The organism is Yinghuangia aomiensis, assembly GCF_039542225.1.
Lineage (GTDB): Bacteria > Actinomycetota > Actinomycetes > Streptomycetales > Streptomycetaceae > Yinghuangia > Yinghuangia aomiensis.
Window position 1 is genome coordinate 1 of sequence record NZ_BAABHS010000009.1, and the last position, 113,320, is coordinate 113,320.

At 72.2% G+C, this 113,320-nt stretch carries 100 protein-coding genes, 4 tRNA genes and 1 pseudogene (1 of these 105 cut by a window edge); 60 read left to right on the forward strand and 45 right to left on the reverse strand.

Features of this window, described 5'->3' with window-relative positions; translation table 11 throughout:
* Window positions 1–165: 165 nt before the first annotated feature.
* Together ABEA93_RS13800 and ABEA93_RS13805 are read right to left on the reverse strand one after the other, a co-directional pair.
* Complete coding sequence (locus ABEA93_RS13800; RefSeq protein WP_345675785.1) at window positions 166–1,356, reverse strand: CaiB/BaiF CoA transferase family protein; 1,191 nt, start codon at window positions 1,354–1,356, stop codon at window positions 166–168.
* 85 nt (window positions 1,357–1,441) lie between these two features.
* Window positions 1,442–2,014, reverse strand: coding sequence for a DUF4383 domain-containing protein (locus tag ABEA93_RS13805; protein ID WP_345675786.1), 573 nt, complete (start codon window positions 2,012–2,014; stop codon window positions 1,442–1,444).
* A 284-nt stretch (window positions 2,015–2,298) separates the two neighbouring features.
* Between ABEA93_RS13805 and ABEA93_RS13810 the strand changes: the two genes are divergently transcribed.
* Complete coding sequence (locus ABEA93_RS13810) at window positions 2,299–2,778, forward strand: VOC family protein (protein WP_345675787.1); 480 nt, start codon at window positions 2,299–2,301, stop codon at window positions 2,776–2,778.
* A gap of 173 nt (window positions 2,779–2,951) precedes the next feature.
* Here the strand turns inward: ABEA93_RS13810 and ABEA93_RS13815 are convergent, their stop codons facing one another.
* Window positions 2,952–4,157 carry a cytochrome P450 gene (locus ABEA93_RS13815; RefSeq protein WP_345675788.1) on the reverse strand — a complete coding sequence of 402 codons (1,206 nt, stop codon included), beginning with the start codon at window positions 4,155–4,157 and terminating at the stop codon, window positions 2,952–2,954.
* A gap of 179 nt (window positions 4,158–4,336) precedes the next feature.
* Window positions 4,337–4,408, reverse strand: a tRNA-Val gene (locus tag ABEA93_RS13820).
* Window positions 4,409–4,559: 151 nt separating this feature from the next.
* Here ABEA93_RS13820 and ABEA93_RS13825 point away from each other — a divergent pair.
* On the forward strand, window positions 4,560–5,303 hold the full coding sequence (locus tag ABEA93_RS13825) for a restriction endonuclease (protein WP_345675789.1): 744 nt from the start codon (window positions 4,560–4,562) through the stop codon (window positions 5,301–5,303).
* A gap of 42 nt (window positions 5,304–5,345) precedes the next feature.
* Here ABEA93_RS13825 and ABEA93_RS13830 read toward each other — a convergent pair whose 3' ends face one another.
* The 4 genes from ABEA93_RS13830 to ABEA93_RS13845 all read right to left on the reverse strand — a co-directional run bounded on the left by ABEA93_RS13830 (window position 5,346) and on the right by ABEA93_RS13845 (window position 12,188).
* The gene (locus tag ABEA93_RS13830; RefSeq protein ID WP_345676033.1) at window positions 5,346–5,723 is read right to left on the reverse strand and encodes a Rieske (2Fe-2S) protein; all 378 of its coding nucleotides are present in this window, start codon (window positions 5,721–5,723) and stop codon (window positions 5,346–5,348) included.
* Window positions 5,724–5,882: 159 nt separating this feature from the next.
* Window positions 5,883–8,756, reverse strand: a complete 2,874-nt coding sequence (locus ABEA93_RS13835; RefSeq protein ID WP_345675790.1) for a poly(A) polymerase — start codon at window positions 8,754–8,756, stop codon at window positions 5,883–5,885.
* Window positions 8,756–10,492 (reverse strand): RNA ligase family protein, encoded by a 1,737-nt coding sequence (locus tag ABEA93_RS13840; protein ID WP_345676034.1) that lies wholly within the window; start codon window positions 10,490–10,492, stop codon window positions 8,756–8,758. The genes ABEA93_RS13835 and ABEA93_RS13840 overlap by 1 nt, the downstream gene beginning before the upstream one ends.
* 232 nt (window positions 10,493–10,724) lie before the next feature.
* Window positions 10,725–12,188 carry a Cys-Gln thioester bond-forming surface protein gene (locus ABEA93_RS13845; protein ID WP_345675791.1) on the reverse strand — a complete coding sequence of 488 codons (1,464 nt, stop codon included), beginning with the start codon at window positions 12,186–12,188 and terminating at the stop codon, window positions 10,725–10,727.
* A 333-nt stretch (window positions 12,189–12,521) separates the two neighbouring features.
* On the opposite strand from ABEA93_RS13845, the gene ABEA93_RS13850 reads away from it, so the two are divergent.
* Window positions 12,522–12,866: an SH3 domain-containing protein gene (locus ABEA93_RS13850; RefSeq protein WP_345675793.1), complete on the forward strand. Its 345-nt coding sequence runs from the start codon at window positions 12,522–12,524 to the stop codon at window positions 12,864–12,866.
* Between the two features lie 72 nt (window positions 12,867–12,938).
* Here the strand turns inward: ABEA93_RS13850 and ABEA93_RS13855 are convergent.
* From ABEA93_RS13855 to ABEA93_RS13875, 5 genes are all read right to left on the reverse strand, one after another.
* Window positions 12,939–13,011, reverse strand: a tRNA-Arg gene (locus ABEA93_RS13855).
* A gap of 44 nt (window positions 13,012–13,055) precedes the next feature.
* On the reverse strand, window positions 13,056–13,907 hold the full coding sequence (locus ABEA93_RS13860; protein ID WP_425584937.1) for an ABC transporter ATP-binding protein: 852 nt from the start codon (window positions 13,905–13,907) through the stop codon (window positions 13,056–13,058).
* Window positions 13,894–14,952: a taurine ABC transporter substrate-binding protein gene (locus tag ABEA93_RS13865; protein WP_345675794.1), complete on the reverse strand. Its 1,059-nt coding sequence runs from the start codon at window positions 14,950–14,952 to the stop codon at window positions 13,894–13,896. The genes ABEA93_RS13860 and ABEA93_RS13865 overlap by 14 nt, the downstream gene beginning before the upstream one ends.
* A gap of 71 nt (window positions 14,953–15,023) precedes the next feature.
* Complete coding sequence (locus ABEA93_RS13870; RefSeq protein ID WP_345675795.1) at window positions 15,024–15,926, reverse strand: ABC transporter permease; 903 nt, start codon at window positions 15,924–15,926, stop codon at window positions 15,024–15,026.
* A complete protein-coding gene (locus ABEA93_RS13875; RefSeq protein ID WP_345675796.1) occupies window positions 15,923–17,161 on the reverse strand; it encodes an LLM class flavin-dependent oxidoreductase in 1,239 nt (412 codons plus the stop codon). The genes ABEA93_RS13870 and ABEA93_RS13875 overlap by 4 nt, the downstream gene beginning before the upstream one ends.
* 873 nt (window positions 17,162–18,034) lie before the next feature.
* On the opposite strand from ABEA93_RS13875, the gene ABEA93_RS13880 reads away from it, so the two are divergent.
* Entirely contained in the window at window positions 18,035–19,009 is a 975-nt protein-coding gene (locus ABEA93_RS13880; protein ID WP_345675797.1) for a sigma-70 family RNA polymerase sigma factor, read from the forward strand.
* A gap of 656 nt (window positions 19,010–19,665) precedes the next feature.
* Window positions 19,666–19,890: a hypothetical protein gene (locus ABEA93_RS13885; protein WP_345675798.1), complete on the forward strand. Its 225-nt coding sequence runs from the start codon at window positions 19,666–19,668 to the stop codon at window positions 19,888–19,890.
* A 39-nt stretch (window positions 19,891–19,929) separates the two neighbouring features.
* Here ABEA93_RS13885 and ABEA93_RS13890 read toward each other — a convergent pair whose 3' ends face one another.
* From ABEA93_RS13890 to ABEA93_RS13910, 5 genes are all read right to left on the reverse strand, one after another.
* Window positions 19,930–20,547: an SAF domain-containing protein gene (locus ABEA93_RS13890; protein ID WP_345675799.1), complete on the reverse strand. Its 618-nt coding sequence runs from the start codon at window positions 20,545–20,547 to the stop codon at window positions 19,930–19,932.
* Window positions 20,548–21,672: 1,125 nt separating this feature from the next.
* Window positions 21,673–22,515 (reverse strand): S-methyl-5'-thioadenosine phosphorylase, encoded by an 843-nt coding sequence (locus ABEA93_RS13895; protein ID WP_345675800.1) that lies wholly within the window; start codon window positions 22,513–22,515, stop codon window positions 21,673–21,675.
* Between the two features lie 16 nt (window positions 22,516–22,531).
* Window positions 22,532–22,861, reverse strand: a complete 330-nt coding sequence (locus tag ABEA93_RS13900; RefSeq protein ID WP_345675801.1) for an FmdB family zinc ribbon protein — start codon at window positions 22,859–22,861, stop codon at window positions 22,532–22,534.
* 37 nt (window positions 22,862–22,898) lie between these two features.
* Window positions 22,899–24,152 carry an MFS transporter gene (locus ABEA93_RS13905; protein ID WP_345675802.1) on the reverse strand — a complete coding sequence of 418 codons (1,254 nt, stop codon included), beginning with the start codon at window positions 24,150–24,152 and terminating at the stop codon, window positions 22,899–22,901.
* A gap of 290 nt (window positions 24,153–24,442) precedes the next feature.
* Complete coding sequence (locus ABEA93_RS13910; RefSeq protein ID WP_345675803.1) at window positions 24,443–25,933, reverse strand: potassium/proton antiporter; 1,491 nt, start codon at window positions 25,931–25,933, stop codon at window positions 24,443–24,445.
* 331 nt (window positions 25,934–26,264) lie between these two features.
* Between ABEA93_RS13910 and ABEA93_RS13915 the strand changes: the two genes are divergently transcribed.
* Window positions 26,265–29,570: a penicillin acylase family protein gene (locus tag ABEA93_RS13915; RefSeq protein WP_345675804.1), complete on the forward strand. Its 3,306-nt coding sequence runs from the start codon at window positions 26,265–26,267 to the stop codon at window positions 29,568–29,570.
* Window positions 29,571–29,656: 86 nt separating this feature from the next.
* On the opposite strand, the gene ABEA93_RS13920 is transcribed toward ABEA93_RS13915, so the two are convergent.
* Window positions 29,657–30,319: a 5-formyltetrahydrofolate cyclo-ligase gene (locus ABEA93_RS13920; RefSeq protein WP_345675805.1), complete on the reverse strand. Its 663-nt coding sequence runs from the start codon at window positions 30,317–30,319 to the stop codon at window positions 29,657–29,659.
* Between the two features lie 116 nt (window positions 30,320–30,435).
* Here ABEA93_RS13920 and ABEA93_RS13925 point away from each other — a divergent pair, with 116 nt between their 5' ends.
* From ABEA93_RS13925 to ABEA93_RS13960, 8 genes and pseudogenes are all read left to right on the forward strand, one after another.
* Window positions 30,436–31,362 carry a UTP--glucose-1-phosphate uridylyltransferase gene (locus ABEA93_RS13925; protein WP_345675806.1) on the forward strand — a complete coding sequence of 309 codons (927 nt, stop codon included), beginning with the start codon at window positions 30,436–30,438 and terminating at the stop codon, window positions 31,360–31,362.
* Window positions 31,359–32,576 (forward strand): molybdotransferase-like divisome protein Glp, encoded by a 1,218-nt coding sequence (gene glp, locus ABEA93_RS13930; protein WP_345675807.1) that lies wholly within the window; start codon window positions 31,359–31,361, stop codon window positions 32,574–32,576. The genes ABEA93_RS13925 and glp overlap by 4 nt, the downstream gene beginning before the upstream one ends.
* A 162-nt stretch (window positions 32,577–32,738) precedes the next feature.
* Window positions 32,739–33,164, forward strand: a pseudogene (gene moaC / locus ABEA93_RS13935) (cyclic pyranopterin monophosphate synthase MoaC); the annotation flags it as partial.
* Window positions 33,165–33,274: 110 nt separating this feature from the next.
* Window positions 33,275–33,934, forward strand: a complete 660-nt coding sequence (locus ABEA93_RS13940; RefSeq protein WP_345675808.1) for a MogA/MoaB family molybdenum cofactor biosynthesis protein — start codon at window positions 33,275–33,277, stop codon at window positions 33,932–33,934.
* On the forward strand, window positions 33,919–34,551 hold the full coding sequence (locus ABEA93_RS13945; protein ID WP_345675809.1) for a GNAT family N-acetyltransferase: 633 nt from the start codon (window positions 33,919–33,921) through the stop codon (window positions 34,549–34,551). Before ABEA93_RS13940 ends, ABEA93_RS13945 begins: the two co-directional genes overlap by 16 nt.
* A gap of 204 nt (window positions 34,552–34,755) precedes the next feature.
* On the forward strand, window positions 34,756–36,204 hold the full coding sequence (locus ABEA93_RS13950) for a hypothetical protein (RefSeq protein ID WP_345675810.1): 1,449 nt from the start codon (window positions 34,756–34,758) through the stop codon (window positions 36,202–36,204).
* A 103-nt stretch (window positions 36,205–36,307) separates the two neighbouring features.
* Window positions 36,308–36,384 (forward strand) — tRNA-Ala (locus ABEA93_RS13955).
* Between the two features lie 223 nt (window positions 36,385–36,607).
* Window positions 36,608–37,432 (forward strand): SGNH/GDSL hydrolase family protein, encoded by an 825-nt coding sequence (locus ABEA93_RS13960; RefSeq protein ID WP_345675811.1) that lies wholly within the window; start codon window positions 36,608–36,610, stop codon window positions 37,430–37,432.
* Window positions 37,433–37,463: 31 nt separating this feature from the next.
* On the opposite strand, the gene ABEA93_RS13965 is transcribed toward ABEA93_RS13960, so the two are convergent.
* A complete protein-coding gene (locus ABEA93_RS13965) occupies window positions 37,464–38,093 on the reverse strand; it encodes a TetR/AcrR family transcriptional regulator (RefSeq protein ID WP_345675812.1) in 630 nt (209 codons plus the stop codon).
* Window positions 38,084–39,826, reverse strand: a complete 1,743-nt coding sequence (locus ABEA93_RS13970; RefSeq protein WP_425584939.1) for a dolichyl-phosphate-mannose--protein mannosyltransferase — start codon at window positions 39,824–39,826, stop codon at window positions 38,084–38,086. The genes ABEA93_RS13965 and ABEA93_RS13970 overlap by 10 nt, the downstream gene beginning before the upstream one ends.
* A gap of 103 nt (window positions 39,827–39,929) precedes the next feature.
* Here ABEA93_RS13970 and rsmI point away from each other — a divergent pair, with 103 nt between their 5' ends.
* The 9 genes from rsmI (at window position 39,930) to ABEA93_RS14015 (ending at window position 51,074) form a co-directional block, all read left to right on the forward strand.
* Entirely contained in the window at window positions 39,930–40,787 is an 858-nt protein-coding gene (gene rsmI, locus ABEA93_RS13975) for a 16S rRNA (cytidine(1402)-2'-O)-methyltransferase (protein ID WP_345675813.1), read from the forward strand.
* A 236-nt stretch (window positions 40,788–41,023) separates the two neighbouring features.
* Window positions 41,024–41,332 carry a hypothetical protein gene (locus tag ABEA93_RS13980; protein ID WP_345675814.1) on the forward strand — a complete coding sequence of 103 codons (309 nt, stop codon included), beginning with the start codon at window positions 41,024–41,026 and terminating at the stop codon, window positions 41,330–41,332.
* Window positions 41,333–41,456: 124 nt separating this feature from the next.
* Entirely contained in the window at window positions 41,457–43,100 is a 1,644-nt protein-coding gene (gene metG / locus ABEA93_RS13985) for a methionine--tRNA ligase (RefSeq protein WP_345675815.1), read from the forward strand.
* 155 nt (window positions 43,101–43,255) lie between these two features.
* A complete protein-coding gene (locus tag ABEA93_RS13990; protein WP_345675816.1) occupies window positions 43,256–44,152 on the forward strand; it encodes a TatD family hydrolase in 897 nt (298 codons plus the stop codon).
* Between the two features lie 185 nt (window positions 44,153–44,337).
* Complete coding sequence (locus tag ABEA93_RS13995; protein ID WP_345675817.1) at window positions 44,338–45,390, forward strand: resuscitation-promoting factor; 1,053 nt, start codon at window positions 44,338–44,340, stop codon at window positions 45,388–45,390.
* A 6-nt stretch (window positions 45,391–45,396) separates the two neighbouring features.
* Window positions 45,397–46,287 carry a 16S rRNA (adenine(1518)-N(6)/adenine(1519)-N(6))-dimethyltransferase RsmA gene (gene rsmA / locus ABEA93_RS14000; RefSeq protein WP_345675818.1) on the forward strand — a complete coding sequence of 297 codons (891 nt, stop codon included), beginning with the start codon at window positions 45,397–45,399 and terminating at the stop codon, window positions 46,285–46,287.
* A 72-nt stretch (window positions 46,288–46,359) separates the two neighbouring features.
* The gene (locus ABEA93_RS14005) at window positions 46,360–47,325 is read left to right on the forward strand and encodes a 4-(cytidine 5'-diphospho)-2-C-methyl-D-erythritol kinase (RefSeq protein ID WP_345675819.1); all 966 of its coding nucleotides are present in this window, start codon (window positions 46,360–46,362) and stop codon (window positions 47,323–47,325) included.
* Between the two features lie 171 nt (window positions 47,326–47,496).
* On the forward strand, window positions 47,497–49,230 hold the full coding sequence (locus ABEA93_RS14010) for an ABC-F family ATP-binding cassette domain-containing protein (protein WP_345676037.1): 1,734 nt from the start codon (window positions 47,497–47,499) through the stop codon (window positions 49,228–49,230).
* A 329-nt stretch (window positions 49,231–49,559) separates the two neighbouring features.
* Window positions 49,560–51,074, forward strand: a complete 1,515-nt coding sequence (locus ABEA93_RS14015; RefSeq protein ID WP_345675820.1) for a polysaccharide biosynthesis protein — start codon at window positions 49,560–49,562, stop codon at window positions 51,072–51,074.
* Between the two features lie 75 nt (window positions 51,075–51,149).
* On the opposite strand, the gene ABEA93_RS14020 is transcribed toward ABEA93_RS14015, so the two are convergent.
* Together ABEA93_RS14020 and ABEA93_RS14025 are read right to left on the reverse strand one after the other, a co-directional pair.
* On the reverse strand, window positions 51,150–52,058 hold the full coding sequence (locus ABEA93_RS14020; protein WP_345675821.1) for an FkbM family methyltransferase: 909 nt from the start codon (window positions 52,056–52,058) through the stop codon (window positions 51,150–51,152).
* 155 nt (window positions 52,059–52,213) lie between these two features.
* Entirely contained in the window at window positions 52,214–53,044 is an 831-nt protein-coding gene (locus ABEA93_RS14025; protein WP_345675822.1) for a glycosyltransferase family 2 protein, read from the reverse strand.
* 289 nt (window positions 53,045–53,333) lie between these two features.
* Here ABEA93_RS14025 and ABEA93_RS14030 point away from each other — a divergent pair, with 289 nt between their 5' ends.
* A complete protein-coding gene (locus ABEA93_RS14030) occupies window positions 53,334–53,780 on the forward strand; it encodes a pyridoxamine 5'-phosphate oxidase family protein (protein WP_345675823.1) in 447 nt (148 codons plus the stop codon).
* Here the strand turns inward: ABEA93_RS14030 and ABEA93_RS14035 are convergent.
* Window positions 53,765–54,544 carry a TetR/AcrR family transcriptional regulator gene (locus tag ABEA93_RS14035; RefSeq protein ID WP_345675824.1) on the reverse strand — a complete coding sequence of 260 codons (780 nt, stop codon included), beginning with the start codon at window positions 54,542–54,544 and terminating at the stop codon, window positions 53,765–53,767. The two genes, ABEA93_RS14030 and ABEA93_RS14035, sit on opposite strands and share 16 nt — an antisense overlap.
* Window positions 54,545–54,862: 318 nt before the next feature.
* Between ABEA93_RS14035 and ABEA93_RS14040 the strand changes: the two genes are divergently transcribed.
* From ABEA93_RS14040 to ABEA93_RS14085, 10 genes are all read left to right on the forward strand, one after another.
* The gene (locus ABEA93_RS14040; RefSeq protein WP_345675825.1) at window positions 54,863–56,383 is read left to right on the forward strand and encodes an APC family permease; all 1,521 of its coding nucleotides are present in this window, start codon (window positions 54,863–54,865) and stop codon (window positions 56,381–56,383) included.
* Between the two features lie 47 nt (window positions 56,384–56,430).
* A complete protein-coding gene (locus ABEA93_RS14045; protein ID WP_345675826.1) occupies window positions 56,431–58,074 on the forward strand; it encodes an amidohydrolase in 1,644 nt (547 codons plus the stop codon).
* A gap of 176 nt (window positions 58,075–58,250) precedes the next feature.
* Window positions 58,251–59,537: a phosphopyruvate hydratase gene (gene eno, locus ABEA93_RS14050; protein WP_345675827.1), complete on the forward strand. Its 1,287-nt coding sequence runs from the start codon at window positions 58,251–58,253 to the stop codon at window positions 59,535–59,537.
* Window positions 59,538–59,616: 79 nt separating this feature from the next.
* On the forward strand, window positions 59,617–60,225 hold the full coding sequence (locus tag ABEA93_RS14055) for an FtsB family cell division protein (RefSeq protein WP_345675828.1): 609 nt from the start codon (window positions 59,617–59,619) through the stop codon (window positions 60,223–60,225).
* A 55-nt stretch (window positions 60,226–60,280) separates the two neighbouring features.
* Window positions 60,281–60,826 carry a DUF501 domain-containing protein gene (locus ABEA93_RS14060; protein ID WP_345675829.1) on the forward strand — a complete coding sequence of 182 codons (546 nt, stop codon included), beginning with the start codon at window positions 60,281–60,283 and terminating at the stop codon, window positions 60,824–60,826.
* A complete protein-coding gene (locus ABEA93_RS14065; RefSeq protein WP_345675830.1) occupies window positions 60,823–61,758 on the forward strand; it encodes a Ppx/GppA phosphatase family protein in 936 nt (311 codons plus the stop codon). Before ABEA93_RS14060 ends, ABEA93_RS14065 begins: the two co-directional genes overlap by 4 nt.
* Before the next feature lie 440 nt (window positions 61,759–62,198).
* Window positions 62,199–63,551, forward strand: a complete 1,353-nt coding sequence (locus ABEA93_RS14070; protein ID WP_345675831.1) for an NAD(P)/FAD-dependent oxidoreductase — start codon at window positions 62,199–62,201, stop codon at window positions 63,549–63,551.
* 230 nt (window positions 63,552–63,781) lie between these two features.
* Entirely contained in the window at window positions 63,782–65,098 is a 1,317-nt protein-coding gene (locus ABEA93_RS14075) for a class I SAM-dependent methyltransferase (protein ID WP_425584943.1), read from the forward strand.
* A gap of 128 nt (window positions 65,099–65,226) precedes the next feature.
* Window positions 65,227–65,308: transfer RNA gene (locus ABEA93_RS14080), tRNA-Leu, on the forward strand.
* Between the two features lie 460 nt (window positions 65,309–65,768).
* Entirely contained in the window at window positions 65,769–66,635 is an 867-nt protein-coding gene (locus tag ABEA93_RS14085; RefSeq protein ID WP_345675832.1) for a Bax inhibitor-1/YccA family protein, read from the forward strand.
* 140 nt (window positions 66,636–66,775) lie between these two features.
* Here the strand turns inward: ABEA93_RS14085 and ABEA93_RS14090 are convergent, their stop codons facing one another.
* Window positions 66,776–67,006, reverse strand: a complete 231-nt coding sequence (locus ABEA93_RS14090) for a DUF4287 domain-containing protein (RefSeq protein ID WP_345675833.1) — start codon at window positions 67,004–67,006, stop codon at window positions 66,776–66,778.
* A 109-nt stretch (window positions 67,007–67,115) separates the two neighbouring features.
* On the opposite strand from ABEA93_RS14090, the gene ABEA93_RS14095 reads away from it, so the two are divergent.
* Window positions 67,116–67,541 carry a hypothetical protein gene (locus ABEA93_RS14095; RefSeq protein ID WP_345675834.1) on the forward strand — a complete coding sequence of 142 codons (426 nt, stop codon included), beginning with the start codon at window positions 67,116–67,118 and terminating at the stop codon, window positions 67,539–67,541.
* Window positions 67,542–67,710: 169 nt separating this feature from the next.
* On the opposite strand, the gene ABEA93_RS14100 is transcribed toward ABEA93_RS14095, so the two are convergent.
* From ABEA93_RS14100 to ABEA93_RS14110, 3 genes are all read right to left on the reverse strand, one after another.
* Window positions 67,711–68,340 carry a hypothetical protein gene (locus tag ABEA93_RS14100; protein WP_345675835.1) on the reverse strand — a complete coding sequence of 210 codons (630 nt, stop codon included), beginning with the start codon at window positions 68,338–68,340 and terminating at the stop codon, window positions 67,711–67,713.
* 318 nt (window positions 68,341–68,658) lie between these two features.
* Window positions 68,659–69,879: an acetyl-CoA C-acetyltransferase gene (locus tag ABEA93_RS14105; protein ID WP_345675836.1), complete on the reverse strand. Its 1,221-nt coding sequence runs from the start codon at window positions 69,877–69,879 to the stop codon at window positions 68,659–68,661.
* Window positions 69,880–70,020: 141 nt separating this feature from the next.
* Window positions 70,021–71,082: an SGNH/GDSL hydrolase family protein gene (locus tag ABEA93_RS14110; RefSeq protein ID WP_345675837.1), complete on the reverse strand. Its 1,062-nt coding sequence runs from the start codon at window positions 71,080–71,082 to the stop codon at window positions 70,021–70,023.
* Between the two features lie 200 nt (window positions 71,083–71,282).
* Between ABEA93_RS14110 and ABEA93_RS14115 the strand changes: the two genes are divergently transcribed.
* The 4 genes from ABEA93_RS14115 (at window position 71,283) to ABEA93_RS14130 (ending at window position 74,590) form a co-directional block, all read left to right on the forward strand.
* Window positions 71,283–72,662 (forward strand): cystathionine beta-synthase, encoded by a 1,380-nt coding sequence (locus tag ABEA93_RS14115; protein ID WP_345675838.1) that lies wholly within the window; start codon window positions 71,283–71,285, stop codon window positions 72,660–72,662.
* A gap of 78 nt (window positions 72,663–72,740) precedes the next feature.
* Window positions 72,741–73,799, forward strand: coding sequence for a GNAT family N-acetyltransferase (locus ABEA93_RS14120; protein ID WP_345675839.1), 1,059 nt, complete (start codon window positions 72,741–72,743; stop codon window positions 73,797–73,799).
* Window positions 73,800–73,849: 50 nt separating this feature from the next.
* Window positions 73,850–74,170, forward strand: coding sequence for a hypothetical protein (locus ABEA93_RS14125; protein ID WP_345675840.1), 321 nt, complete (start codon window positions 73,850–73,852; stop codon window positions 74,168–74,170).
* 177 nt (window positions 74,171–74,347) lie between these two features.
* Window positions 74,348–74,590 carry a chaplin gene (locus ABEA93_RS14130; RefSeq protein ID WP_345675841.1) on the forward strand — a complete coding sequence of 81 codons (243 nt, stop codon included), beginning with the start codon at window positions 74,348–74,350 and terminating at the stop codon, window positions 74,588–74,590.
* Between the two features lie 143 nt (window positions 74,591–74,733).
* Here the strand turns inward: ABEA93_RS14130 and ABEA93_RS14135 are convergent, their stop codons facing one another.
* Window positions 74,734–75,507 (reverse strand): SDR family NAD(P)-dependent oxidoreductase, encoded by a 774-nt coding sequence (locus tag ABEA93_RS14135; protein ID WP_345675842.1) that lies wholly within the window; start codon window positions 75,505–75,507, stop codon window positions 74,734–74,736.
* A gap of 240 nt (window positions 75,508–75,747) precedes the next feature.
* On the opposite strand from ABEA93_RS14135, the gene ABEA93_RS14140 reads away from it, so the two are divergent.
* The gene (locus ABEA93_RS14140; RefSeq protein ID WP_345675843.1) at window positions 75,748–76,215 is read left to right on the forward strand and encodes an Asp23/Gls24 family envelope stress response protein; all 468 of its coding nucleotides are present in this window, start codon (window positions 75,748–75,750) and stop codon (window positions 76,213–76,215) included.
* 90 nt (window positions 76,216–76,305) lie between these two features.
* On the opposite strand, the gene ABEA93_RS14145 is transcribed toward ABEA93_RS14140, so the two are convergent.
* Entirely contained in the window at window positions 76,306–76,776 is a 471-nt protein-coding gene (locus ABEA93_RS14145) for a cupin domain-containing protein (RefSeq protein ID WP_345675844.1), read from the reverse strand.
* 230 nt (window positions 76,777–77,006) lie between these two features.
* Between ABEA93_RS14145 and ABEA93_RS14150 the strand changes: the two genes are divergently transcribed.
* Both ABEA93_RS14150 and ABEA93_RS14155 read left to right on the forward strand, forming a co-directional pair.
* The gene (locus ABEA93_RS14150) at window positions 77,007–77,297 is read left to right on the forward strand and encodes a hypothetical protein (RefSeq protein WP_345675845.1); all 291 of its coding nucleotides are present in this window, start codon (window positions 77,007–77,009) and stop codon (window positions 77,295–77,297) included.
* Window positions 77,298–77,382: 85 nt separating this feature from the next.
* The gene (locus ABEA93_RS14155) at window positions 77,383–77,610 is read left to right on the forward strand and encodes a hypothetical protein (protein WP_345675846.1); all 228 of its coding nucleotides are present in this window, start codon (window positions 77,383–77,385) and stop codon (window positions 77,608–77,610) included.
* Between the two features lie 240 nt (window positions 77,611–77,850).
* Here ABEA93_RS14155 and msrA read toward each other — a convergent pair whose 3' ends face one another.
* The gene (gene msrA, locus ABEA93_RS14160; protein WP_345676039.1) at window positions 77,851–78,483 is read right to left on the reverse strand and encodes a peptide-methionine (S)-S-oxide reductase MsrA; all 633 of its coding nucleotides are present in this window, start codon (window positions 78,481–78,483) and stop codon (window positions 77,851–77,853) included.
* Window positions 78,484–78,661: 178 nt separating this feature from the next.
* Here msrA and ABEA93_RS14165 point away from each other — a divergent pair, with 178 nt between their 5' ends.
* Window positions 78,662–79,825: a cystathionine gamma-synthase gene (locus tag ABEA93_RS14165; protein ID WP_345675847.1), complete on the forward strand. Its 1,164-nt coding sequence runs from the start codon at window positions 78,662–78,664 to the stop codon at window positions 79,823–79,825.
* 25 nt (window positions 79,826–79,850) lie between these two features.
* Here ABEA93_RS14165 and ABEA93_RS14170 read toward each other — a convergent pair whose 3' ends face one another.
* The gene (locus ABEA93_RS14170; protein WP_345675848.1) at window positions 79,851–80,519 is read right to left on the reverse strand and encodes a hypothetical protein; all 669 of its coding nucleotides are present in this window, start codon (window positions 80,517–80,519) and stop codon (window positions 79,851–79,853) included.
* 47 nt (window positions 80,520–80,566) lie between these two features.
* The gene (locus ABEA93_RS14175) at window positions 80,567–81,109 is read right to left on the reverse strand and encodes a SigE family RNA polymerase sigma factor (protein WP_345675849.1); all 543 of its coding nucleotides are present in this window, start codon (window positions 81,107–81,109) and stop codon (window positions 80,567–80,569) included.
* A gap of 512 nt (window positions 81,110–81,621) precedes the next feature.
* On the opposite strand from ABEA93_RS14175, the gene ABEA93_RS14180 reads away from it, so the two are divergent.
* From ABEA93_RS14180 to ABEA93_RS14210, 7 genes are all read left to right on the forward strand, one after another.
* Window positions 81,622–82,116: a MarR family winged helix-turn-helix transcriptional regulator gene (locus ABEA93_RS14180; protein WP_345675850.1), complete on the forward strand. Its 495-nt coding sequence runs from the start codon at window positions 81,622–81,624 to the stop codon at window positions 82,114–82,116.
* Between the two features lie 392 nt (window positions 82,117–82,508).
* Entirely contained in the window at window positions 82,509–82,916 is a 408-nt protein-coding gene (locus ABEA93_RS14185; RefSeq protein ID WP_345675851.1) for a response regulator transcription factor, read from the forward strand.
* Between the two features lie 19 nt (window positions 82,917–82,935).
* The gene (locus tag ABEA93_RS14190; protein WP_345675852.1) at window positions 82,936–84,726 is read left to right on the forward strand and encodes a sensor histidine kinase; all 1,791 of its coding nucleotides are present in this window, start codon (window positions 82,936–82,938) and stop codon (window positions 84,724–84,726) included.
* On the forward strand, window positions 84,714–85,370 hold the full coding sequence (locus ABEA93_RS14195; protein ID WP_345675853.1) for a response regulator transcription factor: 657 nt from the start codon (window positions 84,714–84,716) through the stop codon (window positions 85,368–85,370). Before ABEA93_RS14190 ends, ABEA93_RS14195 begins: the two co-directional genes overlap by 13 nt.
* A 13-nt stretch (window positions 85,371–85,383) precedes the next feature.
* Window positions 85,384–86,610: a threonine ammonia-lyase gene (gene ilvA, locus ABEA93_RS14200; protein ID WP_345675854.1), complete on the forward strand. Its 1,227-nt coding sequence runs from the start codon at window positions 85,384–85,386 to the stop codon at window positions 86,608–86,610.
* Window positions 86,611–86,762: 152 nt separating this feature from the next.
* Window positions 86,763–87,809: an ATP-binding cassette domain-containing protein gene (locus tag ABEA93_RS14205; RefSeq protein WP_345675855.1), complete on the forward strand. Its 1,047-nt coding sequence runs from the start codon at window positions 86,763–86,765 to the stop codon at window positions 87,807–87,809.
* On the forward strand, window positions 87,806–88,672 hold the full coding sequence (locus ABEA93_RS14210; RefSeq protein WP_345675856.1) for an ABC transporter permease: 867 nt from the start codon (window positions 87,806–87,808) through the stop codon (window positions 88,670–88,672). Before ABEA93_RS14205 ends, ABEA93_RS14210 begins: the two co-directional genes overlap by 4 nt.
* Window positions 88,673–88,748: 76 nt before the next feature.
* Here ABEA93_RS14210 and greA read toward each other — a convergent pair whose 3' ends face one another.
* Both greA and ABEA93_RS14220 read right to left on the reverse strand, forming a co-directional pair.
* Complete coding sequence (gene greA, locus ABEA93_RS14215) at window positions 88,749–89,246, reverse strand: transcription elongation factor GreA (RefSeq protein ID WP_345675857.1); 498 nt, start codon at window positions 89,244–89,246, stop codon at window positions 88,749–88,751.
* A gap of 213 nt (window positions 89,247–89,459) precedes the next feature.
* Window positions 89,460–89,888, reverse strand: coding sequence for a DUF4307 domain-containing protein (locus ABEA93_RS14220; protein WP_345675858.1), 429 nt, complete (start codon window positions 89,886–89,888; stop codon window positions 89,460–89,462).
* 141 nt (window positions 89,889–90,029) lie between these two features.
* Between ABEA93_RS14220 and mca the strand changes: the two genes are divergently transcribed.
* The 4 genes from mca (at window position 90,030) to ABEA93_RS14240 (ending at window position 94,774) form a co-directional block, all read left to right on the forward strand.
* Window positions 90,030–90,905 (forward strand): mycothiol conjugate amidase Mca, encoded by an 876-nt coding sequence (gene mca, locus ABEA93_RS14225; protein ID WP_345675859.1) that lies wholly within the window; start codon window positions 90,030–90,032, stop codon window positions 90,903–90,905.
* 127 nt (window positions 90,906–91,032) lie between these two features.
* Window positions 91,033–91,296, forward strand: a complete 264-nt coding sequence (locus tag ABEA93_RS14230; protein ID WP_345675860.1) for a hypothetical protein — start codon at window positions 91,033–91,035, stop codon at window positions 91,294–91,296.
* A 69-nt stretch (window positions 91,297–91,365) separates the two neighbouring features.
* Window positions 91,366–93,414 carry a thioredoxin domain-containing protein gene (locus ABEA93_RS14235; protein WP_345675861.1) on the forward strand — a complete coding sequence of 683 codons (2,049 nt, stop codon included), beginning with the start codon at window positions 91,366–91,368 and terminating at the stop codon, window positions 93,412–93,414.
* Between the two features lie 115 nt (window positions 93,415–93,529).
* Entirely contained in the window at window positions 93,530–94,774 is a 1,245-nt protein-coding gene (locus tag ABEA93_RS14240; RefSeq protein ID WP_345675862.1) for a glycosyltransferase 87 family protein, read from the forward strand.
* 40 nt (window positions 94,775–94,814) lie between these two features.
* Here the strand turns inward: ABEA93_RS14240 and ABEA93_RS14245 are convergent, their stop codons facing one another.
* The 3 genes from ABEA93_RS14245 to trhA all read right to left on the reverse strand — a co-directional run bounded on the left by ABEA93_RS14245 (window position 94,815) and on the right by trhA (window position 97,998).
* Window positions 94,815–95,456 carry a TetR family transcriptional regulator gene (locus tag ABEA93_RS14245; RefSeq protein ID WP_345675863.1) on the reverse strand — a complete coding sequence of 214 codons (642 nt, stop codon included), beginning with the start codon at window positions 95,454–95,456 and terminating at the stop codon, window positions 94,815–94,817.
* 59 nt (window positions 95,457–95,515) lie between these two features.
* Entirely contained in the window at window positions 95,516–97,087 is a 1,572-nt protein-coding gene (locus tag ABEA93_RS14250; protein ID WP_345675864.1) for a DHA2 family efflux MFS transporter permease subunit, read from the reverse strand.
* Between the two features lie 239 nt (window positions 97,088–97,326).
* Window positions 97,327–97,998, reverse strand: coding sequence for a PAQR family membrane homeostasis protein TrhA (gene trhA / locus ABEA93_RS14255; RefSeq protein WP_345675865.1), 672 nt, complete (start codon window positions 97,996–97,998; stop codon window positions 97,327–97,329).
* Window positions 97,999–98,238: 240 nt separating this feature from the next.
* Between trhA and ABEA93_RS14260 the strand changes: the two genes are divergently transcribed.
* From ABEA93_RS14260 to ABEA93_RS14275, 4 genes are all read left to right on the forward strand, one after another.
* Window positions 98,239–100,062: a phosphoenolpyruvate carboxykinase (GTP) gene (locus tag ABEA93_RS14260; protein WP_425584957.1), complete on the forward strand. Its 1,824-nt coding sequence runs from the start codon at window positions 98,239–98,241 to the stop codon at window positions 100,060–100,062.
* A gap of 204 nt (window positions 100,063–100,266) precedes the next feature.
* Window positions 100,267–101,028: an isoprenyl transferase gene (locus tag ABEA93_RS14265; RefSeq protein ID WP_345675867.1), complete on the forward strand. Its 762-nt coding sequence runs from the start codon at window positions 100,267–100,269 to the stop codon at window positions 101,026–101,028.
* A 322-nt stretch (window positions 101,029–101,350) separates the two neighbouring features.
* Window positions 101,351–102,667 carry an RNA 5'-3' helicase PhoH2 gene (gene phoH2, locus ABEA93_RS14270; RefSeq protein ID WP_345675868.1) on the forward strand — a complete coding sequence of 439 codons (1,317 nt, stop codon included), beginning with the start codon at window positions 101,351–101,353 and terminating at the stop codon, window positions 102,665–102,667.
* A gap of 488 nt (window positions 102,668–103,155) precedes the next feature.
* Entirely contained in the window at window positions 103,156–103,857 is a 702-nt protein-coding gene (locus ABEA93_RS14275) for an aggregation-promoting factor C-terminal-like domain-containing protein (RefSeq protein ID WP_486394307.1), read from the forward strand.
* A gap of 412 nt (window positions 103,858–104,269) precedes the next feature.
* Here ABEA93_RS14275 and ABEA93_RS14280 read toward each other — a convergent pair whose 3' ends face one another.
* Entirely contained in the window at window positions 104,270–105,430 is a 1,161-nt protein-coding gene (locus ABEA93_RS14280; protein ID WP_345675870.1) for a steroid 3-ketoacyl-CoA thiolase, read from the reverse strand.
* Window positions 105,431–105,508: 78 nt separating this feature from the next.
* On the opposite strand from ABEA93_RS14280, the gene ABEA93_RS14285 reads away from it, so the two are divergent.
* Entirely contained in the window at window positions 105,509–106,951 is a 1,443-nt protein-coding gene (locus ABEA93_RS14285) for a TetR/AcrR family transcriptional regulator (protein WP_345675871.1), read from the forward strand.
* A gap of 138 nt (window positions 106,952–107,089) precedes the next feature.
* On the opposite strand, the gene ABEA93_RS14290 is transcribed toward ABEA93_RS14285, so the two are convergent.
* Entirely contained in the window at window positions 107,090–107,620 is a 531-nt protein-coding gene (locus ABEA93_RS14290) for an alkyl hydroperoxide reductase (RefSeq protein WP_345675872.1), read from the reverse strand.
* 2 nt (window positions 107,621–107,622) lie between these two features.
* The gene (locus ABEA93_RS14295) at window positions 107,623–108,174 is read right to left on the reverse strand and encodes a peroxiredoxin (RefSeq protein WP_345675873.1); all 552 of its coding nucleotides are present in this window, start codon (window positions 108,172–108,174) and stop codon (window positions 107,623–107,625) included.
* Window positions 108,175–108,314: 140 nt separating this feature from the next.
* Between ABEA93_RS14295 and ABEA93_RS14300 the strand changes: the two genes are divergently transcribed.
* The gene (locus tag ABEA93_RS14300) at window positions 108,315–109,235 is read left to right on the forward strand and encodes a hydrogen peroxide-inducible genes activator (RefSeq protein ID WP_345675874.1); all 921 of its coding nucleotides are present in this window, start codon (window positions 108,315–108,317) and stop codon (window positions 109,233–109,235) included.
* 1 nt (window position 109,236) lies between these two features.
* On the opposite strand, the gene ABEA93_RS14305 is transcribed toward ABEA93_RS14300, so the two are convergent.
* The 4 genes from ABEA93_RS14305 to ABEA93_RS14320 all read right to left on the reverse strand — a co-directional run.
* Complete coding sequence (locus ABEA93_RS14305; RefSeq protein WP_345675875.1) at window positions 109,237–110,403, reverse strand: MalY/PatB family protein; 1,167 nt, start codon at window positions 110,401–110,403, stop codon at window positions 109,237–109,239.
* 51 nt (window positions 110,404–110,454) lie between these two features.
* Window positions 110,455–111,135, reverse strand: coding sequence for a ribonuclease FAU-1 family protein (locus ABEA93_RS14310; protein WP_345675876.1), 681 nt, complete (start codon window positions 111,133–111,135; stop codon window positions 110,455–110,457).
* Between the two features lie 55 nt (window positions 111,136–111,190).
* Entirely contained in the window at window positions 111,191–112,600 is a 1,410-nt protein-coding gene (locus tag ABEA93_RS14315) for a class II fumarate hydratase (RefSeq protein ID WP_345675877.1), read from the reverse strand.
* Between the two features lie 82 nt (window positions 112,601–112,682).
* Window positions 112,683–113,320, reverse strand: the 3' portion of a protein-coding gene (locus ABEA93_RS14320) for a LutC/YkgG family protein (protein WP_345675878.1). Its footprint extends 28 nt past the window's final position; the window shows 638 of its 666 coding nt (coding positions 29–666); its start codon lies off the right edge, out of view; the stop codon is at window positions 112,683–112,685.

Sequence of the window (113,320 nt, forward strand, 5' to 3'; positions counted from 1 at the left end):
CAAGTCCGCCCAGTCGTCGTCGAGTTTCACGTACAGTGCGATCGCGAGGGTGTCGAGGTCTGTCGTCACAAACGGATCCTGGACACCCTCGCTCCATGCCCGCAGGCATTCGGAAAGACTCGTCTAGGACACCGCCCAGCCGGTCGGGTCATGGCCGAACGTCGGCTATGCCAGGCCGAGTTCGCGGCGGATGGCGGCGCCGTGCTGGTCGACCGCCGGGATGGCGCCCATGGCCGCTTCGCGGCCGGGCACCGTCACCGGCGGCAGCAGCGCGCGCAGCGGCCCGGCGGGGGAGTCGACGGTGCGCCAGCGGTCGCGCGCGGCGAGCTGCGGGTGGTCGGCGAAGCCCGCCATGTCGCGCAGCCGCGCGTTGGCGATGCCGGCGGCATCGAGCCGGGCGAGGACGCGTTCCGCGGACAACCCGCGGAACGCGTCGGCGATTTCCGCGTCCAGCGCGTCGCGGTGCGCCAGCCGGTCCGGATTCGCGGCGAAGCGCGGATCGTGCTCCAGGTCCGGGCGGCCGAGCACGTCGCGGCACAGCGCGCCCCATTCGCGCTGGTTCTGCACGGCGAGGAAGACCTGGCCGTCGTCCGCGGGGAACGGGCCGTAGGGCGCGATCGTGGCGTGGCGTGCGCCGCTGCGCACCGGCGGGACGCCGCCGTACTCCGTCCAGTAGAGCGGGAAGCCCATCCACTCGCCGAGGGCCTCCAGCATCGACACGTCGAAGCGGCCGCCGCGGCCGGTGTGCGCGCGTTCGTACAGGGCGGTGAGCACACCGGTGAACGCGTACATCCCGGACGCGATGTCGGCCACCGCGATGCCGGTCTTGGCCGGTTCGTCGGGGCCGCCGGTGATCGACGGGAGGCCCGCTTCGCACTGGACGAGCAGGTCGTAGGCCTTCTTGTCGCGGTACGGCCCGGTCGTGCCGTAGCCGGAGATCCCGCACACGATCAGCCGCGGATGCGCGGCGGTCAATTCCTCCGCGCCCAGCCCCAGCCGCTCGGCGGCGCCCGGCGCGAGGTTCTGCACGAACACGTCGGCGCGCGCGAGCAGCGCGTCGAGCACCGCCCGGTCCGCGTCCTGCTTGAGGTCGAGGGCGATCGACTCCTTGCCGCGGTTCAGCCACACGAAGTGACTGGACAGGCCGTGCACGACCCCGTCGTACGACCGCGCGAAATCGCCTTCGCCCGGCCGTTCGACCTTGATCACCCGGGCCCCGAGGTCGGCCAGCTGCCGGGTCGCGAACGGCGCCGCGACGGCCTGTTCGAGCGCCACCACGGTGATCCCGGCCAGCGGCAGCGCGGCGGCGCCCGGGTCCGCTGCGGGGCCCGGACCGGTGCGGGGGTCGGCTGCCATGGGGCCTCCTTGAAGGGCGCGGGTGCGGTGTCGGTACGCGAAAGGCCCGGGCGCGGGATACACGCCCGGACCCGCCATCATCTGCTCAATGCGCCCCGACGGTGCTCCCCGGGGTCCCCGTGCCGCCCGCGCCGCGGGTTGCGCCGCCGGGTGCCCCCGTGTGCTGCCGCTGCCGGACCGCGTCCTCGTGCGCCGCGCGCCGCGGGTGCCGGGACCGCCAGTACGGGTTGTCGTGCGGTAGCGCGCTGCCGACCCGCCCGTACATGCCGAAGGCGAGCAGCGCCACTCCGACGGCGAAGCTGAAGATCACGTTCGACATGTGGAAGCCGAGGGGGTTGTTGCCCCGTCCGATCAGCGCCGTGTGCACGAAGCCGCTCAGCACGAACCCGATGCCGATCACGATGTTCAGCGTCGACGCGAAGTTCCCGCCGCGGACCGCGCCGGTGACGAGGATCAGGCCGACGACGATGGACAGCGTGCTCAGCGCGCCGTTGGTGGAGAGCCCGGCGACGTCCTTCCCGGTCGTCCCGAAGAACTTGACCGTGTCCACGAGCCCGAGGATGCCGAAGACCAGCAGGAACACCCCGACCGCACCACCGCCGAAGCGGTACACCTGGCTCAGCCGGTGATCGACCGGCAATTCGTCTCGGAGCTTCATCGGACACCTCCCGGTCGTCCGCCGCGCGGATCGAGCCCTCTGCCGCGCGCCTATCCGGATTCCGCCCCCTCTAACGATGGTGGTCCCGGGAACCCGCCCGCGCCAGGCCGGACCGCCTCCCGCGATGGCCGGGCGCCGCGCCGGAAGGCGGAAAGCCGCGTTCCGGATGCTCTCGAACATTCGCGGACGCGTTGTTACCGTGCGCGGACAGCTGACGATCCGTCAGTGGAGCTGTCTTCCCAGTTCCCGCCGTTCCAGTTTCCGCCGTTCCAGGGAGTACGCGCATGACCGACGCCACCCAGCCCAGCTCCGCCCCGCTCGACGGCGACGCCTACGGGGTCTCGCACATCGGCCTCTGCGTGTCCGACCTGGCGCGCTCGCTGCGCTTCTACTGCGACGGGCTCGGCTTCGCGCCGGTCATCGCGTACGAGATCGGCGACGAGGCGGCGGCCGCGCTGGAGGTGCCGACCCCGGTCGCGCTGACCTCGCAGATGATCGCCAAGGGCACGCTGATGATCGAGCTGCTGCACTATGCGTCGCCCGGCGTGATCGGCACCCCGTCCGCGCAGCGCCACCAGCTCGGCCTGACCCACCTGAGCTTCCTCGTCGAGGACGTGGACGCCGCCGCGGCGCGCCTGGTCGAGTACGGCGGCACCGTCGTGGACAGCACCCGCACCAGCATGAAGAGCGAGACCGGCAGCACCGAGATCGTCTTCCTCGCGGACCCGGACGGGACGCGCGTGGAACTCATGAAGCTCGGCTAGCCGCGGCCGAACGCGCCGGCCCCGACTCAAGCGGGGGCCGGCGTTCCGGTTCGTGCGGAGCGGTGGTCCGGACCGGGCGGCGCACAGCCGCCCGCCCGGACCACCGTCCGTCCCGACCGCCGCTCGCGGGCTCCCGGTTCCGCGGCGGCAGCGGGGTCTGGAGGGGCGCGGACTCAGCCGCGCGGGACGAGGTCGACGTACGCCTCGCGGATGCCGTGCACGAACGCGTTCGGCATGTCGACGACCTCGGTGCCCGGAGTGAGCCGGATCGCGTCGACGCGCTTCAGCAGCTCTTCGAAGAAGATCCGGATCTCCAGGCGCGCCAGCGGCGCCCCGAGGCAGAAGTGCGTGCCGAAGCCGAACGTGATGTGGTCGTTGGGGGACCGTGTCACGTCGAACTTCTCCGGGTCGGCGAACACCCGCGGGTCGCGGTTGGCCGAGCCGTACATCATGACGACCTGGTGGCCGTCCGGGATCACCGTGTCGCCGACCCGCTGGTCGCCGACCGCCACCCGGCACATGTTGTGGATCGGCGTGACGTAGCGGATGAACTCCTCGGTGGCGACCGTCAGATCGGCGCCGCCGCGGATCAGGTCCCACTGCTCGGGGTGGGCGATCAGGTTGAGGAACGTGCGGGCGATGACCGTGCGGGTCGTCTCCGCGCCGCCGTCGAGCAGCAGCAGGCAGTCGCTGATCACCTCGGCCGGGCCGATCGGCTGCCCGTCGATGCTCGCCCGGGTCCACGTGGTCATCACGTCGTCCGCCGGGCAGCGCTTCTTCTCCTCGAACAGCGCCAGGCCCGCGGTCGCGAACTCGCCCACCGCGGCGTGTCCGTCGTCGTTGCGGTAGCGCGGGCCGCCGCCCAGCGCGATGGTGCGCTCGGACCAGTCGCGCAGCAGCGGCCACTGGTCCTCGGGGAAGCCGAGGAGGCGGCCGATCATCATGGCGGGCAGCACCGACGCCAGGTCGCCCACCACCTCGACGGTGCCCTTGGCGACCGCCGCGTCGAGGATGTCGACGCACACCGTGCGGACGTGCTGCTCCCACTCGCGGACGCCGCGCGGCGTGAACCACTTGCTGACCAGCTTGCGGCGCTGGTTGTGCAGGGGGTTGTCCAGGCCGATGATCGCCGGGTCGGCCGGCATGTTCGGGCGGTAGCCGCCCTTCGTCTTGTCCGAGTTGACGAAGTGCTCGCTGCGCGCCTCGACGTCCTTGAGGTCCGCGTAGCGGAAGATGCCCCACAGTTCGTTGCCCGCGTCCCAGGCCACCGGCTCGTGGTCGCGGAACCAGGCGTACGCGGGGAACGGGTCGCGCGCGTAGAACTCGCCGTCCAACAGGTCGAGCGCGGGGCGCGGGGTTGTGGGTGCGGTGGCGTCCATGGGCAGATCGAACCACGGATCCGAGCCTTTTTACAGACTAAGTCAAGTAATTCGTGGGGCCCCCGGAGCGGGGGAGGGGGTGCGGGTGGCGGAGCCCCCGCGTCGCGGCGAAGCCGCAATAAAGAACGAGGGCGACCCGGTCTGCGCTTTCCGCAGACACAAGTCGCCCTCGCGCGAGGTGGGCGATACTGGGTTCGAACCAGTGACCTCTTCGGTGTGAACGAAGCGCTCTCCCACTGAGCTAATCGCCCGCAACAGGGACCAAGGATACGCGTAACGGCGGAGTGGTCCGCAACCCGGTTATGCCTGCGTCTAGGTCCCCCTCGTCCGCGCCCCTTTGCACTACGTTCGATACTCGTCCGAACGGGTGAAGTCACGGGTGAAGTCACGGGGGAGTTGCGAGTGAGTACCGCACGGCGGCCGACACGCGGCAGTACGCGGAACCGGCCGCGGCGGACGACCCGCTCGCGCGTCCCGCGGCAGCGCCGCTCCGGCGGCGGTCCCCGCCCCGCGCGGCGCCCCCTCGGCCGGGCCCTCGCCCGGTTCTACGGCTACCTCACCGTCGCGTTCTGCGTGGCCGCGGGCGTCGCCGGATATCTGCGGGCCTGGGAAGCACTCCTCGGCGTGTGCGCGGCGGCCGCGTTCCTGGTGGCCGTGGTGCAGGGTTACCGCTGGATCCGGTCCGGGATCCGCGGCGCCGCGCGGTCCGCGCAACGCCGCATCGCGCGCTCGCTGGCCGCGGTCGACGCGATGGACGGCACCGCGTTCGAACACCACGTCGCCGCCCTGTGCGAGCGCGACGGCTGCACCCAGGTGCGGGTCAGCGGCGGGGCGGGCGACCTGGGCGCGGACGTCACCGGGCGGCTGCCCAACGGCCGCTTCGTGGTGATCCAGTGCAAGCGCTACGCCCCGGACCGCAGCGTGGGCAGCCCCGACATGCAGCGGTTCGTCGGCACCGCCCGCCCCGTGCACCACGCGGAGGTGGCGATTTTCGTGGCCAGTTGCCGGTTCACCGGCCCGGCCCGCGACCTCGCCCGGGGGCAGCGCATCGTGCCGGTGGACCGCGACCTTCTCGGACTGTGGATGAACGGCACCCACCTGACCTCGATCATCGCGATGACCGCCACCAGCACGACCCGCGCCTGACCGCCCCCCTGACCACCCGGGCCGGCCGCGGCCGAAGGCCCGTCAGGCCAGCGTGATCTGGTCGCCCGTGACGGTGATCTGCTTGGCGGGCAGCGGACTGGGCGCCGGGCCGGCCTTGACCGCGGCGTCGGTGATCGAGAAGGCGCTGCCGTGGCACGGGCATTCGATCAGCCCGTCGACCACCTGGGAGACGGTGCAGCCCTGGTGTGTGCAGGTGGAGCTGAAGGCCTTGAACGTGCCGGCGGTCGGCTGGGTGACGACGACGCCCTGGCTCTCGAAGATCTTGCCGCCGCCGACCGGGATGTCGGTGGTCTTGCCGAGGGCCTGTCCGGACGCACCGCCGGACTTCTTGCCGTCGTCGCTGCCGCAGGCGGTCAATGCCGCGCCGCCTGCCACCACCACCGCGGAAACCGCCAGCATCTGCCGCCGTCCGAGCGTGTTCTCGCCGTCCACAGGCCCTCCCTGGGCGTTCGTTCTCCGGACTCGCCGTGCCCGCGGCCCGAGGCCGCGCACGCCGTCCACACGTACGAGAACGAGGAACGGTTCGACGGGGGATGCCCCGGACGGGTGACGCGCCGGTCAGCGCAGGGTCGGGACGTTCCCTCCGTCGACGACCGCGGTGTCGGTGCCGGGCAGGTCCTTGGCCCAGTGCCGGGCGGTGTCGGCAACGGTGTCCGCAGGCAGGGGAGTGCGGCCGAGGCCGATGGCGTAGCGGACTTGCGTCGGGGCGGCGTCGTACGGGCGGGGCCACGCGTGGACGCCGTAGGCGCCGAGGCCGTCCAGCGCGCCGAGCAGGCCGCGGACCCGGCCGCGGAAGCGCCCTTCGGCGACGGCGAGGGCCGTCGGCGAGTCGGCGCGGACCGTCACGGTCAGCCAGGCGGCGTGCCGGGCGTGCAGCGGCGGCGGGGCAAGCAGGTCGGGCCACGGGTCGGTGCCGTCGGCGAGCGCGGTGTCGAGGATTTCCCAGGCCCGGTACAGCTCCGCGGTCACCAGGTCGCGGCCCGCCGCGGAGACGTGCTGGGTGCAACTGCGCACAGGGGCGGTCGGGGTGAGGACGGTCAGCGGTCCCGGTGCGGGCGCCGTCGCGGCAGGTGGGGACAACGCGACCGGCTCGGCCCAGTCCCAGGACGCCCAGTCGCCGAAGAACTGGCGGAGCCTGGCGTCGGATCCGAGGGCCGGGGCGGTCGCGGCGGTGCGGGCGGCCATCAGTGTCCAGGCCAGGCCGCTGAGGCCGCCGAACGGGGCCGCGTCCAGGCCGCGGGCGCGGGCCCAGGCCTTGACGGCGCGGACCAGCGCGGCGGCTTCGTCCGCGACGCCGGCGGAGGCCACCGCGCCGCGTACCGCGTCCGCGTCGGTGACCGCGCTCAGCGCCACCGCGGCGTCGTCGCCCAACTCGGCGCGCCGGACCACCGCTTCGGCGGGCGCGACGGTGCCGGTTCCGACCAGCAGCACGTCCACATGCAGGGCGCCGACGGCGAGCCGCAGGCCGGGGACGCGGGCGCCGACGACCGCGCGCACTCCGGCCGCCTCGGGTAGCGCGGCGGTGATCCGGCGCTGGACTTCCGCGGCGTCGACCTGCCCCGGCAGTGCGGCGACCAGGTCGAGGTCCGCGTTGGCGAGCGCGAAGCGCATGCGGCGCGAGCCGAAAGTGTGCACAACGCCTTCGGGCAGTGCGTCGGCGATGCGTTGGGCGACCGCCGCGGCGGCGTGGTCGGCGGCGGGCGAGGCGTGGGCGGCCTCGGCACCCGGGCCGGGGTCGGCAACCGCGCGGACCTGGCCGGTGCCGAGCGCGACGGCGGCGCGGACCCGCATCGGCTCGCTGCCGCGGCGGGACAGGACGACCAACTCGCCGACGCCGAGGGCTTGGTCGCCGAGTCCGCGGAGCTTGGCCGCGGACTCCGTGGCGACGCGCTGCGGGTCGCGGCTGCGGCCCAGCGTCAGATGCGGGGTGAAGCCCTCGTGGCGGCCGCGGCAACGCGGGAAACGGCGGCGCAGTGCCTGGTGCAGGTCGTGCCACCCCGCGGTGTCGCCGGACGGGTCGAGCCAGACCGTGGCGTCGTCGCGGTGGCCGAAGGTGTGGACGCCGTCGAGGCGGACCTCGAAGGGCGCGACCTCGGCGGCGGCTTCGGCGAGGAGCGGGAGCGCGCGGTCGAACTCCGCCTCGGCGACGAATCCGAAGAGCACGTTCACGTGCGGCGGCCAGCGGTGGATCGCCGGGTCGTGCGCGGTGTGTACGTCCTGGATCGTTGGCCACACCTCGTCCGGCGGCAGCCACGCCACCGCGGTGCGGGCGGTGGGCGGCGCGTCCAGGACGCTTCCCGCGGCCACGTCCGCGGACACCAGCGCGACCGCGACCCCGTAGTGGTCCGACACGAACAGCCCGTCTTCGCCCGGGACATCGCCGATCAGTCCGGCGGACGCCGGATGCAGGCCCGCGCCCGGGCCGGACCCGCCGACCTCCCGCAGCAGCACGCGGTCGAGACGCTGCGCGCGGCCGCTCAGCGACGACAAGGCGGCCAGCGGGTTCGCGCCCGGGTCGAAGGTCGGCGTGCCGTCGGCCGGGCCGCGGACCTCCGTCCAGGCGTCGCGCATGCCCAGCGAGACCGCGGGAAGGTCGGTGCCGTCGTTGAAGTCGCCGAGCAGCACGGCCTCGCCTTCGACATCCGCCAACGCCTCGGCGAGAAGCGTGAGTTCCTCGTTGCGGCGGGTCTTCGCGCTCTCCGTGTGATTGCTGGTCAGGTGGGTGGTGGCGACGACCAGGGGTCCGGACGGCGCGTCGACGGTGATCGCGAGGGCGGCCTTGTGCGAGCCCAGCACCAGTTCGCCCGTCTCGCGGACGGGGAAGCGGCTGAGTAGCAGGAGGCCGGTGTCGTCCACGCTCTGCGGGCTGCCCGGGTCGGTGGTCAGCGTGTAGGCGGCCCGCACCCACGGGGCGGCGGCCAGCAGGGCGACCAAGTCCGCCTCGACTTCCTGCAGCGCGATCACGTCGGCGTCGGCCGCGCGCAACGCGTCGAGCAGCGCCGGGCGGCGGCGCGCGGTGTCGAGGCGCTCGCCGTCGTAGCGGTCCCACAAGGTGTTCCAGGTCAGGACGCGGAAGCCGGCCGCCGTCGACGGAGCGGCTTGCGGGGCTGCGTCGGCCTGCCAGGCGCGGCCGTCCCAGGTGAAGAACGGACGCGCCGTGAAGTGCCGGGCGCGCAGGCGGCGGGGTGCTCGGGCCAGGCCCGCACCGGTCTTGCCGACCACGTCCACGCCCGACTCGCGGTCCCACACCCGCTCGCCGTCGGCCTCGATGAACACCACGCGGTGCCACGGGATCTCGCCGCCGGGGACGAACGCGGGCAGCGGCACCCGCTTGGGCTCCTTGCCACGGCGGCTCACGCCCAGCACGAACCGGGCCGGGTCGAACCGCGCGTCCCAGCGGACCCGGTGGTAGATCTCCTCGCTGGTACGCATCAGTCCTCCGCGCCGCCCGACAACCCGTCGGTGTCGTCCACCGTGCCTTCCGCCCCGATGTACCACGTCCGGTGCGCCTCGCCGGGGTACGGCGGCGAGAACCGGTGCGCCTGCGCATCCAGCACCCCCGCCGGCACCGCGTGGTCCCGCGCGCCGTTGCGGAGCGCGGCGGTCGTCCCGTCGACGAGCATGACCGCGTGCGTGACCAGCGCGTCCCGGCGGTGTGCCACGCCGTGCACGGCCGCGCGCTGCGGGCGGACGAGCGAGGTGGCATCCCATACCACTGTGCCGCCGCGGGCCAAGGCGGCGTCGAGCCGGTCGAGGGCGTGGCGGAGCACGTCGCTGTTGGCCCGCTGGTCCGCGCGGGCGCCGCGGTCTTCGCGCAGGTCGTCGAGGCCGACGACGGTGTCGACGCCGGGGATTCCGCGGGCGAACCGGCTCTTGCCGCTGCCGGACGGGCCGACCAGGTGGATCAGCCGCGGGAACTCTCCGGACCGGTACCGCCATGTCGCCGCCACCGCGCCGTCGGGGCCGACGACGCGGCCGTCCGCGTGCAGCGTCCGGGCATCGGCCCAGCAGCGGTCCGCGGCGTCCGGCGGGAGGTCGGCCAGGACCGTGCGGATGCCGCTTCGGAGTCCGGCGAGCGGGTCCTCGCCGAGCAGCCCGGCGTCCTCCGCGACCAAGGCCGACCAGTCGACCTGCTCGCGGGCCTCGTCCGCTTCCGGACCCTGCTCGCCGCCGAGCGCGGCTTGCGCCACCGCGTGCAGGACCCCGAGGTCGGCGGCGAATGCCATCCGGGTCAGCCCGGCGCGCCGGTGCTCGTCGGGGAACGGATGGCGCAGCCGTTTCTGCAGTCCGACGAGGTCGGCAACACGCCGGGCGAGCGGCATGCCGAGGACGACGGGCAGGCGCCGGGCGAGGTCGCCGCGGTGGCCGCGGTGCAGGTACGCGGCGAGCACGCCCGCCAGGCGGGCGTCCCCGGTGCGGCCGAGGCCGTCGAGGCGCGCGGTGGCGTCGGCGACGTCCGGTCGGCCGGCCGGTTCTTGGATGCCCAACACGCGCTCCAGTGCCGGGAGATCGGGTTCCGCGCCGGACCGGACGTCCCACAGCGGCGCCTGCGGGCCCAGGCCGTTGGGCACGACGTCCGCGAACATCCAGTGGGTGTCGGTCTGCACGTGGCGTGCCCGTACCCACTTGGCGACGCGGTGTCCGAACGCGTCGCGGGGGAAGCCGTCGACGGTGCGGACGACGTAGCCTTCCTGCCGCTGCGTGTCCAACGGCAGTTTCCGCAGGGCGCGTTCGTCGAAGACGCCGCGCCACAGCACCGGCGGTACGGGAATGCCGAGGCGGCGCAGGAACCGGACGGTGGCGTCCCAGGGCAGGCAGCGGTCGGCGGCGTCCCAGACGGAGAAGCCGTAGAACCAGCTGTCGAGGGCGTCGTAGGCGAGCGAGTGGCGCGCGTACATGTTCTCGCCGCAGATGCGCCATCCCGCGGGGATCCCGGCGCCGACCCGGCCTTGCAGGCCTTTGACCCAGGCCCGGGACGGGTGGTGCGCGGAGTCGACCGAGCGGGCGTGCAGGCCGTCGGCGTAGAGCGTGGTGTTCTCGCCGTCGAGCTTCTCGGTGACAACGACTTCGCGCCCGATCAGCCCGGCGAGGTCCCCCGCCCGCACATCGTCCGCGGTCGCCCCCGGCGACCAGGGCACATGCCCGGTCCGCGGATACGCCACCCGCACCACAGCTCTTCCCCCAGTCTTCCCGCCGGACCGTCACCCACCGGCACCGCACGTCGAATTCCGGCCCGTCGACTGTAGGAGCGCGGGGGCGGGGGTCTCCAGCGAATATCGGGGCCGGGGCCTGTACCGCCCGACGCAGGCAGGGCCCGCCTCGGTCACCGAGGCGGGCCCTGCGCTGTACTCGTGGCTACTGGGCTACCGGGCTACTGGGCTGACGGGTTCGGCCTACTCCTCAGACCGCGCGGTTTCCCCCGGCCCGGCGCTTGACCAGAAACACCGCGCCGCCGCCCGCGAGCAGCAGACCGCCCGCGATACCGGCCAGCAGGCCGTTGTTCGAGCCGGAGCCGCCGGTCTCGGCCAGGCTCGGGCCGCTCGGGCTCGGCTGCGGCGCCGTCGTGGCGGGCTGCTCTTCCTGGTCCTCGGCGGGCTGGTTCGGCGTCGGGACCTCCTCGTCGACGACCGGCGGCGGGGTCTCGCAGTCCCGCTTGCCCGCGAACGTCTTCTCGAAGCCCTCCGGGCCGGTCACCTTCACCGTGTAGTCGGTGTCCTCGGCGACCTTGACCACCTGCTTCTTGGTCCCGTCGGCGGGGACCGTCACCTTCGTGTCGCCGACCTGGAAGTCCGCGGGCGCCTTGCCGGTGTTGGTCAGCGTGACGACCAACCCGCCCTGTGCGCAGTCGATTTCACTGGTCGCCCCGGGCACCGGCTTGGGCTGCGGCGCCCACGTGAACGAGCCCTTCGCGCTCGCCTTCACCTCGGACGCGCCCGCGCTGATCAGCGTCTGCGTGTCCTTGCGGTCCTTGCCCACGAAGACGCGGCCGATACTGATCGCCGTCTTCGTCTCGGCGGTGACCTCCAGCTTGCCCGCGGCCGTACCGGCCGCGACCTTCGCGTACAGCTCGGTGCCGTTCTTCGCGTCCGCGACCGGCTTGCCGTCCTTGCCGACGAGCGAAACACCCTCGGGCGCCTGGCCCTTGACCTTGACGGTCACCGGGCCGGCGGCGTTGGTCGCCACCTTCAGCGGGCCGATCGGCTGGTCGCCCGGCGCGCCCTGCGCGGCGTTCGGCTCCAGCCGCAGCGACGGCTTGGGCTCCTCGAGACCGGTGTTCTTCGCACCCGTCAGGTACGTGTACAGCTTGAGGATCTCGGCGGCCTGCTTGTCGCCCTGCTGGTTCTTGCCGGGCAGCTGGGCGCCGTTGCTGTAGTGCCAGATCGCCGCCTGCGCCGCCGCGACCGCCTCGGGAACGTCCAGCTGCCCCTTGGCGATTCCGGCCGCGCCGGCCAGCGAGTCGAGGTCGCCGATCTTCGGGTACGAGTTGTTCAGCACCCAGTTGATGCGCCGCGTCTTGTCCGAGTCGTTGAGCCAGGAGTCGCTCCACGACCCTTCCCGGTACTCGGACGCCGCCTTGATCTTGGTGGCCAGGTCGATGCAGTAGACCTTGACGACGTCGCCGTCGGCCTTGAGCTTCTTCAGGTTCGTGACCGGGTGGCGCCACTCGAACGCCCCCGGCTTGCCTTCCACGGGAACCTTCAGCCAGACGCTGCCCCGGGTCCCGTCGACACTGCCGTCGTACTTGGCCGTCGTCCCGATCTCGGCCGTGGCCGTCCCCGCCGTGAACAACAACGCCGCAACCGTCGCCCCCGCGACCGCCGCGGCCGTTCCCGCACGGGACGCAGCCCGATGTGCCAGCACCATAAAAGAGACTTCTCCTCGCGAATCGAGGCAGCCCACGCCTCCCTAGGCCCATCCGCCCCAGGACGCCCATAAGCCACCCGCGCCTACCCTCTGCCGCCGCCGGGCGGGGGTCTATTACGGGGAACGCGAATCTGCCGCGCAATCGGGCGAGTCGGGATGAGCCGCCGCAACCGGGCTGGGAGCACGGCGACTTGGTGGCGTCCAAGACGCCGGTACGACCGCGTGATTCGGCTATCTGCGGCCGTGGTCATTCGCCAATGATGTGCACACCGCACTCAGCGTAGGGCCCACGCTGCGATCTGCTTCCAAGATCAGCCTTCCAAGGAGTCCCGGATGAAGAAGTTCGGCCGCAGGATTGCCGCCGCGACGGCCACGGTGTCCTTGTTCGTGGGGGCGGGCATCGCCCTGGCGCCGTCGGCCTCCGCCGTCGACAACTCGCTGTGCAATTGGAGCAACGACAGGGACCACGCCGCGAAGATCACCGGCAACAACGTGAACCTGCGCAAGACGAAGGGGATGGACAAGTCCCCGATCCTGCGCGTCCTGCAGAAGAACGCCAAGGTCACGGTCTACTGCACGGGTGTGGTCTACGCCGACCAGGACACCCAGTACTGGAAGTACCTGAAGCACAACGCGACCGGCATCAAGGGCTGGGTGCTCGCCAACTACGTCTCGTGACGTCGTTCCGCCGATCCTGTGCATGAAACACAAAACCCCAGGTCAGAGGCTATCTGACCTGGGGTTTCCGTGTGCCCCAGGCAGGATTCGAACCTGCGACACCCGCTTTAGGAGAGCGGTGCTCTATCCCCTGAGCTACTGAGGCTTCCGGGACAGGGTAGCGGACGGCGCGCGAGGGCCGGTTCCGGTTTACCGGGCGGCGGGGCCGCGCAGCGCCGCGGACAGCTCGGCGCGGAGGCGGGCGAATTCGGCCGTGCCGCGGAGGGCGGGCACGTCGGTATCGGCGTTGCGGGGCAGGGGAATCGGGAGGTCGGCGGCGATCCGCCCCGGGGACGCGGCCATGACCAGGACGCGGGAGCCGAGCAGGACCGCCTCGTCGGCGGAGTGCGTGACGAAGACGACCGTGGTGCGGGTCCGGGCCGCGAGCGTGCGCACTTCCTCCTGGAGCCGTTCGCGCGTCAGGGCGTCGAGCGCGGCGAACGGTTCGTCGAGGAGCAGCAGGCGCGGCTCGGCGGCGAGCGCGCGGGCGATCGCCACCCGCTGCTGCTGGCCGCCGGACAGCTCCCATACCCGGCGGTGGGACATCCCGGGAAGCCTCACGCGGTCGAGCAGTTCCTCGGCCCGGGCCGCGCGGTCCGCGTGCGGGACGCCGTGCCGCGCCAGGGCGAAGGCCAGGTTCCCGCCCACGGTGCGCCACGGGAACAGCCGCGGCTGCTGGAAGACGACGCCGACGCCCCGGCCGGGCACCGGCGCGGCGCCGTGCACCCGGGCGGTGCCCGTCGTGGGCTGCGCGAAGCCCGCGACGACGCGCAGCAGGGTGGTCTTGCCGCAGCCCGACGGGCCGACCAGCACCGCGAACTCGCCTTCCCGCACGGTCAACGACACGTCGGACAACGCGTCGACCGGCGCGGTACGGGCCCGCCGGAACCTCCCGCCGCCGTCCCCGAACCGGACCGTCACCCGGTCGACGGCGACCACCGGAGCACTGTCGGACTCCGCGGCGGCGGCCGTCCGCGGCGCCGGCAGCTCAGCCGCGGGCACGGGACAGCTCCTCGGCAGCGAGCGCCGCCGTGAACACCGACGGATCCGGGACCGCATCGATCTTCTGCTGGCTCTTCAGGAACACCGCGGCGTCGTGCAGGTTCTGCGCGAGCTTCCCCGGCGCGCCCGGCGTGCCCAGGTAGTCCGCGCCGGCCTGCTCGGCGGCGTCCAGCAACACCAGCTGCTTGAGCTGGGTTTCGGCGTCGGCGGGGCTGATGTTCAGCTGCTTGGCGATGGACGCCGCGGCCTGTGCCGGGTCGGTCTTGGCGAGCTTGACCGCCTGGTCCTCGGCCTTGAGCCACGCGGTGACGACCTCGGGGTGGTCCTTGGCGAACTTGTTCGTCACCACCCCGAGATCCGCGGTGCGCTTGCCCTGGTCGGCGAGTTGGCGGCTGGTGACCAGCACCTTGCCGTCCTTCTCCAGCTCGCCGAGCGTGGGCGTCCACGTGTACGCGGCGTCGATGTCGCCGCGCTTCCACGCCGCGAGCGCGTCCTGCGGCTGGAGGTCGATGACGTTCACCTTGGCCGGGTCCACACCCGCGCCTTGCAGCGCGGCCAGCAGCGAGTAGTGCGCGGTGGAGCCGAACGGCGTGGCGACCTTCTTGCCCGCGAGCTGCTTGATGTCCGTGATGCCGCCGCGCGCGACCAAGGCCTCGTTGTCGCCGATCAGGTCGTGGATCCACAGCACCTTGTAGGGGATGTTCAGCGGCGCGGACAGCCCCTTCGTCACCGGGCTCGACCCGGCAAGCCCGAAGTCCACGGAACCGGCGATGACCGCGGTGTTCACATCGCCGCCGGAGTCGAACTTGACCCACTTCACGTCGGCGTCCGGCAGCGCCTGCTCCAGCAGCTTGCGGTCCTTGACGACCAGATCCGCGTTGGGGATCTCCTGGTACGCGATGCGGATGGTGACTCTGCCCTTGCCGCCGGCGCCTTCGGACTTGCCGTCGCCGTCGCCGCCGCACGCGGTGAGCGAGACGGCGAGCACGGCGGTCACGGCGCTCGCGGCGAGCGACAGGGCACGGCGGCGGGGGAATGCGGGCATGGCGACTCCTTGGGAAGACGGGGGACGGGGGTGACAGGGGTGAGAAGACGCGCGAAGAGGGACGGGCCGGCTCAGGCGCGGCCGCGCCAGGGGACGAGCAGGCGTTCGGCGCCGCGCAGCAGGGCGTCCAGGACGATCCCGGAAAGGCCGATCGCGATGATGCCGACGATGACGACCGAGGTCTGGTTGTAGCGCTGGGCGTCGCGGATCATGCCGCCGATCCCGGGCACGCCGTTGATGGTCTCGGCCGCGACGACCGACGTGTAGGCGACACCGACCGCGATCCGGACCCCGGTGAGGATCTCCGGCAGCGCGGACGGCAGCACCACGCCGCCGAGCGTCGACCAACGCCGGGCCCCGAGCGCCCGGGCCGCTTCCAGCAGGTCCCGCGGCACGCCGCGCACGGCCGCCGCGGTGGCCGCGGCGATCGGCGGCAGCGCGGCGATGACGAGCAGCCAGATCTTCGGCGACTCGTCGATGCCGAACCAGATGACCAGCAGGCTCAGATAGGCGAGCGGCGGCAGCGTCCGCAGGAACGTCACCGCGGGCTCCAGGACCACGGCCACCGGCCGCAGCAAGCCGATCGCGACGCCGAGTGGGACGCCGAACAGCACCGCGTACCCCGTCCCGATCCCGATCCGGCGCAGGCTCACGGCCAGGTGCTCGATCAGCAGATGGTCGCCGTAGCCGCGGACCCCGTCGTGCGTGGTCGAGGTGAGGATGAACTGGTGCCAGACCTCACCCGGCGACGGGACGAGGACGCGCGGCCACACTTCCAGCACGACCACGAGCTGCCAGGCGGCCAGCAGCACCCCGAGGGCGACGAGGCGCAGGGCGGCCCAGTGGAGGGGCTTCCAGCGGAGGAGGGCGAGGAGGCGGGAAGGGGTTGGGGCGGGGGCGCGGGCGGGGGTGTGGGGGGTGTCGGTGGGCGGGCCGGGGGTGGGCGGAGCTGCGTCTGCCGTGCTGGCGGTCATTGTGCGGGTCCCGCGTCCGCGGCTTTCGTGGCACCGATCAAGTCCCCTACCCGTGGCACGACTTCCTCGCCGACCCGATAGGCCTCTTCCAGGTGCGGATAGCCGGACAGGACGAACTCGTCGATGCCGAGCGCCCGGTATTCGGCGAGCCGGGCGGCCACCTCGTCATGCGACCCGACCAGCGCGGTCCCGGCGCCCTCGCGGACCAGGCCGATGCCCGCCCACAGGTTGGGGGCGACCAGCAAGTCTCGAGCGTGGGAAGGGGTTTCGCCTTGGTGCAGGGCGGTCATGCGGGCTTGGCCGGTGGAGTCCATGGCGGCGAAGCGGGTCTGGGACGCGCGTACCGCGTCGGGGTCCAGCCCGGCCAGGATGCGCTCGGCCTCGGCCCATGCCTCGGCGGACGTGTCGCGGGTGATGACGTGCAGGCGCAGGCCGAAGCGGAGGTCGTCCCGTCCGGCGTTGGCCCGCAGCCGGTCGATGCGCTCGGCGAGAGCGGACGGCGGTTCACCCCAGAGGAGTTGGACGTCGGCGCGACGTGCCGCGACGGCCTCGGCGGCGGCGGAAGCGCCGCCGAAGTAGAGCGGCACGGGGTGTTCGACGGCCGGATCGGCCAGCTGGGCGCCTTCCAGGTGGACGTACGCGCCCGCGACGTCGACGCGTTTGCCGTCGAGGAGCGCCCGGAGCGCGGCCATGTACTCGTCGGTTCGGGCGTAGCGCTCGTCGTGCGCGAGGTGGTCGCCGTACGCGCGCTGCTCGGCGGGGTCGCCGCCGGTCACCACGTTGAGCCGGAGCCTTCCGTGAGCGAACTTGCGGAAGGCATCCGCCTGCTGGGCGAGCAGCGTGGGACTGGCGAAGCCCGCGCGGAACGCCACCAGGAAGCCGATGCGCTCGGTGTGCTGGGTCAGTGCGGACGCCAGGATCCACGGATCGACGCACCCCAGGCCGACCGGCGTCAGCAGCGCCGCAAAGCCGGCCTGCTCGGCGGCCTGCGCCACCTGCGCGAGGTAGCGCAGATCGGCGGGACGCCGGGTCGCCGCCCGAGTACGGCCCTGGACGGCGGTGACCCCGCCGGGATCCCGGCCGTCACCGCCGGTGGGGAGGAACCAGTGGAAGACGGGGGCCGCGGGGTTGTCGTTGTCCTCGGGCCCGCGCCCGGCTTGGTGTTGTCCGGGCTCGTGTTGTCCAGGCTCGTGTTGTTCGGGCTCGTGCGCAGGGCGGGCGGGGGTGGCAGGCATGCGGAACCTCGGGGGGCTGGGTCGCGAAGCGACGGCGAAGTCGTCCGGAGGGTGAGGCGGGGCGGGTGCGGGCAGGCAGGGACGCCGGGCTCGGGTGCGCGACGGGGCACGGCCTCATGCGGCACCGCACGGTGCTGGGTCGGGCTGACGGGGCCTTGTCGGGTGAGCGGTGCCGTCGTCGCGGGCGCGGGAGCGGCGGTGTCGGCGGCCCGGAACCCGGCTGCCGGCGTGGGGGATCAGAGGGAGCGTGCGGGGTCAGCGGTGTGCTGCGCACGTACGCGCGCATCGACAACCGTCAGACGTGTTCCTCGGGGGCGACGCTCCGGCGTCAGACGCGGGCGGCGCGACAACAGCGCCGGGCATCGGCCGCGCCCGGACACATCATGGTCGCGACACGCAGCAGGTCCACGTGGCGACGGGAGATGAGTGCGGGGGCCATGCGGCGATGATGCTGAGCCGCGCCGGAGTGCGGCAAGCACGGACCGCATGCTGGTACGGAATCCCGCGATACGGACGGCTGATCTCCGCATGCGGACACTCGGGCCCCCTGCGACGGTTTTTCGCCACAGGTGCGGATGCCCGGCGCGGGGTCGGGCAGGAACACGGAGAGGCTTTCGGCCGTTACCAGGTCAGAGCCCCGGGGAAGGCGAGGCGGCGCGGAGGGCGGACGCGTCGGCGCCGTCGACCGTTGCCGGATTCGGCGGGTGGCAGGAATGGGCGCGCCGCGTGCGGGAAGCCGGGGCGGGGTGCACAGGCCCCATCAGGGGGCCGCCGAGCGGCCAACCTATCGAGAGTACACCTGCGGACGGAATATCACAGGACCATCGCTTGTTGGGCAAATACGACGAACGCTAAGGAAAGCGAGGGTCACAGATGCCGACCACACGGGGCGTTGCCCGTCAGGGAGCCGATCGGGTCGCAGCCTCGCGCACGCGGAAGGCCGCGGACGCGGAGCGCGACACGGTCGGCGTGTACCTCGACGAGATCAGCCGTACGCCGCTGCTCGACGCTGCGCGCGAGGTGGAACTGTCGCAGGCCATCGAAGCGGGCCTGTACGCGGAACACCTGCTGGAAGAAGACGCGCTGCCGAAGGGCACATCCGAGGGCGAACTGAGGGCACTGGTCGACGAAGGGCACCGGGCGAAAGACGAGTTCATTCGCGCGAACCTCCGCCTGGTGGTGTCCGTGGCGCGGCGCTACCCGCGCAGCGGCATGCCGTTCCTGGACCTGGTGCAGGAGGGGAACGTGGGGCTGGTCCGGGCGGTCGAGAAGTTCGACTACCTGAAGGGCTTCAAGTTCTCGACCTACGCGACGTGGTGGATCCGTCAGGCCATCACCCGCGCGATGGCGGACCAGGCGCGGACCGTACGGCTGCCCGTCCACCTGGTCGAGGAACTCGGCAAGATCCGCCGCGTCCAGCGCGAGTTCGCCCGCGACCACGGCCACGAACCGGAGTTCCCGGAGATCGCCGCGATCCTGGGCAGCACGCCGGAGCGTGTCGCCGACGTCCTCGGATGGGCGCGCGACCCGATCAGCCTGGACAGCCCGGTGGGCGACGACGGCGAGACCGAACTCGGCGAACTCGTCCAGGAAACCGACCCGGTGACGCCGGAAGACGTCGCCCTGGCCACCATGGAGCGCCGCCAGATCGCCGACCTCGTCGCGCACCTGGACACGCGCACGGCGACCATCATGAAGGCCCGCTACGGCATGCTCGACGGCAAGCAGCACACGCTGACCGAAGTCGGCAAGCAGCTCGGCCTCACCCGCGAACGCATCCGCCAGATCGAGAAGCAGGCCTTGGTCGAACTCCGCCACCTGGCCACCGAACAGGGCTTGGCCGCCTGACCGACCAGCACCACCGCACCCAGCACCACCGCACCCAGCACCACCGCACAACCCGCGCCCGGGAGATCTCTCGGGCGCGCGGTGTTGTGTGTGGGGGACGTCGGACGCCGCGGCCCAGCCAAGGCCGGGACCAGCCTGGCCGAACCGCCACTCGGCCCCACCCGCCACCCCCCCGCCTCCTGCTCCCGCTCTCTACCTCCGCCTCCGGTCTCCTGCTCCCGCCCCCCACCCCCACCCCCGCCCCCCGCCTCCTGCTCCCGCCCCGCACCTCCGCGCCCCGCACCTCCGCCTCCGCCTCCCGCCTCTTTTGCGGCTTTCGGACTCGGCTGCGTCGGGCTGGGTCCGCGAGGTGTAACGAGGGCAGCGGCTGTGGCCGATGAGCCGCCAGCCGCCAGCCGCCAGCCGCCAGCCGCCAGCCGCCAGCCGCCAGCCGCCAGCCGCCAGCCGCCAGCCGCCAGCCGCCAGCCGCCAGCCGCCAGCCGCCAGCCGCCAGCCCGCCGCGCCGCTGTGCGAACGTCTCCAACCCGCCCCCGACCTCGTCCCGCGCCACCGCCGCCCCCGGCTCGTCCGCGAGTTCCGTAGCCTGGGAGTCCTGAACACGAGCCGCCGGGAGCCGGCGTGCTCGTCCTCACACCGAACGAATCCGGAGCCTTCTCATGGCCGACCCCGCGCGTCCCGCCGACGGACCCGAGCCGTCCGCGGACGCGGCCGCGAGCGGCACGCCCGCGCGCAAGCCCGCCGCGCGCGACCGGTTCGGGTGGGACGACCTGCTGCCGGACCGCACCAGCGACGAGCGTGACGCGACCTGGGGCGAGAGCCGTTCCCACGACGCCGCCGACATCCGCCGGTTCCTCGACGAGAAGCCCCCGCACCACCTGTAGCCGCCCGCGCGCACACGCATCACCGCCCGCGCGACCGCCTCACTTGGCCACCCCCACCCCGCTGGTGGACGTGTGTATGACGTACGTCAGCGGCGCCGTCGCCGCGGCCCCGGCCAAGACCGCCGCGGTATCCGGCGGGACGTCCAAGACGAGCAGGCCGCCGACCCGGTCCGGCCCGCCGTCGGGGCGGGCCAGCACCGTCGCATCGCGCGCCACCACGCGCGCCGGGGCGGGAGGGCCGCTCGGCCGCACCGCAGTCGAAATCGACACCGCGTCGCCCGGGGGACCGGCCAAGACGTCCACGCGATCGCCCGGGCGCAGCAACCGGGCCGCTTCCGCGTCGGCGAAGCGCACCGGGAGCGCGACGCCGCCCGGCGAGCCGCGCAACTGCGGGCCCACCAGCCGGACATCGGTGATCGGTTCGCCGCGCCGCACCGCGGCGGCGAGGGCACGGCCGCCGGTGTCCGCGGCCTGCCGCAAGGCGCGCGTCGGCACGAGGTCTGCGGGAAACCGGGCGACCCGGACGTCGCGCGGTCCCGGCACCGCCCCGGTGTCCAGATCACGCGCGGCCGTGAGCACCGGGACCGTGTGCGGGCCCGGCGGACGCGCCACCGCCAGCGCCGCCGCGACGGCGACCGCGGCGCAAGCCGCGGCCAACGGACGCCGATACCGTGCGACCCACCGCCGCACCACCCGGATCCGCCCCCGCGCCGACGACGGACTCGGCACCGAAGCCCCACGCGGGCCCGCGCCCCCGAGCCGCCCACCTGCCCCGAACGACGACGTGCTACGGACCATGACAACCCCCGAGTCGGATACGCGGACGCCCGGTCGCGCCGCGAATCCAGACTGCGGGTCCGGCGCGCTCGCACCGGACGAAAAACCCCACGTTGTGGATAACCACAGCCTGTGGACAACGGGATCACGCGAGTGAGTGATTGCGGCCCGACGACGGCTGTGCACACGCGCGGACGACAGAACCCCGGACTCGTTCGGCAGGCTCGTGAACGGCCGCTGGACGAGCATGTCCGCGGCCACCGCCACGTCGCGCCCGTGGGGGATCCTGGGGCGGCGATCGCCCCAGCCGCGAGGCGTCCGGTCCGCGGAGGGCAGGCACAAGCAGCCGACCCGCGGTTCCCCGGGGCACACCCGACGCCCCGGCCACCGGACACGGCCTACGCGCCCCGCTGTGGGCGACACCGGCCGGGCAGCCGCCGCCGCGCTTCAACGCCCCCACTTCAAGGCGCCCTCACGGACAGACCTGGCGATGCTCCAACGGGCACCACGCGCACCGCCACGTCGCGCACTGCCACGACACCCCACGCAACCCCACCGCGATCGGTCGCCCACAGACGTCGAAATCAACGCGCCCATCCCCACGAGCCGCCTCGCCACTGGCGCTCCAGCCGCCCCCGCGAGCCGGTCACCACCGGCATGCCGCCCTCGCCCCCGCCGACCGCACGCCGAACCACTCACCACGACGCCGCGCACGCTCGACACCGCCCGACGGCTCGCCCGACCTCCCGCCGAGCCGACCCAGCCCGAGCCGACCCAGAGCCCGAGCCGATCCAGCCGAAGCCGCTCCTGTGCCGACCGCCCCCAGCCCGCTCAGCCTCAACCCCAACGCAAAACGGGCCCCCGCCCCCGAGCAGACAACCGCTGCCCGGTTCCGAGAACCCGCCTCACCCACAGAACGCAAGCCGCACGACGACAAGCCGCGCAACCTCAAAGCCGCACAACCTCCTCAAGCCGCGCGACCACAAACCGCAGACCCGGCAACCCTCACGCCGGCCGCGGCACGTCCTCCGCCCCGCACGCGCACACCCGCTCCACCGGCATTCCCGCCACCACGTCGAACAGCAGCGTCCGCAGCCGTCCCACGTTCTTGGCGAAGACCTCCAGCACCTCCGCGTGCGTGACGCCGTCGCCCGCTTCGACGCCCGCGTCGAGGTCGGTGACCAGCGCCATCGCCGTGAAGCACAGGCCCAGCTCGCGGGCCAGCACCGCTTCCGGGTGGCCTGTCATGCCGACGATCGACCAGCCCTGCGCCGAGTACCAGCGCGACTCGGCGCGGGTCGAGAACCGCGGGCCCTCGATGACGACCAGCGTCCCGCCGTCGACCGGCTCCCACTCCGCGGCGCGCGCCGAAGCGATCGCGACCGCGCGGCCCGACGGGCAGTACGGGTCGGCGAACGACGTGTGCACCACCGGCGCCGGCGGCTCGTCGAAGAACGTCTGCACGCGCGCCGACGTCCGGTCCACCAGCTGGTCCGGCACCACGAGCGTGCCCGGGCCCAGCTCGGCGCGCAGTCCGCCGACCGCGCACGGCGCGAGGACCTGCGTCACGCCGGCGGCACGGAGCGCCCACAGGTTGGCGCGGTAGTTGATGCGGTGCGGCGGGATCGTGTGGTCGCGTCCGTGCCGCGGCAGGAACGCGACGCGGCGGCCGCCGATCTCGCCGAAGAACAGCGAATCGCTCGGCGCGCCGTAGGGCGTGTCGATCCGCACTTCCACGACGTTGTCGAGGAACGAGTAGAACCCCGACCCGCCGATCACGCCGATCTCGGCAGGCGGCACCTCGGCGGGCAGCACGCCGTGCGTCGAAACCGTGGGCGCGGTCGTCATCCCGGCCCCCGCCCGCTCAGGACCCCGTCGAAGCCGTCGACGTACTCGACGACGAAGACGAGGAAGACGACGTGGACGAAGACGAAGACGAAGACGACGAGGACGAGTCCGAAGACGACGACCCCGACGACGAAGACGAAGCCGCCGGCACCGTCGACGAGCTGGACGACCCCCGGCTGTCCGTCCGGTAGAAGCCGGAGCCCTTGAACACGACTCCGACAGCCGAGAACACCTTGCGCAGGCGGCCCTGGCAGGCCGGGCACTCGGTGAGAGCGTCGTCTGTGAACTTCTGGACGGCCTCAAGCCCCTCGCCGCAAGCGGTGCACTGGTACTGGTACGTCGGCACGGTCAGGTCCTCCTTCGCAAGACAGGTGCTGGCACTCTCACCTGCCGAGTGCCAATGGTGCAGCATCCACCGGAGTTACGTCCACCACGGCCCCGGCCGCCGCGCCGCGCGTCGGCGTCAGGAGCCGCCGCCCGAGGGACACGATGGCCAGCCCCGAGGCCGCCGCCGCGAACGTGAGGACGAACGCGGGACCGGCCCCGAATTCGTCCGTCGCCACCCCGGCGAGCGTCGATCCGAGCGCGAGCCCGAGGCCGACCGCGCCGGTCAGCCACGTGAACGCCTCGGTCTTGGCCGCGGCCGGCACCAGCGTCTCCACCAGCGTGTAGCCGGTGATGAGCGTGGGTGCCAGACCCAGGCCGACCAGCAGCGCGACCGGGATCATCACGCCGATGCTCGGCACCGCGAACAGCGGTGCGGTGCCGAGCGCCAGCATGCCGAACGCCGCGGCGAGCCGCGTATGCGCCGCCCGCCGCCACGCGACGGCCCCGTACACCGCGCCCGCGATCAGGCTGCCGCCCGCGAACACCGCGTACAGCGCGCCGGCGAGCCCCGCCTGGCCGGCTTCCTCCGCGAATGCGGTGATCGCCACCTGCACGGTGCCGAACACCATTCCGATGCACACAAACGCCGCGGCGAGGAGCCTTACTCCCGCGACGCGCAACGCCGAAGCGTGCCGTTCGTCACCTGCCGCCGCCCGCCGGGCCGGCGCCGTGGAGCGCTGGGCGGCGAACGCCAGCGAGCCGACGACCGTGAGCACGGCTTCGACGGCCAAGCCCACGCCGGGGTCGATGCCGGTGGCCAGGAACGTCGCCACGACCGGGCCGACGACGAACGTGAACTCGTCGGTCACCGACTCGAACGCGAACGCCGTCGGCAGCAGCGGCTGCCCCTGGAGCTTGGCCACCCAGCGGGCCCGCACCATCGATCCGATCTGCGGCACCGAAGCACCGGCCGCGATCGCGGTCACGAACAGCGTCCACGTCGGCGCGCCGGACTTGGCGCACACGATGAGCGCGGCCACCGCCGCGCCGTGCACGAGCGCACCGGGCACCAGCACGGCCGCCTGGCCGTAGCGGTCGGCCAGCCGCCCGGTCTGGGGGCCTACCGCCGCGAGCGCGACGGCCATGGCCGCCGAGACGGCGCCCGCCATTCCGTACGAGCCGGTGGCGTCCTTCACCAGGAGCACGATGCCCAGGCCGAGCATGGCGTAGGGCAGCCGTGCCACGAGCCCGGGAGCCAGAAAGCGCCACGCGGAAGGGGTCCGCAGCAGCGCGGTGTAGGTCGATATCACTCGACGTACTGCTTCCTGCCGCCTGGTAGCGCACAGGGAGTACCCGGTACGCCGAGAGCTGTCCTCAAAGCGTCGACCGGGGTAGATGCCGCCCCTCACCCGCGAGAACCGGATCGGAGGGAACGACCGCCGAGCGGCCTCGCCAGCTCTGCATCAGGCAGAGTCGGTCTTTATCAAGAGCTTTACTGTCGAATCGTACAACGTTGAGATGATCCGCGGAATTCCGGACGCGGACCGCCTCCGGCCACCCGGGCAGCCCCCGAGCGGCAGCCTCGGAACGCGGCCGCCGCTCACTCCGCCCCGCGGAACCCCAGCCAGCCCGCCAGCTTCCCGCCCCGGCTGACCGCGCGCAGCCGCCGCTCGGTCGCGCCCTGCACGCCCTCGGTGGTCACCACGAGCAGGTCGTCGCCGCGCTGCAGCACGGTGGTCGTCACCGGCACGAAGCTCTCGCCGTCGCGCACCACGAGGGTGACCGCGGCGCCCTTGGGCAGCCGCAGTTCGCCGACCTCCACACCGTGTATCCGCGATCCCACCGGCACGCTCACCGACAGCAGATGCGCACGGAGCTTGTCGAGCGGGGCGGATTCCACGCCGAGGTCTTCCGACTCGGGACGCCCGCCGAAGCCGACCTTGCGCGCGATCCACGGCAGCGTCGGCCCCTGCACGATCGTGAACACGATGACGAGCACGAAGGTGACGTTGAACAGCCGCTCGGCCTCCGGCACCCCCTCGACGATCGGGATCGTCGCCAGCACGATCGGCACGGCACCGCGCAGGCCCGCCCACGACAGGATCACCTGCTCGCGCCACGGCACCTTGAACGGCGACGTCGACACGACCACCGACAGCGGCCGCGCGAGCAGCAGCAGGACCGTGCCGATCAACAGCGCCGGAACGATCGCGTTGCCCAACTCGTGCGGGGTCACCAGAAGGCCCAGCAGCACGAACAGCCCGATCTGGGCGATCCAGCCGACGCCTTCCGCGAACCCCCGGGTCGCGGCCTTGTGCGGCAACGCGGAGTTGCCCAGGACGAGCGCCGCCAAGTAGCAGGACAGGAACCCGCTGCCGTGTGCGAGGGCGCCGGTCGCATAGGCGAGCACCGACAGGGTGATCACCGCGATCGGGTACAGGCCCGAGGCCGGCAAGGCGATGTGCCGCAGCCCCCACGACCCGATCTTGCCGATGGCAAGGCCGATCGCCGCGCCGATCGCCAGCTCCAGGACGATTTCGCCGACCACGTGGTACCAAATGTGCGTGCCCTGATGGGCGAACGTCGCGACGAGGATGACCACCGGCGCGTCGTTGAAGCCGGATTCCGCCTCCAGCAGACCGGTCAGCCGCTTCGGCAACGGCAGCGAACGCAGGACCGAGAACACCGCCGCGGCATCCGTGGACGACACGATCGCGCCCATGAGGATGGCCGTCGCCCAGTCCACGTCCAGCACCCACCGCGTCGCGACCGCGATCACGCCGACGCTCACACCCACGCCGATCGTCGACAGCACTGCCGCCGCGGGCACGGCGGGTTTGATCTGCTGCCAATTGGTGCTGATCCCGCCCTCGGTGAGGATCAGGATGAGCGCCGCGTAGCTGAGCGTCTGCGTCAGCTCCGCATTGTCGAACGTGACACCCAGGACGTCGCCGCCGATGAGCACGCCGAGCCCCAGATAGAGGAGAAGGCTCGGCATGCCGATGCGGGTGGCCACGCGTACGGCGACCACCGCAACGAGCAGGACCAGTGCTCCGACAGCGAGTACCTGGTTCAGCTCGGCAACGGTCACGTAGGCTCCTCCGGCGGTCGTCGGGTCCGGCCGGCGGCACGATCGGACACGTCGTCAACTTCGGCGTTTGGCGGCGTGGGAAAAGGAACTGACAGGGCAACACCTGTCACCTTGGCAAATATTTTACCAATCCCGGCGCCGTGCCTCCGCCGCCGGGTACCCGCACGGGCCGGACGGCGAACCCCGCGAACGCACCCTCGCACAAACCCGCGAAGCGTTCGCGGAACAACCCGCGGGCGGGTTCGGGGGGCGCGCGACCGGTACACGCGTCGGTGGGCCCGCACGCCTCCGCTCTAAGGTGTCCTTGCCGCACCGATCGCGAAGGATCTTGATGCCCGCCTCGAACACGCCCGGCCCGGAGCAGCCCGAGTCGTCCGTACCGGATCAGCCGGACGTTTCAGGCACCGACCGCGCGAGCACCCAGAATTGGGACACCTGGGGTGCTGTCTCGCAGTTCCACGGCCGGCCGCCACAGGGCCCGGCAGCGCCGCGCCGGCAGGACCGGCAGCCCGAACAACCGCCCCAGGCGCCGCAGGCCGCCGCGGACGAGCCGCAGGCCCCGCAGCCGCCGCCGCGCCGCGCGCGGTCCCAACGCGCGCAGGACCAGCCGCCGCAGCCGCAGCCACTGCAGCCGCAACCGCCGCAGGCGCAGCCGCCGATGGAGCCGTACCCGCCCGCCGAGCCCTACCGGGCCGCGGAGCCGTACCCGCCCGCCGCGGCGGACCCGTACCCGCCCGCTCCGGCCCCCGCGGCCCACCCGGCCGCCCAGGCGGCGCAGCCCCCACCGCCCGCGCCGCAGCCGGCCGAGGCCGCTCCCGCGGAGCCTTCCGCCGAGGACGCCGCCGAACTCCCGCCCGGCGTCAAGCACGTCGAGGCGCGGCCCGCGAAGCCGTCCGGCGGCCGCCCGAAGCGCCGCGGCCGCAAGCTGCGCAACGCCTCCATCGCGTTCGTGGTGCTGCTCGCCGTCGCGCTCGGTGCGATCGGCTGGTACGCCTACGACCTCAGCCGCAAGTCCTTCCCGGACCTCGACGGCACCGTGAAGGTCCCCGGTCTGTCGGCCCGCGTCGAGGTGCTGCGCGACACGAACGGCATCCCGCAGATCTACGCGGACACTTCCGAAGACCTCTTCCGCGCTCAGGGCTACGTCCAAGCGCAGGACCGCTTCTGGGAGATGGACGTCCGCCGGCACCTGACCGCCGGCCGCCTCTCCGAGATGTTCGGCTCCGACCAGGTCGACAACGACATCTTCCTGCGCACCCTCGGCTGGCGGCGCATCGCCGAGCAGGAGGTCGCCAAGCTCACCCCGCAGGCCCGCGGCTACCTGGAGGCCTACTCCGCCGGGGTGAACAGCTACCTGCAGACGCACAAGGGCGACGACCTGTCGTTCGAGTACACGCTGCTCGGCTTCGTCCGCGACGACTACAAGCCCGAGCCGTGGACGCCCGCCGACTCGGTCGCCTGGCTCAAGGCCATGGCCTGGGACCTGCGCTCGAACCTCCAGGACGAGATCGACCGCGCCCTGCTGTCCGACAAGCTGACGGTCAACCAGATCGAACAGCTGTACCCGCCGTACCCGTACGAGCGGAACGCGCCGATCGTGCCCAACGGCGCCGTCGTCAAGGACCCGACGGCCCAAGGCGGCGAGCGCTTCCAGCAGGACGCCGTGCCGCCCGCCCCGTCCAAGAGCGCGCAGAACGCCCTCACCGAGCTGTCCAAGTCGCTGGAGAAGCTGCCCGCGCTGTTCAGCGACCGGTCGGCCGGCGTCGGCTCCAACTCCTGGGTCGTGTCCGGCAAACGCACCACCACCGGCAAGCCGCTGATGGCCAACGACCCGCACTTGTCGCCGTCGCTGCCGTCCGTCTGGTACCAGATGGGCCTGCACTGCCGCACGATCAGCGCGGCCTGCCAGTACGACGTCTCCGGCTTCACCTTCTCCGGCATGCCCGGCGTGGTCATCGGCCACAACCAGAAGATCTCCTGGGGCTTCACCAACCTCGGCGCCGACGTGACCGACCTCTACCTGGAGAAGGTCAGCGACACCGGCTACCTCTACGACGGCTCCTACCAGCCGTTCGAGGAGGTCCGCACCGAGACCATCAAGGTGTCCGGCGGCAAGGACCGCACGATCCAGGTCCGTTCCACCCGGCACGGCCCGATCGTGTCCACCGCCGACGACGAACTCGAAGACGTCGGCAAGCAGGCCCCGATCCCCGACCCGGGCCCGCAGCGCGAGGAAGGCTTCGCCGTCGCCCTGCGCTGGACCGCGCTGGAAGCCGGCACCACGATGGAGTCGCTCTTCCAGCTCAACCGGGCGACCGACTGGAACAGCTTCCGCGACGCCCTGCGCGGCTTCGACGTGCCGTCCCAGAACGTCATCTACGCCGACGTCGACGGCAACATCGGCTACCAGGCGCCCGGCCGCATCCCGATCCGCCGCAGCGGCGACGGCCGCTGGCCGGTCTACGGCTGGGACCCGAAGTACGAATGGGACGCGATGATCCCGTTCGACTCGCTGCCGAGCACGTACAACCCGCCGGAGGGCTACATCGTCACCGCGAACAACGCGGTGACCCCGCCGACGTACCCCTACACGCTTACCACCGACTGGGGCTACGGCTCGCGCAGCCAACGGATCATCGACATGATCAAGTCCCAGGACAAGATCGATCCGCAGGCGATGAGCCGCATGCAGATGGACGACCGCAACCCGATCGCCGAGGTGCTCGTCCCCTACCTGCTCAAGATCGACGTCAAGGACTCGTGGGTCCGCGAGGCGCAGAACCTGCTCAAGGGCTGGGACTTCCGCCAACCCGCCGACTCGAAGGCGGCCGCGTACTTCAACGGCGTCTGGCGCCAGCTCCTGCTGCTCGCCTTCGGGGACAAGATGCCGATGTCGGTCCGCGCCACCGGCGACTGCGACACGGACGCCGCCGGGAAGACCGACTGCGGTCAGCGGGACGGCTCCACGGCCCTGCCCGACGGCGGCGACCGCTGGTTCGAAGTCGTGCGCGCGCTGCTGCCCGACGAGGAAAGCCCCTGGTGGAACATCTCCGGCGACCCCGCCAAGATCACCACCCGCGACGCCCTGCTGCTCAAGGCCATGACCGCGGCACGCAAGGAACTCACCGCCGAGATGGGCAAGGACATCTCGACGTGGAGCTGGGGCCGCCTGCACACGCTGGACCTGAAGAACCAGACCCTCGGCACCGAGGGCCCCGGCGTGGTCAAGTGGATGCTCAACCGCGGACCGTACGAAGTGGGCGGCGGCGAGGGCCTCGTGGACGCCACCGGATGGAACGCCGCGCAGGGCTACGAGGTCACCACCGTGCCGTCGATGCGGATGGTCGTCGACCTGTCGGACCTCGACGGGTCCCGCTGGATCAACCTCACCGGCGCTTCGGGGCACGTCTGGCACGACAACTACACCGACCAGACCGACCTGTGGGTCAAGGGACGCACCCTCGCCTGGCCGTTCACCCGGCAGGCGGTGGACGCCGCGGCCAAGCACACGCTGGTCCTGGAACCGGGCGACGGACCGCCGCCCGCCGCACCGGGAGAGCCCGGCGAGCCGGCGCCGGGGCAGAGTCCGGCGCTCCCGCCGGCGTCCGGCGGGACCGCGGGGTCGCGCGCGCCGTAAGGCGAACAGCCCATCGACGACGAGGAGGGCGGCACGAGCCGCCCTCCTCGCGCGTTTCCGGCCCGGAGGCCGGCCGTGCCCGCCGGTCAGCGCCCGAACCGCACCAGGCCGCCACCGGGTGTCAGCGCCGCGCGCACCGGCCGGTCGTGCGGCTCCGCCGGGACCTCGGCGACCGTCTCGCCGTCGTGCAGCAGCACGACCGTGAACGCGTCCGGCCGCACCCGGGCCAGCGCCCGGTCGTACGACCCACCGCCGCGCCCCAGCCGCATCCCGCCCCCGTCCACCGCCAGCCCCGGCACGACCACCGCGTCGGCCTCCGCCACGGCGTCCGGGCCGAGCTGCGGCCCCGCGGGCTCGTGCAGCCCGCGGCCCGCCCGGTGCAGCGACTCCGGACCGGTGTACTCCGCCCAGTCCAGGTCGTTGTCGGGCAGCAGCACCGGCAGCAGCACCCGGCAGCCCGGCCCGCGCAGCAGCTCCGGCAGGTCCGGCGGGCCCGGCTCGGAGCCGACCGGCACGTACGCCGCCACCACCCGCGCCGCCGCGATCTCCGGCACCGCGGCCAGCCACTCCGCCAAGGCGCGCGCGGCCGCGTGCCGTTCCTCCCCGCCCCGGTCCGCGCGGGCGGCGAGCAGCCCGGCCCGCAGCACCGTCTTGGACGGGATGTGCGGCACCCCCGCCCCGGTCTCGTCCGCGTGAATGTCGGCGGGCCCGTCCGCGCGCCGCGGGGCCGCGTGCCTGTCGTCGTTCATGCCGGAAATCTACGGTCGCGGCGGTGCCGTGCCGGAAGACACCCCCGTGGCGGCTTCCGGCCATTCGGCGGGCTTTCTCAGGCGACGCTCATACGCCCCGATTAGAGTCTTCGACCATGAACCCGGCGCCCTCGGCCCGCCCTCGGCGGATCATCAGCAAGGCTGTCGTCCCGGCGGCCGGACTCGGCACGCGATTCCTCCCGGCGACCAAAGCGACGCCCAAGGAAATGCTGCCGGTCGTCGACAAGCCCGCCATCCAGTACGTCGTGGAGGAAGCGGTCGCGGCCGGGCTGCACGACATCCTCATGGTGACCGGCCGCAACAAGCGGCCCCTCGAAGACCACTTCGACCGCGCCTACGAACTCGAAGAGGCACTGTCCGCCAAGGGCGACACCGAGCGCCTCAAGCGGGTCCGCGAATCCAGCGAGCTGGCCGCGATCCACTACGTCCGGCAGGGCGACCCGCGCGGCCTCGGCCACGCCGTACTGTGCGCGCAACCGCATGTCGGCGACGAACCGTTCGCCGTCCTGCTCGGCGACGACCTCATCGACCCGCGCGACCCCCTGCTCACCCGCATGCTGGAGATCCGCGAGCAGCTCGGCGGCAGCGTCGTGGCGCTCATCGAGGTCGACCCCGCGCATATCCACCTGTACGGCTGCGCCGCGGTCAAGCCCACCGGCATCGACGACGTCGTCCGGATCACCGACCTCGTGGAGAAGCCCGAACCGGGCACCGCGCCCAGCGCCTACGCCGTCATCGGCCGCTACCTCCTGGACCCCGCGGTCTTCCCCGTGCTGGCCGCCACCGCGCCGGGCCGCGGCGGCGAGATCCAACTGACCGACGCGTTGCGCGAACTCGCGTTGCGCGACGAGGACGCGGGCGGGCCCGTGCACGGCGTACTGTTCACGGGTCGGCGCTACGACACGGGCGATCGCGGCGACTACTTGCGGGCTATCGTCAGACTTGCCTGTGAGCGGGACGACCTGGGCCCGGAATTCCGGGACTGGCTGAAAAAGTACGTCGACGAGGAGCTGCGGGGATGAAGAGCGTCGAGGAGCACCTGACCGGAATCCTCGAACGGGTGGCACCGCTGTCGCCACTGGAACTCCAGCTCCTCGACGCGCACGGCAGCATGCTGGTCGACGAGGTCGCCGCGACCGGCGACCTTCCGCCGTTCGACAACTCGTCCATGGACGGCTACGCGGTCCGCCTCGCCGACGTCGCGGACGCCAGCGAGCGGTACCCCGTCGTCCTCGACGTGGTCGCCGACATCCCGGCCGGCACCTCGCCCGACGTCGCCCTCGAACCCGGCACCTGCGCCCGCATCATGACCGGCGCGCCCGTTCCCGAAGGCACCGAGGCGATCGTGCCCGTCGAGTGGACGGACGCGGGCATGCCGACCGTGCGCGTCCGGCGTACGCCCGACGAGGGCCAGTACATCCGGCACCGCGGCGACGACGTGGCCGCCGGCCAGACCGTCCTCGACGCCGGCACAACGCTCAACTCCGCGCAGGTCGGCCTGCTCGCCGCCATCGGCCGCGACCGTATCCGGGTCCGCCCCCGCCCGCGCGTGGTGATCCTCTCCACGGGCAGCGAACTCGTGCAGCCGGGACGCCCGTTGACGGCCGGTCAGATCCGCGACTCGAACAGCTACATGCTCACTGCCGCGGCCCGCGAGGCGGGCGCGATCGCGTACCGCGTCGGCAACGTGGCCGACGACCCCAAGGCGCTCATCGACACGATCGAAGACCAGCTGATCCGCGCCGACGTGGTCGTGACCACCGGCGGCGTCAGCGCGGGCGCCTACGACGTGGTCAAGGAAGTGCTGACGGAACTGGGCACGGTCGACTTCGACAAGGTCGCCATGCAGCCCGGCATGCCGCAGGGCTTCGGCACGATCGGCCCGGACGACACGCCGATCTTCACGCTGCCCGGCAACCCGGTCAGCGCGTTCGTCTCCTTCGAGGTCTTCGTGCGGCCCGCGCTGCTCAAGATGGCCGGCGTCACGGAGACCGCGCGCACCGTGGTGCGGGCCCGCTGCGAGGCCGCGTTCACGTCGCCGGAAGGCAAGCGGCAGTTCGTCCGCGCCAAGTACACGCCCGCGGAGAGCCCCGCGGCGCCCGCCACCGTCGAACCGGTCGGCGGCCACGGCTCGCACCTGATCGGCAGCCTCGCGCTCGCCGACGCCCTCGTCGTGGTGCCCGAGGACGTCACCGAGGTGCGCCGCGGCTCGACCGTCGACGTCATGCTCCTCTGAACGCGGCTTTCACGTGCCCGAGGCCCCGCCCCAGTAACGTTGGCTAGTCAGGTCGGCCGGCCGGATCGGCCGGTCGCATCGGCTGGTCGGGGGCAGGGCACGAGAGGGAGAACGGTGCGCGGCGAGACTCTCACGCACATCGACGAGAAGGGCGCCGCCCGGATGGTCGATGTCACAGCCAAACAGGTCTCGGTGCGGACCGGTCGGGCGAGCGGACGCGTGCTGGTCGCGCCCCGCGTCGTCGAACTGCTCCGCGGCGAGGGACTCCCCAAGGGCGACGCGCTGGCCACCGCGCGCATCGCCGGGATCATGGCGGCCAAGCGAACTCCCGACTTGGTGCCGCTGTGCCACCCCATCGCCCTGCACGGCGTCACGGTCGACCTCGCGGTCGAGGACGACGCCGTGTCCATCACCGCGACGGTCCGCACCGCGGACCGGACCGGGGTGGAAATGGAAGCGCTGACCGCCGTCTCGGTGGCCGCGCTGACCGTCGTCGACATGGTGAAGGCGGTCGACCCGGGCGCGGTGATCACCGACGTGCGGGTCGAGGAGAAAACCGGGGGAGTGTCGGGCGACTGGACGCGTGCCGCGGAAGGCGCGCCGTCCCCGTCCGCCTCCCCCGGGCACGGGGACGAGCCCGGAGCCGCGGCCGGGGAGAGCCGCACCGCTCCGGGACCAGCAGACGGAGGGGAAAACTGATGCGAGCCATGGTCATCACCGCGTCGACGCGGGCCGCGGCCGGAGCCTACGGGGACGAGAGCGGACCCGTCATTGCCCAGGAACTGACCCGGCTCGGGTTCCAGGTGCGCGGCCCGCAGGTCGTGCCGGACGGCGAACCGGTCGCGCAGGCGCTGCGCGACGCGGTCGCCCAGCACTACGAGGTCGTCGTCACCACCGGCGGCACCGGGCTGACACCGATGGACCAGACGCCGGAAATGACCCGCCGGGTCATCACGTTCGAGATCCCCGGCATCGCCGAGGCGATCCGGCAGGCCAGTTTCGACAAGGTGCCGACCGCGGTCCTGTCGCGCGGCATCGCCGGCGTCGCGGTCGTGCAGGACGCCCAGTGGGTCTACCGCAGCCTGATCGTCAACCTGCCCGGTTCGCAGGGCGGCGCGCGCGACGGCATGGAGGTGCTCGGGAAGTTCCTCGTGCACGCCGTGCAGCAGCTGCAGGGCGGCGACCACGGGCAGGCCGGCTTCGGCGGCGGACCGGCCGGCGGCTACCAGCAGCCCGGCGGGTTCGGCGGCGGAGGCGGCTTCCAGGGCGGCGGGGGCGGGGGCTTCGGCGGAGGCGGAGGCGGCGGCTACGGAGGTGCCGGCGGCTACTCGGCCGCGCCCCCATGGGGCAACTCCTGATCCGCGGCTGGCCGGTGGAGTTGGCCGAAGGACCGGTCGTCCTTCGGCCGATCCGCGGCCGCGACGCCGACGCGTGGCAGGAGGTCCACACCCGCAACCGCGAGTGGCTGCGCCGCTGGGAGGCCACCGTGCCGCCCGGCTCGCCGATCGCCCGCCGGCCGACCTTCCGGCAGATGGCGCGCTACCTGCGCGCCGAAGCCGCGGCGGGCCGCATGCTGCCGTTCGTGATCCTTTACGACGGGCGCCTCGTCGGCCAGGTCACCGTCGCGGGCATCACGTGGGGCTCGATGAGTTCCGCGCACATCGGCTACTGGGTCGACGAACGCGTCGCGGGACGCGGCGTCATGCCCGCCGCCGTCGCGCTCGCGGCCGACCACTGCTTCTTCCGCGTCGGCCTGCACCGGCTCGAAGTGTGCATCCGGCCGGAGAACGCGCCCAGCCGCCGGGTGGTGGCCAAACTCGGCTTCCGCGAGGAAGGCGTCCGGCCGCGCTACCTCCACATCGACGGGGATTGGCGCGACCACTTGGTGTACGCACTGAACGCGGAAGAAGTTCCCGAAGGACTGCTCGCGCGGTGGCGCGCCTACCGCCAGTCCCGAGGTCTCGCCGGAGCCTGAGGCCGAGCCCGATTCGGGCCGGAACCGGGCCCGAATCGGGCCCGAAGCGGGGTCTGACCAGCCGTTTCGTACCCTCGCCTGCCGTATTCGTATGACCACAGGAGCCACATCTGTCCCAGTAGTCACACACACATCAAAGAAGATCGTGCGACACACCGTCCGTCTTCCGACGATCCGGACGCCGTCCGGCTTAGCGTGTCGGATGTGAGCAGCAGCGGCCTGATCTACGCAGCGATCGTGGGTGCTTGGGCTGCCTACCTGGTGCCCATGTGGCTCCGTCGGCAGGACGAGCTGAACGAAGGCCGGCACACGGAGCGCTTCACCACCGCGATCCGGATCCTGTCCCGGCGCGGCGCTCTGGAACGCCGCTACGCCCGCATGATCGCCAACGGCGACAGCAACCTCGACACCGTGACAAGCGAGGTTCCCGCGCGCGGCGAACACCCGCCTCCCGAGGCCTCCCGCACCGGGCGCGGCACCCGCGACGAGCCCGCGGCGGCCCCGCCCGGCACCGAGAAGGCGCCGCCCGGGGCGACGGCCGAACACCCCCCCGGCAGTGCGGCCCGGCGGCGCGAGTCGCCGGCCGCGCAGGCCCCGCGCGGCCGCCAGGTGCACGCGCCCGTCGAGCCGACGGGCCGTCCCGGCTCGGCCGACGGGGCCTTCGACCGTTCCCGGGACCCCGAATCCCGGGACGCCGGATCCCGCACCGCCAAGCCGGCCAAGTCCGCCCGCACGCCCGAACCGGCATCGGCCGACGGCGCCCGGCGCCCGGCCGGCCCGCCCACGGGCAAGTCGCGCGACAACGCTCCGGCCAAGTCCGGCCGCCCGGCGGCCAAGACGCCGCGCCCGGGGGCCGTGCCCGCACCGCGCCGCGGCCTGCGCAAGCTCGCCCGTGGCATCGCCGCCCCCAAGCCCCCGGCACCGCTGCGCCGCCCCGACGGCCGCGCGGCCCTGCTGGCGCGCCGACGCCGGGTCGTCGTCGGGCTGTTCCTCGCCTTCACGGCCGGGGCGGTCCTCGCCGGTCTCGGCGGCATGGCCTGGCTGTGGCTGCCCGCCCTCCCCGGCGCCGCGCTGACCGTCTACATCGGCTACCTGCGCGTGCAGGAACACCGCCGCTACGAAGCCAACTTGCGCAGCATGCGCGCCCCCGCGGCGCGCCCGCCCGCGGCCCGCCCGGCCCCGCCGCGCCCGGCCGCCCGCACGCCGGAAGCCGACGAGCCGCGCCGTTCCGCCCCCGCCGCACCCCGCCGCCGCCCCGCGGCCGACGGCGATTCCGCGCGCCGCCCCCGCCCTACCGGGGAGGCGGGCCCGGCCACCGAGCGCCCCGCCGCCCGCCCGGCGCCTGAGGCACGCCCCAAGACGTCCCGCCGCGAGGCCGAGGACCGCGACCACGCCGAATGGATCGCGGCCCTCCAGACCGACACCGCGGACGCCCGCGACCGTGACGCCTGGGACCCCGTCCCGGTGCCGCTGCCGACCTACGTGACGGCCCCGGTGGTCCCGCGCGGCGAGCCGGCCCTCCCCGAGGCCCCGGAGGCCACCGAGGAGCACCACGCGCCGCCCACGCCGCTGTTCGACCAGTACGCCGAGGAAGCGCTCCCGTCGATCCCCGCGTACGAACCGCACGAATGGCCGCGCGCGGGCAACGAGTAGGACGCCCGACACCGCGTCGGAAGGCAGTCGGGCGGCAGGCGTTCACCCCGCCGAATACCCGTGCACGAAGCACCTCCGGAAGGTGGTAATCTTCTTTCTCGTTGGGGCTGTGGCGCAGTCCGGTAGCGCACCTCGTTCGCATCGAGGGGGCCAGGGGTTCAAATCCCCTCAGCTCCACCAACACGAAGGCCCGGTCCGTGAGGACCGGGCCTTCGTCGTTTCCCATTCCTCTTTTTCGACGGCTTCCTCTTTTCCGGCGGCCGCGCGCCGTCGGAAGGGAGCCGGAACAGCGCCATGTGAGGTAAGCCACAGGGCCTTTCCCGGGAAACCGTGCATCACTTGGGGTGACAGAGCCGTCACTACGGTCGCGTAGCCCGGTCACCGCGTGCCAACATCGCGTGACATGGCCGACGATGAGAAGAACCTCGACGGGCCCCCTGCCACAAGCTCGTCCTCCGGCGCCACCGGCTCGCCCATCCGCTCGTACGTCGCGATCGGCGACAGCTTCACCGAAGGCGTCGGCGACCCCGGCCCCGACGGCACCCTGATCGGCTGGGCCGACCGGTTCGCGGTGCGCCTGGCGGAAGCCCGGCCCGGGCTCCGGTACGCGAACCTCGCCGTCCGCGGCAAGCTCCTCCAGCAGATCCTCGACGACCAGCTTCCGGTGGCCGTCGCCGCGGCCCCCGACCTGGTGAGCTTCTGCGCGGGCGGCAACGACGTGCTGCGGCCCGGGGGAGACCCCGACAAGCTCGCCGCCGAGTACGAGCAAGCCGTCGTCGCGCTGCGCGGCGCCGGAGCCCGGGTGATGGTCTTCACCGGCTTCGACACCCGCGAGCTGGGCCTGCTGAAGCTGGTGCGCGGCAAGGTCGCCACGTACAACGAGCACCTTCGGGTGATCGCCGCCCGCCACGACTGCACCGTCGTCGACCTGTGGGCCATGCAGGCCGTGCAGGACCGCCGGGCGTGGAGCGAGGACCGCCTGCACCTGTCGGCATGCGGCCACGAGCGGGTCGCGCTCAACGCGGCGCGGGCGCTCGGCCTGCCGACCGACGAGGACCCCGAGGCGGCGTGGCCGCCCGAGGCGGAGCAGCTCAGCGCGGCGGCCGCCCGGCGCGAACACGTCCAGTGGGCGCGTGAGCACCTCGTGCCGTGGATCGGGCGCCGGCTGCGCGGCCAGTCGTCCGGGGACAGCAGGGAGCCGAAGCGGCCCGATCTGCTGCCCCTCTGAGCGAAGCGGCGGGGCGCCGGCCGGGCATGCGTCAGCCGGCGGCCTGCTCCGCGGCCGCGCCCGCGATCAGCAGGCGGGCGCTCCGGCGCACCACGAGTTCCACGTCGTCCATGCTCATCCGGCCGAACGCCCAGCTGAACAGGGCGCCTTCCCAGGCGACGCCGATGAGGCGGATGAACTCGTCGACGTCCGCGACCTCGTCGGCGACGGCGGTGCGGAACATGTCGTGCATGATGCGGTTCGTCTCGCGGTGGCAGTCGCGCACGCCCGGGTCGGACGAGCCGAGCGCGTGGATGAGGGCCTCCGCGAGCCGAGGCTTGCGGGACATCGCGCGGCAGGTGTCCGCGATGATCGCGGCGACCCGGTCCGCCGCGTCCGCACCGCCGGGGCGGGCCGCGGCGCGGCTGCGCTCGAGCGACTTGATCCAGTCGAGGTGGGTCGCCGCGAGCAGGTGGTCCTTGGACGAGAAGTGCCGGTAGATCGTCGCGGACGACAGCCCGGACATCCGCACGACGTCGCGCATCTGCACGCTCTCGTAGCCGCCTTCCGCGGCCAGGGCGCGGGTCGCCTCGATCGCGCGGCGGCGGATGTCCTCCTCGCGGGCCTGCCCGCGGCCGGCCCCCCGCGCCGCCGCGGGGGGCTGCCCGTCCGTCAGATCCATGTCGTCCACCACATCCGGTCCTGCCAATCGCTGTACGGGATCGTGGTGCCGGTGAAGATCGGATAGAAGTACAGGAAGTTCCAGGCGATCAACGCGATCAGGCCCACCGCGGCCGCCGCGCCCCACGCCCGCCGTTTGTCGCTCGATCCCGGCGGACCCAGGATCGCGCCGATCATCATCGCCACCGCGAGGGCGAGGAACGGCACGAACACGACCGCGTAGAACAGGAAGATCGTGCGGTCCTGCTTGGCCAGCCACGGCAGGATGCCGACCGCCAGGCCGCACAGGATCGCGCCCGCGCGCCAGTCGCGCCGCGCCGCCCACCGGTAGAGCAGGAACAGCACCGCGAAGCAGGCCGCCCACCACAGGAACGGCGTGCCGATCCCGAGGACTTCCTGGGCGCACTTGTCGACGTGGCAGCCGTCCTGCCCGTTGCTCGGGCTTTCGAAGTAGTACGACACCGGCCGGCCGAGGACGAGCCAGCTCCACGCGTTCGACTGGTAGACGTGCGGATCCGACAAGTGGTTGTGGAACGTCCACATTTCGGAGTGGTAGTGCCACAGGCTGCGCAGCGACTCCGGCATCCACGTCATGTCGAACTGCGGCAGGCCGCTGATCTTGACCGGGCCCAGCGAGAAGTGGTCGGGCGACAGGCCGTCCCTGCCGTGCGCCCAGTCCCGGAAGTAGCCGCCGTCGGTCATCAGCCAGCCCGACCACGACCAGATGTAGACGACGAGCGCGACGACGACCACGGACAGGAACGCCCACGGCAGGTCGCGGCGCACCACGGCCGCGTACACGCGCCACCCGGCGGCGCCCGCCGCCCGGCGCGCCCCGGCGTCCCAGAAGAGCGCCAGGAGGACGAACCCGAACACGATCGGGACGCCGCTCCACTTGGTGCCGCACGCGAGGCCCAGGCAGATGCCCGCGACGATGCGCCACGGGCGCAGCCCCAGGCCCATCTTGAGCGCGCGGTGCGGGTCGATGCCGTCGCGCATCCGCCGGGCGGCCGTGGCGCGCGCGTCGTCGCGGTCGATGAGCAGCGCCCCGAACGCGGCGAGCACGAAGAACATCAGCACCAGGTCGAGCAGCGCGGTGCGGCTCATCACGAAGTGCAGGCCGTCGAGGGACATGAGCAGGCCCGCGATGCAGCCGAGCAGCGTGGAGCGGAACAGCCGGCGGCCGATGCGGCACAGCATCAGCACGGACAGCGTGCCGAGCAGCGCGACCATGAAGCGCCAGCCGAACGGGCTGATGCCGAACACCCACTCGCCGAACCCGATGATCCACTTTCCGACCGGCGGGTGGACGATGTACGACCCCGGGTCGTTCAGGAACGACCCGTAGTCGCCGTGCACGAACGGCGGATTGGCCTTGTCCGGGTCGGCCCAGGTGCCTTCGTAGCCGAGCTTGATGAGCGACCAGCCGTCTTTGGCGTAGTACGTCTCGTCGAATATCACCGCATCCGGCTGCCCGAGCTTCCAGAAGCGCAGGAAGCCCGCCATCAGCGTCACGAGGAGGCAGGGAAGCCAGCCGCCGCCGGTGTAGGGCGAGGAGTCGGTGAACCCGGGGACCAGGCGTTCGCGCAGCGACACGCGCGGCCGCGGCCGGAAACCGAACCGGGCGAGCGTGCGCGACCAGGCGCCCGCGTCGGCCTCGGACACCGCGGTGCCTCCGCCGTCGTCGGGGGGTCGCCGGCGGGTGGGGTTCTCGGTGGCCACGTCGCTCGTCACGCGGTCATCGTATTGACCGCGGCGGCGTGCGGCGGTCAGGACGGCCTACGAGCCCGAGGGGAACCGTCCGCGGGCACCCGCCCGGGCACGAGAAGATGGGGCCGTGGAACAAGAACGCAGCGGGGTCCTCGTCCTGGCCGGAACGCCCATCGGAGACGTCGACGACGCGCCGCCCCGGCTGGCCGCGGAGCTTGCCGCCGCGGACGTCGTCGCGGCCGAGGACACCCGGCGGCTGCGCCGTCTCGCGCAGGCGCTCGGCGCCGAGGTGCCCGGCCGCGTCGTCTCCTACTTCGAAGGCAACGAAGCGGCCCGCACCGGCGAACTCGTGCGCGCGCTGCTGGACGGCTCCCGTGTGCTGCTGGTCACGGACGCGGGCATGCCGTCGGTGTCCGACCCCGGATACCGCCTGGTCGAGGCCGCGGTCGCGGAAGGCGTGCGGGTGACAGCGGTGCCCGGCCCGTCCGCGGTGCTGACCGCGCTCGCGCTGTCCGGCCTCCCGGTCGACCGCTTCTGCTTCGAGGGGTTCCTGCCGCGCAAAGCCGGCGAGCGCGCCGGGCGGCTGCGCGATCTGGCCGCGGAGCCGCGCACCCTGGTGTTCTTCGAGTCCCCGCACCGCATCGCCGACTCACTCGCGGCGATGGCCGACGCGTTCGGCGCCGACCGGCGTGCCGCGGTGTGCCGGGAGCTGACCAAGACCTACGAGGAAATCCGCCGCGGCCCCCTCGACGAACTCGCCGCCTGGGCCCAGGACGGCGTGCGCGGCGAGATCACCGTGGTGGTCGCGGGCGCCCCGCCCGCCGATCCGTCGGAGGTCGGCCCCGAAGCCCTCGCCGACCTCGTCGCCGCCCGCGAGTCGGCAGGTCAGCCGCGCAAGGAGGCCATCGCCGCGGTCGCCGCGGAACTCGGCGTGCCGAAACGGGACGTGTTCGACGCGGTGGTCGCGGCCAAGAAGAGCCGCTGAGCCGAACGGGTTCCGGCGCGGTCCCGAGCGTCAAGCACCGGCAACGCCCCGGTAGCACAATGGGAGTGTTCGGCCCATGTCCACCCCAACTTGTTCATTCTCCGGACTAGAGCAGACCAAAGGGATGTAAGCGCCGATACGGCAGGCGACTCCACGGGCATCCCATGGAAGCGAAGCCGGGGCCCCTGGGGAGCCGCCGAACCGTTCGGCGGACGGGCCCGCGCGAGGAGGTCGCCATGAACACCTCGACCATCGTGCACGAGGCGTACTCGTTCGTCTGTCTGAGCTGCGGTCACGGCTGGGAGCGGGCGTACGAGATCCACCACGTCACGGACCTGCACGGAAACCAGGTCTGCCACTACTACCACGAAGGCGAGCGGGTCCCGTCGCCGTTCACCCGGCCGCGCTGCGAGCAGTGCGAGGGCAACCGCCTCCGCATCCTGCGGGCCGGCCGCGTGGCGTCCGCCACGCCGCCGACCGGCGCGTCCGCTCCCACCTCCGGCCCCTCGGTGCGCCACTGGCACCTGAGGCTGCCGCGCCGCTGACCGCAGCACCGCCCTCGGCACCGTCCGTCCTTGCGCGTCGTCCCTCGCGCCTCACATTCCCCGGCCGGGCCGCCCCCTGATACTCGGGGGCGACCCGGTCTCCGCGGGCCGTAGGATTTCCGGCATGGCGGCCACTGGATCCATCGATCACTCCACGAACCCGGGCGGACACGACGGGGGCAAGGCGTACTACGTCTCCACCCCGATCTACTACGTGAACGACGCCCCGCACCTCGGCCACGCCTACACGACCGTCGCCGGTGACGTGCTCACGCGTTGGCACCGCCAGCGCGGCGAGAAGGTGTGGTTCCTGACCGGCACGGACGAGCACGGCCAGAAGGTCATGCGCACCGCCCAGGCGAACGACATGTCGCCGCAGGAGTGGTGCGACCGCCTCGTGGAGTCCGCGTGGAAGCCGCTGTGGCGGCACCTGGAGATCGCCAACGACGACTTCATCCGCACCACCGAGCCGCGCCACACCGAGCGCGTGCAGGAGTTCGTCCAGGACCTGTACGACAAGGGCGAGATCTACCAGGGCTCGTACGAGGGCCTCTACTGCGTCGGCTGCGAGGAGTTCAAGCTCCCCGGCGAGATGGTGGACGGCACCGGCGAGTACGAGGGCCAGAAGCTCTGCATCATCCACAGCCGCCCGCTCGAGCTGGTGCACGAGGACAACTACTTCTTCCGGATGTCGGCCTACACCGACCGCCTCCTCGCCTTCTACGAGGCGAACCCGGACTTCGTGCAGCCCGCGTCGGCGCGCAACGAGGTGCTGAAGTTCGTCCAGCAGGGCCTGCAGGACCTGTCGATCTCGCGGTCCACGTTCGACTGGGGCATCAAGCTCCCGTGGGACGAGTCGCACGTGCTGTACGTCTGGGTCGACGCGCTGCTCAACTACGCCACCGCGGTCGGCTACGGCGCGGACCAGGCCAAGTTCGACGCGACCTTCCCGGCCGACGTGCACCTGGTCGGCAAGGACATCCTGCGGTTCCACGCGGTCATCTGGCCGGCCATGCTGATGGCCGCCGGGCTGCCGATGCCCGGCAAGGTGTTCGCGCACGGCTGGCTGCTGGTCGGCGGCGAGAAGATGAGCAAGTCGAAGCTGACCGGCATCGCGCCGCAGCAGCTCACCGACCACTTCGGCGTCGACGCGTACCGGTACTACTTCATGCGGGCGATTCCGTTCGGGCAGGACGGCTCGTTCTCGTGGGAGGACTTCACCGCCCGCTACACGTCCGAACTGGCCAACGACTTCGGCAACCTGGCGTCGCGGGTGGCCGCGATGGTCGGGAAGTACTTCGGCGGCGAGCTGCCCGCGGCCACCGCGGACAGCGAGGCCGAGACGGTGCTGCACGAAGCGCTGGCCGGCGCGGTCAAGTCGGCGGACGCCAAGGTCGAGCAGCTCGACTTCCAGGGCGGCCTCGACGACATCTTCGGCTTCGTGAAGCTGGTCAACGGCTATCTGACCGAGCAGGAGCCCTGGAAGGTCGCCAAGGACACGTCCGAGGCCGGCCAGGCCCGCCTCGCGACGATCCTGTACACCGCCGCCGAGTCGCTGCGCGCGCTCGCCGTGCTGCTCAACCCGGTCATGCCGGCCACCGCGCAGAAGCTGTGGGAGTCGCTGGGCGCCGAAGCGCACCTGGGCGCGCTCGCCGACCAGCACGTGCAGAACGCGGGCGCGTGGGGCCAGCTCCCCGCGGGCGCGACGATCACCAAGGGCGAGATCCTCTTCCCGCGCCTGGAAGAGAAGAAGGACGACGCCCAGTAGGAACCGGTGCACGGTCCGGGCTCCGACGGGCTCCAACCCGCCCTGACCTGCCCTGGCCAGCCCTGACCGGCGCTGACCGGCTTCGCAGGACCACACCGGTGGGTGCCCGCCCGGGGCGGGCACCCACCGCGGCCACGACGTAAGGAACCCCCACCATGGGCAAGCGCTCGCGCCGGGACGGCGGCCCCCGGGACACCACGCCGCCGCCCGCCCCGCCCTCGCTGCGCGTGCCGGTCTGGGACGCGCACACCCACCTCGACCTGCAAGAGGGCGACGTGGGCGGCGCGTTGGCCGCCGCTGCGGCGGTCGGGGTCTCCACGGTCGTGCAGGTCGGCATCGACGTGCCGTCGTCCCGCTGGGCCGCGGAAGCCGCGCTCGACAACCCGCGCGTGCACGCCACCGTCGCCCTGCACCCCAACGAGGCGCCCCGCCTCGTGCACGGCGACCCGGACGGCTGGTCCGGGCAGCGCCGCGAACCCGGCGGCATGGCCGCCCTCGACGCGGCGATCGCCGAGATCGACGAACTCGCCGCGCTCCCACAGGTGCGCGGCATCGGCGAGACCGGCCTCGACTACTTTCGCACCGGGCCGGAAGGCACCGCCGTGCAGCAGGAGTCGTTCCGGCGGCACATCGCCCTCGCCAAGCGGCACGGCAAGGCGCTGGTCATCCACGACCGCGACGCGCACGACGACGTGCTGCGCATCCTCGCCGAGGAAGGCGCCCCGGAGACCGTGGTGTTCCACTGCTTCTCGGGCGACGCGGAGATGGCCAAGACGTGCGCCGAGCGCGGCTACGTCATGTCGTTCGCCGGCAACATGACCTACCCCAGCGCGCAGCAGCTGCGCGACGCGGTGGCCGTCGCCCCGCTGGACCTGCTGCTGGTGGAGACCGACGCGCCGTTCCTGACCCCGGTGCCGTACCGGGGACGGCCGAACGCGCCGTACCTCGTTCCGGTGACGGTCCGCGCCATGGCCGCGGTGAAGGACATCGACGAGGACGTGCTGTGCGCGGCCCTCGCCGCCAACGCCGAACGGGTGTTCGCGCGGATCTGACGGCTCGGCAACCTGTTACAGTCCCATGCTCGGTTGACTGGCAGGGGACGGGAGCCACCTTGAGTCGTTCGGCCGAGCCGCGCGGCGGATCCGCGAACGGATCCGCAGGCCGGCGCGGGAACCGCCGCGGCAAATCCGCCGGACGGGGCTTCTCGCCGCGTGCCCTCGCGGGCCAAATCGTGGTCGTGGCCGTGCTCGTGGGCGGCACCACCGCGTTCGTCGCGTACGACAAGACCGTGACGCTCGTCGTCGACGGCAAAGAACGCACCGTGCACACCTTCGCCGACCGCGTCTCCGACGTGCTGAGCCGGCAGGACGTGAAGGTCGGCGAGCACGACATCGTCGCGCCCGGCCGCAACGCCAAGCTCGCCGACGGCGACCGCATCGCGGTCCGCTACGGCCGCATGATCACCCTCACCCTCGACGGGAAACCGCAGCAGGTGTGGGTGACCGCCACGTCCGTGTCCGAGGCGATGGACCAGCTCGGCGTCCGCACCGACGGCGCCTTCCTGTCCGCGTCGCGCAGCCAGCCCATCGGCCGCGAGGGCCTGAACCTCGACGTCCGCACCGAACGCGGCATCACGTTCCTCGTCGACGGCAAGCAGATCCCGCTGCGCACCAACGTCGCCACGCTCGGCGAAGCGCTGGCGCAGGCCGGCCTGACGATAGGCCCGCAGGACCGGATGAGCGCGACGCCGGACGTCTACCCGACCGAGGGCATGACCGTGTCGGTGCTGCGGGTCTCCGGGTCGACGGTGACCAAGGACGAGAAGATCCCGTTCGAGACCGTCAAGCAGGACGACCCGACCGTGTTCAAGGGCACCGAGACCGTCGTCACCAAGGGCGTCGCGGGCCTCAAGCGGATCACCTGGGCCTACGAGACCGTCGACGGCGTCAAGCAGAACCCGCGCAAGGTCAACGAGGAGACCGTCAAGCAGCCGGTGACCCAGATCGTGAAGGTCGGCACCAAGGCGATGCCGAACTCGGTGGCGGGCGCGGACGACCTCAACTGGTCGGCGCTCGCCCAGTGCGAAGCGGGCGGACGGGCCGGCGCCGTCGACCCCTCGGGCACCTACCACGGGCTGTACCAGTTCGACGCGCAGACCTGGCAGAGCCTGGGCGGCTCGGGGGTGGCCAGTACGGCGCCCGCGTCCGAGCAGACCTACCGGGCCAAGCTGCTGTTCGTGCAGCGGGGTGCGAGTCCGTGGCCGGTCTGCGGCCGTAAGCTTTACTCGTGAGTGCTCGTGAGTAATCCCCCCGCGGGACCCGGTCTCCTCGGCCCCGCGGACATCCGCGAGCTGGCCGCGGCGCTCGGCGTCCGACCGACCAAGCAGCTCGGCCAGAACTTCGTCATCGACGCGAACACCGTGCGGCGCATCGTGCGCACCGCCGAGGTGCGCCCCGACGACGTCGTGGTGGAGATCGGCCCCGGCCTCGGCTCGCTGACCCTGGCCCTGCTGGAAGCCGCCGACCGGGTCGTCGCCGTCGAGATCGACCCGGTGCTCGCCCGGCACCTGCCGACCACCGTGGAGAACCGGATGCCGGAGCGCGCCGACCGGTTCGCGCTGGTGCACGCCGACGCGATGACGGTGACCGAACTCCCCGGCCCGGCGCCGACCGCGCTGGTCGCGAACCTGCCCTACAACGTGTCCGTGCCGGTCCTGCTGCACATGCTGCAGACCTTCCCGAGCATCGAACGCACCCTGGTGATGGTGCAGTCCGAGGTCGCCGACCGGCTCGCCGCGACGCCCGGCGGCAAGGTCTACGGCGTTCCGTCGGTCAAGGCCGCGTGGTACGCCGACGTGAAGCGCGCGGGCGCCATCGGCCGCAACGTCTTCTGGCCCGCCCCCAACGTCGACTCCGGCCTCGTCTCGCTGGTCCGCCGCGAGCCGCCGACCACCACCGCCACCCGCGAAGCGGTCTTCGCGGTCGTCGACGCGGCCTTCGCGCAGCGCCGCAAGACGCTCCGCGCGGCGCTCGCCGGGTGGGCCGGATCGCCGGCCGCCGCCGAGGAAGCGCTCACCGCGGCGGGCGTCGACCCGAGGGCGCGCGGCGAAGCACTCGACGTCGAGGCGTTCGCGCGGATCGCCGAGCACGCCCCCGCGGGACGGGGTCCGGGGTCCCCTGCGGCGTAACGGCCACCTCACGCCCCGTACCATCGGACCGACCCGGCCGAGGGCGTCCGGCCGCGCCGGGGCCGGGACGTGATGCCGAGCCGTGATGCCTTGGGAGTACCAGCAGCCGTGAATTCCGTGACCGTCCAAGTCCCTGCCAAGGTGAACCTGCAACTCGCCGTCGGCGCGGTCCGTCCGGACGGCTACCACGAACTCGTCTCGGTGTTCCACGCCGTCTCCCTCTACGACGAGGTGACCGTCACCCGCGCGGATGAACTCGTCGTCACCGTCGAGGGGGAGAACGCCGACGACGTCCCGGTCGACCGCTCGAACCTCGCGGCCCGCGCCGTCGCGCTCCTCGCGGACCGCCTCGGCCAGTCCCCGGACGTGCACGTCCACCTGCGCAAGGGCATCCCGGTCGCGGGCGGCATGGCGGGCGGCAGCGCGGACGCCGCGGCCGCACTGGTCGCCTGCGACACCCTGTGGCGCGGCAACACCCCGCGCGACATGCTGCGCCGGCTCGGCGCGGAACTCGGCAGCGACGTTCCGTTCAGCGACCTCGGCGGCACCGCCATCGGCACCGGCCGCGGCGAACGCCTCGCCGCGGTGCCGACCGTCGGCGTCTACCACTGGGTCTTCGCGCTCGCCGACGGCGGCCTGTCGACGCCCGCGGTCTACGGCGAATGCGACCGGCTGCGCGAAGCCGCGGGCACGCCGGTGCCCGACCCGGCGCCCAGCGAGTCGCTGATCGCCGCCCTGCGCGCCGGCGACGTGCCCGCGCTCGGCGCGACCCTCACCAACGACCTCCAGGACGCGGCGATCTCGCTGCGCCCGTCGCTGCGCGCCACGCTGGACGCCGGGCTGGCCGGCGGCGCGCTCGGCGGCATCGTGTCCGGATCCGGCCCCACCTGCGCGTTCCTGGCCGCCGACGAAGCCGGGGCGCGGACCGTCGCGCGGGCGCTCGCGGCGTCCGGCACCTGCCGCACGACCCGGGTCGCCTTCGGGCAGGTCGGCGGTGCGCGCGTGGTACCGCAGCGGCTGCGCAGCACCGCGCCGTGAGCCGAAGGCCGGTCCTGACCCCGGTCCTCGCCCTGATCGGCGGGTCCCGGCCGCGGGCGCTCTAGAATCGGCTGTTCCCCCTCCCCGAACCGGGTCCCTCGCGCGGGCCCCCGAAAAGGTCGTGTCGTGGCGAACCTCGTCAACCTGGAATCCGTCGGCAAGGCGTACGTCATGCGCACGCTGCTCGACGGCGTCTCGCTCGGTATCGGCGAAGGCGACCGCATCGGCGTCGTCGGCCGCAACGGCGACGGCAAGACCACGCTCATCAAGGTCATGGCGCAGCGCGAGCCGGCGGACACCGGCCGTGTGACGCACATGACCGGGCTGAGCCTCGGGTTCCTCAGCCAGCAGGACGACCTCGACCCCGCCGCGACGGTGCGCCACGAGGTGGTCGGCGACCGCCCGGACCACGACTGGGCGGGCGACGCCCGGATCCGCGACGTGCTGACCGGGCTCTTCGGCGGCCTGGACATGCCGGGCTTCCCGCAGGGCATGGACACCGTGATCGGCCCGCTGTCCGGCGGCGAGCGCCGCCGCATCGCGCTCGCCAAGCTGCTCATCGGCGAACACGACCTGATCATCCTCGACGAGCCCACCAACCACCTCGACATCGAGGGCATCGCGTGGCTCGCCGACCACCTCAAGAACCGGCGCTCGGCGCTCGTCGCCGTCACCCACGACCGCTGGTTCCTCGACGAGGTCTGCCTGCGCACCTGGGACGTGCAGGCCGGGCGGGTGCACGACTACGAAGGCGGCTACTCGGCCTACGTCCTGGCGCGCGCCGAACGCGAGCGCATCGCCGCCACCGAGGAGACCAAGCGGCAGAACCTCATCCGCAAGGAACTCGCGTGGCTGCGGCGCGGCGCGCCCGCACGCACGTCCAAGCCGAAGTTCCGCATCGACGCGGCCAACGAGCTGATCGCCGACGAGCCGCCGCCGCGCGACCGCAGCGAGCTGATGAAGTTCGCGAACGCCCGGCTCGGCAAGACCGTGTTCGAGCTGAAGGACGTCACCGTCCAGGCCGGCCCGAAGACGCTGCTCACCCACCTGACCTGGAACCTCGGTCCGGGCGACCGGGTCGGCCTGGTCGGCGTCAACGGCGCGGGCAAGACGTCGCTGATGCGGGCGCTGGCGGACGCCGCGTACACCGAGAAGGAGCCGGCCGCCGGGCGGATCGTGGTCGGCAAGACGGTGCGGCTGGCGTACCTGTCCCAAGAGGTCGCGGAACTCGACCCGACCTGGCGGGTGTTGGAGGCAGTCCAGCGGGTGCGCGAGCGCGTCGACCTGGGCAAGGGCCGCGAACTCACCGCCGGCCAGCTGTGCGAGCAGTTCGGCTTCACCGGCGAGAAGCAGTGGACGCCCGTGGGCGACCTGTCCGGCGGCGAGCGCCGCCGCCTGCAGCTGCTGCGGCTGCTCATGGACGAGCCCAACGTGCTGTTCCTCGACGAGCCGACCAACGACCTGGACATCGAGACGCTCACGCAGCTCGAGGACCTGCTCGACGGCTGGCCCGGGTCGCTCGTGGTGGTGAGCCACGACCGGTACTTCGTCGAGCGCACGACCGACAACGTGTGGGCGCTGCTCGGCGACCAGACGCTGCGCATGCTGCCCAACGGCATCGAGGAGTACCTGACCCGCCGCCGCGCCGTCGCGGAAGCCGCCGCTCCGGCGCCGGTCCGGCAGAAGACCGGCGACACCCGCGCCGCGAAGAAGGAACTCCAGAAGATCGACCGGCAGTTGGCCAAGCTGACCGAACGGGAGGCGAAGCTGCACGCCGGAATGGCCGAGCACGCCACCGACTTCGGGAAGGTCGCCGAACTGGACGCGGAGCTGCGCAGCATCGCCGCGGAACGCGAGGACCTGGAAACCCGCTGGCTGGAACTCGCCGAGGAAGCAGGGGAGTAGCGCGCGGTCGGCCGGGCGCGCGGCGGGGGACCGGCCGGTGGCCGATCCCCCGGTTTCCCTCCCGCACCCCTGTCCCCATTTCCGCCCCCGAAAAAATCCGCCCAAAGCCCGACGGGCGCCGCATGGCACCCGTAGTCTGAACGGCGGTACCGGTGGGCGTTCCCGCGCCTGCCGGGGTTGTGGGGGCGGGAGGGGCAGTCGCAACGCGGCGCCCGGAACCGGCGGGTGCGAGTGGGGATTTTCACCCGGGCGGGTTCCACGGCGTCGACAACGCACGTGACCGAGGCGACCCGCCGACGGTCGCGCTGCCCCTGACTTTGGGGGGCAACATGGGGTTCGAAAGCACATCCGCCGAGACGCGCCGCGCGGGCCTGCGCACCCTGGTCGTGGGGGCCGGGTCGGCGGGCAGCGCATTGGCGCGGGACCTGCTGCACACGCCCGAATTCGGGCTGGTCCCGATCGGGTTCCTCGACGACGACCCGGGCAAGAAGACGGTCCGCGTGGCCGGGCCGCCGTGGGACGAGCCGGGCCTGCCGGAACAGCTCGACGTCCTCGGCGGGCTCGACCAACTGGTCGATGTGAGCCTGGAGTTCGCCGTCGAGGTAGTTGTGCTGGCCATTCCCGGCCTGGCGCCGGAGGACTTCCGCAAGGTCGCCGCGGCGGCCGCGACGGTGGGCGCCAGTGTGCGCTACCTTCCGTCCTTCCTGGTGGCCTTGCGCCGCGACGTGGTGGGCAGCGACATGCGCACCCTCGACGTCAACCGGCTCATCGGCCGCCAGGAACTGCACGTCGTCTCGGCGTCGGTGCGCGAGGTCATCGCCGGCCGCCGCGTCCTGGTGACCGGGGCGGGCGGCTCGATCGGCAGCGAACTGTGCCGCCAGGTCTACGGGTTCGGCCCGAGCAAGATGTACATGCTGGACCACGACGAGTCCAACCTGCACCGGCTGCAACTGGACGTGTGGGGCGAAGCGCTGCTCGACGACGACACCCTCGTCATCGCGGACATCCGCGACCGGCCGCGCATCGACCAGATCTTTTCCGACCTCAAGCCCGAAGTGGTGTTCCACGCCGCGGCGCACAAGCACCTGCCGCTGCTCGAACGGCACCCGTGCGAGGCGGTCAAGTCGAACGTCCTGGGCACCGAGAACCTGGTGCGGGCCGCGCTGGACGTCGGGGTGGAGCGGTTCATCCTGATCTCCACGGACAAGGCCGCCGACCCGGTGTCCGTGCTGGGCGCCACGAAGCGCTTGGCCGAACTGATCGTGCAGGCCAACACGCAGGCGCCCGGGGTGTTCGCGGGCGTGCGGTTCGGCAACGTGCTCGGCAGCCGCGGCTCGCTGCTGTCCGTGCTCGCCGAACAGGTACGCGGCGGCGGCCCGGTCACCGTCACGCACCCCGAGGTCACCCGGTTCTTCATGACCATCGAGGAAGCCGTCGGCCTGGTCCTGGAAGCCGGGCGGATGGCGCAGGGCGGCGAGATCTTCGTGCTCGACATGGGCGACCCGGTGCGCATCGTGGACCTCGTGCACAAGTTCGTCGAACAGGTGAACGAGCCGCGGGTGGAGATCCGGTTCACCGGCCTGCGGCCCGGCGAGAAGCTGCACGAGGCGCTGTTCTCGGCGGTCGAGGAACGGCTGCCGACCGAGCACCCGCGCGTGTACGCGACGGTTCCGCCCGTGGACGCCCTCGGCGCGGTGGTCCGGCTGCCCGAGCTGTACGCCGCGGCCGCCCGGAACGACGACGTCGCGGCCCGGCTGCTGCTCACCGAGCTGCTGCCCGGCTACACCGCGGCCCCCGGCGAGGGCGCCCCGGCGTTCGCCGCGCTCTACCCGGACGACTTCTGACCGCGGCGCCGGGCCGGGCCCGCGCCGGGATGCGCGGACCCGGCCCGGCTCCGTCGGCCGGACCTCGTCCCGGAGTCAGCGCGGGCTGCCCGCGAACTCCAGCATGAGCGGCACGTACGGGGTGCGCCGGTCGGCCGCGCCCTGGAACACGATCCGGAAGTCGCCGAACTGGCGGCGGACCAGCACCAGCAGCTCGGAGTGGGGGAAGATCCCGCGCGGACCGGCGAGTTCGACGTACAGGTAGTGCACGGTCATGCCGGCCATGCACTTGAGGACGTCCAACTCCGCACCGGCCGCGGCGACCCGCACCAGGTCGTACTCCTGACGCCCGGTGACGGACGACGGGTCGCCGATGCTGCGCACCGGGATGCGGCGCGGCGTGCCCGGGCAGTCGACGAGGCCGGCGATCAGCGAACCGGTGGACGAGCGGTCCGGGTCGACGAACATCTCCTCGGCGCCGTGCGCGCCCAGGGCGTACGGCCAGATGCGGACGCCCCGGAGCGCGGTGGTGTTCGCCTCCAGGTGCGGCAGGATCCGGCCGTTCGGCTCGAACACGTCGATCTCCGCGCCGGGCGCGAAGTGCCGCAGGGTGACCGCGAACTGGCCGAGGTGGCCGCCCACGTCGAGCACCGAGCGCAGTCGGAACCCCGGCCGCAGGTTGCCGAGCACGTCGGTGCCGACCTCGCGCGGGCAGGACTGCAGGGCGAGCGGCGTCGTCATCGTGTCGTACGCGAACGGCCGGTCGAGGTAGCGCACGATGCGGGGCCGGCCGCGCACGGCGCGCACGTACGACGCGGTCATGTCGCCGTAGTAGCGCAGCTTCGCGCCGAACCCGACGCCCGACCCCCACCACGCCCGATTGCGCTGCCACAGGCGGAGGTTGGTGTCGCCCGTGCGCCGGTTCCCCTCCGCCCGGCCCTCCGGCGAGCCGCCCTGCGCGGGCACCCGGGGCGCCGACCCGCCCCCTTTCGACACGGCGGTCACGGCGGCAGGGTCGGTCGGGTGAACCACGGCACTCCTCGGGACGGGCGTCCGCCGAGCGGACAAACGGGGGAACGCGAGGACAACGAATCAGCACGCCAGGTGGTCACTTCATCGGCCGATCAGGCGACCGATCGGTCCAAGCCGGACCTCCTCCCTCAGCCCCGCTGGGCCCGGCGCTGCTCCGCCATCCCGCACAGGACGCCGCCCACCTCGACCGCCTTCAGCAGGGCCAGGCCCACCGTCAGGGCCGGCGCCTTGGCGAGGCGGGCGGGGGTGACCAGGGACGGGTGGTCGACGGTGCGGCGCTCCTGGCGGGGGAGCTGTGGGTACTCGTACAGCTTCCGGCCGTAGGAGCGCTTCTTGGCGAATGCCCGCCCGAGGGACAGCCGGCCTTCGTCGCGGCCGACGGCGGCGTCCAGGCGGCCGATGGTCCAGCCGTCCGCGGCGATGCGTTCGGCGAACTCGCCGTCGTCGCAGCCGTAGAGCGATTCGTCGAAGCCGCCCGCGAGTTCGACCGCGGAGCGGCGGAAGAACCGGGCCGAGCCGCGGGCCGTCAGCCGCCGCTCGTGCGCCCGGCAGCGCGCGAAGAACCCGGCCCCGAAGGCGTATTCGGGCACCACCAGCCCGCCGAGCCCGGGGTCCTGGCAGAACGCGGTGGACGCCTCGGTCGCGGCGCCCGGGTCGAGCACCATGTCGCTGTCCAGGAACGCCACCACCCGCCCGCGGGCCGCCCGCCATCCGGCGTTCCGCTGCGCGTTGCGTTCCCCGGCGTGCACCAGGACACGGTCGGCGAACACCTTGGCGATCTCCCGCGTGGCGTCGCCGGACCCGCCGTCCACCACGACCACCTCCGCGGCCGTGCCGGCCTGGGCGCGCAGGCTCCGCAGACACGCCTCCAACGTGCGCCCCGAATTGCGCGTGGGGACGACGAACGAGACCTCGGACACCGCGACCGCCTTCTTCCGGCTGCTTCTGCTGCTTCCCATGGACGCGCACCCGGCGCGCCGGGCCCGTCCGGCCCGCGGCCCCGGCCACGCCGCCTAGGGGCGCGAGGAATGGGTGCGATGAATCCGAGAACGAAGAGAAGTCACGGCGGACACTCGCGAATCACTCGTTGGAATGAAATATGTGTCCGGTGGCGGTATCCGGTCGTTCGCGCGCCCGTTTCGGGACCCGCCCTGTGTCGTGCGTCACTCGTGGGAGTACGGTGGCCGGGTCGAACAACCGTCGGACCGTACCCGCGCAACGGGACGGCACACGAGAGGCGGAATCGGGATGATCGACCCGGAGCTGAAGGCCGCACTCGACACGATGCTCGGGGACCCCGAGCACTGGGTGCACGTGGGGACCGTGACGCCGAGCGGGGAGCCGCACGTGACCCCCGTGATGCTGGCCTACGACGACGACCACCTCTATTTGAGCCTCACCGGCCGTACCAAGAAGGCCAACCTGCAGAAGAACCCCAAGGTGTGCGTGTCCATCGCCGAAGACGGGGACATCGCGCATGTCATCGTCTGGGGCGACGTCGAACTCCGCGAGGACGCGTGGGCGCAGGAGCGCTGGGAGTTCGCGATGCGGCACATCCTCGGCGACGAAGGCCTCGACCAGCAGCGCCGCGCGCTGTCGCGCGAGGGCACCAGCCTGGGCGTGCTCACGCCGACCCGCTGGCGGATCTTCGGGTTGGACGGCCCGGGCGGCGCGCCCGGCTACTTCCCGGCCTGAACCCCGTCCGGCGCGGGTGCGGCCGGCCCCGGCACCGAAGCAGAAGCCGCACCCGGCGCCGTGTGCGCCGCCGCGCGCGCCGCGATCGCGTCGAGCAGCAGGTCGAGCGCGAGCAGGTAGGTGGCTTCCTCGTCGACCTGCGGCAGGTGCGGCGCGGCCGCCGCGATGTGCGGGTAGCGGTCCGCGGGCGCCCCGGCGTACTCGCGGGCCCATGCCCCTTCGTCGCCGTCGCGCGCCGCCGGTTCGAGGGTCAGGTAAGCCGCACCCATGCCGGCCCAGGACAGCGAGAAGTCGACCAGGGCGCGGTAGTACGCGACGGCCTCGGCGGGCGGGAACCCCGCGCGGTGGAACGCCGCGAGGATGATCTCGACGGCGCCCATCTCCGCGGGCCGCCGGGTGGTGCGGGTGAACGACAGCACGGCGGCGTCCGGGTGCGCGAGGTACATCGCGCGCAATCGGACCATCATTTCGCGCAGGGTGGCCCGCCAGTCGTCGGACGGCGCGAAGTCCTCGAGCATGCGGGCGAGCAGCCGGTCGGCGACCGCCAGGACGAGTTCGTCCTTGTCGCGGAAGTGCCGGTACAGCGCGGTCGGGTCCACTCCGAGGTGCCCGCCGATGCGGCGGTACGTCAGGCCTTCGGGGCCCTGCTCGTCGAGCAGTTCCAGGCAGCCGTCGACGATGCGCTCGGGGGTGAGCCCCGGCCGGGTGCGCGTTCCCGGTCGGCGCCGGGGGCCGCGCACTCCCGTTCCCGTGCCTGCCGCCACGGCGTCCCTCCTCGTTCCGGCACCCGGTTCCCCGCGGTGCGGTCCGGTGCGGCGGCCGCTTCCGGGCCGCGGAATCCCGGCGCGGACCGCCGGGAACGGACCCATCTTGCCGTGCCGGAGGGCCGGGGAGTCCCGGAGGTGTTTCAGTAAACACTTTTGTCAACACCATTGACTAAGGCGTTGACATGTGTGTTTCCTGAATGCTGCCTTGATTGCCCCGGGACTCCGGCGGCGGCCCGACGGCCGGCTCCGCGTCCCCCGAGGAGGCGTTACCCAGCTCCGCCCGCACCACCGTGCTCTGCCCCCAGGAGTGTCCGGATGTCCGCCGACACCGCCCGCCGGCCCGCGCCGACCGCCGCATCCCCCGATGCAACCCCCGATACCGGACTCGCGAAGAGCCTCGGCGTCCGCCAGGGCGTCGTCATCGCCCTCGCCAACATGAGTCCCACCGTCAGCATCGGCCTCGGCCTCGGCCTGCTCGGCGCCATCGTCGGCACCGGCCTCCCGGCCACCTTCCTGCTGGCCGCGCTCCCCATCCTGGGCATCGCGGTCGGGTACGCCCGCCTCTCGGCCCGCGAGCCCAACGCCGGCACCACGTACATCTGGGCCCGCCGCGCCCTCGGCCCCTGGGTCGGCTTCCAGCTCGGCTGGATCGGCCTGGCCACCTCCACGCTGTTCCTCGCCTACGGCGCCCAGCTGTCCGGCCAGTTCACCCTGGGCGTGCTGCACGAACTCGGTGCGGGCGTCGACCCGGAGTCGATGAAGTGGGCCACCGCGATCGGCGTCGTGTGGACCGCGGCGATCGCCTGGACCGCGGTGCGCGGCGTCGAGCTGGCGGCCCGCGTGCAGGGCATCCTGTTCGGCTTCGCCGTCATCGTCGTCACCGCGGTGTGCGTCGTGGCCTTCTTCGGCCTCGGCGACGGCGGCGCGACCGCCGACTTCAGCGCCTCGTGGTTCAACCCGTTCGGCTTCGACAGCACGTCGATCATGGCCGGCGGCGTCCTCATGGCCGCCTACACCTTCTGGGGCTGGGAGACCGCGTTCAGCGTCTCCGAGGAGAACGTGGACCGGAAGGTCGCCGGCAAGGCGGGCCTGCTGTCCATCGCGATCGCCGCGGGCATGTTCATCTTCGCCTCGGTCGCCTTCCAGCGGTCGCTCTCTGCCGACGAGTTCGCCGAGCACGGCGCCAACGCCCTGCCCTACCTGACCGACAAGATGTTCGGCGGCCAGGGCGCGCTCGTCGCCTACCTCGCGATGCTGCTGTCCACCCTCGCCTGCCTGCAGTCCAGCGTCATCGGCGGCGCCCGCCTCACCATGGCGATGGGCCGCACCGGCGTCCTCGGCGAGCGCTGGGCCCGGCTGCACCCGAAGCACCGCACGCCCGCGTTCAGCACCTACGTCACGGTGGCCGCGGCCCTGGTCATCGCCGTCGTCGGCGTCGCCCTCGGCAAGCTCAGCGACGTCATCATGGCGACCGTCAACGCCGTCGGCATCCTGGTGTCGTTCTCCTACGGCACCGTCGGCCTCGCGTGCGTCATCCTCTTCCGCCACGAACTGCGCGCCTCGGTCAAGAACCTGGTGACCATGGCGATCCTGCCCGGCATCTCGGGCATCGCGCTGCTCTGCCTCGGCGGCTACATGGTCTACACGAACTGGACCTCGGTCGACAGCATCGCGTTCGACGCCAACAACGGCCGGTTCCTGGTCGCCGTGCCGGTGGCGATCATCGTCCTGGGCGTGCCCATCGCGGCATGGAACCGGTTCGTCCGGAAGCCCGGCTACTTCACCCTCCCGCGCGGCGTCGACCCCGACACGGTCCACGCCGCCGACCACGGCTGAGCCCCGATCCCAGCCGACAGCACCACTCGGAAAGGCCCGATACACCCATGCCGCACGCCGACCTCGTCTTCGTCAACGGACCCGTCTTCACCGTGGACCCGGCCCGAACCCGGGCCCGCGCGGTGGCCGTCCGCGGCGGCCGGATCGCCGCCGTCGGACACGAGGCGCGGATCCGCGACCTGATCGGCCCCGGCACCGAGGTCGTCGACCTCAACGGCCGCCTGCTGCTGCCCGGTTTCCAGGACGCGCACGTGCACCCCGTGTTCGGCGGACTCACCATGAGCCGCTGCGACCTGAGCGAGGCCGAGACCCAGGAGGAGTCGCTCGCGACCGTCGCCGCATACGCGGCCGCGAACCCCGGCACCGAATGGGTACTCGGCGGCGGCTGGTCGTTCGACCAGTTCCCCGGCGGCATGCCGACCCGGCAGATGCTCGACGCGGTCGTCCCCGACCGCCCGGTCTACCTCCAGGTCGCCGACGGCCACAGCGGCTGGGCGAACAGCCGTGCCCTGGAGATCGCCGGCCTGGACAAGAACTCCCCGGACCCGGCGGACGGCCGCCTCGAACGGGAAGCCGACGGCACCCCCGCCGGCGTCCTGCACGAAGGCGCGATGGGCCTGGTCGGCAAGCACACCCCGAACCCGACCCGCGAGGACTACCTCAAGGGCCTCGCCGACGGCCAGGCGTACCTGCACTCACTCGGCATCACCGCGTGGCAGGACGCCATCATCGGCGCCTTCGGCGGCTACAACGACCAGTACGACACCTACCTGGAGGCGGCCGAGAGCGGCCTGCTCACCGCCCGGGTCCGCGGCTGCCTCTGGTGGGACCGCGAACAGGGCGCCGAGCAGCTCGACTTCCTCCTCGACCGGCGCGCCCGCGGCACCGTCGGCCGGTTCTCGTGCGGCACGATCAAGCTGATGCAGGACGGCATCACCGAGAACTTCACCGCGGCGCTCGGCGAGTCGTACTTCGACGGCTGCGGCTGCCACACCGGCAACCAGGGCCTGTCGATGGTCGACCCGGTCCTCCTGCGCGACTACATCACGCTGCTCGACGCGCACGGCTTCCAGGTGCACTTCCACGCGATCGGCGACCGCGCCCTGACCGAGGTCCTCGACGCGGTGGCCGCGGCCCGCGCCGCGAACGGCTTCAACGACCTGCGCCACCACATCGCACACGTGCAGATCGTCGACCCGGCCGACATCCCGCGCTTCCGCGAACTCGACGTCGCGGTCAACATGCAGCCGCTGTGGGCCGCGTACGAGAAGCAGATGCACGAGCTGAACATCCCGTTCCTCGGCGAGAAGCGCGCCGCCTGGCAGTACCCGTTCCGGTCCTTCCAGGAGGCCGGCGCGGTGCTCGCCGCGGGCAGCGACTGGGCGGTGTCCACGCCGGACCCGATGGAAGGCATCCACGTCGCGGTCAACCGCCGCTACCCGGGCGCCGACGAGCCGGTGTTCCTCCCCGAGCAGCGGATCGACCTGGCCACCGCGCTTGCCGCGTACACCGCCGGGTCGGCGTACGTGAACCACCTCGACGAGACCGGCACCATCGAGGCCGGCAAGCTCGCCGACCTCGTGGTCCTGGACCGCGACCCGTTCGCCGGGCCGGCCGAGGAGATCCACGCGGCGAAGGCCGCGCTCACCTATGTCGAGGGCGACCGCGTCTACGCGGCCCCCGACGCCTGATTCCCCGGCGGGCGGCGGTTTCCGCTGCCCCCGCCCGCCGGTTCCAAAGCCCGCCCGGCACTCCGTGCCGGGCAGCCGCCACGCGGCGCGGACCTCGCGCGAGCCGCGGCACGCCAGGCACTAGGCTCGGCCGGGCAGACCTGCGCGCCGTTCGGGTGCCCGGAACCATCAAGGAGATGCTCGTGGCCGTCATCGACGTCGTCCATGCCAGGGAGATCCTCGACTCCCGTGGCAACCCCACGGTCGAGGTCGAGGTGATCCTCGACGACGGCAGCCAGGGCCGCGCGGCGGTCCCGTCCGGCGCGTCGACCGGCGCGTTCGAGGCCATCGAGCTGCGCGACGGCGACGAGGGCGTCTACGGCGGCAAGGGCGTCCAGAAGGCCGTCCTCGCGGTCGTCGAGCAGATCCAGACCGAGATCGTCGGCATCGAAGCGGACGAGCAGCGGATCGTCGACCAGACGATGATCGACCTCGACGCCACCCCGGACAAGTCCAACCTCGGCGCCAACGCGATCCTCGGCGTCTCGCTCGCCGTCGCGCACGCCGCCGCGGAGGCCTCCGGCCTCCCGCTGTTCCGCTACCTGGGCGGCCCGAACGCGCACGTGCTGCCGGTCCCGATGATGAACATCCTCAACGGCGGTGCCCACGCGGACACCAACGTCGACATCCAGGAGTTCATGATCGCGCCGATCGGCGCGGAGAGCTTCTCCGAGGCGCTGCGCTGGGGCACGGAGACGTACCACGCGCTCAAGTCCGTGCTGAAGGCCCGCGGCCTGGCCACCAGCATCGGCGACGAGGGCGGCTTCGCCCCCGACCTGCCGAGCAACCGCGACGCCCTCGACCTGATCCTCGAGGCGATCGGCAAGGCGGGCTTCGAGCCGGGCAAGGACATCGCCCTCGCGCTCGACGTCGCCGCGACCGAGTTCTACGACGACGGCTCGTACACCTTCGAAGGCGCGAAGAAGTCGTCCGCCGAGATGGCCGCGTACTACGCCGAGCTGGTCGCCGCGTACCCGCTCGTGTCGATCGAAGACCCGATGAACGAAGAGGACTGGGACGGCTGGAAGCAGCTGACCGACGCCCTCGGCGGCAAGGTCCAGCTGGTCGGCGACGACCTGTTCGTCACCAACCCGGCCCGCCTCGCCCGCGGCATCGAGTCCGGCACCGCCAACGCGCTGCTCGTCAAGGTCAACCAGATCGGCTCGCTCACCGAGACCCTGGACGCCGTGTCGCTCGCCCAGCGCAGCGGTTACCAGTGCATGATGAGTCACCGTTCGGGTGAGACCGAGGACACCACCATCGCGGACCTGGCCGTCGCCACCAACTGCGGCCAGATCAAGACCGGTGCCCCGGCCCGCTCCGAGCGCGTGGCCAAGTACAACCAGCTGCTGCGCATCGAGGAGGTCCTCGACGACGCGGCGGTCTACGCCGGCCGCGCCGCGTTCCCCCGCTTCAAGGCCTGATCGACCGACGCCCTAGCGACTGGGTGCGGGCCGGCCGCGCGGGATCCCGCGCGGCCGGCCCGAAGGCAGGGAGGACACGGTGTCCGAGCCGGGCGGCGGACGGACGGGCAAAGGGACCGGCGGCAGCGTTCGCACGGCCCCCCGGACGGGACGGCCGGCGGGGGCCAGACCTGCGGGCACCGGCGCGCCGGACGCGAAGAAGCCGCGCCGCCGCCTCGTCGTCACCTGGGGCGGCGCCAAGGGCCGCCCGAACCGGCTGACCGGCCGCGCGGGCATCCTCGCGCTGGTGCTGTGCACCCTGGCGATCGCCCTCGTGGTCCCGGTGAAGCAGTACCTCAACCAGCGGCAGGAACGCGTCGACCTGCGCGAGCAGACCAAGAAGCACGAGCAGGAAGTCGCCCGCCTGCAAGCGGAGATCGAACGCTGGAAGGACCCGGCGTACGTCCGCCAGCAGGCCCGCAAGGACCTGCACTACGTGAACCCGGGGGACACCCAGTACTCGGTGGTGCCGCCGCCGAGCGCCACGCCGAGCCCGGGCGCGAGCGGGGGACCGAAGGGGAGCATGCCGAGCCAGTTGTGGGATTCGGTGAAGAGCGCCGACGCAACGCCGCCGGCCAAGACCGCCCCGACGGGACCGCCGCCGGCCCCCGCCGAGAGCATCGGCGACTCCCGCAGTTCCCGGAGATAGCCCACCCGCCGCGAGCCCGCACCCCTCGCCTCGAAAATCGGAAATACTGCACAGCATGGATCAGCAGGACGTCGCCGCCGTCACCGCTCAGCTCGGACGTACTCCCCGCGGTCTCCGCGGGGTTGCCCACCGCTGCCCGTGCGGCCTGCCGGACGTGGTCGAGACCGCGCCCCGCCTCGAAGACGGCAGCCCCTTCCCGACGATGTACTACCTGACGTGCCCCCGCGCCGCGTCCGCGATCGGCACGCTGGAGTCCGACGGGATGATGCGCGAGATGAACGAACGGCTCGCCGCCGACGCCGACCTGGCGGCCCGCTACCGGGCCGCGCACGAGGACTACATCAAGCGCCGCGACGCGATCGACGTCCTGGCGGGCTTCCCGTCCGCGGGCGGCATGCCCGACCGGGTCAAGTGCCTGCACGTGCTCGTCGCGCACTCGCTGGCCGCCGGGCCGGGCGTCAACCCGCTCGGCGACGAGGCGATCGCCGCGCTGCCCGAGTGGTGGATGAAGGGCCCGTGCGTCTGCGCCGAACCGGCCGAACCGGCCGAACCGGCTGAACCGGCCGAACCGACCGAGACCACCGACGGGGGCACGGCGTGACCACCGAACGCGTCGCCGCGATCGACTGCGGCACCAACTCCATCCGCCTCCTGGTCGCCGACCTCGATCCGGAGACCGGCGCGCTCACCGACCTCGACCGCCGCATGGAGATCGTCCGGCTCGGCCAAGGCGTCGACAAGACCGGCCGCCTCGCCCCCGAGGCGCTCCAGCGCACGTTCGCCGCGTGCCGCTCCTACCGCGAGGCGATCCGCGCCCTCGGCGCCGACCGGCTGCGCTTCGTGGCCACCAGCGCGAGCCGCGACGCGGAGAACCGCGACGAGTTCCGTGCGGGCGTGCGCGAACTCCTCGGTGTCGAGCCCGAGGTCATCACCGGCGACGAGGAGGCCAACCTCTCCTTCACCGGCGCGACCCGCGAGCTGACCGGCACCGCCGGCCTGGACACCCCCTACCTGGTCGTGGACATCGGCGGCGGCTCGACCGAGTTCGTGCTCGGCGCGGACCGCGTGGAAGCGGCGCGCTCCGTGGACATCGGCTGCGTCCGCATGACCGAGCGCCACTTCACCGCGGATCCGCCCACCGCCGACCAGATCGCCGCCGCGAAGGCGGACATCGACGCCGCGATCGACCTGGCCGCCAAGAGCGTCCCGCTGGACCGCGCGGAGACCCTGGTCGGCCTCGCCGGCTCGGTCACCACGGTCGCGGGCATCGCGCTGGCGCTGCCGGAGTACGACTCCACCCGCATCCACCACGCCCGGCTCACCGCCGGGCAGGTCGCCGAGGTCGCCGCCCGGCTGCTCGCGACGAGCCACGACGAGCGCGCCGCGATCCCGGTCCTGCACCCGGGCCGTGTCGACGTCATCGCGGCCGGCTCGCTGGTGCTGCAGACGATCATGGAGCGGGTCGGCGCGCGCGAAGTCGTGGTCTCCGAACACGACATCCTCGACGGCATCGCCTGGAGCGTCCTCGGCTGAGCCCCGCGGCCCACTGCGGGGGACCGCCGAACACCCGTCCGGAAGGCCCGGAATCCCACCTCGTGGGACTCCGGCCGGAATTGTTTGTGAAACTCTTCACATGGCACTCGGGCAAACTTTTCGTCACTTTGCCACTAAGTGACTTTGTGAAAGCTTTCTCGATCACCCCGGCGGATCGGTTGACTGCGTCACGTATCCCGTCCACGCGGCCATGGCGCGGATCACGTAACCGCCGGGAGCGCCCCGCGCGTGTGGATCGTTGCAGGTCATAACCCTCGTCGGGGGCCGGGTTGCGATCACAAGGCGCAGCCGCCCTCCCGCCCGGACAACCGCAGGCGCACCCCGCCGAAAACAAAAACGCGCAGGGTATCACAGGCGTGCCCGAGGCCTGCCAGCGGGCTCCCGGCAGGGCGTCGCGGTGCTCCGGGATACTTCCCTACATGAGCAGCTCCACGGATCAGCCTCGCATCCTCGTCGTCGGTGGCGGGTACGTCGGCCTGTACGCCGCGCAGCGCATCCTCAAGAAGATGCGCTACAACGAGGCGACCGTGACGGTCGTTGACCCGCGGTCGTACATGACGTACCAGCCCTTCCTCCCCGAGGCCGCGGCGGGAAGTCTGTCGCCGCGCCACGTCGTCGTCCCGCTGCGCCGCGCCCTGCCCAAGGCCGATGTCGTGACCGGGCGGGTCACCACCATCGACCAGGACACCAAGGTCGCCCGCATCGAGCCGCTCGTGGGTGAGGCGTACGACCTGAAGTTCGACTTCCTGGTCATCGCCCTCGGCTCGATATCCCGCACGTTCCCGATCCCCGGCCTTGCCGAGAACGGCATCGGCTTCAAGACGATCGAAGAAGCCATCGCGCTGCGGAACCACGTCCTGGGGCAGCTCGACGTCGCCGACTCCACGACCGACCCGGAGATCCGCCGCAAGGCACTCACCTTCGCGTTCGTCGGCGGCGGCTTCGCCGGCATCGAAGCGCTCGCCGAGATCGAGGACATGGCGCGCGATGCGGTGAAGTACTACAAGAACATCAGCCGCGACGACATGCGCTTCATCATGGTCGAGGCGATGCACCGCATCCTCCCCGAGGTCGGCGACGAACTCGGCAAGTGGACGCTCAAGAAGCTCAAGGAACGCGGCATCGAGTTCTACCTCGAGACCTCGCTCCAGTCCTGCGTCGACAAGCACTGCGTGCTGTCCGACGGCACCGAGTTCGACGCGAGCACCATCGTGTGGACCGCGGGCGTCAAGCCCAACCCGGCGCTCGCCGAGTTCGGCCTGCCGCTCGGCCCGCGCGGCCACGTCGACACCCGCCCGACCCTGCAGGTCACCGGCATGGACCACGTGTTCGCGGCCGGCGACAACGCGCAGGTGCCGGACCTCGCCGCGGGCGAGGGCGCCTGGTGCCCGCCGAACGCGCAGCACGCGGTGCGCCAGGCGAAGCAGCTCGGCGACAACGTGATGAGCGTGATGCGCGGGTTCCCGCCCAAGGAGTACCGCCACAAGAACCTCGGCGCGGTCGCGGGCCTCGGCCTGCACAAGGGCGTCGCGATCATGATGGGCAAGTTCAAGCTCAAGGGCCTGCCCGCGTGGCTGTTCCACCGCACGTACCACATGTACGCGATGCCGACGTTCAACCGGAAGACGCGCATCGTCGCGGACTGGACGCTCGCGATGTTCTTCCGCCGCGAGATCGTCTCGCTCGGCTCCATGGAGCACCCGCGCGACGAGTTCGCCGAGGCCGCGCTGCCGCCAGCACCGAAGAAGGAAGAAGCCGGCAAGACGATCTGATCATCGTCACGTCAGCCGACCGCGCGTTTCGCTGACTCGCCGTCAGGGCCCGTATCCCGGAAGGGGTACGGGCCCTTTCGCGTTTCCCGGTAGGCCCGGTGCGACCGGGCAAACGACTGAATCGAGCGTCATTTGCGGTGATCAGGGGCAATGTACCCACGGGTGGCCTCCCGGCCGTCCGGGTCCGTCCCCGTCCCCGCGGCGCGCAGCGGGAGTGAGGCGAGAACGCAGTGAGCACGACGAGCACCGGTCCGAAGCACACCGACGAGACGCGCCACGGCGACCCGGCGGAGAAAACCCCGGCGCCCCAGGGGCGTTCCGCATCACCGGCGCCGCCGGCGGCGGACCGCTGGCCCGGCCTGGCGGAGGTTCCCGACGTACCCGCGCGCGCCCGGGTGGCGCGGCGGATCTTCCGGCACGCGGTGCGCAAGCTCCGGGTGCGGGTCCATCTCCCCGGCGGGAAGATCATGGGCGCCGGCGGGTTCGGCGACCCGGTCATGCGCATCGCCCGCCCCGACGAGTTCTACGCCCGGATCGGCGCCGGCGGCCTGATCGGCTTCGGCGAAGCGTGGATGACCGGCGCATGGGACGCCGACGACCCGGCGGGCGTCCTCACCGTGTTCGCCCGCAAGCTGCCCGAGCTGGTCCCCGCGCCGCTGCAGAAGCTGCGCCGCTGGGCGCTCGCGGTGCGCCCCGCGGACGAGGAGAACACCCCGTCCGGCGCGCGCGGCAACATCAGCCGGCACTACGACCTGTCGAACGACCTGTTCGCGTTGTTCCTCGACCCGTCGATGACCTACTCCTCGGCGCTGTTCGCGCCGGGCGACGACCTGCCCGCCGCGCAGCACCGCAAGATCGACGCGGTGCTGGACGCGGCCGCCGTCGGCGAGGGCACCCGGGTCCTGGAGATCGGCACGGGCTGGGGCGAACTCGCACTGCGGGCCGCGGCGCGCGGCGCCGAGGTCGTCACGATCACGTTGTCCGAGGAACAGCGCACACTCGCGCGCCGCCGTTTCGAGGAGGCCGGGTACGCGGACCGCATCGAGGTCCGGCTGTGCGACTACCGCGAAGTGACCGGCACCTACGACGCGGTGGTCAGCGTCGAGATGATCGAAGCGGTGGGGGAGCGCTACTGGCCCGCGTACTTCGCCGCGATCGACCGGGCACTCGCGCCGGGCGGCCGCGCGTGCGTGCAGTCCATCACCATGTCCGACGAGCGCATGCGCGCGGCGCGCGACACGTGGACGTGGATGCACAAGTACATCTTCCCGGGCGGCCTCATCCCCTCGCCCGAGGCGATCGGCGGCGCGTTGGAGAAGCACACGCGGCTGCGCGTCGTGCAGCGCCGCGATTTCGGGCCGCATTATGCGGAGACGCTGCGCGTGTGGCGGGAGCGATTCCTGGCCGAAGGCGCAGCGGTCGACGCGCTCGGGTTCGACGCGACGTTCCGGCGGATGTGGGAGTTCTACCTGGCGTACTGCGAGGCCGGGTTCCGGTCCGGTTACCTCGGCGTCGCGCAGTTCACGCTGGCCCGCGGCGTGCGCTGACCGGCGATCCGGGGACCGGGTACGGCGGCACCGCGCGCGGGTGCCGCCGTGCCTCGGCGGCCGGTATTCGTCCAGGTCACGAACTTGTGGTCAACAGGGTGCTGTCTTGCCGCTACGCTCGGCATCGCGCCCGGATGGTGGAACGCAGACACGGCGAGCTTAAACCTCGCTGGCCGCACGGCCGTGCCGGTTCGAGTCCGGCTCCGGGCACCGGATGAAAGAGGCCCTGACCTGGGGAAACGCTGCCGACGCCGCCACGTCGGACCAGGTTCCCGGCAGTGCCCCGAGGCGCCCGAAGGCAGCCCGTCCGGTCCTCTTCCCGTGCCCGCCTCCGGCCTTCCGGCGGCGCGCCGGCCCCCTCCCGGCCTCCCCGACCCGCCCGGCGCCCCCGATCTTCCATAGAAGACCTGATGCCGGTGCCTCGCCGCACCGATGACTGGTACGTCACAGGTCCGCCACGGCCCGTTCCGGGGCCCGCCTCCGCGGCACAAACGGGACTTGCCGTACGTTGTCTGTTCCGGGTCCGTTCGGGTTCCGACTTGCGGGTCCGCTTCGAGTACATCTCGAGGATGGGGCAAGGATCCTGCTTGAGGATCCCCCAAACGGCTTTACTAACCGATTACTCTTGACCCACGACCCCACACATACGCAGGGGCATGGAGGAGTTGACATGAGGAGCAGCAACCCGGTCCTCTCGCGGCGGGGGGCATTCGGGGCGCCGCAGGCCGGGCAGCAGGCGCCGCAGTACGGCGCGCCCTATGCGCAGCCGTCCGGCACCGGCAACCCGTTCGGCGGCAACGGCGCGCAGCACGCGCAGCCCGCGTCGGCCGACCAGCTGAACCAGATGTACCACCAGCAGTCCGCGGGCCCGCTGCAGACGGGCCGCATGACGATGGACGACGTGGTCGCCAAGACCACGATCTCGCTGCTGGTGCTTCTGGTGGGCGCGGCCCTCGGCTGGGCGTTCATCCCGTTCGAGAACTTCGCCTGGGCCGGTGCCGCCGCGCTCCTGGCGTTCGGCGTGTACCTCGTGCTGATCTTCAAGCGCGCGGTCTCCCCGGCTCTGGTGCTCGCCTACGCGGCACTCGAAGGTGTGTTCATCGGTGCGGTGAGCCACGCCTTCGAGTCCATGTACAGCGGCATTGTGGTCCAGGCCGTGCTCGGCACCGGCGGTGTCTTCCTGGGCATGCTGTGGGCCTACAAGTCGGGCCGTGTACGGGTGACCGCCCGTGCCACCCGAATCTGGTTCGCGATCGCCATCGGCTTCCTGACCGTGGCGCTCGTCGACGCGGTCGTCGTGCTGGCCGGCGGCGGCGACGGCATCGGCATCAACGAGGGCCCGATCGGCATCGTGTTCGCGCTCGTCGGCCTCGGCCTCGGCGCGTTCTTCCTGGCGCTGGACTTCCACGAGGCGGAGCAGCTCGTGGCGGCCGGTGTCCCGGAGCGCGAGTCGTGGCGCTGCGCGTTCGGCCTGGTGCTGGCGCTGGTGTGGATCTACACCTACCTGCTGCGCCTGCTGGCCATCCTGCGCGACTAGCGTGCGGCCCGGAGTTCCTTCCGGGAGTTCCTTCCGGACGTGACGGAGGCGGCGGTCCCTGCGGGGACCGCCGCCTCCGGCGTTTCCGAGCACTTCTCGTGGACTCGTGGAAGGGGCGGGACGGGACGGGCGTCTCCGACTCAGCGTTGGCCTCGCGACCAGCGGCGCCGGTCGTGCTCGCGCATGATGGCGAGGGCGTGGCCGTGCGCGACGCCGTGTTCGTCCTGAAGCCAGTGAACCCTGTCCTCGAAGCGCGAGAAACAGGGTCCGTCGTCGATTTCCTTGAACCACTGCGGGAGTTCGCGGCCGGTGACGGCCGGGACCCGCGCGAGGAGGTTCTGGTGCGTCTCTTCGGAGAAGTGCAAGGACATAAGCGCCTCCGGTGAGCGTTCCGTGTCCCGAGCGTGCATGACGGGGGAACGGTTGGCAACTGCTCGGAGCGCATCCGCCCGAGGAATCCCCGAACGGTACGCTCCGGATATGTCCTCCCTCCCCGATCGACAGCCAGGGAAACCGACCCCGGCGGCTCCGAATTCGGCGTCGGGCCCGGCTGCGGCGGACGGCACCCCGGACCCGGCCGTGCTGGCCCGCGCGGTGCGGCGGCTGGCCGACCGGTACCGGCACTTGTCGGAGTCGCGGCTGCGGGCACGGATCGACCCGGATGGGGACGACGGGGTGACCCGGGCGGCGCTGGGGCTCGCTTTGTCACGTCGGCTGGCTGAGCTTGGCGATAAGCCGGCGGCGGTGGAGGTCCCGGACTTGGGGATGTTCGCCGTCGGGGATCAGATCGCGGTGACGGGGCTCGACTTGGTGCGGGGGTTGCAGGCGGCTTGGGGGGAGCCGGGTGCGGAAGGGGCGTTGGCGGAGGCTTTGGCGGCGGTGCGCGAGGTTGCCGCGCTGGTGTGAGACGAGGGCGGCGCCTCAAAGGGCCCTCCCTCCTCCCACCTTCTCTGGGATTCGGTCTCACGCAGAAGGCCCCTCCCCCGCCCCCTCCGCCATCGGAGCCCGGAAGCCCGACACCCCCAGCCTGCCCCGACCACGCCACCCACCGCACCCCAGCTTGTGGACAATCGGCTCAGCTTCCCGGCCTCGCATAAACCCGGTCGGCCAAGCAGTAAGCCGTGCTGCCCCCCACCAGGAACGTCAGCGACCGCCCGCTGCCGACCTCGGACGTGCCGAGCAGGCGCACTTCCTGTCCCTGCTCGAGTGCGGCCGCTATGCGCGCGGCGATCTCCCGGTCGGCGGGCATCACCACGAGCGATCCGCCGTCGGCGAAGTCGAACACGTCGAGCCCGCCCGCGGTCCCGGAGCGCAGTCCGGTGACAGCCGTGCGGCGCGCGGCCAGGCTCAGCAGGTGGGCGCCGGTGAGCTGGGGCGGCAGCATCGGCGCGAGGCCCTGCGAGGGGTGCGGGGTGGTGGAGCGCAGCGGCGGAAAGGCGTCGGCGTCGGCCGGTACCGCCTCGGGGGCGGCCTCCGCCTCGGCGAGCACGCCTTCGGCGTCCTCCTCGGCGTCGGCGCCGAGTTCGGGCCCGCGGGCATCCGCGTGGGAGTCCCGGGCTTCGGGTACGAACACCGGCGCGAACTCCTCGTTCCGGGCGTCCGCCGCATGGCGTGCGTCCCGCACGCGTCGGACGCGCCGCACGGCGGCGGTGAGCCCGGCGGCGCAGGCGGCGGCGATCACGGCGGGGACGACGTACGGAGACATGCGGGAACCCGGACCCTTCGCTGGCGTGGCGGTCGGCGCTCCGCCGGAGGTGGTGCAGGTGTCCGGGGGAGTGGTTCCAGGTTCGCCCGCCGGAGCGGGTCGATTGCAGGGTGCGACGGCCCGACCTCGCCGGGACTTTCGGCGGCGGATGGGTGCCCGGTCTGGGAATGCCCGCCGGACGCGGCGAAGCCCGCCCGAGAAACTGCTGCTCGGACGGGCTTCGCCGGTGGTGCTATGCGGTGCGGTGCCGCGGGACCTTCGGTCTGCCGTGGCCCGCGGGGTACGCGGGAAAAACAGGGGGAGCAGGGACCGCGGGGGTCAGCTCAGGCGCTCGAGCACCATCGCCATGCCCATGCCGCCGCCGACGCACATGGTCTCCAGGCCGAACTGCTTGTCGTGCCACTGCAGCGAGTTGATCAGCGTGCTGGTGATGCGCGCGCCGGTCATGCCGAACGGGTGGCCGATCGCGATGGCGCCGCCGTTGACGTTGACCTTGTCGAGCTCGAAGCCGAGGTCCCGGTAGGACGGGATGACCTGCGCGGCGAACGCCTCGTTGATCTCGACGAGGTCGATGTCGTTCGTGGTCAGGCCCGCGCGCTGCATCGCCAGGCGGGAGGCCTCGACCGGGCCGTAGCCCATGATCTCCGGCGAGAGGCCGGTCACCGCGGTGGACACCACGCGGGCGAGCGGGGTCAGGCCCAGCTCGCGGGCCTTGGTGTCGGACATGACGACCACGGCCGCGGCACCGTCGTTCAGCGGGCACGCGTTGCCCGCGGTGACCGTGCCGTCGGGGCGGAACACCGGCTTGAGCTGCGACACGGCTTCCAGCGTGGTGCCCGGGCGCGGGCCGTCGTCGGCGCTGACGACCGTGCCGTCGGGCAGCGTGACCGGGGTGATGTCCTTGGCCCAGAAGCCGTTGGCGATGGCCTTCTCGGTGAGGTTCTGCGAGCGGACCGCGAACTCGTCCTGCTCGGCGCGCGTGATGCCCTTGAGCTGGGCCAGGTTCTCCGCGGTGAAGCCCATGCCCATGTAGACGTCGGGCAGCAGGCCCGACTCGCGCGGGTCGGCCCAGGTGTCGCCGTTCTCGACCGAGGCGACGGTGCGCGCCATGGCGTCCGCGAACAGCGGGTTCTTGGTGTCCGGGATCGAGTCGCTGCTGCCCTTGCCGCGCGTGGAGGTGACGACCTCGACACCGGCCGAGATGAAGACGTCGCCCTCGCCCGCCTTGATGGCGTGCATGGCCATGCGGGTCGTCTGCAGCGACGACGAGCAGTAGCGGGTGATCGTGGTGCCGGGCAGGTGGTCGAAGCCGAGCATGACGGCCAGGTTGCGGCCCATGTTGAAGCCCTGCTCGCCGCCGGGGAGGCCGCAGCCGAGCATCAGGTCGTCGATGTCGCGCGGGTCGAGCGAGGGCACCTTGTCGAGCGCGGCCTTGACCATGAGCGCGGCGAGGTCGTCGGGACGGGTGTCCTTGAACGAGCCCTTGAAGGCACGGCCGATCGGGGAGCGCGCGGTGGCGACGATGACTGCTTCGGGCATGGGAAACTCCTTGGCCGTCGGTACGAGGACGCAGGGGAGGTCTCTCGTCTGAGCTGAAGCTACTTCCTGGTAGTCGCGGTGGCGAGGGGCTCCCGGGATTCCCGGGGTGCGATCTGTCCCACGTCGCCTCCTGACGGTCAGTCAGATCAGGCTACTCGACGCGGGCTCGGCCACCTCGTCCGCCTCCGCCGGGGACGGCTCCGGCTCGGCGATCTGCTTCCGGCGGCGGTGCCGCAGCAGCGCCCAGCGCCCGCGCGGACCGCGCTCGGCGCCCGCGACCTGCGTGCCCGCGACCTCGGTGCCGCCTTCCTCGACGGCCTCGACGGCCGCCACCGCGATCGGCAGCACGCCTTCGCCGCGGAAGCTGTCCGGGCGCTCCTCGTCGAGCGGCCACAGGTCGAGCGCCGCGCACACCGACGGCAGGATCGCCATCGCGGCGGTCGCGTAGCCCTTCTCGGACGGGTGGAAGCGGTCCGGCCCGAACAGCTCGCCCGGCCGCGCGGCGAACTCCGGACCGAGCAGCGAGCCGATCGACACGGTGCGCCCGCCCGCCTCGACCACCGCGATGGTCTGCGCCGCGGCCAGGCTGCGGCTCCACTGCCGGGCGATGTAGCGCAGCGGCTGCGCGATGGGCTCGATCGTGCCCAGGTCCGGGCACGTCCCGACGACGACCTCGCAGCCGGACGCGAGCAGCCGACGGGTGGCCTGCTCCAGCCGCCGCACCGAGTCGGCGGGGCGGACCTGGTGTGTCACGTCGTTCGCGCCGACCATGATGAGCGCGACCTCGGGCTCGGCGGCCAGCGCCAGCGTAGTCTGCCGCTCGAGGTCCGCGGACTGCGCACCGGACTTGGCGACGTTGACGAGCTGCACCGGGCGTTCGGCGACCGCGGCCAGGCCGCCCGCGATCAGCGCGCCGGGCGTCCGCAGCGGATCGGACACGCCCAGGCCGGCCGCCGACGAGTCGCCGATCACCGCGAAGCGGATGGGGCTGCCGGGGTTGTCCGGATCGGAGGGGGAGAGCGGCAGCGACCCGTAGACCCCGTCCGCGGTCGGCGGTTCGCCGACCGGTTCGCCTACCGTGCGCCGGGCGATCCGCGCCTCGGTATACAGCAGCGCCACCATCGCGCCGGTCAGCACGCCCACTCCGCCGCCGCCGAACGCCGCCGCAGCGGCGATCCGCCGCGCGGTCCTGGTGCGGATCATCTAACCCCCGCTTCGGTGGTGAGCTGCCGGTGAGCTGCCGTGCTCCGACCCTAACCGACGGTCACGACGGGGGATTCCCGCGAACGGCCGCGAAGCGCGCGTGGAGCCGCACCGCGGCGGATATTTCGCCCTAAGGTGTCCGTTGACCGGTGATCCCGGAAACCCCCTGCCGACCAGGCCCAAGGATGCGAAGGAGCCCCGTGCGCTACGTCGACTCGATGCTCGATCTGATCGGCGACACCCCGCTGGTCAAGCTCACCGGCGTCACCGAAGGACTGCGGGCCACCGTGCTGGCCAAGGTGGAGTACTTCAACCCCGGCGGCTCGGTGAAGGACCGTATTGCGGTGCGCATGATCGACGCCGCGGAGGCGTCCGGGCAGCTCAAGCCGGGCGGCGTCATCGTCGAGCCGACCTCCGGAAACACCGGCGTGGGCTTGGCCATGGTCGCCCAGCAGCGCGGGTACCGCTGCATTTTCGTGTGCCCCGACAAGGTGAGCACCGACAAGATCAACGTGCTGCGCGCGTACGGCGCCGACGTGGTGGTGTGCCCCACCGCCGTCGACCCGGCGCACCCGGACTCCTACTACAACGTGTCCGACCGCCTGGTGCGTGAGACGCCCGGCGCGTGGAAGCCCGACCAGTACTCCAACCCGCACAACCCCGAGTCGCACTACGTGGCGACCGGCCCGGAGATTTGGGAGCAGACCGACGGCCGGATCACCGCGTTCGTCGCGGGCGTCGGCACCGGCGGCACGATCAGCGGCACCGGGCGCTTCCTCAAGGAGGTGTCCGACGGCAAGGTGAAGGTGATCGGCGCCGATCCGGAGGGCTCGGTGTACTCGGGCGGCAGCGGGCGCCCCTATCTGGTCGAGGGCGTCGGCGAGGACTTCTGGCCGACCGCCTACGACGCGGCGGTGCCCGACGAGATCATCGCCGTGTCCGACCGCGACTCGTTCCTCATGACCCGGCGCCTGGCCCGCGAGGAAGGCCTGCTGGTCGGCGGCTCGTGCGGCATGGCGGTGGTGGCGGCGCTGCGCGCGGCCGAGACCATGGGCCCGGACGACGTCGTCGTGGTGCTGCTGCCGGACTCCGGCCGCGGCTACCTCTCGAAGATCTTCAACGACGAGTGGATGGCCGACCACGGCTTCCTGGAGGCCGGGCCCGGCGAGGCCAAGGTCGCCGACGTGCTGTCCCGCAAGCAGGGCGACCTGCCCGCGCTGGTGCACGTCCACCCGGACGAGACGGTCGGCGAAGCGATCGGCATCCTGCGGGAGTTCGGGGTCAGCCAGATGCCGGTGGTGAAGCCCGGCGCGGGGCATCCCGACGTGATGGCCGCCGAGGTGGTCGGCAAGATCGCCGAACGCGACCTGCTGGACGCCCTGGTGGCCGGCCGCGCGGTGTCCGGCGACCCGCTGGAGAAGCACATGTCCGCACCGATGCCGGTGGTCGGCTCCGGCGAATCCGTGGCCCGGCTCGCCGCGGTGCTGGAGAGCGCGGACGCGGCGCTCGTCCTGGTGGACGGCAAGCCGCAGGGCGTGGTCACCCGCCAGGACCTGTTGGGACACCTGGCGGGCAACTGACATGCCGGTGTAGCCCGCGCGTAATACGTGCGGGGCAAGGTTGATCACGTGCCCGAACCCGCACGGAGGTGATCAACCATGGCGCTGTGGCGTGTCCGCGCGCAGGTCGACGACGATCCCGGACGGCTGGCCCGACTCGCGTCGGTGCTGGCCGCCCGGGACGCGAACGTGCTGGGGCTGAACGTCCAGGCCTGCGAACGCGGCCCGGTCGACGAGTTCTTCGTGCACGCCCCGGCGGGCGTCGCGGCCGCCGACCTGGAGGACGGCCTCACCGCGGCGGGCGGCCGGGGCGTCGTCGCGGTGCCTGCCGACGCGCACGAACTCGTCGACGGCCCCACCAAAGCCCTCGTGCTCGCCGCGCACTTGCTGGCCCACCCCGACGCCCTGCCGCAGGCCCTCGCCGAACTCCTCGGCGCGCACGAGGCCTGCTGGATCGGCGCCGAGACGTCCCTGACCGGCGTCTACACCGGTGACCCGGACGTGCTGTTCGTGCCGGTGCCGGACGGCCGCGCGGTGCGCGTGGCGCGGCCCGGCATGCCGTTCACGATGACCGAGGCGGCCCGCGCCGCGGCGCTGGCCCGCATCCCGTCCGAGGCGCCGCTGCCGCCGCCCGCGTCCACCGGCACGTGGCTGCTGCTCGCGGACGGCACCGAGGTGCTGGTGCGGCCCGGCCGCGCCGACGACGTCGAAGGCGTGCAGCGCATGCACGACCGCTGCTCCGCGGAAAGCCGCCGGCTGCGCTACTTCACCGCCATCCCGCGGCTGCCGCGGGCCGCCTTGGAACGCCTGCTCGTGCCGCGGGCCGGCGTCACCCTGGTCGCGGTCCGTCCGGACGGCGGCATCGGCGCGGTCGGTTCGCTGCTGCACACCACGGAGCCCGGCAGCGGCGAACTCGCCCTCCTCGTCGAGGACGCGTGGCAGGGCCGCGGTGTCGGCACCGCGATGCTGCGCCGCCTCGGCTCGCTCGCGCAGGCCCGCGGGCTGGCCGAGCTGCGCGCCCATGTGCTGCCCGGGAACCGGCGGATGCTGGGCGTCTTCGACCGGGCGGGCCTCACCGGGCGCCGCACGTTCGAGGACGGCGTGGTCCGGGTCAGCGTTCCGGTCGTGCCGTCGGGCGCGCCGCGCCGGTGCGCGTGACGGCGCGTCACCCGGAAGGTCCCGTCCGTCGCGCCACTAGGCTCCTCGGCATGGACACCGCACCTGTTTCCGAGAGCCCCCAGTTCATCCGGCTGAGCCTGGACATCGTCCTGGAGGTCACCGACGAGGGGCTCCTGCGCGCGGCCGCGCTGGAGGCCGTCAAGGGCGACGAGGACCTGTCCGCCGAGGAGCGCAACGACGCCGTCGCGGCGATCGAGGCGGACCTCGCCGAGTCCGTCTCCTACCTGATCGACCCGTTCCGCCTCGTCGCGGAGGTGCCGGGCACCGAACTCAGCGAGGCGGGCTGGCAGTCCGAGGGCGCCGAGTACGTCCCCGAGGACGACGACGAGGCGGCCGACGACGAGGACTGAGCCGCCGCGGGCCCGGATCGGCGGCCGTTGACGCAGCCACGCGACGCGCGGTTGCCCGGCGCCGCCGACTCCGTCCCAACGAGTGAATCGCGCCCAAAGGCGTGCCCCGCTTGGGGGTCCTTCGTTGTCCTGGATGCCGCGCGGGTTCGTCGCGTGGCACTGCGACATGGAGGAACTATGAACACGGTCAAGAAGGCGGTCTTCGTTTCCGCCGCCGCCGGCGGTCTCCTGGCCGGTGGCATCGGTGCTGCCTACGCGAGCGCCGGCGCCGACGGTGCCGCCACCGGCTCCCCGGGTGTGCTGTCGGGCAACGTCGTCCAGGTTCCGGTCCACGTGCCGGTCAACGTGTGCGGCAACACGGTCAACGTGATCGGCCTGCTGAACCCCACGTTCGGCAACACCTGCATCAACCACGGCTGACGCAGCGCCGTCCCGGCCCATGGGCCACAGCGAACGGCGGGTACCGGAAGGGGACATCCACTCCCCGGTCCGGCACCCGCCGTTCGGCGTCTTCGTGTTCCCGCCTGGCGTGCGCGCTTTTTCAGCCGCGCCGCGGTCGTGCGTCAGGCGTGTGTGCCGCCGTCGATGCGCAGCGTCGTGCCGGTGACGAACTTGCCGTCCTCGGAGGCCAGCGCGGCGATCATGCCGGCGATGACGTCCGGGTGCGCCATGCCTTCGCCGATGATCGGCATGAGCTTGCCGAACAGCTCCCACTCGGCGTCCGCGGGCACCTGGTTGGGGGTGTCGTCGACGATGCCGCTGGAGATGCTGCCCGGCGCGACGCACAGCGCGCGCAGGCCCTGGCGGCTGTACTCCAGGGCGATCGCGTGGGTGAACGCGTCGACGCCGCCCTTGCTCGCCGCGTACGCCGCCATGTACGGGTGCGCGAACGAGGCGGACGTGGAGCTGAAGTTGACGATGACGGCGCCCTCGCCGGTCTCCAGCAGCGCGGGCAGCGCGGCCTTCGTCATGAGGAACGTGCCGGTCAGGTTGATGTTGATGATCTGGTTCCACACGTCGAGCGAGAACTCGTGGGTGTGGCCGGCGCGCAGGATGCCCGCCGCGTTGACCAGCACGTCGAGGCCGCCGAGGCGGGCGACGGTCTCCGCGACGCCTTCGCTGACGGACGCCTCGTTCGACACGTCGAGGACGGCGGTCGACAGCTTCGCGGCGACACCCGCTTCCTCGGCCATCGCGCGGGTCTTCTCCAGACCGTCGGCGTTCACGTCCACCGCGTGCACGGTGCCGGCCTCGCGCAGCAGGCGCAGCACGGTGGCCTGGCCGATCCCCGAGCCGCCGCCGGTGACGATGATGCGCCGATCCTGGAACCTCTCCACTGCTTCCTCCTCGCCTGGGACGACCTGCGGCCGCCCGGTGGTGTGCCCCCATCACATGCGCAGAAGAGCGCCGGTTCAAGAGCCGTCTCCCGCGAATTGAAACACGTTTCACCCGGGGGGCGGCGAGGCCCTGCGGCGGCCGATCCGCATTGGGATGATTTTCCGGGGAATGTCCGGGCGGGATCGGGGGAATGTCTTGTTCTCGTACCCGCGACGCCGTACGGCAAGGAGAGAGACCCCATGGCAGAGCGCATGGACAAGCCCGCCGACCAGAGCCCCCCGGCGCGGCGCGACTCCCATTCGGTGCAGGTCTCGGCGCTGGCGTCGGACAAGGGGCGCACCGCCATCGCCGACTCGGTGGTCGCGAAGATCTCCGGCGTGGCCGCCCGCGAGATCCCCGGCGTCCACGCGCTCGGCAAGGGCGTGTCCCGGGCCTTCGCGTCGATGCGCCAGCGCGTGCCGGGCGGCAAGCCCAACGTGGCGCAGGGCGTGAGCGTCGAGGTCGGCGAGCGCCAGTGCGCCGTCGACCTGGTGATCATCGTCGAATACGGCGTGGCCATCGCCGAAGTCGCCCACGCGGTACGGGAGAACGTCATCGACTCGGTCGAGCGCATGACGGGCCTCGAAGTCGTCGAGGTCAATCTGTCCGTCGACGACGTGCACATCGACAGCGACGACGACAAGGCCCCCGGACGCTCGCTGGAGTAGCCGCAGCCGCGCGGATGGGCCCCCGGAGGCTGCTCCGGGGGCCCATCCGCGCGTGCGTGGAGCCTGCGGGTGTGATTCGGCCGTGCGGCGTCAGGTGTCGAACGGCGGCGGGCCGAGGATCTCGTAGCCCGCGCGGTGCGCCGCGTCGGTGACCGCCGCACTGGTGGCTTCGTCGAGCGGCACATCCGCCACGTCCGCGGCGAAGTCCTCGAACCCGGACGGCGCGGTCAGCTGGAGCAGCCGCGCGGTGTCCGACACCACCCGGAACGCGTGCGGCACGCTGTGCGGCAGGAACGCGAAGCCGCCCGGCGCCAGTTGCCACCGGACGTCCCCGCAGGCCACCTCGATCGCCCCGTCGACGAGGTAGAACGCCTCGTCCTCGATGTGGTGGACGTGCAGCGGCGGCGCGTACCCGAGCTCCAGCCGCTGTTCGAACAGGGTGTACTCCAAGGTCGTCTCGGCCCCGGTCGCGAGCATGCGCAGCGGCTGCGCGAAGAATTTCCGCGCGCCGCCGAGACCCTCGTCGGGACCCAGCGCGTACCGCCGGTCGTCGGTGGCCATGGCGCCCTCCTCGGCACGTGTAGCCCCCGGACAGCCCCCGCCGTCCCTGTGCCCCCCTCCTTCGCAGTATCCCCGCGTGACGCGGCGGCTGCCCACCGCAGTGCCCGCGCCCGCGGTCTTGTTCCGGGCTCGGGGGCGGAGAGACGCTGGTAGGTACGCGCGGCCCGCGCGTTCCCGAGCGCCGCTCCGCGGCGCCGTACGCGGCCCGCGTACGGAATCAGGTGAGATCCATGAGGATGCTGCTGACCGCCCGCTTCGACAACGCGACCGCCACCAAGGCGATCGAGGACGGCTCGCTGCCGAAGACCTTCCAGGCGGCGATCGAGAGCATGAATCCGGAAGCGGCGTACTTCACGTCGACGAACGGCCAGCGGACCGCGTTCATCGTGTTCGACATGCAGGAGTCGTCGCAGCTCCCGGTGCTGGCGGAGCCGTTCTTCGCGAGCGGGGCGAGCGTCGCGGTGCGGCCGGTGATGAACCTCGAAGACCTGCAGACCGGTTTGGCCAATCTCGGCCGATGACCGCCGCCGGGCGCGGACGGCGCGTGGCGGCGCCCGCCGCCGGGTATCGTTCCTTGACCCGGTCCCCAATCGAACGGAGCCGGTCATGAGTCTGCTGATCGTATTCGCGGCAGTCCTCGCGGCGGCCGTTGCGGCCACCGCCTACGTCATCGCCCGCCGCACCAGCCCCACGGAAAACCCGGAGGGGCTTGCCATCGAACGCGCCCGCACGTCGTCCGCCGAACGCTCCGGCGGGGTCTTCGGCGTACACGGACTGGGCGCGCACACCACGTACACGCTGGGCACGGAGGAAAACCACAAGACGTTCGGCTGACGGCCGCGACGGCGGGGCGCCGCCCGCCCTCGGTCACTCGGCCGGGCACGGGCGCCCGCTCCCGCCTCGGCTCCGGAGCGACCGCTGTTGCGTCGACCGCCAAGTCGACGGTGGCGCAGCCGCGGCCGCTCCCGCCGGTGACCCGGGGTGTGGGGGATCTGAGCGCGCAGCGCGCTGCTCGCCGGGTCGGTACCGGCAAGCAGCGTCTGCCGTGTTGTTGAGACCTCCGCGGGCAGGCGGTCAGCCATTCGCCTTCGCGACGCCCACCGGGCAGCTCACACCGGTTCCGCCCAGGCCGCAGTAGCCGTTCGGGTTCTTGTCGAGGTACTGCTGGTGGTACGTCTCGGCGAAGTAGAACGGGCCGGCCGGGAGGATCTCCGTGGTGATGTCGCCGTGCAGCGCCTTGGTCAGGACCTGCTGGTAGGCGGCGCGTGAGGCCTCCGTGGCGGCCTGCTGGGCGGGGGAGTGGGTGTAGACGGCGGAGCGGTACTGGGTGCCCTCGTCGTTGCCTTGGCGGTAGCCCTGCGTCGGGTCGTGGGACTCCCAGAAGACCTTGAGGATCTGCTCGTAGGAGACCTGCGCGGGGTCGAAGACCACGCGGACGACCTCGGTGTGGCCGGTCCGCCCGCTGCAGACCTCTTCGTACGTCGGGTTCGGCGTCGTGCCGCCCTGGTAGCCCACCGCGGTGGTCCACACACCCGGGGTCTGCCAGAACTTGCGCTCGGCGCCCCAGAAACAGCCGAGGCCGAAGTCGGCGACCTCCAGGCCGTCCGGGTACGGGCCCTCCAGCGGGTTGCCCAGCACGGTGTGCCGCTCGGGCACCGCGAACGTCCGCTCGGCGCGGCCGGACAGGACCTCCTGCGGCTCGGGCATGCGCGGGCTGAAGTCCCTGCGGTCGAAGAGCACGGTGTCCTCCGTCGTGGTCGCGTGGCGGTCGGGAAAAGTACAGAAGCGGTCGGCGCGCCGACACGTTACGCCGAACACCTCGCCCAACAAATCGGGCACCGCGGCGATTCCGGCCCGCGCGGCACCCGGCGGATAGCGTTGCGCCATGAGTGACGCGAACGCGAACATCCCGCACGGCTTCGAGACGCTGGCCATCCACGCCGGCCAGGAGCCCGACCCGCTGACCGGCGCGGTGGTGCCCCCGATCTACCAGGTGTCGACGTACAAGCAGGACGGCGTGGGCGGCCTGCGCGGCGGCTACGAGTACAGCCGCTCGGCCAACCCCACCCGCACCGCGCTGGAGGAGTGCGTGGCGGCGCTGGAGGCCGGCGCCCGCGGTCTGGCCTTCGCGTCCGGGCTGGCCGCCGAGGACTGCCTGCTGCGCACCGTGTGCAAGCCGGGCGACCACGTGGTGATCCCGAACGACGCGTACGGCGGCACCTTCCGGCTGTTCGCCAAGGTCCTCGACCGCTGGGGCCTGGAGTGGACGCCCGCGCAGTCCGGCGACGCCGACGCGGTGCGCCGTGCGATCCGCCCCGGGCAGACCAAGGTCGTCTGGTGCGAGACGCCCAGCAACCCGCTGCTCGGCGTGGCCGACATCGAGCAGCTCGCGGGCGTGGCGCGCGAGGCGGGGGCGCTGCTCGTCGTCGACAACACGTTCGCGTCGCCGTACCTCCAGCAGCCGCTGACGCTCGGCGCCGACGTGATCGTGCACTCCACGACGAAGTACATGGGCGGGCACTCGGACGTCGTCGGCGGCGCGCTCGTCGCGGCCGACGCGGAGCTGGGCGAGCAGCTCGCGTACCACCAGAACGCGATGGGCGCGGTCGCCGGGCCGTTCGACGCGTGGCTGACGCTGCGCGGCATCCGCACGCTCGGCGTGCGCATGGACCGGCACTGCGCGAACGCCGAGAAGATCGTCGAACTGCTCCGCGGCCACAAGGCCGTCGCCGAGGTGCTCTACCCGGGGCTGCCCGGGCACCCGGGGCACGACGTGGCGGTCAAGCAGATGAAGGCGTTCGGCGGGATGGTGTCGTTCCGCGTCGCGGGCGGCGAGAACGCCGCGGTGGAGGTGTGCAACCGCGCGAAGCTGTTCACCCTCGGGGAGTCGCTCGGCGGCGTGGAGTCGCTGATCGAGCACCCGGGGCGGATGACGCACGCGTCGGCCGCCGGGTCGCCGCTGGAGGTGCCCGCCGACCTGGTGCGCCTGTCCGTCGGCATCGAAACCGCCGAGGACCTGGTGGCCGACCTCGAACGAGCGCTCGGCTAGGCACTGCCGACGAGGGCCGGGCCGCTCAGCTGCCCGGCCCTCCGCATGCCCGGCACGACGCGACGAGGGCGCCGTCGGGTCCGGTCACATCCACCGAGATCGGGCCGCCGCGCGAGAAGCCCCACAGGAACGCGACGCCGGTCAGTCCCGCGGCCCGGCCGACGGTGAGGTCGCCGCTGCCGCCCGTGTCGGACATCCGCCCGTGCAGCTCCCCGGGCGCTCCGGGCCGGTCGACGACGACCACGACGACGAGCGTGAAGCCGTCGGGCGCGTAGTGCCCGGGATCGAGCACCGCGACGTCGAGCTTGCCGGTCACCGGCAGGAACCGGCACGAGTCGACGGTGCCGGTGCTGCCCCGCACCGCGATGTCGCCGACGCACCAGCCGGACATCTCCACCCAGGCGCTCGCCCCCAGGCCCACGCCGGTCCGCGGTATCTCGACCTGGACGGGATACGGGTTGAGGGTCGGCGTCTCCTCCGGAAACGTCGGCAGCGCGGACCGTCCCGAGCCGCGCGGCGCCGCCCCGGCGACCACGAGCACGGCGACCAGCCCGGCCGCGACGATCCCCAGCGCGAAGGCCCGGGCGAGCGCCATCCGCCCCGCCGAACGCCGTGCCTGCCGCGCGAGGCCGGGCGGGAAGGGCCGCGCGGGGAAGTCGGGGACGACCGCGGGCGGCACGGGGCCCGGAGGCAACGGGACAGGGTGGTCCGCGCCCGAGGGGTTCGGCTCCGCACTGATGCTCACGGGGCCCCCGGGTGCATACCGCGACTCGGATCGGCCCGCGGCGCGGCGAGGTCCGCCTGCCACACCACGGCCGCCGCTCCCGGGGCGAATCCGCCGGGCCGCGGCGCCCTGCCCAGCACCGGCGCCGCCCGTTCCTCCGCCACGAGCACCGCGTCGACCGGCAGCCCCAGCGCGTCCGCCGTGTCGAACGCGTCGAGCAGCGCGTACCAGCGCAGCACCGCCACCGCGCGTTCGGCGCGGCTCAGACGGTCGAGCGCGCACAGCGTGGCCGACCGCGCGTCGTCCGGGCCGGACGACGGCCGCCGGCGCCACGGCCGCGGCCGCCACGGGTCCAGGTAGCCCGCCAGCAGCGCCCGGTAGGCGAGCCGCATCGGGTCCGCGTCGGCCGCCCGCCGCCAGTGCAGGCACGTGCGCGCCAGCGCCCGCCGGACCCGGCGTTCCGCGCGCCGCGGGTCGCCGGTCAGCAGGTCGGCGGTGTGCAGCAGCGCGCCTCCGACCTCGTCCACGAAGGTGTCGAACTCACGGCGGTCGCGGCGCATGGCACCTCCTGGCGGCGGTCGGACGGACGGCGGGCGAGCGGCGGGCGAGTCCGGGCCGGCCAGGGCCCGGCGGACAACGGGCGGACGGTGCGTCGGGCAGGTGCGCGGTGAGCGGCGCGTCACCGGTCGAGCGTCGGGCGCGGTGCCGGGTAGAGCTTCCGGCGGCAGCGCGGCGGGCAGCGGTTCACGGGTCGAACACCGGACGTCTCCGCGAAGGCGTCGCCACCGGCCCGAGCGCGTCCCCCGGCCGACCGCACCCCCGGCCCACCCCGGCGCCGAACCCGCAGGCACCGGTCGGCGATTCCCCCTCAGGAACGAAACGAGTCCCTTGACCGGAATATCACGAGTAGACATCCATCTGGACCGTTTCCCGCGGATTTCCCCGCCCACACCGCCGGTTCGGTTGCCGCGGCACCCGCCGGCATCCCCGGATCCCTGCGGACATCGGCCGCGCACGTCCGGCCGGGGCCCTATTCTTCGAGCCACCACCACCCGATGACGAGCGAGCGGCAATGACACCCGACCTGGCGCCCGACGACGCGCTGTACGACCGCCTCCAGCACGAAGTCGCGCTGTTCGCGCGCCGCGCCGAGCAAACCCGGCTCGGTGCCTCGGGCGCGCTGCGCTACACCATGGACCGCGCCGCCTACCTGCTGCTCGGTCGCCTCGAAGTGGACGGCCCGATGGGTGTCAAAGCCCTCGCGCAGGCCATGCAGATCGACTCCTCGACGGTGACCCGGCAGGTCACCCCGCTCGTCGAACAGGGCTACGTGGACCGCGTCCCGAACCCCGACGACGGCCGCGCGGTCCTGCTCCGCCTGTCCGACCTCGGCGCCGACCGGCTGCACGAAGTGCGTCATGCCCGGATCCGGCTGATGGCCGAAATGGTCGGCGACTGGGACACCGACGACCGCGAACGGTTCACCGAACTGCTCTCCCGCTTCAACCAGGCGATGGCCCGCCGCCAAGCCCGCGCCGCGAACGCCCCCGAGACCGACGGAAGCTGACGCTCCCTCGGCCGCGGAGACGAGGCGCCGGGGGCACCCGAGAGCACCAGGAAAACCGACGCACCCGGGAAAGCGGAATCAGGGTTGTCCCCGAGGCGCCGCCCCGCCCCCGCCGGACACCATGGACTCACCGATCGCCGTGGCGTTCCGGCGGACACCAGGTGAGACCCCGCTCGCCCGGTACCGCCGACGTACGGAGGGCTCCGGGGGGAGGCCTGCCGTACGGGGTTCCGCAATCGACGTGCAAGGCCCGCATCGACCCGGGCCGTGCATGCGGCAAACCTTGGGGGGATTGCCATGCGGAGCCCGAGAACGCAACGGCGATCGCGTACGTCCGGATCCGCCCGGCCCGGGCCCGGGCCCGAACGGCGCGCGATCCGGAGGAGGAGCCGGTGACGGCAACCGGCTCACCGGTCACGGTCGTCTTGGTCGACGACCACGAGGGATACCGCAGATTGGCGACCCGCCTGCTGACCGCGTGGGGCTACGCGGTCGTGGGAGAGGCGGCCGACGGCCCCGGTGCCGTGGACGCGGTGCGTACACTCCGTCCCGACCTGGTCCTGCTGGACGTCCAGCTTCCGGGCTTCGACGGCTTCACGGCCGCCGGATTGATCCGGGAAGATGACGCGGGGGTGGGAATCGTGCTGATCTCCGGTCGGGACCGGGCCGACTACGGCGACCGGGTCGTCCGCGCGCAAGCGGACGGCTATGTCGCGAAGGAAGAACTCTCGCCGCAGAGCCTCGCGGCGGTGCTCGCCACGGCGCGGCGCGCCGCGCGCGGCAACGCCGAGCCCGCGTGACCGGGCCGACGGGACCGCCATGCTCCGCTCCAGACCGCGCAGCCGCCTGCGCGCCGCGTTCACCGCACCCAGCACCCCGCTGCTGCTCGCCGGCCAAACCCTGGCCACCGTGCTCGGCATCGTCGGTGTGCGCTTCGGCGGCTACGGACTGACCTGGGCCGACACCGTCAGCCACACCGTCCTTCCGCTCGCCGCGGCATGGGCGTTCACGTGCTGCGCGATCGTCGCGGCGGAACGCCGCCGCCCCACCGAAGCCGTCTGGCCGATGCTGCTCGCCGCCGGACTGTGCATGCTGCTGCTCCTCGGCGGCATCAAGAACCAACTGGTGTTCCAGATCGCGTTCCTCTCCGACTGGCTCGTCATGGGCGCGATCGCGCACGTCATGACCGACTTCGCCCGCGGCGCCGCCTATCCGCGGCTGCGCCGCGCGCTCGTCGTCGCGGGCTACGTCACCACCGGCCCGTGCGTCCTGGTCTGGTTCGTGACCGCCGGCGGACTCTCCGCCCGGCCGCGCGACCTGCTCGCCGAGATCCAGGTCGACACCGTCAGCGTCGACACCGCCGACATCGTCTTCTCGATGCTGCCGACGATTGTCTACGTCGTCGGCCTCGGCCTGTTCTGCGTCCGCTGGGCCACCGCGAGCCGCATCCTGCGCCGCGGCTGGACGACCGTGCTGCTCGGCAACATCGGCATGACCGGCGTGTACGTCTACACCGGCCTGATGATCATGGTCCCGGCGCTGCGCTCCACCTACGGCACCGGCATCGCCGCCTCCCGCGTCGGCCTCGCGGTATGGCCGCTGTTCCTCCTCGCCGGCCTGGTGCGCGCCCGCGCGGGCCGGTCGGTGGCCGCCGACCTCGCCGCCGAACTCGGCCACGCCCCGCCCCCGCCCGGCCGCCTGCAAGGCGCGCTCGCCCGCGCGCTCGGCGACCCGAGTCTGCGGCTCGTCTACTACCGCCCCGCGCACCGCGACTACGTCGACCCCGACGGCCGCCCGACCCCGCTGCCCGAATCCGGCCCGGACCGCACCGTCACCGTGCTCGCCGGGGTCGGCGCGATCGTCCACGACCCCGCCCTCGACGAATCCCCGGACCTGGTACGCGCGGTCGCCGCGACGGCCCGCCTGCTGATGGAGAACGAGCGGCTCCACGCCGAAGTCCGCGCCCAGCTCGCCCAAGTCCGCGCCTCGCGCGCCCGCATCGTGGAAGCCGGCGTCACCGCCCGCCGCAAGATCGAACGCGACCTCCACGACGGCGCCCAGCAACGCCTCGTCACGCTGGCCCTGATGCTGCGCATCGCCCGCGGCCAGGTCCCCGAAGGGGATGCCTCACTGGCCGCCGCGATCGACGAAGCCGCCATCGAACTCCGGCACGCCATCGGCGAATTGCGCGAACTGGCACGCGGCATCCACCCCGCCGTGCTCACCGAGGCCGGCCTGTCCTCCGCACTGGTGTCGCTCGCCGAACGCTCGACCGCGCCCGCCGAGGTCGTCGAGGTGCCGGAGGGCCGGTACCCGCCCGGCGTCGAGGAAGCGGTGTACTTCGTGGTCAGCGAATCGCTCGCGAACGCCGCCAAGCACGCCGGCGACGCCGCGCGCGTCACGATCACCGTGGTCGCGGGACTCCACGGAGGAAGGCAGACGATGACCGTCGAGATCGCCGACGACGGCAACGGCGGAGCCGACGCGTCGCGCGGCTCCGGCCTGCGCGGCCTCGCCGACCGCGTGGAAGCCCTGGACGGCACCCTCACCGTGCACAGCCCCGTCGGGCACGGCACGCGCGTCCTCGCGGAGCTGCCGTGCGCATCGTGATCGCCGACGACGCCGTGCTGTTCCGCGAAGGCGTCGCCCGGCTGCTCGCCGAAGCCGGGTTCGCGGTCGTCGGCCAGGCCGGCGACGCGGTCGAGCTGGTCGACCTGGTGCGGGCCGAGCACCCGGACGTCGCCATCGTCGACATCCGCATGCCGCCGACCCACACCACCGAAGGCCTCGACGCCGCGGTCACCCTGGACACGGTGCACCCGGGCATCGGCGTCCTCGTGCTGTCCCAGTACGTGGAAGCCCACCACGCCGTCCGCCTCCTGGGCGACGACCTCCCCGGCCGCGGCTACCTGCTCAAGGAGAGCGTCACCGAACTCGACCGGTTCGCCGAAGCCGTCCGCACCGTCGCGGCCGGCGGCGTGGTCGTCGACCCGGACGTGGTCGCCGAGATGCTCGGCCGCCGCCGCGGCGGCGCCCTCGCCGGACTCTCCGACCGGGAGGCGCAAGTCCTCGGCCTGATGGCGCAAGGCCGCTCCAATCAGGCCATCTGCGCCGAGCTGTTCCTGAGTCCGAAAACCGTCGAGACCCACGTGCGGAACATCTTCACCAAGCTCGGCCTGCCTGCCGGAGCGGATGGAAATCGGCGGGTTCTGGCTGTTCTGACCTTCCTCCGCGAGGGCCGGATCCGGCGGTGACAAACTGGGGGTCATGAGCCCCGCTGCGCCGGTTTCGGTGACCATCGACGACATCCGCGTCGCCCGCAAACTCCTCGACGGCATCGCCCGCACCACCGAACTGGAGAGCTGCCGTGCCCTCACCGACCGGCTCGGCGGCCCGGTGTACCTCAAGTGCGAGAACCTCCAGCGCACCGGCTCCTTCAAGATCCGCGGCGCCTATGTGCGCATCGCCGGCCTGAGCGAATCCGAACGCGCCCGCGGCGTCGTCGCGGCCAGCGCGGGCAACCACGCGCAGGGCGTCGCCCTCGCCGCCCAGCAGCTCGGCGTGCGGTCGACCGTGTTCATGCCGGTCGGCGCGCCGCTCCCGAAGATCGCCGCGACCCGCGGCTACGGCGCCGAGGTGCTGCTCGAAGGCACCACCGTGGAGCACTGCCTGACCGCCGCGAAGGCGTACTCCGAGGAGACCGGCGCGGTGTTCATCCACCCCTTCGACCACCCGGACGTGGTGGCCGGACAGGGCACCGTCGGCCTGGAGATCCTCGAGCAGTGCCCCGAGGTCCGCACGATCGTGGTCGGCACCGGCGGCGGCGGGCTGCTCGCGGGCGTCGCCGCGGCGGTCAAGGCGGTGCGGCCGGACGTCAAGGTGGTCGGCGTGCAGGCGGCCTCGGCCGCCGCCTACCCGCCTTCGCTGGCCGCCGGCCACCCGGTGGTCCTGCCGAGCGTCACGACGATGGCCGACGGCATCGCGGTCGGGCGGCCCGGCGACGTGCCGTTCGGCCTGATCCGCGACCTGGTCGACGAGGTCCGCACGGTCAGCGAGGAGTCCCTGTCGCAGGCGCTGCTGCTGTGCATGGAACGGGTCAAGCTGGTCGTCGAACCGGCCGGTGCGGCGTCCGTCGCGGCCCTGCTGGAGTCCGCGGACGCGCCGCTGGAGGCGCCGGTCGTCGCGGTGCTGTCGGGCGGCAACGTCGACCCGCTGCTGATGCTGCGCGTGCTCCGGCACGGTCTGGCCGCCGCGGGCCGCTACCTGTCGCTGCGCATCCGGCTCCCCGACCGGCCCGGCGCGCTGGCCACGTTGCTGGCCGAGCTGGCCGGCACCGACGCCAACGTCGTCGACGTCGCACACGTCCGCACCGACGCGTCCCTGCAGCTGGGCGAGGTCGAGGTGGAGCTGCACCTGGAGACCAAGGGCACCGAGCATTGCCGCGCGGTGGTGGCCCGGATGAGCGCGGCGGGTTATCCGGTCAGCGAAGGGTGAGCCGCCGCGGGCGGGGTAGTCGCGCGTCACCGGCGTTTTAACCGGTCGCCAGTTGTCGGAGCCGGACGGCAGAGTGGGAAAGATCGACCTGTTTCCGGCCGCGACACACGACCGAAGCGGATTTCCCCTCCGCCCTAGGAGTGAGCCACGAAATGCAAGACGCGATCCTTGCCGAAGGCCTGGTCAAGACCTTCGGTGATGTGCGCGCGCTCGACGGCGTCGACCTGAACGTGCCCACCGGCACCGTCCTCGGCCTGCTCGGGCCGAACGGCGCAGGCAAGACGACGACCGTGCGCGTGCTGACCACCTTGCTCACCCCCGACTCCGGCCGCGCGTTCGTGGCCGGGCACGACGTCCTGAAGCACCCCAACCGGGTCCGGCAGTCCATCGGGCTGTCCGGCCAGTTCGCCGCCGTCGACGAGTACCTGACCGGCCGCGAGAACCTCCAGATGGTCGGCGAGCTGTACCAGATGAGCGGCCGCGCGGCGAAGTCCCGCGCGGTCGAGCTGCTCGAATGGTTCAACCTGGCCGAGGCCGCGGACCGGCCGACCAAGACGTACTCGGGCGGCATGCGGCGGCGGCTGGACCTCGCCGCGGCACTCGTCGTCCGCCCGCCGGTGATGTTCATGGACGAGCCGACCACGGGCCTCGACCCGCGCAACCGGCTCGCGCTGTGGGACGTGATCCAGAAGCTCGTCGAGGACGGCACGACCCTGCTGCTGACCACGCAGTACCTGGAAGAGGCCGACCACCTCGCGCACGACATCATCGTCGTCGACCACGGCAAGGTCATCGCCCGCGGCACCGCCGACCAGCTCAAGGCGCAGACCGGCGGCGAGCGTGTCGAGGTCGTGGTGCAGGACCGCGACCTCATCCCGACCGCGGTCGAGGTGCTGCGCGGCTTCAGCCGCGAGGACGTCGCGGTCGACAAGCACACCCGGCGGCTCACCATCCCGGTGCAGGGCGGCGCCAAGCTGCTCGCCGAGGTGATCCGCGAGCTGGACGCCCGCGGCATCGAGATCGACGACATCGGCCTGCGCCGCCCGACGCTGGACGACGTGTTCATCTCGCTGACCGGCCACCATGCCGAGGCGGCCATGGGAAGCGACGACGAGGACGGTCCCGGCTCCGGCGAGGACGGTCCCGGCCCCGACGCGGGCGAGGCGCAGACCGCCGCGGCCGGAAAGGACGTCCGATGACCGCCGACTCGCTGACCAAGAGCCCGCTGGCCACGGACGCCTACACGCCCAAGTCCCGCGGCCCGCTCACCCAGTCCGCGCACGACTCGCTGATCATCGCCCGGCGCAACCTGCTGCGCATGAAGCGGATCCCCGAAGTGGTGATCTTCGGGCTGATCCAGCCGGTCATGTTCGTGCTGCTGTTCGCTTACGTGTTCGGCGGCTCGATCAACGTCGACGGGTCGACCGACCCGAAGATGTTCCGCGAGTTCCTGATGGCGGGCATCTTCACCCAGACGGTGACCTTCGCGACCGCCGGCTCCAGCGCCGGCATCGCCGAGGACATGACCAAGGGCCTGATCGACCGGTTCCGGTCGCTGCCGATGAGCCGCGGCGCGGTGCTCACCGGGCGCACCATCGCCGACCTGGTGCAGTCGGCGCTCACCATGGTCGTGCTGGTCGTGGTCGCGCTGCTGGTCGGCTGGCGGATCCACGAGGGCGTGCCGAAGGCGCTCGCCGCGTTCGGGCTGATGATGCTGCTCGGCTACGCGTTCACCTGGATCGGCGCGCTGATCGGCCTGTCGGTGCGCAGCCCCGAGGCGGCGACGTCGGCCGGGCTGATCTGGCTGTTCCCGCTGACATTCGTGTCCAACGCGTTCGTGCCGACCGCGGGCATGCCGGGCTGGTTGCAGACGATCGCCGACTGGAACCCGTTCAGTGCGACGGTGCAGGCCGGGCGCGTGCTGTTCGGCAACCCCGGTGTCTCGGAGTCGGACGCCTGGCCGATGGAGCACCCGGTGTGGGCGTCGCTGTTCTGGTCGCTCCTCATCATCGCGGTCTTCCGGACGCTGGCGGTGCGGAAGTACCGGCGGGCGGCCGGCTGAGCCGACCCGGACGGGTGTACGCGGAAGGGCCCCGGCGGCGCGCCGGGGCCCTTCCGCGTACTCGACCGAGTGCGGGTCAGCCGGTGTAGGGCTTGACCTCGATGATCTCGACGTCCATCGACTTGCCGTTGGGCAGCTCGTAGGACGCGGTGTCGCCGATCTTCTTGCCGTTGATCGCGGTGCCCAGCGGCGACGCGGGGGAGTAGACCTCCATGGCGCCGCCGACGTCCTCGCGCGACCCGAGCAGGAAGGTCATGGTGTCGTCCTTGTCGCCGTCGAAAGCGATGGTCACGACCATGCCCTGCCCCACCACACCGGTGTCCGCCGGTGCCTCGCCGACCTGCGCGTTGTCCAGGATCCCGCGGAGCTGGCGGATGCGTGCTTCCGCCTTGCCCTGCTCTTCCTTGGCCGCGTGGTAGCCGGCGTTCTCCTTGAGGTCGCCCTCTTGGCGGGCTTCCTCGATCTTGGTGGCCAGCTCGGTACGGCCGGGACCCGACAGGTGCTCCAGCTCGGCGCTGAGCCGGTCGTACGCCTCCTGCGTGAGCCAGGTGACGTTGTCGCTGGTCTGGGTCACGGATGCTCCTCGTCGGTCTGGGTACGTGCTTCTGCCCCGAATAAATCAGCGCCCCCTCACCATCCGGCGGTGTTGCTCGGCACCGGCGATGAAGGGACGAAACCCCGAGACTAACAATTTCCCAGGCGAAGGGGCACTCACGCCTGCGCCGGAAGGATCCGGCCGGGGTCCGGGAGGGTGCCGGGACGGGGGTTGCGCGAGGGACCCGGCGGGTCAGCCCGCGACGATCTTGCAGCCGTCCAACTCGGCGGTATTGGGCCGCGCCGTGGTCTGCAGCACCTCGGTGACGGTCGTGGTGCGCGAGTCCGCGGCCGGGATGCGGACCTCCTTGCGGCCCACCTCCGAGCCGTCCTCGGAACGCGACCGCAGGACGCACACGGCTTCCTTGGTCTTGTCCTTGACGACCTCGACCTGGACCTCGACGCTGCGGTCGGAGGTGACCTTGAACGACGGAATACTCGCGCGCACATCGCGGTTCGCGTTGTCGAGGCCGATCCATACGGTCCCGGAGACCAGCAGCACCAGGAACACGACGAAGGCGATCCGCATGTTGCGGTCGGAGCCCCGGCCGCCGGAGCGCGGCGTCTTGCGGCCGTAGCGGTCGCGGGACGGCGCGTCGCCCGTGCCGGAAGGCTGGCTCACTGGGTACTCCCGCGGATCGGCGTGCGGGTCCGCGGTTTCGCCCGGACCCGCTGGTTCGGCCACTATATGACGGGTCTCCGCAGCACCAGGAGGCCGCCTCCGTCAAGCCCGGGGGCGCGATTCAGGAGGAGCGACTTTTCCGTGAGCGAGCGGCTTCGGCTGATGGCGGTGCATGCGCACCCCGACGACGAGTCCAGCAAGGGCGCGGCGACCATGGCGCGGTACGTCCGCGAGGGCGCCGAAGTCCTGGTCGTCACCTGTACCGGCGGCGAACGCGGTTCGGTGCTCAACCCCAAACTCCAGGGCAACCCGGAGATCGAAGAGAACATCCACGAGATCCGCCGCGCCGAGATGGACAAGGCGCGCGAGATCCTCGGCGTCGACCAGGCCTGGCTGGGTTTCGTCGACTCCGGGCTGCCCGAAGGCGACCCGCTGCCGCCGCTGCCCGACGGCTGCTTCGCCGTGCAGCCGGTCGAGAAGGCCGCGGAACCGCTGGTACGCCTGATGCGGGAGTTCCGCCCGCACGTGGTGACCACGTACGACGAGAACGGCGGCTACCCGCACCCGGACCACATCCAGACCCACCAGGTCAGCGTGGCCGCGTTCGACGCCGCCGGGGACCCGGACGCCTACCGCGAGGCCGGCGATCCGTGGCAGCCCCTGAAGCTGTACTACAACCAGGGCATCAGCAAGGCCCGCATCGAGGCGCTGCACGCCGCGATGCTGGCGCGCGGCCTGGAGTCGCCCTACGGCGAGTGGCTGGAGCGCTGGGGCGACCGCCCCGAGCGCGACATCACCACCAAGGTGCCGTGCGCCGACTACTTCGAGCTGCGCGACCAGGCGCTGATCGCGCACGCCACCCAGGTCGACCCGGACGGCTTCTGGTTCCGCATCCCGCTCGACGTGCAGCGCGACGTCTGGCCCACCGAGGACTACGAACTCGTGCGGTCGCTCGTCGACACCGAGCTGCCCGAAGACGACCTGTTCGCCGGAATCCGCCAGGCCGCCAAGGCCTGACCGGCCCGTTCCCCGAACGAGCGACACGACGGGCCGCGGTGCGGCCGCCCCTCTTTCCGTTTCCGCCATCCCGGATGCGACCCTGGAGGGGCGGCCGCACCGCGCCCTGTCGACTGGAGGACCCCCCATGACCCCGATCGCCCTGCAGTTCGCCTTGGAGGATGACAAGGTCGCCCCGGGCCTGCTCGGCTTCACCGTCGTCGCCGTCATCGCGGCGGCCACGTGGCTCCTCCTCAAGTCGATGACCAAGCAGCTCAAGCGCGTCGACTTCGAGGAGAAGACGCCCGACCGCACCACCGCCGACCGCACCGGCGACGGCGACGGGGCAACCGGCGACTCGGCGAACAGCGACGCGGACCACCGCGAGCCGCAGGGCAACGGCGCCAAATAGCCCGCCCGGCGGCGCCTTGCGGCGGGTGCGGTCCGCGGAGCGGGCCGCCGCTGCTGCGAGGATGGCCCCATGGCTAACCGTCTCGCCGGATCGACCTCCCCGTACCTGCTCCAGCACGCCGACAATCCCGTCGACTGGTGGCCGTGGGGGGAGGACGCGTTCGCCGAGGCCCGGCGGCGTGGGGTGCCGGTCCTGCTGAGCGTCGGCTATGCCGCGTGCCACTGGTGCCACGTCATGGCGCACGAGTCGTTCGAGGACGACGAGGTGGCGGCGTACCTCAATGCGCACTTCGTCGCGGTGAAGGTGGACCGCGAGGAGCGTCCCGACGTGGACGCGGTCTACATGGAAGCCACCCAGCGGATGACCGGCCAGGGCGGCTGGCCGATGACGGTCTTTGCCACGCCCGACGGTGAACCGTTCTACTGCGGCACGTACTTTCCGCCGGCCGCGCGGCACGGGCTGCCGGGCTTCCGGGAGCTGCTGGAAGCCGTCGTCGACGCGTGGGAGAACCGCCGCGACGACGTGTTGGCGAGCGGGGCCAAGGTCGTCGAGGAGCTGAGCAAGCCGCATACGCCGCCGGCCGGCGATCCGCCCGGGGCCGACGAACTCCACGCGGCGCTCGTGCTGCTCACCCGCGAGTACGACGACGGCCGCGGCGGCTTCGGCGGCGCGCCCAAGTTCCCGCCGTCGATGGTGCTGGAGTTCCTGCTGCGCCACCACGCGCGCACCGGCTCGCAGGCCGCGCTCGACATGGTCGAGCACACCTGTGCGGCCATGGGCCGCGGCGGCATGTACGACCAGCTCGGCGGCGGCTTCGCCCGCTACTCGGTCGACGCGGACTGGGTGGTGCCGCACTTCGAGAAGATGCTCTACGACAACGCGCTGCTGATCCGCGCGTACACCCACCTGTGGCGCGCCACCGGGTCCTCGTTCGCCCGCCGGATCGCGTTGCAGAGCGCCGACTTCATGCTCCGCGAACTCCGCACTCCGGAAGGCGGGTTCGCGTCCGCGCTGGACGCCGACAGCCCGGACGCGGACGGGCATTCGGTCGAAGGCGCGTTCTACGTCTGGACCCCCGACCAGCTCGCCGACGTGCTCGGCCCGGTCGACGGCGCCTGGGCGGCCGGCCTGTTCGGCGTCACCGACGCGGGCACCTTCGAACACGGCACATCCGTCCTGCAGTTGCGAACCGACCCGGACGACCCGGCCCGCTACGGCGCGGTGCGCGAGAAGCTGTTCCGCGCTCGCGCCGACCGCGAGCCGCCCGCGCGCGACGACAAGATCGTCGCGGCCTGGAACGGCCTCGCCATCGCCGCACTCGCCGAAGCGGGCGCGCTGTTCGACCGCACCGACCTGGTCGAGGCCGCGATCGCCGCGGGCGACCTGCTGGTGAGCGTGCACCTGGGCGCGTCCGAGAACGAGGACTGGGGCGACCGGCTGGCCCGCACGTCGCGCGACGGACACGCCGGCCCCAACGCGGGCGTGCTGGAGGACTACGCGGACGTCGCCGAGGGCTTCCTGGCGCTGTACGCCGTCACCTCCGACGACGCGTGGCTGACCTTCGCCGGGGTGCTCCTCGACGTCGTGCTCAGCCACTTCGCCGACGCCGACGGCGGGTTCCACGACACCGCCGACGACGCCGAACAGCTGTTCCGGCGGCCCCAGGACCCGACCGACAACGCGACCCCGTCCGGGTGGAGCGCCGCCGTCGGAGCGCTGCTGTCCTACGCCGCCTACACCGGATCCGCGCCGCACCGCGAAGCCGCCGAACGCAACCTCGGCGTCGTGCGGGCCTTGGCCCCGCAAGCCCCGCGGTTCGCCGGGTGGGGCCTCGCGGTCGCCGAAGCGCTGCTCGACGGGCCCCGCGAGATCGCCGTCGTCGGACCGTACGACGACCCGGCCACCCGTGCCCTGCGCCGCGTCGCGCTGGCCTCCACCGCCCCCGGCGCGGTCGTCGCGGTCGGCGCCCCCGACGAGGACACGGTGCCGCTGCTGCACGACCGCACGCTGCGCGACGGACGCCCGGCGGCGTACGTATGCCGCCACTTCACGTGCGAGGCACCGACGACCGACGCGGACGTGCTCGCGGCGCAGGTGGGGGCCCGGCAGGACGACTGACGGCACCGTCACCCGAACGGCCGACCGCACGCCGCTCGGCTTCTGCGATCCGGGTGCACTCCGGCTAGTGTCGGGCACCGGCAGAGCGGGGGACGGTCGGCTGATATGGGAATCCATGTCCGGGCAAGGCAAAGCGCTTCGCGGGACACCCCGCACCTGGTGGGACGACCTCCGCGGCCCCGGCGCCCCCGCCCCCGCCGCGCTGGCCTTCCTGGTCGTCTCCATCGCGATGTACCTGATGGTGCGCGGCCTCACCAGGCCGTCCATGGTCGACCTGCGCGTCTACCGCATCGAGGGCGCCGCGGTCGCCGCCCACGCCGACCTGTACGGCCCGCTCCCCACCCCGCACGGACTCGCCGCGACGTACCCGCCGTTCGCCGCGCTGCTGTTCACCGGCCTGATCCTGCCGCCGTACGAAGCCCTGCGCATCGCCGTCATCGCGCTCAACATCGTCCTGCTCCTGGCCGTCGCCGCGCTCTCCTGCCGCCTGGTCGGTGTCGACGGCCGCCGCCGCGCCACCGTCGTGGCCACCGCGACCGCGCTGGGGATCTGGGCCGAACCAGTCTTCACCACGTTCCGCTACGGCCAGATCAACCTCGCGCTGCTCGCCCTCGTGCTCTGGGACTTCACCCGCCCGCCGGACGCCCGCACCCGCGGCATCGGCATCGGTCTCGCGGCCGGCCTCAAAGTCACCCCGGCGATCTTCATCGCCTACCTGCTGCTCACCCGGCGCTTCCGGGCGGCCGCCGTGTCCGCGGCGACGTTCGCCGCCACCGTCGCGATCGGCCTCGCCGCGCTGCCGGACGCGTCCCGGCACTTCTGGACCGAGCTGCTGTTCGACACGGACCGGGTCGGCCGCCCGGAGAACGCCGCGAACCAGTCGATCCAGGGCCTCGTCGTGCGGATGAGCCACACCCGCGACTTCGCCCATGTCTGGCTGCTGCTCGTCGCCGTGGCAGCCGTGGCGGGCATGGCCTGCGCGGTCTTCGCCTACCGCCGCCTCGGCGACCGGTGGGGCCTGCCCGCCGTCGCCGTCACCGGGCTGATCGCGGCGCCGATCGCCTGGACGCACCACTGGGTGTGGTGCGTCCCGTTCGCCGTCCTGCTGTGGGCCGACGCGCGCCGCTGGCTCGCCGCCGCGGCGATCTTCTGGACGTTCGCGGTCTGGGCCGTCCCGCACGCCAGTTCGCTCGAACTGGATTTCGCGCCGTGGCAGATCGCGCTGTCCGCCTGGTACGTCCTGTTCGGCGTCGGCTTCCTGGTCCTCGTCGCGCACCTGGCCCACCGCGCGGGCCCGACCGCTCCCGGGACCCCGACGCCGGCCCGGACCGAGGCACCCGCGCCGGTCGGGCCCGCCTGACCCCTTGGTCCGGACCCGGTGTGCCGCCCCCGACCCGAGGTCAGTACCCGCTCAGCGCCGACTCCAGGAAGTCCAGCGCGTCCTCCATCACTTCGGACGGGCTGCCCACACAGCCGGCTTCCGCCCACGCCAGCATCGCCTCGTTCAGCGCGCCGCCGACGGCCGCGGCCGCGTACCGCAGGTGCCGGTCGGCGCGGCTGCGGCCGGTGCGCTCCGCGTACAAGTCGGCGAGCAGCCGCCAGCCTTCGGTCTGCTGCTGCGCGCTGCGCGCCTGCAGCGCCGGCACGCTGACCAGCAACTGCATCCGGGTGACCATCTCTTCGCGCTCGGTCTCCATGAGGACCTTCAGCGGCCCGATGACGGCGCTGCGCAGCGTCTCGATGAACGTCCGGTCCGCCGGGCTCTCCCGGATGAGCCGCTCGATGACCGGGTCGTACTCGTCGGTGAGCACGACGTCCTCCTTGGTCGGGAAGTACCGGAAGAACGTGCTCGGCGACACTTCGGCCGCCTCGGCGATCTGCTCGATCGTCGTGGCGTCGTAGCCCTGCTCGCGGAACAGCCGGTACGCCTCGCGCCGGATCGCCTCGCGGGTCCGCCGCTTCTTGCGCTCCCGCAGGCCCAGCGGGGGCTCGTCGAGGAGCGCGCGGGCCTGCGGGTCGGGGGCGGGGGCGTTCGAGGTCATACCGGCAATTCTCGTGGACCGTCCGCAGCCCGACCAAGCACGTCCCCGCCCGCGCGCCATCAGGCGTGCACCGTTTCCGACGCGGAACCCGAGGCCGCGTCCTCCGCCGCCTCCGCGGCGGGCGCCTGCTCGGCGCCTTGCCCCTTACTGCCCGGCAGGAATGCCGCCACCAGCGCGCCCGCCACGATCGCGGCGATCCCGCAGGCGATCAGCACCACGTCCATGCCGTGCACGAACGCGTCGCGGGCGTGCGCGAGGAGCGCCGGGTCGCCGGTGCGCTGCGCGATCTCCACGGCACTGGCGACCGAGTCGTTCGCGGGGCCGGACACGTCGAGCCGGCCGGTGTAGGCGCCGGCCAGGATGCTGCCCAGCATCGCGACGCCGAGCGCGCCCGCGACCTGCTCCAGCGTCTGCATCAAGGCCGATCCGACGCCCGCGCGTTCCGGGGAGAGGGTGGCCAGCACCGCGTCCATGCCGGGGATCATCGCCACACCGAGGCCGAACCCGATGATGCCGAGCCAGACGGCGGTGAACGCGTAGCCGTCCGACGGGCTGCCGGTCGCGCCGAGGAAGGCGCCCGCGGCGAGGAGCAGCATGCCCGTCGGGATCACTCCGCGGAACCCGAACCGCGCCACCAGCGGGGCGCTCACTCCGGCGGACGCGAGCAGCCCGCCCATCAGCGGCAGCAGCCGCACCCCGGTGCCGAACGCGCCCTGCCCGTCGACCGCGGCCAGCCGCTGCGGCAGCACGAACAGCACGCCGACCATCACGAACGACGGCACGACCGCCGCCAGCGAACCCCACAGGAAGTTGCGGTTGCGGAACAGCGAGAAGTCGATCATCGCGACGCTCCGCCGGGTCTCCCGCAGGACCACCGCGCCGATCAGCGCGAGGCCCGCGGCGATACCGCCGAGCACCACCAGGTCGGTCCACCCGCGCCGGGCCGCCTCGTTCGCACCGAACACCAGGACGGCGAGCCCGCCCGCGGCCAGCACCGACGTGACCGGGTCGATCTTCTTGGCGGCGGGGTCGCGCGATTCGGGCAGCCACAGCGTGGCGGCGACGATCGCCGCCACCACCAGCGGCACGTTCATCAGGAACACCGAGCCCCACCAGAAGTGCTCCAGCAGCGCTCCGCCGACGATCGGGCCGAGCGGCAGCCCGAGCGCGGTCGCGGCCGCCCACACCCCGATGGCCTTCGACCGCTCCTCGGGCGGGAAGACGCTCGGCAGGATCGACATCGACAGCGGTGTCACCAGCGCGGCGCCCGCGCCCATCGCCGCCCGCGCGGCGATCACCTCGCCGACCGAGCCCGCGAAGACGCCCAGCAGCGACGCCGTGCCGAACAGCGCGAGGCCGGCCACGATCAGGCGCTTGCGGCCGAACCGGTCGCCGAGCAGCCCGGCGGGGACCAGCGCCGCGGCGAACACCACGACGTAGCCGTCGACGATCCACTGAAGGTCGCCGTTGTCCGCGCCCAGCGCGGTGGCCATCGACGGCAGCGCCACGTTGAGGACGGTCGAGTCCAGCCCGAGGACCAGCACGCTCGCCGCGAGCGCCGCGAGCGCCCACCAGCGGCGGGGGTGCGCCTGCTGTGCGGTGTCTGTCGTTGTTGCGCCTGCCTGTGCCATGTCTGCCTCCCGACAGTCCCGGTGCTCCCGGTGCTTCTGCATGCGGCTATGAAATGAGAGTAGCTGTCAAAAGATGGTGGCCGTCAAGAGATTCAAGCTCTCACATGGTGGTGGCATGCAAAAGACAGGCAAAAGGCCGAGGCCCGCATCCCTGGGGATGCGGGCCTCGGCCTGCGGTGGATCGAGTGGATCGAGTGGGCTGGTCGGCGCGGTCGGATCGGGCGGCGCCGCGTCCCGGGTCAGTGCGTGTACGCGACCATCGAGACGCCGATGTAGTGCGTGGTGAACGCGGCCAGCGTGAAGGCGTGGAACACCTCGTGGAAGCCGAACCAGCGCGGCGACGGGTCGGGCCGCTTGAGCCCGTAGACCACCGCACCCAGGCTGTACAGCGCGCCGCCGACGATGATCAGCACGAGGACGGCGACGCCGCCTTCGCGCAGGAAGTCGGGGATATAGAAGACCGCCGCCCATCCGAGGGCGACGTAGACCGGGGTGTAGAGCCATCTCGGTGCGCCGAGCCAGAAGACCCGGAAGCAGATGCCGGCGATCGCGCCGCCCCAGACCACCCACAGCAGCGGCGAGTCCACGCCGAACAGGATGATCGAGAATGGGGTGTAGGTCCCCGCGATGATCAGGAAGATGTTCGCGTGGTCCAGGCGGCGGAGTACGGCTTCGCCGCGCGGCCCCCAGTTCCCGCGGTGGTAGAGCCCGGAGGTGCCGAAGAGCATCGCCGCGGTGAGGGCGAAGACCGCACAGGCGATTCTCGCCTTGGTGCTGTCCGCGATGCTCACGAGCACGATGCCGCCGGCCACCGCCACCGGGAAGGTCCCGGCATGCAGCCAGCCGCGCAGCTTGGGTTTGGCCCGGGCCAAAGCGGCGCCGGGCGCCATCGCGTGTACGTCCGCACTCATGCGGGAAGTGTACTTACGGGGACGTAAGTTACTCGTAAGTAGGACGTGAAACACATCACGGAATATCCCGCGTCGACCCGGGTTTCCACGCAGTTCTTTGGGTCATCCGTCCGGTTTGGGGGCACAACTTCCCGGCAGGCCCCCTCCCGCCCGATCCGGCCGTACGGGTGAAGCGTTAAAATCCCCGCAACCCTCAACCCCGACGCCGGGGGCTCGCCGTCCCCGGCGCGAAATGGAGCGATCGTGGCGTACGAGGCCCTTGGCCTGGACAAGGCCCCGACGAAACACAGTCAGCTGATCGAATGGGTGCGCGAGATCGCCACGCTCACCCAGCCGGACCGGATCGAATGGTGCGACGGTTCCGAGGCGGAGTACCAGCGCCTCGCGGACCTGCTCGTCGAAAAGGGCACGTTCAAGAAGCTCGACGATGTGAAGCGTCCCAACAGCTACTACGCCGCGTCCGACCCTCGGGACGTCGCGCGTGTGGAGGACCGGACGTACATCTGCTCGGAGAAGCAGGAAGACGCCGGCCCGACGAACAACTGGGTCGCCCCGGCCGAGATGCGCGCCAAGTTCGGTGAGATCTTCGAAGGCTCCATGAAGGGCCGCACGATGTACGTCGTGCCGTTCTGCATGGGTCCCCTCGGCTCCCCGCTGTCGGCCTACGGCGTCGAGATCACCGACTCCGCGTACGTTGCGGTCTCCATGCGCACCATGACCCGGATGGGTCAGCCCGTCCTCGACATCCTCGGCGAAGACGGCGACTTCGTGAAGGCGGTGCACACCCTCGGTGCGCCGCTGGCCGAAGGCGAAGCCGACGTGCCGTGGCCGTGCAACGAGACCAAGTACATCTCGCACTTCCCCGAGGCCCGGGAGATCTGGTCCTACGGTTCGGGCTACGGCGGCAACGCCCTGCTCGGCAAGAAGTGCTACGCGCTCCGCATCGCCTCCGTCATGGCCCGCGACGAGGGCTGGATGGCCGAGCACATGCTCATCCTCAAGCTCACGCCGCCGTCCGGCGCCGAGCCGAAGTACGTCGCGGCCGCGTTCCCCTCCGCGTGCGGCAAGACCAACCTCGCCATGCTCCAGCCGACCGTTCCCGGCTGGAAGGTCGAGACGATCGGCGACGACATCGCCTGGATGCGCTTCGGCGCCGACGGGCGGCTGTACGCGATCAACCCCGAGGCCGGCTTCTTCGGCGTCGCGCCCGGCACCGGCGAGGAAACCAACGCCAACGCCATGAAGACCCTGTGGGGCAACGCGGTCTTCACCAACGTCGCGCTCACCGACGACAACGACATCTGGTGGGAGGGCATGACCGACACGGCGCCCGCCCACCTGACGGACTGGAAGGGCAACGACTGGACCCCGGCCTCGGACGTGCCCGCCGCACACCCGAACGCCCGGTTCACCGTGCCCGCGTCGCAGTGCCCGACGATCGCCCCCGAGTGGGAGGACCCGGCGGGTGTGCCGATCTCGGCCATCCTGTTCGGCGGCCGCCGCGCCAGCGCGGTCCCGCTGGTCACCGAGTCCTTCGACTGGCAGCACGGCGTCTTCCTGGGTGCGAACGTCGCGTCCGAGAAGACCGCGGCCGCCGAGGGCACGGTCGGCGAGCTGCGCCGCGACCCGTTCGCCATGCTGCCGTTCTGCGGCTACAACATGGGCGACTACATGGGGCACTGGCTGAAGATCGGCCAGAGCACCGACGCGGACAAGCTGCCGAAGATCTACTACGTCAACTGGTTCCGCAAGGACGCCGACGGCAAGTTCGTCTGGCCGGGCTTCGGCGAGAACAGCCGCGTGCTCAAGTGGATCGTCGAGCGCCTGGAGGGCATCGCGGACGGCGTCCAGACGCCGATCGGCGTCCTGCCCACCAAGGACGCGCTGGACCTCAAGGGCCTGGACCTCTCGGAAAGCGAGCTGGAGCTGCTGCTCAGCGTCGACCGGGAGGTCTGGAAGCAGGAGGCCGCGCTGGTCCCCGAGCACTTGGAGAAGTTCGGCGCGCACACGCCGCAGGCGCTGTGGGACGAGTACAACGCGCTCGTCGCCCGCCTCGACGCGTGAGCCGGTAGATCCGCGAGCAACAACCGCGAAGGCCCCGCCGGTATACCGGCGGGGCCTTCCGCGTACCGTGAAAGCAGAGGCGCGACACGCGGAGTCTTCACCGACTCTTCACGCTGCACCGCCGGTCGGGTGATTCCTGCCGGGCGCACGCGGGAGTAGGGTTTCCGGGCGCGAGTGATCCATAGGACGGAGGAGCAGGTGGACATGAGCCTGCGGGACCTCGCCTACGGCGCTTACGGCCGACGCATCGAGGCGTCCCTCGACCCCGGCGACGTCCCCCGCCACGTCGGCGTCATTCTGGACGGCAACCGCCGCTGGGCCAAGGCCTACGGGCACCGCGCCGCCGACGGCCACCGCAAGGGCGCCGACAAGATCCACGAGCTGCTCGGCTGGTGCGAAGAGGTCGGCGTGGAGGTGGTCACCCTGTGGCTGCTCTCCACGGACAACCTCAACCGCCCGCCGGAGGAGCTGACCGATCTCATGGAGATCATCGAGAACGCGGTCCGCGACCTGGCCGCCACCCGCCGCTGGCGCGTGCACCCGGTCGGGGCGCTCGACCTGCTGCCCGAGCACACCGCCGGAGTCCTCAAGGAGTCCGAGCAGGCCACCGCGGACATCGACGGCGTGCTGGTCAACGTCGCGGTCGGCTACGGCGGCCGCCGCGAGATCGCCGACGCGGTGCGGTCGCTGCTCCAGGAGCACGCGGGCCGCGGCACCTCGATCGAGGAGCTGGCGGAGGTGCTCGACGTCGAACACATCTCCGAGCACCTGTACACGCGCGGCCAGCCGGATCCCGACCTGGTGATCCGCACATCGGGTGAACAGCGGCTGTCCGGATTCCTGCTCTGGCAGAGCGCCCATTCGGAGTTCTACTTCTGCGAGGCTTTCTGGCCGGACTTCCGCAAGGTCGACTTCCTGCGGGCCTTGCGCGACTACGCAGTGCGCCACCGGCGTTACGGAACCTGAACGGCGTACGCCACCCCCGCGCGACACAGCGAATTCCATGCTGATACCCCGTCGGACCTGCATGTGAACACCCGGCAAATGATCGCGCGGATTGTGTTGCGACGCATCCGGTAGGGAATAACTCCGCCAGACCCGGCGGTCATCCGCCGGGTATTGCAACGCAGATGACACCCCGTCATCTGCCAGGGAGGCCCTTCCGTGCGGATACTGCGCCACGTTCCACGGCGACAGGAGGGCCAGGCACCCGGCCCTCGGGCCGGGTCCTGGACTCCGAGCGATCAGGGCGCCGGTGCGCGCGCCCTGAAAGGGGGCGAGGCATTCCGTGGCCACGAACCAACGCCGTGCTCCGCAGCGCCGCACGTACGTCCTTGACACGAGCGTGCTGCTTGCGGACCCCGCCGCATTCTTGCGGTTCGACGAGCACGAAGTGGTCCTGCCCGTCATCGTGATCACCGAGTTGGAAGCCAAACGGCACCACCCCGAACTCGGTTACTTCGCCCGGCACGCGCTGCGCAGCCTTGACGAACTGCGCACCCGCTACGGCCGTCTGGACTGCCCGATGCCGATCGGGGAGGCCGGCGGCACGCTCCGGGTGGAGTTGAATCACATCGACGCGACGGTCCTCCCCCCGGGCTTCCGGCTCGGCGACAACGACTCGCGCATCCTGGCGGTGTCGCGGCACCTCCAGGCCGAGGGGCACGACGTGACGCTCGTGTCCAAGGACGTCCCCATGCGGGTGAAAGCGTCCGCGGTGGGTTTGAACGCCGAGGAGTACCGCGCCGAACTCGTCAACACGTCCGGCTGGAACGGCATGGCGGAGCTCCAGGTCGCCGCGTCGGACGTGGACGATCTGTTCGAATGCGACAAAATCACCCTCGACGAGGCGGCCGAGCTGCCGTGCCACACCGGCCTTGTGCTGGTGAGCGAGCGCGGCAAGGCCCTCGCCCGGGTGACGCCGGACAAGCGCGTCCGGCTGGTGCGCGGCGACCGCGAGGTGTTCGGCCTGCACGGCCGCAGCGCCGAACAGCGCATTGCGCTGGACCTGTTGCTCGATCCCGAGGTCGGCATCGTGTCGCTGGGCGGCCGGGCGGGCACCGGCAAGTCCGCGCTGGCGATGTGCGCGGGCCTGGAAGCCGTCCTGGAGCGCCGCCAGCACCGCAAGGTGATGGTGTTCCGCCCGCTGTACGCGGTCGGCGGCCAAGAGCTGGGGTACCTGCCCGGTACCGAGAACGAGAAGATGAGCCCGTGGGCGCAGGCGGTCTTCGACACGCTGTCCGCGGTCACCACCGCGGACGTCATCGAAGAGGTCGTCGGGCGGGGCATGTTGGAAGTGCTGCCGCTCACCCACATCCGCGGCCGTTCGCTGCACGACGCGTTCGTCATCGTCGACGAGGCGCAGTCCCTGGAGCGCAACGTGCTGCTGACCGTGCTGTCGCGGATCGGCAGCAACTCCCGCGTGGTGCTCACCCATGACGTCGCCCAGCGCGACAACCTGCGGGTGGGGCGGCACGACGGCGTGGTCGCGGTGGTGGAGAAGCTCAAGGGGCATCCGCTGTTCGCGCACATCACGCTGACCCGATCGGAGCGTTCGCCGATTGCCGCGCTGGTGACCGAGATGCTGGAGGATTTGCCCGGATAAGGGGCCGAACACCCCTGTGCCGTACGACCGGAAGGCCCGCCGCCGGCGGGCCTTCCGGCTTGTCGGCGTTCTTCCTGGGCCGCAGCTGGGCGCCGGCTGGACGTTGCCGGGGAAAAGGTTCGAGCGTAATCCCGGTCACAACTGCCGCGCGGAAGAACCGTTTTGTTGCCCGTCTTTACGCTGCTGTGACGTTCGACACGCGTGCGGAAATTGCCTTGGCGGGTTGTCCTGCGGCACGCTCGTTGACTTGTAGGACCCCGCGTACGGCTTGGTGTGCCCCGTTGTCGGGTGCACACACCGGCGAGAACTCGCCGTAGCTCCACGCAAACTGAACAGCTCGACGCCGTACGCCGCCCGAACGCAGTGCCCGCCTTTCGGGGCGAGCCGGGCCAGAGCCTCCCGTGACCAGCACGAAGGGGAGGCCCGCGACCAAGGGGTGAGGCACGTCTGCCGCCGTCAGGCGACGGACGACTGCGGAAGGAATTTGTGTGAGCCGGGTTTCGGTCCGGGGGATAGCCGTGGCCTCTGCCACGGCCGTGACGGCGGTCGGCGCCGTCGTCGGTATCACGGGTACCGGCGCGGGGACCTCCAACGCCCAGACGGTCGACACCGCGAGCACCACCACGAAGCTCCTCGACGTGCCGGGCACCGCCCAGGTGCAGCAGGTCAGCTCCGGTGTTCTGACGCAGGCGGACGCGCAGACCGCCGCCTATGACGAGGCCCAGCGTGCCGCGGCCGAAGAGGCCGCGCGCATCCAGGCCGAGCAGAAGGCCGCAGCCGACAAGGCCGCCGCCGACAAGGCCGCGGCGGAGAAGGCCGCGGCCGACAAGGCTGCCGCGGACAAGGCCGCCGCCGACCGCGCGAGCCGCTCCGACACGCGTACGCCGGTGGGCAGCGCCGCGACGGGCGACCCCAAGGCCATCGCGCGCAGCATGATGAGCGCGACCCAGTTCCAGTGCTTCAGCAACATCGTGGAGCGCGAGAGCGGTTGGAACTACAAGGCGACCAACCCGTCTTCGGGCGCCTACGGTCTGGTCCAGGCGCTGCCGGGTTCGAAGATGGCCTCGGCTGGCTCGGACTGGCGCACCAACCCCGAGACGCAGATCAAGTGGGGCCTGAGCTACATGAACAGCCGGTACGGCAGCCCTTGTGGCGCTTGGTCGTTCTGGCAGTCGCACAACTGGTACTGAGCCGGACCCGGCGCGCCCCGCTGCGGGGCGGCGCCGTCCGGCGGCCGCGAGAACGGGCCTGGCTGCCCGTCTGAGCGCACGACGAGCCCCGTCCGGCCCCCCTGAGGGATCCGGGCGGGGCTCGTCGCGTAGACGCGTTGTCTGCGGTTTTCGGCGCGTACCGGTCGGGGCGCTTCTCGGGGTGCCGGTCCGGTCGTCCGCCGGGGTGCTTCGCCGTGGACCGGGGGTGGTGACCAGCGCACCGCCCGGGCCGGGTGAGGCGTGTGCGCCGCGGGGGAAGGAAGCCCGAGGCGTACGAAGACGTAGCTACCCGGCGCGGTGGGGAGTAAACCGGACAACTGAGCGAATGCCCGGCGAACGCGCCGGACCCGGCGCGCCCTGACGGGCGGCCGGGTCCGGGGGAGCGTTCAGGTCAGATGCGCTCGATGATCGTGCCCGAGGCGTTGGCGCCGCCCGCGCACATGGTGACCAGCGCGGTGCTGCCGCCGGTGCGCTCCAGCTCGGACAGCGCGGTGGTGAGCAGGCGCGCGCCGGTCGAGCCGACCGGGTGGCCGAGCGCGATCGCGCCGCCGTTGACGTTGAGCTTGTCCATGTCCGCGCCCTGCACCTTGGCCCAGGACAGCACGACGGAGGCGAAGGCCTCGTTGACCTCGTAGAGGTCGATGTCCGACAGCTTCATGCCGGACTGCTTGAGCAGGCGCTCGGTGGCGTCGTTCGGGCCGTCCAGGTGGTAGTACGGGTCGGCGCCGACGAGGCACTGGGCGACGATCCGGGCGCGCGGGCGCAAGCCGAGCGCGCGGGCCTTGTCCTCGTCCATGAGCAGGATCGCGGCGGCCCCGTCGGAGATCTGCGACGAGTTGCCCGCGGTGTGGATGCCGTCAGGGACGACCGGCTTGAGGTTCGCGAGGGCTTCGCGGGTGGTGTCGCGCAGGCCCTGGTCGACGGAGACGGTGCGGGTCTCGCCGGTGGGCTTGCCCTCGGCGTCCAGGATCGGCGCCTCGACCGGCACGACCTGCGACGCGAAGCGGCCTTCCTCCCACGCGCGCTTGGCGTTGGCCTGCGAGCGGAAGCCCAGTTCGTCGACGTCGGCGCGGGTGATGCCGCGGTTCTTCGCGATGCGCTCGGCGGAGGTGAACTGGTCCGGCAGATCGATGTCCCAGTCGGACGGCTTGGAACTCTGCCCAGGGCGGGCGCCGTGGCCGAGCGGGTTGCGGCTCATCGACTCGATGCCGCACGCGACGCCGGCGTCGATGGCGCCGGTCGCGATGAGGCCCGCGATCAGGTGCACCGACTGCTGGGCGGAACCGCACTGGCAGTCGATGGTGGTGCCGCCGGTGCGGTGCGGCAGGCCGCCGTAGAGCCAGGCGTGCCGGACGATGTCGCCCGACTGCTCGCCGGACTGGGTCACGCAGCCGCCGATCACCTGGTCGACCAGCTCGGGGTCGATGCCGGAGCGCTCGACGACGGCGCGCTGGGCCTTGCTCAGCAGTTGCAGCGGGTGCAGCCCGGCGAGGTGGCCGTTGCGCTTGCCGATGGGGGTGCGTACCACCTCGACGATGACGGGGTTGCCCACGGAGTGGCTCCTTTGCTCGTCCGGGCTGCCGGCCCCCGGATCGCCGGATCGGGTGGTGCGCGCCGACAGGCTTCCACGATGCGATTCTATGACTTGGTCAAGGATATCCCCGCTCACGGTACGGCCCGTCGGCGGTACCGACAAGCCCCGGTTCGCCCGGGTGACGGAATTCGCAGGTCCACACCACTGCCGCGAGCCCCGCGGACAATTACGCTTAGTAGCGTGAACAGCGAGACGGGGGAAAACCCACGGGGCGCGCGTGTTCGGCCCTCGGACCGCCGTTCCCAAATCCTGCGGCACGCCGGGGCGCTTTTCGCCCGGCAGGGTTACGGCGCGACGACCGTGCGTCAGATCGCCGACGCGGCCGAACTGTTGTCCGGCAGCCTTTATCACCACTTCCCTTCCAAGGAAGCGATGCTGCTGGACATCATGGAGGACGTCATTGCCGACGCCCTGCGCCGCTATCGCGCGGCGGTTCGTACGACAACCGACCCGATTGTTGCGCTCCGTAATCTTGTTCGAGGGACGCTCGCGCTGATCCAGGCAAATCCGGACGGCACGATCGTGAGCGTGGGCGAGGGCCGGCGTCTGGCGAGGACGGAACGTTTTTTCTGGTTGGCGGACCGCACGGCCGAGGCCTCCGGGCTGTGGGTGGAAGCCGCCCGCGACGGGTGGGAGAAGGGCGTATTCCGGCCGGACCTGCCGCCCGAGGTGGTCGCGCACCTGCTGCAGAGCACCGCGTGGTCGATGGCGCAATGGCTGCGTTCCGGCCGGGTGTTCGACCCCGACGAGGCCGCGGACCGGATCGTGGACGGGTTCGTGCGCGGCATCGCGGTGCCGGGCGCCTACCAGTCGCGCGACCTCGGCGCGGTGCTGGCCGCGGCGCGGCCGTCGTGCCCGGGCGGCGGCATCGATCCCGCGCTGCTGGTGCCGGTGCCCGCGCGGATCGTCTTCGAGGGTTCCGACGCGCGCACGCGCATCATGGTCGCGGCGAGCGGGCTGTTCGCCCAGCAGGGCTTCGCGCGGACCACGACGCGGCAGATCGCGGAAGCGGCCGGTGTCCCGGTGGGCAGCCTCGCCCACCACATCGGCAGCAAGGAGCGGCTGATCTCGGAGATGCTGGCCGAGTTCCTCGACGAACTCCGCACCGGCTTCGCGAAGGACGCCGCGGACGCGGCCGGACCGGTCGAGCAGATCGGCGCGTTCATCGTGCGGACCGTGCGGATGCTGGCCGAGCACGGCGTCGCGTCGGTGATACAGCTCAACGAGTCGGCGATGCAGGAGCTGCCGCGCCGCGAGCTCGACGCGCTGTTCGGGCATGTGTCGCGGACGTGGCGCGGGGCGGTGGAGGACGGCATCCGGGCCGGGGTGTTCCGGGCCGAGGTGGACCCGGACTTCGCGCACCGGGTGATCCGCACGGCGATCTCCGCGGGCAGCGGGGTGTACCAGGCGATGGGCGTGCCGGACGTGCCGGGGCTGTACCAGGAGATCGTGCTGGCGGGGGTCGGCGCGCGGCGCTGAGCGGGCCCGGAGCGGCCGGTGGCGGCGCCGGGTCTTCAGGGGGTGTGAGGGCCTGCGAGGGCCTGCGGGTGTACCGGAAACGCGAACAGGCGGTACGGAGGAGTCCTCCGTACCGCCCGTCCGGTGTGTGCGGGTGCGTCAGCCGATGACGGCTTCCGCCTCCAGCGTCGCGCCGACCGCGTTGATCACCGCGGCGATCTTGATCGCCTCCTGGACCGTCTCGCGCGGCAGGCCTTCCTTGCGGAGGACCTGCTCGTGCGACTCCAGACAGCGGCCGCAGCCGTTGATCGCGGAGACCGCGAGCGACCACAGCTCGAAGTCGGCCTTCGGGGCGCCCGGGTTGGCCATGATGTTCATGCGCAGCCCGGCCCGCAGGTTGCCGTACTCCGGGTCGCCGATGAGGTGCATGGCCCGGTAGTAGACGTTGTTCATCGCCATGATCGCCGCCGCGGCCTTGGCCGCGTCGAACGCCTCGGGCGACAGGTGCGTCTTGGCCTCGGGCTCCAGCTCGCGGAGCACCTTCGGGCTGCGCGACGCGATCGCGCAGGCCAGCACGGTGCCCCAGAGCGTCTGCTCGGGGAGCTTGGAGTTGCCGACGACGGAGCCCAGGTTGAGCTTCAGGTCCTTGGCGTACTCCGGCAGCTCGGCCTTGAGGACGTCGAGACCCATGGTCAGCCCGCCATCAGCGCGGCGGCGTCCAGCGTCTCCGCGCCCTTCTGCCAGTTGCAGGGGCACAGCTCGTCGGTCTGCAGCGCGTCGAGGACCCGCAGGACCTCCTCCGGGTTCCGGCCGACGGAGCCCGCGGTGACCATCACGAACTGGATCTCGTTGTTCGGGTCGACGATGAAGACCGCGCGGTCCGCGACGCCGTCCGCGTTCAGCACGCCGCAGGCCTCGGCCAGCTCGCGCTTGAGGTCGGACAGCATCGGGAACGGGAGGTCGTTCAGGTCCGGGTGGTCCTTGCGCCAGGCGTAGTGCACGAACTCGGAGTCGACGGAGACGCCGAGGATCTGCGCGTCACGGTCGGCGAAGTCCTCGTTGAGGCGGCCGAACGCGGCGATCTCCGTCGGACAGATGAAGGTGAAGTCCTTCGGCCAGAAGAAGACGACGCGCCACTTGCCGTCGTGCGACTTGTTGGAGATCTGCTCGAACGCCTTGTCCGCGTCGAGGGACACGACCGCCGTCAGGTCGTACTCGGGGAACTGGTTACCGACAGTAAGCACTGGGTCTCCTCCGCGATGGTGCCCGGCACACTGGGCTCGTGTGCCGTTCGGACGTACGCAGGTCACCGTGCCATGTTTTCATTGATCAGAGAAATAGAGTGATCCTGATCATTTGATAGGGAGTAGTTATCAGTACCCGGATGCCGACGATTGCCCAGCTCAGAGCGTTCTCGGCGGTGGCCGACACGCTGCATTTCCGCGATGCGGCGGCCGTCGTCGGGACCAGCCAGCCCGCTTTGTCGAGTGCGGTGGCGGCACTTGAGGAGGCGTTGGGGACTCAGCTCGTGGAACGTACCACGCGGCGTGTCCTCTTGACGCCGGCCGGAGAGCGGGTCGCCCGGCATGCACGGAGAGTGCTCGCCGCCCTGGAGGATCTGGTCGACGAGGCGGAGTCCGCGCGACGGCCGTTCACCGGTCCGCTGCACCTGGGCGTGATCCCGACGGTGGCGCCGTACGTGCTGCCCTCGCTGCTGCGGCTGGTGCGCGCGGAGTACCGCGAACTCGACCTGTACGTGCACGAGGAGCAGACCCACTCGCTGCTCGACGGCTTGGCGGCGGGGCGGCTCGACCTGCTCGTCCTGGCGCTCCCGGCGGGTGTCCCCGGTGTCGACGAAATCCCGCTGTACGACGAGGATTTCACGCTCGTGGTGCCGGAGGGATCGGCGCTCGGCGGGCGGAGCGACGTGCCGCGCGAGACGCTGCGGAACCTCGACGTGCTGCTGCTCGACGAGGGGCACTGCCTTCGCGACCAGGCGCTTGACGTGTGCCGCGAGGTGGGCGCGGGCGAGGCGGGCGCGACGCGGGCGGCCTCGCTGCCGACCCTCGTGCAGCTCGTCGCGGGCGGCCTCGGGGTGACGCTCCTGCCGGAGACCGCGATCAACGTGGAGACCCGGCCCGGGTCGCAGCTGGAAGTGGCCCGGTTCTCGGCGCCCGCTCCCTACCGGCGCATCGGGCTGGTGATGCGGGCGAGCACCGGGCGGGCGGCGGAATTCGGCCGGTTGGCGGCGTCGCTGCGGAACGCGGTGGCGGGGCTGCCGGTGCGGGTGGCCGAGCCGGCCTGAGTCAGCGGCGGACGCTCTCCACGGCAGCGGCCATACGTGCGGTGATCTCGCCGAGGATCGGCCGTGAGGTGGCCAGGTTGAGGCGGACGAAGCCGTCGCCGACCGTACCGAACCGGCGCCCGTCGGCCAGCGCCACGCGGGCCTTCTCCAGGAAGAACGCCGCAGGGTCGGCCAAGCCGAGCGCCCGGCAGTCGAGCCACGCCAGGTAGGTGCCCTCCGGGGCGCGGTGCCCGAGTTCCGGCATGTGCCGGGCCACGGCCTCGTCGAATGCGCGGCGGTTGCCGTCCAGGTAGGCGACGGTGTCGGCGAGCCACGGGCCGCCGTGGTCGTAGGCGGCTATCTGTGCGGCGATGCCGAACGTGGTGGCGCCGTTGCGGGCGAAGTCCGGGATCGACCACCACGTCGCGGCGGTCCCGGCGTCGCCCAGCACGACCTGGGCGCACTTGAGTCCGGCGAGGTTCCAGGCTTTCGAGGCGGACGTCACGGTGACGCTGTGGGCGGCGGCGGAGGGGTGGATCGACGCGTACGGGGTGTGCGTCTCGCCGGGCATCGCCAGCGGGGCGTGGATCTCGTCGGCGATCACCCGGGCGCCGTGGAAGTCCACGACCCCGGCGAGTTCGAGCAGCTCGGGACGGGTGAAGACGCGGCCGACGGGGTTGTACGGGTTGCACAGCAGCACGGTGCGGGACCCCGCGCCGAGGGCGCGCGAGATCGCGTCGATGTCCAGGATCGGCCGGTCGCTCGGCACGTCCGCGGTGGTCAGCGGCACCGGGACGGCCTCCCGGCCGGACCGCGCGACGACGTCGAAGAACGGCGGATATGCGGGCACCGGCACGACCACGCCGGTCCCGTGCGGCGAGAACGCCTCCAGGGCAAGCTCGATCCCGCGGACCACGTCCGGCACCAGGCCGACGCGCGACGGGTCGACATGCCACCCCCACGTCCGCGCCGCGTACGCCGCGAACGCGTCGGGCAGCCCGGTCCGGGCATCCTCGTCCGGATACCCGAAGTCCTGCCGCGCGACCGCGTCGGTGACCGCCTCCCGAACCGGCTCCGCCACCGCGAAGTCCATCTCGGCGACCCAGGCGGCGAGCACGTCCCCCTCGACGGACCGCCACTTCACCGTCCGCCGCCGACGCAACGCAGATATGTCCACCTCGTCATGCATGCGCCTAGTCTGCACGCCTCCGTCGCGGGGACCACAAGCCGACGACTCGACCTATACCGCTTCCGTCGGCGCGGCGGCGGGGACCTCGGCCCAGTTCGCGGGCAGTCCGGGGAGCGGCCAGGCGGGGTCGGGGCGGAAGTCCGGCCACGGGCCGTCGAAGGGCGGCCCCCACGCTTTGATCACGTCGATGGCGCGGTGGCCGTCGGCGTAGATGGCGGCGACGTCGGCGTCGGTGTAGCGGCCCGCGTCGCGGGACGCGGCGAGTTCGTCCTCGTCCTTGAAGTGCCAGCGGCGCTCGGGGGTGACCCAGATGTCGAGGGTGTGGTCCTCGGTGTCGACGCCGCCGGACCAGCGGACGCGGGGGCGTTCGAGGTTCACGTACCAGCCGTTGAGGCGCCACTCCGGGCTCCAGAACAGCCAGACCGACCACGGCTCGTCCGGCCGCGCGAGCATCAGGACGCCGGTGCCGAACCACTCGGCGACCGCCGGGATCCGGCCCGCGCGGAAGCGGCGGTCGATCGGCAGCGCGCGGATGTCGCCGCCGTCCGGGAGGACCGGCTTGATCCGCCGGGTGCCGCCCGCGAGCCAGACGGCGAGCTGGTCCGGGTCGTCGCGCACGACCGTCACCGGGCGGCAGTCGAGTACTTCGCCGTTCCGCAGGTACCGCCACAGGATGTGGTCGCCGGGGGCCCAAGCCTCCGGCCGAGTGCGCTGTGCGCCGTCCGCCGTCATGCCGGGATGGTACGCGGCGGGACGGACGGATGGCGGCGCATTGCCAACTGTTCGGCTAAGGGCGGGTCATGCGCAGCACGTCGAGGGCCTCGTCGAGCTGGGCTTCGGTGAGGCGCCCGGCGGCGACGTGCCCGCGTTCGATCACCACCTGGCGGATCGTCTTGCGCTCGGCGAGGGACTGCTTCGCGATCCGGGCGGCTTCCTCGTAGCCGAGGTAGCGGTTGAGCGGGGTGACGACCGACGGCGAGCTTTCCGCGTACTCGCGCAGGCGCTCGGCGTTCGCGGTGATGCCGTCGATCGTGCGGTCGGCCAGGATCCGCGCGACCGCGGCCAGCAGCCGGATCGATTCGAGCAGGTTGCGGGCGATCACCGGCAGCATGACGTTGAGTTCGAAATTGCCGGCCGCGCCGCCGAACGCCACCGCCGCGTCGTTGCCGATCACCTGGGCGACGACCTGGCCGACCGCCTCGGGGATCACCGGGTTGACCTTGCCCGGCATGATCGAGCTGCCGGGCTGCAGGTCGGGCAGGTGGATTTCGCCGAGGCCGGTGCGCGGGCCGGAGCCCATCCAGCGGATGTCGTTGGCGACCTTGTTGAGGCCGACGGCGATGGTGCGCAGCTGGCCGGACAGTTCGACGAGGCCGTCGCGCGCGCCCTGCGCCTCGAAGTGGTCGCGGGCCTCGGTGAACGGCAGCCCGGTGGCGGCGGCGAGTTCCTCGATGACGCGGGCGGAGAATCCCGGCGGGGTGTTGATGCCGGTGCCGACGGCGGTGCCGCCGAGCGGGAGTTCGGCGACGCGGGGGAGCGACGCTCGGAGGCGTTCGACGCCGTACCGGACCTGGGCCGCGTAGCCGCCGAACTCCTGGCCGAGGGTGACCGGCGTCGCGTCCATCAGGTGGGTACGGCCGGCCTTGACGACCTCGGAGTACTCGTCGGCCTTGCGGCCCAGCGACAGCGCCAGGTGGTCGAGCGCGGGGACGAGGTTGCGGGTCACGGCCTCGGCCGCGGCGACGTGGATCGACGACGGGAAGGTGTCGTTGGACGACTGCGACGCGTTGACGTGGTCGTTCGGGTGCACGTCCCGGCCGAGGCGCTCGGATGCGAGCGTGGCCAGCACCTCGTTCATGTTCATGTTGGACGACGTGCCCGAGCCGGTCTGGAACACGTCGACGGGGAACTCGGCGTCCCAGTGCCCTTCCGCGACCTCGCCCGCGGCCAGCCGGATCGCCTCGGCCACGTCCGTGTCCAGCACCCCGAGTTCGGCGTTGACCTTGGCGGCCGCCGCCTTGATCTGCGCGAGCGCCGCGATGTGCGCGTGTTCGAGGGTGCCGCCGGAGATCGGGAAGTTCTCCACCGCGCGCTGCGTCTGCGCCCGCCACTTCGCCGCCGCGGGCACCCGGACCTCGCCCATCGAGTCGTGTTCGATGCGGTACGCGCCCGTGTCCCGGGCCCCCTCGTCGCTCATCGCCGTGCCTCCGTGGTGCGGTGCTGGTGTACGGGGAACCCGTGCGCCCGGCCGGGTGTTCCCCGGCCGGGCGGGACGGCGGTCACCCCAGGACGAGGACGTGCAGGGTGCGCGGGCCGTGCACGCCCGCGACGCGGATCATCTCGATGTCGACGGTCGCCGACGGGCCGCTGATCCACGTCTGCGGCCGCGTCGGGTCGAGCCGGGCGACGGCCTCGGGCACGGTGCCGACGACTTGGTCCGCACGTACGACGCACAGGTGGTAGTCCGGCAGCAGGGTGAGCGCGCGGCGGCCCTGGTCGGGCCCGGTGTCCAGCACGATGGTGCCGGTCTCCGCGATGGCCAGCGCGCAGCCGGTGGCGACCGCACCGATGTCCTCCAACTGTGTGTCGGACAGCGGCGGATCGTCGACGACCAGTTCGACGCCGGTGGCCGCCAGCCAGGCCAGCCGCCTGTCGAGGTCGGGCACCGCGATCCGGCGGATGCCGGCGAGCGCGAGCAGGTCGTCGGCGGCGGTGATCATGTCGCCGGTCCTGATGTACCGCACGGTCGCGTCGTAGTCCGCGAGCCGGTCGGCGAACACCCCGACGACGTCGGTGCCTTCCTGCCGTTCGCGGCGGTACGTGCGGTCCACCTCGACGCGCTCCGGCGGATGCTGCGCCAGCGCGCCGCGGATACGGGTGAGGATCTCGGACTTGGCCTCGGACGGCAGCCCCGGGT

Excerpts from the sequence above, each read along its gene's own strand:
- ABEA93_RS13980 (WP_345675814.1), top strand. The coding sequence starts at position 41,024 with ATGAACACCTCGACCATCGTGCACGAGGCGTACTCGTTCGTCTGTCTG.
- ABEA93_RS14205 (WP_345675855.1), top strand. The coding sequence starts at position 86,763 with ATGCAAGACGCGATCCTTGCCGAAGGCCTGGTCAAGACCTTCGGTGAT.
- ABEA93_RS14250 (WP_345675864.1), bottom strand. The coding sequence starts at position 97,087 with ATGGCACAGGCAGGCGCAACAACGACAGACACCGCACAGCAGGCGCAC.
- ABEA93_RS14090 (WP_345675833.1), bottom strand. The coding sequence starts at position 67,006 with ATGTCCTTGCACTTCTCCGAAGAGACGCACCAGAACCTCCTCGCGCGG.
- ABEA93_RS14150 (WP_345675845.1), top strand. The coding sequence starts at position 77,007 with ATGAGGATGCTGCTGACCGCCCGCTTCGACAACGCGACCGCCACCAAG.
- ABEA93_RS13940 (WP_345675808.1), top strand. The coding sequence starts at position 33,275 with ATGCGAGCCATGGTCATCACCGCGTCGACGCGGGCCGCGGCCGGAGCC.
- ABEA93_RS13835 (WP_345675790.1), bottom strand. The coding sequence starts at position 8,756 with ATGCGTACCAGCGAGGAGATCTACCACCGGGTCCGCTGGGACGCGCGG.
- ABEA93_RS13805 (WP_345675786.1), bottom strand. The coding sequence starts at position 2,014 with ATGAAGCTCCGAGACGAATTGCCGGTCGATCACCGGCTGAGCCAGGTG.
- ABEA93_RS14210 (WP_345675856.1), top strand. The coding sequence starts at position 87,806 with ATGACCGCCGACTCGCTGACCAAGAGCCCGCTGGCCACGGACGCCTAC.
- ABEA93_RS14300 (WP_345675874.1), top strand. The coding sequence starts at position 108,315 with ATGCCGACGATTGCCCAGCTCAGAGCGTTCTCGGCGGTGGCCGACACG.
- trhA (WP_345675865.1), bottom strand. The coding sequence starts at position 97,998 with ATGAGTGCGGACGTACACGCGATGGCGCCCGGCGCCGCTTTGGCCCGG.
- ABEA93_RS13850 (WP_345675793.1), top strand. The coding sequence starts at position 12,522 with ATGAAGAAGTTCGGCCGCAGGATTGCCGCCGCGACGGCCACGGTGTCC.
- ABEA93_RS14105 (WP_345675836.1), bottom strand. The coding sequence starts at position 69,879 with ATGCCCGAAGCAGTCATCGTCGCCACCGCGCGCTCCCCGATCGGCCGT.
- ABEA93_RS14030 (WP_345675823.1), top strand. The coding sequence starts at position 53,334 with ATGATCGACCCGGAGCTGAAGGCCGCACTCGACACGATGCTCGGGGAC.
- ABEA93_RS13880 (WP_345675797.1), top strand. The coding sequence starts at position 18,035 with ATGCCGACCACACGGGGCGTTGCCCGTCAGGGAGCCGATCGGGTCGCA.
- ABEA93_RS14045 (WP_345675826.1), top strand. The coding sequence starts at position 56,431 with ATGCCGCACGCCGACCTCGTCTTCGTCAACGGACCCGTCTTCACCGTG.
- ABEA93_RS14305 (WP_345675875.1), bottom strand. The coding sequence starts at position 110,403 with ATGCATGACGAGGTGGACATATCTGCGTTGCGTCGGCGGCGGACGGTG.
- ABEA93_RS13965 (WP_345675812.1), bottom strand. The coding sequence starts at position 38,093 with ATGGATCTGACGGACGGGCAGCCCCCCGCGGCGGCGCGGGGGGCCGGC.
- ABEA93_RS14015 (WP_345675820.1), top strand. The coding sequence starts at position 49,560 with ATGGGGTTCGAAAGCACATCCGCCGAGACGCGCCGCGCGGGCCTGCGC.
- ABEA93_RS14155 (WP_345675846.1), top strand. The coding sequence starts at position 77,383 with ATGAGTCTGCTGATCGTATTCGCGGCAGTCCTCGCGGCGGCCGTTGCG.
- ABEA93_RS14245 (WP_345675863.1), bottom strand. The coding sequence starts at position 95,456 with ATGACCTCGAACGCCCCCGCCCCCGACCCGCAGGCCCGCGCGCTCCTC.
- ABEA93_RS13830 (WP_345676033.1), bottom strand. The coding sequence starts at position 5,723 with ATGCTGGCGGTTTCCGCGGTGGTGGTGGCAGGCGGCGCGGCATTGACC.
- ABEA93_RS14085 (WP_345675832.1), top strand. The coding sequence starts at position 65,769 with ATGAGGAGCAGCAACCCGGTCCTCTCGCGGCGGGGGGCATTCGGGGCG.
- metG (WP_345675815.1), top strand. The coding sequence starts at position 41,457 with ATGGCGGCCACTGGATCCATCGATCACTCCACGAACCCGGGCGGACAC.
- ABEA93_RS14265 (WP_345675867.1), top strand. The coding sequence starts at position 100,267 with ATGAGCCTGCGGGACCTCGCCTACGGCGCTTACGGCCGACGCATCGAG.
- ABEA93_RS14010 (WP_345676037.1), top strand. The coding sequence starts at position 47,497 with ATGCGCACGCTGCTCGACGGCGTCTCGCTCGGTATCGGCGAAGGCGAC.
- ABEA93_RS13915 (WP_345675804.1), top strand. The coding sequence starts at position 26,265 with ATGCCCGCCTCGAACACGCCCGGCCCGGAGCAGCCCGAGTCGTCCGTA.
- ABEA93_RS14290 (WP_345675872.1), bottom strand. The coding sequence starts at position 107,620 with ATGGGTCTCGACGTCCTCAAGGCCGAGCTGCCGGAGTACGCCAAGGAC.
- ABEA93_RS13945 (WP_345675809.1), top strand. The coding sequence starts at position 33,919 with ATGGGGCAACTCCTGATCCGCGGCTGGCCGGTGGAGTTGGCCGAAGGA.
- ABEA93_RS14025 (WP_345675822.1), bottom strand. The coding sequence starts at position 53,044 with ATGGGAAGCAGCAGAAGCAGCCGGAAGAAGGCGGTCGCGGTGTCCGAG.
- ABEA93_RS14140 (WP_345675843.1), top strand. The coding sequence starts at position 75,748 with ATGGCAGAGCGCATGGACAAGCCCGCCGACCAGAGCCCCCCGGCGCGG.
- ABEA93_RS14060 (WP_345675829.1), top strand. The coding sequence starts at position 60,281 with ATGGATCAGCAGGACGTCGCCGCCGTCACCGCTCAGCTCGGACGTACT.
- ABEA93_RS14315 (WP_345675877.1), bottom strand. The coding sequence starts at position 112,600 with ATGAGCGACGAGGGGGCCCGGGACACGGGCGCGTACCGCATCGAACAC.
- ilvA (WP_345675854.1), top strand. The coding sequence starts at position 85,384 with ATGAGCCCCGCTGCGCCGGTTTCGGTGACCATCGACGACATCCGCGTC.
- ABEA93_RS13865 (WP_345675794.1), bottom strand. The coding sequence starts at position 14,952 with ATGCCCGCATTCCCCCGCCGCCGTGCCCTGTCGCTCGCCGCGAGCGCC.
- ABEA93_RS14240 (WP_345675862.1), top strand. The coding sequence starts at position 93,530 with ATGTCCGGGCAAGGCAAAGCGCTTCGCGGGACACCCCGCACCTGGTGG.
- ABEA93_RS14145 (WP_345675844.1), bottom strand. The coding sequence starts at position 76,776 with ATGGCCACCGACGACCGGCGGTACGCGCTGGGTCCCGACGAGGGTCTC.
- eno (WP_345675827.1), top strand. The coding sequence starts at position 58,251 with ATGCTCGTGGCCGTCATCGACGTCGTCCATGCCAGGGAGATCCTCGAC.
- ABEA93_RS13800 (WP_345675785.1), bottom strand. The coding sequence starts at position 1,356 with ATGGCAGCCGACCCCCGCACCGGTCCGGGCCCCGCAGCGGACCCGGGC.
- ABEA93_RS14285 (WP_345675871.1), top strand. The coding sequence starts at position 105,509 with ATGCGATTCTATGACTTGGTCAAGGATATCCCCGCTCACGGTACGGCC.
- glp (WP_345675807.1), top strand. The coding sequence starts at position 31,359 with ATGAAGAGCGTCGAGGAGCACCTGACCGGAATCCTCGAACGGGTGGCA.
- ABEA93_RS14095 (WP_345675834.1), top strand. The coding sequence starts at position 67,116 with ATGTCCTCCCTCCCCGATCGACAGCCAGGGAAACCGACCCCGGCGGCT.
- ABEA93_RS13875 (WP_345675796.1), bottom strand. The coding sequence starts at position 17,161 with ATGCCTGCCACCCCCGCCCGCCCTGCGCACGAGCCCGAACAACACGAG.
- ABEA93_RS14230 (WP_345675860.1), top strand. The coding sequence starts at position 91,033 with ATGACCCCGATCGCCCTGCAGTTCGCCTTGGAGGATGACAAGGTCGCC.
- ABEA93_RS14310 (WP_345675876.1), bottom strand. The coding sequence starts at position 111,135 with ATGACGGCGGACGGCGCACAGCGCACTCGGCCGGAGGCTTGGGCCCCC.
- ABEA93_RS13925 (WP_345675806.1), top strand. The coding sequence starts at position 30,436 with ATGAACCCGGCGCCCTCGGCCCGCCCTCGGCGGATCATCAGCAAGGCT.
- ABEA93_RS14180 (WP_345675850.1), top strand. The coding sequence starts at position 81,622 with ATGACACCCGACCTGGCGCCCGACGACGCGCTGTACGACCGCCTCCAG.
- ABEA93_RS14130 (WP_345675841.1), top strand. The coding sequence starts at position 74,348 with ATGAACACGGTCAAGAAGGCGGTCTTCGTTTCCGCCGCCGCCGGCGGT.
- ABEA93_RS14165 (WP_345675847.1), top strand. The coding sequence starts at position 78,662 with ATGAGTGACGCGAACGCGAACATCCCGCACGGCTTCGAGACGCTGGCC.
- ABEA93_RS14235 (WP_345675861.1), top strand. The coding sequence starts at position 91,366 with ATGGCTAACCGTCTCGCCGGATCGACCTCCCCGTACCTGCTCCAGCAC.
- ABEA93_RS13960 (WP_345675811.1), top strand. The coding sequence starts at position 36,608 with ATGGCCGACGATGAGAAGAACCTCGACGGGCCCCCTGCCACAAGCTCG.
- ABEA93_RS14070 (WP_345675831.1), top strand. The coding sequence starts at position 62,199 with ATGAGCAGCTCCACGGATCAGCCTCGCATCCTCGTCGTCGGTGGCGGG.
- ABEA93_RS14175 (WP_345675849.1), bottom strand. The coding sequence starts at position 81,109 with ATGCGCCGCGACCGCCGTGAGTTCGACACCTTCGTGGACGAGGTCGGA.
- ABEA93_RS13920 (WP_345675805.1), bottom strand. The coding sequence starts at position 30,319 with ATGAACGACGACAGGCACGCGGCCCCGCGGCGCGCGGACGGGCCCGCC.
- msrA (WP_345676039.1), bottom strand. The coding sequence starts at position 78,483 with ATGCCCGAGCCGCAGGAGGTCCTGTCCGGCCGCGCCGAGCGGACGTTC.
- ABEA93_RS14040 (WP_345675825.1), top strand. The coding sequence starts at position 54,863 with ATGTCCGCCGACACCGCCCGCCGGCCCGCGCCGACCGCCGCATCCCCC.
- ABEA93_RS14125 (WP_345675840.1), top strand. The coding sequence starts at position 73,850 with ATGGACACCGCACCTGTTTCCGAGAGCCCCCAGTTCATCCGGCTGAGC.
- ABEA93_RS14005 (WP_345675819.1), top strand. The coding sequence starts at position 46,360 with ATGCCGAGCCGTGATGCCTTGGGAGTACCAGCAGCCGTGAATTCCGTG.
- ABEA93_RS13870 (WP_345675795.1), bottom strand. The coding sequence starts at position 15,926 with ATGACCGCCAGCACGGCAGACGCAGCTCCGCCCACCCCCGGCCCGCCC.
- ABEA93_RS13885 (WP_345675798.1), top strand. The coding sequence starts at position 19,666 with ATGGCCGACCCCGCGCGTCCCGCCGACGGACCCGAGCCGTCCGCGGAC.
- ABEA93_RS14190 (WP_345675852.1), top strand. The coding sequence starts at position 82,936 with ATGCTCCGCTCCAGACCGCGCAGCCGCCTGCGCGCCGCGTTCACCGCA.
- ABEA93_RS14120 (WP_345675839.1), top strand. The coding sequence starts at position 72,741 with ATGGCGCTGTGGCGTGTCCGCGCGCAGGTCGACGACGATCCCGGACGG.
- ABEA93_RS14100 (WP_345675835.1), bottom strand. The coding sequence starts at position 68,340 with ATGTCTCCGTACGTCGTCCCCGCCGTGATCGCCGCCGCCTGCGCCGCC.
- ABEA93_RS13990 (WP_345675816.1), top strand. The coding sequence starts at position 43,256 with ATGGGCAAGCGCTCGCGCCGGGACGGCGGCCCCCGGGACACCACGCCG.
- ABEA93_RS13845 (WP_345675791.1), bottom strand. The coding sequence starts at position 12,188 with ATGGTGCTGGCACATCGGGCTGCGTCCCGTGCGGGAACGGCCGCGGCG.
- ABEA93_RS13810 (WP_345675787.1), top strand. The coding sequence starts at position 2,299 with ATGACCGACGCCACCCAGCCCAGCTCCGCCCCGCTCGACGGCGACGCC.
- ABEA93_RS14110 (WP_345675837.1), bottom strand. The coding sequence starts at position 71,082 with ATGATCCGCACCAGGACCGCGCGGCGGATCGCCGCTGCGGCGGCGTTC.
- ABEA93_RS13815 (WP_345675788.1), bottom strand. The coding sequence starts at position 4,157 with ATGGACGCCACCGCACCCACAACCCCGCGCCCCGCGCTCGACCTGTTG.
- ABEA93_RS13895 (WP_345675800.1), bottom strand. The coding sequence starts at position 22,515 with ATGACGACCGCGCCCACGGTTTCGACGCACGGCGTGCTGCCCGCCGAG.